Source organism: Ideonella alba, assembly GCF_018069845.1.
Classification (GTDB): domain Bacteria; phylum Pseudomonadota; class Gammaproteobacteria; order Burkholderiales; family Burkholderiaceae_C; genus Ideonella; species Ideonella alba.
The window spans coordinates 1-86,846 of record NZ_JAGQDD010000022.1 but is presented as its reverse complement, the minus strand read 5'-3'; the positions used below and the strand labels follow the sequence as shown (position 1 = coordinate 86,846).

Annotated in this window: 82 protein-coding genes and 3 riboswitches; of the genes, 41 read left to right on the top strand and 41 right to left on the bottom strand. The window is 71.1% G+C overall.

What is annotated here, in order from left to right; all coding sequences use genetic code 11:
• Positions 1 to 143: 143 nt before the first annotated feature.
• The 5 genes from KAK03_RS21390 to KAK03_RS21370 are packed head-to-tail and all read right to left on the bottom strand — an operon-like array spanning position 144 to position 4,645.
• Complete coding sequence (locus KAK03_RS21390) at positions 144 to 851, bottom strand: ABC transporter ATP-binding protein (RefSeq protein WP_210856731.1); 708 nt, start codon at positions 849 to 851, stop codon at positions 144 to 146.
• A 2-nt stretch (positions 852 to 853) separates the two neighbouring features.
• Positions 854 to 1,624, bottom strand: coding sequence for an ABC transporter ATP-binding protein (locus KAK03_RS21385; protein WP_210856730.1), 771 nt, complete (start codon positions 1,622 to 1,624; stop codon positions 854 to 856).
• Positions 1,621 to 2,586, bottom strand: coding sequence for a branched-chain amino acid ABC transporter permease (locus KAK03_RS21380; RefSeq protein ID WP_210856729.1), 966 nt, complete (start codon positions 2,584 to 2,586; stop codon positions 1,621 to 1,623). Before KAK03_RS21380 ends, KAK03_RS21385 begins: the two co-directional genes overlap by 4 nt.
• Positions 2,586 to 3,455, bottom strand: coding sequence for a branched-chain amino acid ABC transporter permease (locus tag KAK03_RS21375; RefSeq protein WP_210856728.1), 870 nt, complete (start codon positions 3,453 to 3,455; stop codon positions 2,586 to 2,588). Before KAK03_RS21375 ends, KAK03_RS21380 begins: the two co-directional genes overlap by 1 nt.
• A 23-nt stretch (positions 3,456 to 3,478) precedes the next feature.
• Positions 3,479 to 4,645 (bottom strand): ABC transporter substrate-binding protein, encoded by a 1,167-nt coding sequence (locus KAK03_RS21370; RefSeq protein ID WP_210856727.1) that lies wholly within the window; start codon positions 4,643 to 4,645, stop codon positions 3,479 to 3,481.
• 137 nt (positions 4,646 to 4,782) lie between these two features.
• Between KAK03_RS21370 and KAK03_RS21365 the strand changes: the two genes are divergently transcribed.
• A complete protein-coding gene (locus tag KAK03_RS21365; RefSeq protein WP_210856726.1) occupies positions 4,783 to 5,046 on the top strand; it encodes a hypothetical protein in 264 nt (87 codons plus the stop codon).
• On the opposite strand, the gene KAK03_RS21360 is transcribed toward KAK03_RS21365, so the two are convergent.
• The 3 genes from KAK03_RS21360 to icmF form a co-directional block, all read right to left on the bottom strand.
• A complete protein-coding gene (locus tag KAK03_RS21360; RefSeq protein ID WP_247661328.1) occupies positions 5,047 to 7,071 on the bottom strand; it encodes a M13 family metallopeptidase in 2,025 nt (674 codons plus the stop codon).
• A gap of 213 nt (positions 7,072 to 7,284) precedes the next feature.
• Positions 7,285 to 10,038 (bottom strand): TonB-dependent receptor, encoded by a 2,754-nt coding sequence (locus KAK03_RS21355; protein ID WP_210856724.1) that lies wholly within the window; start codon positions 10,036 to 10,038, stop codon positions 7,285 to 7,287.
• Positions 10,039 to 10,214: 176 nt separating this feature from the next.
• Positions 10,215 to 13,505, bottom strand: coding sequence for a fused isobutyryl-CoA mutase/GTPase IcmF (gene icmF, locus KAK03_RS21350; RefSeq protein WP_210856723.1), 3,291 nt, complete (start codon positions 13,503 to 13,505; stop codon positions 10,215 to 10,217).
• Between the two features lie 155 nt (positions 13,506 to 13,660).
• On the opposite strand from icmF, the gene KAK03_RS21345 reads away from it, so the two are divergent.
• Positions 13,661 to 14,431, top strand: a complete 771-nt coding sequence (locus KAK03_RS21345) for a type III pantothenate kinase (protein ID WP_210856722.1) — start codon at positions 13,661 to 13,663, stop codon at positions 14,429 to 14,431.
• Here the strand turns inward: KAK03_RS21345 and KAK03_RS25145 are convergent, their stop codons facing one another.
• Complete coding sequence (locus KAK03_RS25145; protein ID WP_247661327.1) at positions 14,432 to 15,265, bottom strand: potassium channel family protein; 834 nt, start codon at positions 15,263 to 15,265, stop codon at positions 14,432 to 14,434.
• A 112-nt stretch (positions 15,266 to 15,377) separates the two neighbouring features.
• On the opposite strand from KAK03_RS25145, the gene KAK03_RS21335 reads away from it, so the two are divergent.
• A complete protein-coding gene (locus tag KAK03_RS21335) occupies positions 15,378 to 16,490 on the top strand; it encodes a GGDEF domain-containing protein (RefSeq protein WP_210856721.1) in 1,113 nt (370 codons plus the stop codon).
• A 13-nt stretch (positions 16,491 to 16,503) separates the two neighbouring features.
• On the opposite strand, the gene hslU is transcribed toward KAK03_RS21335, so the two are convergent.
• The 5 genes from hslU to KAK03_RS21310 all read right to left on the bottom strand — a co-directional run bounded on the left by hslU (position 16,504) and on the right by KAK03_RS21310 (position 22,174).
• Complete coding sequence (gene hslU / locus KAK03_RS21330) at positions 16,504 to 17,841, bottom strand: ATP-dependent protease ATPase subunit HslU (RefSeq protein WP_210856720.1); 1,338 nt, start codon at positions 17,839 to 17,841, stop codon at positions 16,504 to 16,506.
• A 52-nt stretch (positions 17,842 to 17,893) separates the two neighbouring features.
• Entirely contained in the window at positions 17,894 to 18,445 is a 552-nt protein-coding gene (gene hslV / locus KAK03_RS21325; protein WP_210856719.1) for an ATP-dependent protease subunit HslV, read from the bottom strand.
• A gap of 125 nt (positions 18,446 to 18,570) precedes the next feature.
• A complete protein-coding gene (locus KAK03_RS21320; RefSeq protein WP_210856718.1) occupies positions 18,571 to 20,256 on the bottom strand; it encodes an STAS domain-containing protein in 1,686 nt (561 codons plus the stop codon).
• A 35-nt stretch (positions 20,257 to 20,291) separates the two neighbouring features.
• Positions 20,292 to 21,014, bottom strand: a complete 723-nt coding sequence (gene dksA / locus KAK03_RS21315) for an RNA polymerase-binding protein DksA (RefSeq protein WP_247661326.1) — start codon at positions 21,012 to 21,014, stop codon at positions 20,292 to 20,294.
• A gap of 119 nt (positions 21,015 to 21,133) precedes the next feature.
• The gene (locus KAK03_RS21310) at positions 21,134 to 22,174 is read right to left on the bottom strand and encodes a CobW family GTP-binding protein (protein ID WP_210856717.1); all 1,041 of its coding nucleotides are present in this window, start codon (positions 22,172 to 22,174) and stop codon (positions 21,134 to 21,136) included.
• 149 nt (positions 22,175 to 22,323) lie between these two features.
• Here KAK03_RS21310 and KAK03_RS21305 point away from each other — a divergent pair, with 149 nt between their 5' ends.
• From KAK03_RS21305 to KAK03_RS21240, 14 genes are all read left to right on the top strand, one after another.
• Positions 22,324 to 23,205 carry a CorC family transporter gene (locus KAK03_RS21305; protein ID WP_310738695.1) on the top strand — a complete coding sequence of 294 codons (882 nt, stop codon included), beginning with the start codon at positions 22,324 to 22,326 and terminating at the stop codon, positions 23,203 to 23,205.
• Positions 23,202 to 24,707 carry an apolipoprotein N-acyltransferase gene (gene lnt, locus KAK03_RS21300; RefSeq protein ID WP_310738694.1) on the top strand — a complete coding sequence of 502 codons (1,506 nt, stop codon included), beginning with the start codon at positions 23,202 to 23,204 and terminating at the stop codon, positions 24,705 to 24,707. Before KAK03_RS21305 ends, lnt begins: the two co-directional genes overlap by 4 nt.
• Positions 24,708 to 24,770: 63 nt before the next feature.
• Positions 24,771 to 25,712, top strand: coding sequence for a glycine--tRNA ligase subunit alpha (gene glyQ, locus KAK03_RS21295; protein WP_210856715.1), 942 nt, complete (start codon positions 24,771 to 24,773; stop codon positions 25,710 to 25,712).
• A 5-nt stretch (positions 25,713 to 25,717) separates the two neighbouring features.
• The gene (gene glyS / locus KAK03_RS21290) at positions 25,718 to 27,859 is read left to right on the top strand and encodes a glycine--tRNA ligase subunit beta (RefSeq protein ID WP_210856714.1); all 2,142 of its coding nucleotides are present in this window, start codon (positions 25,718 to 25,720) and stop codon (positions 27,857 to 27,859) included.
• Between the two features lie 12 nt (positions 27,860 to 27,871).
• A complete protein-coding gene (gene gmhB, locus KAK03_RS21285) occupies positions 27,872 to 28,453 on the top strand; it encodes a D-glycero-beta-D-manno-heptose 1,7-bisphosphate 7-phosphatase (RefSeq protein WP_210856713.1) in 582 nt (193 codons plus the stop codon).
• 8 nt (positions 28,454 to 28,461) lie between these two features.
• Positions 28,462 to 29,217, top strand: coding sequence for a lysophospholipid acyltransferase family protein (locus KAK03_RS21280; RefSeq protein ID WP_210856712.1), 756 nt, complete (start codon positions 28,462 to 28,464; stop codon positions 29,215 to 29,217).
• Positions 29,218 to 29,237: 20 nt separating this feature from the next.
• Positions 29,238 to 30,158 (top strand): M48 family metallopeptidase, encoded by a 921-nt coding sequence (locus KAK03_RS21275; protein WP_210856711.1) that lies wholly within the window; start codon positions 29,238 to 29,240, stop codon positions 30,156 to 30,158.
• A gap of 234 nt (positions 30,159 to 30,392) precedes the next feature.
• Complete coding sequence (locus KAK03_RS21270) at positions 30,393 to 30,860, top strand: MerR family transcriptional regulator (protein WP_210856710.1); 468 nt, start codon at positions 30,393 to 30,395, stop codon at positions 30,858 to 30,860.
• Positions 30,861 to 30,917: 57 nt separating this feature from the next.
• Complete coding sequence (locus KAK03_RS21265; protein WP_210856709.1) at positions 30,918 to 31,838, top strand: hypothetical protein; 921 nt, start codon at positions 30,918 to 30,920, stop codon at positions 31,836 to 31,838.
• Positions 31,839 to 32,007: 169 nt separating this feature from the next.
• Positions 32,008 to 32,670, top strand: a complete 663-nt coding sequence (gene can / locus KAK03_RS21260) for a carbonate dehydratase (RefSeq protein WP_210856708.1) — start codon at positions 32,008 to 32,010, stop codon at positions 32,668 to 32,670.
• 15 nt (positions 32,671 to 32,685) lie between these two features.
• Entirely contained in the window at positions 32,686 to 33,864 is a 1,179-nt protein-coding gene (locus KAK03_RS21255; protein WP_210856707.1) for an acetyl-CoA C-acyltransferase, read from the top strand.
• Between the two features lie 22 nt (positions 33,865 to 33,886).
• Complete coding sequence (locus tag KAK03_RS21250; protein WP_210856706.1) at positions 33,887 to 34,435, top strand: hypothetical protein; 549 nt, start codon at positions 33,887 to 33,889, stop codon at positions 34,433 to 34,435.
• On the top strand, positions 34,428 to 35,102 hold the full coding sequence (locus KAK03_RS21245; RefSeq protein WP_210856705.1) for an SDR family oxidoreductase: 675 nt from the start codon (positions 34,428 to 34,430) through the stop codon (positions 35,100 to 35,102). Before KAK03_RS21250 ends, KAK03_RS21245 begins: the two co-directional genes overlap by 8 nt.
• A gap of 31 nt (positions 35,103 to 35,133) precedes the next feature.
• Entirely contained in the window at positions 35,134 to 36,264 is a 1,131-nt protein-coding gene (locus tag KAK03_RS21240) for an acyl-CoA dehydrogenase family protein (RefSeq protein ID WP_210856704.1), read from the top strand.
• A 56-nt stretch (positions 36,265 to 36,320) separates the two neighbouring features.
• Here KAK03_RS21240 and KAK03_RS21235 read toward each other — a convergent pair whose 3' ends face one another.
• Complete coding sequence (locus KAK03_RS21235; protein ID WP_210856703.1) at positions 36,321 to 37,364, bottom strand: Rieske 2Fe-2S domain-containing protein; 1,044 nt, start codon at positions 37,362 to 37,364, stop codon at positions 36,321 to 36,323.
• Between the two features lie 70 nt (positions 37,365 to 37,434).
• On the opposite strand from KAK03_RS21235, the gene KAK03_RS21230 reads away from it, so the two are divergent.
• The gene (locus tag KAK03_RS21230; protein ID WP_210856702.1) at positions 37,435 to 38,130 is read left to right on the top strand and encodes a GntR family transcriptional regulator; all 696 of its coding nucleotides are present in this window, start codon (positions 37,435 to 37,437) and stop codon (positions 38,128 to 38,130) included.
• 21 nt (positions 38,131 to 38,151) lie between these two features.
• The gene (locus KAK03_RS21225) at positions 38,152 to 39,102 is read left to right on the top strand and encodes a PDR/VanB family oxidoreductase (protein ID WP_210856701.1); all 951 of its coding nucleotides are present in this window, start codon (positions 38,152 to 38,154) and stop codon (positions 39,100 to 39,102) included.
• Between the two features lie 10 nt (positions 39,103 to 39,112).
• Here the strand turns inward: KAK03_RS21225 and KAK03_RS21220 are convergent, their stop codons facing one another.
• The gene (locus KAK03_RS21220; RefSeq protein WP_210856700.1) at positions 39,113 to 40,423 is read right to left on the bottom strand and encodes a flavin-dependent oxidoreductase; all 1,311 of its coding nucleotides are present in this window, start codon (positions 40,421 to 40,423) and stop codon (positions 39,113 to 39,115) included.
• Positions 40,424 to 40,586: 163 nt separating this feature from the next.
• Between KAK03_RS21220 and KAK03_RS21215 the strand changes: the two genes are divergently transcribed.
• From KAK03_RS21215 to KAK03_RS21200, 4 genes are all read left to right on the top strand, one after another.
• Entirely contained in the window at positions 40,587 to 42,491 is a 1,905-nt protein-coding gene (locus tag KAK03_RS21215) for a sigma-54-dependent Fis family transcriptional regulator (RefSeq protein ID WP_210856699.1), read from the top strand.
• 205 nt (positions 42,492 to 42,696) lie between these two features.
• Complete coding sequence (locus tag KAK03_RS21210; RefSeq protein WP_210856698.1) at positions 42,697 to 44,493, top strand: NAD(P)/FAD-dependent oxidoreductase; 1,797 nt, start codon at positions 42,697 to 42,699, stop codon at positions 44,491 to 44,493.
• Between the two features lie 342 nt (positions 44,494 to 44,835).
• Positions 44,836 to 45,618, top strand: a complete 783-nt coding sequence (locus tag KAK03_RS21205) for a GDSL-type esterase/lipase family protein (protein WP_210856697.1) — start codon at positions 44,836 to 44,838, stop codon at positions 45,616 to 45,618.
• A gap of 123 nt (positions 45,619 to 45,741) precedes the next feature.
• Positions 45,742 to 48,645, top strand: a complete 2,904-nt coding sequence (locus KAK03_RS21200) for a DUF4062 domain-containing protein (RefSeq protein WP_210856696.1) — start codon at positions 45,742 to 45,744, stop codon at positions 48,643 to 48,645.
• Between the two features lie 4 nt (positions 48,646 to 48,649).
• Here the strand turns inward: KAK03_RS21200 and KAK03_RS21195 are convergent, their stop codons facing one another.
• Genes KAK03_RS21195 through KAK03_RS21185 form a run of 3 tightly spaced genes read right to left on the bottom strand, consistent with a single transcriptional unit; the run spans position 48,650 to position 49,876 of the window.
• Positions 48,650 to 48,970 carry a type II toxin-antitoxin system RelE/ParE family toxin gene (locus KAK03_RS21195; protein WP_210856695.1) on the bottom strand — a complete coding sequence of 107 codons (321 nt, stop codon included), beginning with the start codon at positions 48,968 to 48,970 and terminating at the stop codon, positions 48,650 to 48,652.
• Positions 48,967 to 49,206 carry a ribbon-helix-helix domain-containing protein gene (locus KAK03_RS21190; RefSeq protein WP_210856694.1) on the bottom strand — a complete coding sequence of 80 codons (240 nt, stop codon included), beginning with the start codon at positions 49,204 to 49,206 and terminating at the stop codon, positions 48,967 to 48,969. The genes KAK03_RS21195 and KAK03_RS21190 overlap by 4 nt, the downstream gene beginning before the upstream one ends.
• A gap of 55 nt (positions 49,207 to 49,261) precedes the next feature.
• Complete coding sequence (locus tag KAK03_RS21185) at positions 49,262 to 49,876, bottom strand: hypothetical protein (RefSeq protein ID WP_210856693.1); 615 nt, start codon at positions 49,874 to 49,876, stop codon at positions 49,262 to 49,264.
• Between the two features lie 134 nt (positions 49,877 to 50,010).
• Between KAK03_RS21185 and KAK03_RS21180 the strand changes: the two genes are divergently transcribed.
• Both KAK03_RS21180 and KAK03_RS21175 read left to right on the top strand, forming a co-directional pair.
• A complete protein-coding gene (locus KAK03_RS21180) occupies positions 50,011 to 50,622 on the top strand; it encodes a 2-hydroxychromene-2-carboxylate isomerase (protein WP_210856692.1) in 612 nt (203 codons plus the stop codon).
• Positions 50,622 to 51,785, top strand: a complete 1,164-nt coding sequence (locus KAK03_RS21175; RefSeq protein ID WP_210856691.1) for a YbfB/YjiJ family MFS transporter — start codon at positions 50,622 to 50,624, stop codon at positions 51,783 to 51,785. Before KAK03_RS21180 ends, KAK03_RS21175 begins: the two co-directional genes overlap by 1 nt.
• Here KAK03_RS21175 and KAK03_RS21170 read toward each other — a convergent pair whose 3' ends face one another.
• Positions 51,786 to 52,340, bottom strand: a complete 555-nt coding sequence (locus KAK03_RS21170) for a flavodoxin family protein (protein WP_210856690.1) — start codon at positions 52,338 to 52,340, stop codon at positions 51,786 to 51,788. It abuts the gene before it with no gap.
• A gap of 152 nt (positions 52,341 to 52,492) precedes the next feature.
• On the opposite strand from KAK03_RS21170, the gene KAK03_RS21165 reads away from it, so the two are divergent.
• A complete protein-coding gene (locus tag KAK03_RS21165) occupies positions 52,493 to 52,960 on the top strand; it encodes a hypothetical protein (protein ID WP_210856689.1) in 468 nt (155 codons plus the stop codon).
• 1 nt (position 52,961) lies between these two features.
• Here the strand turns inward: KAK03_RS21165 and KAK03_RS21160 are convergent, their stop codons facing one another.
• The 11 genes from KAK03_RS21160 to KAK03_RS21110 all read right to left on the bottom strand — a co-directional run bounded on the left by KAK03_RS21160 (position 52,962) and on the right by KAK03_RS21110 (position 63,950).
• A complete protein-coding gene (locus KAK03_RS21160) occupies positions 52,962 to 54,179 on the bottom strand; it encodes a DUF1501 domain-containing protein (protein ID WP_210856688.1) in 1,218 nt (405 codons plus the stop codon).
• Between the two features lie 10 nt (positions 54,180 to 54,189).
• Entirely contained in the window at positions 54,190 to 55,683 is a 1,494-nt protein-coding gene (locus KAK03_RS21155) for a DUF1800 domain-containing protein (protein WP_210856687.1), read from the bottom strand.
• 93 nt (positions 55,684 to 55,776) lie between these two features.
• Positions 55,777 to 56,661 carry a cobalamin-binding protein gene (locus tag KAK03_RS21150; RefSeq protein WP_210856686.1) on the bottom strand — a complete coding sequence of 295 codons (885 nt, stop codon included), beginning with the start codon at positions 56,659 to 56,661 and terminating at the stop codon, positions 55,777 to 55,779.
• The gene (gene cobU / locus KAK03_RS21145; protein ID WP_210856685.1) at positions 56,658 to 57,167 is read right to left on the bottom strand and encodes a bifunctional adenosylcobinamide kinase/adenosylcobinamide-phosphate guanylyltransferase; all 510 of its coding nucleotides are present in this window, start codon (positions 57,165 to 57,167) and stop codon (positions 56,658 to 56,660) included. The genes KAK03_RS21150 and cobU overlap by 4 nt, the downstream gene beginning before the upstream one ends.
• On the bottom strand, positions 57,164 to 57,724 hold the full coding sequence (cobC, locus tag KAK03_RS21140; protein WP_210856684.1) for an alpha-ribazole phosphatase family protein: 561 nt from the start codon (positions 57,722 to 57,724) through the stop codon (positions 57,164 to 57,166). Before cobC ends, cobU begins: the two co-directional genes overlap by 4 nt.
• Positions 57,715 to 58,491 (bottom strand): adenosylcobinamide-GDP ribazoletransferase, encoded by a 777-nt coding sequence (locus KAK03_RS21135; protein ID WP_210856683.1) that lies wholly within the window; start codon positions 58,489 to 58,491, stop codon positions 57,715 to 57,717. The genes cobC and KAK03_RS21135 overlap by 10 nt, the downstream gene beginning before the upstream one ends.
• A gap of 10 nt (positions 58,492 to 58,501) precedes the next feature.
• A complete protein-coding gene (cobT, locus tag KAK03_RS21130) occupies positions 58,502 to 59,545 on the bottom strand; it encodes a nicotinate-nucleotide--dimethylbenzimidazole phosphoribosyltransferase (RefSeq protein ID WP_210863116.1) in 1,044 nt (347 codons plus the stop codon).
• Complete coding sequence (locus KAK03_RS21125) at positions 59,545 to 60,312, bottom strand: ABC transporter ATP-binding protein (protein ID WP_210856682.1); 768 nt, start codon at positions 60,310 to 60,312, stop codon at positions 59,545 to 59,547. Before KAK03_RS21125 ends, cobT begins: the two co-directional genes overlap by 1 nt.
• Complete coding sequence (locus KAK03_RS21120; RefSeq protein ID WP_310738693.1) at positions 60,309 to 61,316, bottom strand: FecCD family ABC transporter permease; 1,008 nt, start codon at positions 61,314 to 61,316, stop codon at positions 60,309 to 60,311. Before KAK03_RS21120 ends, KAK03_RS21125 begins: the two co-directional genes overlap by 4 nt.
• Positions 61,317 to 61,374: 58 nt before the next feature.
• On the bottom strand, positions 61,375 to 62,103 hold the full coding sequence (locus KAK03_RS21115; RefSeq protein ID WP_210856681.1) for an energy transducer TonB: 729 nt from the start codon (positions 62,101 to 62,103) through the stop codon (positions 61,375 to 61,377).
• Positions 62,104 to 62,105: 2 nt separating this feature from the next.
• Complete coding sequence (locus KAK03_RS21110; RefSeq protein ID WP_210856680.1) at positions 62,106 to 63,950, bottom strand: TonB-dependent receptor domain-containing protein; 1,845 nt, start codon at positions 63,948 to 63,950, stop codon at positions 62,106 to 62,108.
• A 114-nt stretch (positions 63,951 to 64,064) separates the two neighbouring features.
• A riboswitch (cobalamin riboswitch) is annotated at positions 64,065 to 64,305 on the bottom strand.
• A 70-nt stretch (positions 64,306 to 64,375) separates the two neighbouring features.
• Here KAK03_RS21110 and KAK03_RS21105 point away from each other — a divergent pair.
• Positions 64,376 to 64,843, top strand: a complete 468-nt coding sequence (locus tag KAK03_RS21105; protein WP_210856679.1) for a YybH family protein — start codon at positions 64,376 to 64,378, stop codon at positions 64,841 to 64,843.
• A 13-nt stretch (positions 64,844 to 64,856) separates the two neighbouring features.
• Here the strand turns inward: KAK03_RS21105 and KAK03_RS21100 are convergent, their stop codons facing one another.
• Entirely contained in the window at positions 64,857 to 65,276 is a 420-nt protein-coding gene (locus KAK03_RS21100; protein WP_210856678.1) for a VOC family protein, read from the bottom strand.
• A gap of 83 nt (positions 65,277 to 65,359) precedes the next feature.
• Here KAK03_RS21100 and KAK03_RS21095 point away from each other — a divergent pair, with 83 nt between their 5' ends.
• Positions 65,360 to 66,304: a prohibitin family protein gene (locus KAK03_RS21095; protein WP_210856677.1), complete on the top strand. Its 945-nt coding sequence runs from the start codon at positions 65,360 to 65,362 to the stop codon at positions 66,302 to 66,304.
• Positions 66,304 to 66,648 carry an arsenate reductase (glutaredoxin) gene (arsC, locus tag KAK03_RS21090; protein ID WP_210856676.1) on the top strand — a complete coding sequence of 115 codons (345 nt, stop codon included), beginning with the start codon at positions 66,304 to 66,306 and terminating at the stop codon, positions 66,646 to 66,648. The genes KAK03_RS21095 and arsC overlap by 1 nt, the downstream gene beginning before the upstream one ends.
• Here arsC and KAK03_RS21085 read toward each other — a convergent pair whose 3' ends face one another.
• Complete coding sequence (locus KAK03_RS21085) at positions 66,649 to 67,392, bottom strand: sulfite exporter TauE/SafE family protein (protein ID WP_210856675.1); 744 nt, start codon at positions 67,390 to 67,392, stop codon at positions 66,649 to 66,651.
• Between the two features lie 58 nt (positions 67,393 to 67,450).
• Positions 67,451 to 67,618: riboswitch (FMN riboswitch) on the top strand.
• A 74-nt stretch (positions 67,619 to 67,692) separates the two neighbouring features.
• On the opposite strand from KAK03_RS21085, the gene KAK03_RS21080 reads away from it, so the two are divergent.
• On the top strand, positions 67,693 to 68,160 hold the full coding sequence (locus KAK03_RS21080; RefSeq protein WP_210856674.1) for a 6,7-dimethyl-8-ribityllumazine synthase: 468 nt from the start codon (positions 67,693 to 67,695) through the stop codon (positions 68,158 to 68,160).
• 21 nt (positions 68,161 to 68,181) lie between these two features.
• Here the strand turns inward: KAK03_RS21080 and KAK03_RS21075 are convergent, their stop codons facing one another.
• Positions 68,182 to 68,658 carry a MarR family winged helix-turn-helix transcriptional regulator gene (locus KAK03_RS21075; RefSeq protein ID WP_210856673.1) on the bottom strand — a complete coding sequence of 159 codons (477 nt, stop codon included), beginning with the start codon at positions 68,656 to 68,658 and terminating at the stop codon, positions 68,182 to 68,184.
• A gap of 44 nt (positions 68,659 to 68,702) precedes the next feature.
• On the opposite strand from KAK03_RS21075, the gene KAK03_RS21070 reads away from it, so the two are divergent.
• Positions 68,703 to 69,257, top strand: a complete 555-nt coding sequence (locus KAK03_RS21070; protein WP_210856672.1) for a PaaI family thioesterase — start codon at positions 68,703 to 68,705, stop codon at positions 69,255 to 69,257.
• Positions 69,258 to 69,269: 12 nt separating this feature from the next.
• Here the strand turns inward: KAK03_RS21070 and KAK03_RS21065 are convergent, their stop codons facing one another.
• The 3 genes from KAK03_RS21065 to KAK03_RS21055 are packed head-to-tail and all read right to left on the bottom strand — an operon-like array spanning position 69,270 to position 71,104.
• Entirely contained in the window at positions 69,270 to 69,563 is a 294-nt protein-coding gene (locus KAK03_RS21065) for a hypothetical protein (RefSeq protein WP_210856671.1), read from the bottom strand.
• A 9-nt stretch (positions 69,564 to 69,572) separates the two neighbouring features.
• Entirely contained in the window at positions 69,573 to 70,508 is a 936-nt protein-coding gene (gene dmeF, locus KAK03_RS21060; protein ID WP_375140995.1) for a CDF family Co(II)/Ni(II) efflux transporter DmeF, read from the bottom strand.
• A 23-nt stretch (positions 70,509 to 70,531) separates the two neighbouring features.
• Entirely contained in the window at positions 70,532 to 71,104 is a 573-nt protein-coding gene (locus KAK03_RS21055; RefSeq protein ID WP_210856669.1) for a TMEM165/GDT1 family protein, read from the bottom strand.
• Positions 71,105 to 71,180: 76 nt separating this feature from the next.
• A riboswitch (yybP-ykoY riboswitch) is annotated at positions 71,181 to 71,299 on the bottom strand.
• 125 nt (positions 71,300 to 71,424) lie between these two features.
• Here KAK03_RS21055 and KAK03_RS21050 point away from each other — a divergent pair.
• The 3 genes from KAK03_RS21050 (at position 71,425) to KAK03_RS21040 (ending at position 74,398) form a co-directional block, all read left to right on the top strand.
• Positions 71,425 to 72,450, top strand: a complete 1,026-nt coding sequence (locus KAK03_RS21050; RefSeq protein WP_210856668.1) for a ferritin-like domain-containing protein — start codon at positions 71,425 to 71,427, stop codon at positions 72,448 to 72,450.
• A 134-nt stretch (positions 72,451 to 72,584) separates the two neighbouring features.
• Positions 72,585 to 73,613 (top strand): 2Fe-2S iron-sulfur cluster-binding protein, encoded by a 1,029-nt coding sequence (locus KAK03_RS21045; protein WP_210856667.1) that lies wholly within the window; start codon positions 72,585 to 72,587, stop codon positions 73,611 to 73,613.
• A gap of 128 nt (positions 73,614 to 73,741) precedes the next feature.
• Positions 73,742 to 74,398, top strand: a complete 657-nt coding sequence (locus KAK03_RS21040; RefSeq protein WP_210856666.1) for a hypothetical protein — start codon at positions 73,742 to 73,744, stop codon at positions 74,396 to 74,398.
• A gap of 89 nt (positions 74,399 to 74,487) precedes the next feature.
• Here KAK03_RS21040 and KAK03_RS21035 read toward each other — a convergent pair whose 3' ends face one another.
• Positions 74,488 to 76,737, bottom strand: a complete 2,250-nt coding sequence (locus tag KAK03_RS21035) for a helicase-related protein (protein WP_210856665.1) — start codon at positions 76,735 to 76,737, stop codon at positions 74,488 to 74,490.
• Positions 76,734 to 77,072, bottom strand: coding sequence for a YkgJ family cysteine cluster protein (locus tag KAK03_RS21030; RefSeq protein ID WP_210856664.1), 339 nt, complete (start codon positions 77,070 to 77,072; stop codon positions 76,734 to 76,736). Before KAK03_RS21030 ends, KAK03_RS21035 begins: the two co-directional genes overlap by 4 nt.
• 69 nt (positions 77,073 to 77,141) lie before the next feature.
• Here KAK03_RS21030 and KAK03_RS21025 point away from each other — a divergent pair, with 69 nt between their 5' ends.
• From KAK03_RS21025 to KAK03_RS21005, 5 genes are read left to right on the top strand one after another with little or no spacing between them, the layout of a single operon-like run.
• Positions 77,142 to 78,125: a Bug family tripartite tricarboxylate transporter substrate binding protein gene (locus tag KAK03_RS21025; protein WP_210856663.1), complete on the top strand. Its 984-nt coding sequence runs from the start codon at positions 77,142 to 77,144 to the stop codon at positions 78,123 to 78,125.
• Positions 78,122 to 78,664, top strand: a complete 543-nt coding sequence (locus KAK03_RS21020; protein ID WP_210856662.1) for a methylated-DNA--[protein]-cysteine S-methyltransferase — start codon at positions 78,122 to 78,124, stop codon at positions 78,662 to 78,664. The genes KAK03_RS21025 and KAK03_RS21020 overlap by 4 nt, the downstream gene beginning before the upstream one ends.
• Before the next feature lie 54 nt (positions 78,665 to 78,718).
• Positions 78,719 to 79,069 (top strand): TA system antitoxin ParD family protein, encoded by a 351-nt coding sequence (locus tag KAK03_RS21015; RefSeq protein ID WP_210856661.1) that lies wholly within the window; start codon positions 78,719 to 78,721, stop codon positions 79,067 to 79,069.
• A gap of 18 nt (positions 79,070 to 79,087) precedes the next feature.
• Positions 79,088 to 79,657 carry an ATPase gene (locus KAK03_RS21010; protein WP_210856660.1) on the top strand — a complete coding sequence of 190 codons (570 nt, stop codon included), beginning with the start codon at positions 79,088 to 79,090 and terminating at the stop codon, positions 79,655 to 79,657.
• Positions 79,654 to 81,561: a B12-binding domain-containing radical SAM protein gene (locus KAK03_RS21005; protein WP_210856659.1), complete on the top strand. Its 1,908-nt coding sequence runs from the start codon at positions 79,654 to 79,656 to the stop codon at positions 81,559 to 81,561. Before KAK03_RS21010 ends, KAK03_RS21005 begins: the two co-directional genes overlap by 4 nt.
• Here the strand turns inward: KAK03_RS21005 and KAK03_RS21000 are convergent, their stop codons facing one another.
• Complete coding sequence (locus KAK03_RS21000; protein ID WP_210856658.1) at positions 81,562 to 82,218, bottom strand: class II glutamine amidotransferase; 657 nt, start codon at positions 82,216 to 82,218, stop codon at positions 81,562 to 81,564.
• Positions 82,219 to 82,397: 179 nt separating this feature from the next.
• Here KAK03_RS21000 and gshA point away from each other — a divergent pair, with 179 nt between their 5' ends.
• Positions 82,398 to 83,915, top strand: a complete 1,518-nt coding sequence (gshA, locus tag KAK03_RS20995; RefSeq protein WP_210856732.1) for a glutamate--cysteine ligase — start codon at positions 82,398 to 82,400, stop codon at positions 83,913 to 83,915.
• Between the two features lie 117 nt (positions 83,916 to 84,032).
• Positions 84,033 to 84,596 carry a lipocalin-like domain-containing protein gene (locus KAK03_RS20990; RefSeq protein WP_210856657.1) on the top strand — a complete coding sequence of 188 codons (564 nt, stop codon included), beginning with the start codon at positions 84,033 to 84,035 and terminating at the stop codon, positions 84,594 to 84,596.
• A gap of 12 nt (positions 84,597 to 84,608) precedes the next feature.
• Here KAK03_RS20990 and paaZ read toward each other — a convergent pair whose 3' ends face one another.
• Complete coding sequence (paaZ, locus tag KAK03_RS20985) at positions 84,609 to 86,657, bottom strand: phenylacetic acid degradation bifunctional protein PaaZ (protein ID WP_210856656.1); 2,049 nt, start codon at positions 86,655 to 86,657, stop codon at positions 84,609 to 84,611.
• Between the last annotated feature and the right edge of the window lie 189 nt (positions 86,658 to 86,846).

The window sequence follows — 86,846 nt, the reverse complement described above, 5'->3', positions numbered from 1 at the left end:
GGTAGCGGGTGAGGGGGAGTTCGCTTGGCCGAAGTCAAGGAGGAGGCCGCAGGCCGGGGGACATGAGGACAAGCGAACTCCCCCTCGCACGCCGCACCACACCGACGCAGTCAGACCAACGGGCGCTCCGGGCAGGAGCCGCCTCAGTGCTGCCCGACCCCCAACCACGCATCCAGCGGCGTTGGGTCAGCCAGCAAGGCTTCGCTGGTGGCGCGGTAGGCGATGCTGCCGCGGTCCAGCACGATGGCGTCGTCGGTGACGCCCAGCACCATCTGCGGGTGCTGTTCCACCACGATCGAGGGCAGGCCCTCGTCGCGGGCGACACGGCGGATCGCCCGCAGCAGTTCTTCCACGATGATCGGCGCCAGGCCCTCCAGCGGCTCATCGAGCAGCAGCAGCTTGGGGTTCAGCACCAAGGCGCGGGCGAAGGCCAGCATCTGCTGTTCGCCGCCGCTGAGCTGGGTGCCCAGGTTCTGGCGGCGCTCGGCCAGGCGCGGGAAGAGTTGGTACACGCGCTCGGGCGACCAGGGGCCGGGGCGCATCACTGCGGTCAGATTCTCGTGCACCGTGAGCGACTTGAAGATGTTGCGCTCCTGCGGCACCCAGCCGATGCCGGCGGCGGCGCGGCGGTGCGAGGGCAGGGCGTGCAGCGCCTGACCGGCCAGCGTGATCGTGCCGGCGTGGCGGCGCGCGGCGCCGGCCAGCGTGTCGATCAGCGTGGTCTTGCCGGTGCCGTTGCGGCCCAGCAGCGCCAGCGAGCGGCCTTCGGGGAGGGTGAAGGAGACGTCCTGCAGCACCACGGCCTCGCCGTGGCCGCAGGTCAGGTGTTGCACGTCCAGCAGCGCAGCCATGCTCAGTGTCCCGGCCGGATACCGGCCATCGAATCGCCCAGGTAGACGGCGCGCACCTGCGGGTCGGCGGCGATCGCCTCGGGCGTGCCCTCGGTCAGCACGGTGCCGTTGACCAGCACCGTCATCGTGGTGGCGAAGCTGAAGACCAGGTCCATGTCGTGCTCGATCAGCAGCACGCTCACATCGGCCGGCAGCGCGGCCACGGTGGCCAGGATCTCGCCGCGCTCGGCCGCAGGCACGCCGGCAGCGGGTTCGTCCAGCAGCAGCACGCGCGGCTGCAGGGCCACGGCCAGCGCGATCTCCAGCAGCCGCCGCTTGCCGTACGGCAGCTCACGGGTGGCGCGGTGGGCCTGCTCGTCCAGGTGGAACTGCGCCAGCAGCGTGGCCACCTCGGCCAGCACGGTGTCGTCGGCGCCCAGCGGCCGCCACCAGCGGCGCGAGCGGCCCAGGCGCTGGCTGACCACCAGCGCCAGACTCTGCGCCGGCGTCAGCGAGGGCCACAGCTGGTTGATCTGGAAGGTGCGCACCAGGCCCAGCGCCACGCGCCGGTGCGCCGGCAGCGCGGTGATGTCCTGGCCGCCCAGTTCCACCCGGCCCTCGGTGGGCGGCAGCACGCCGGTGAGCTGGTTGATCAGCGTGGTCTTGCCGGCGCCGTTGGGGCCGATCAGCGCATGGCGCGCGCCGCGCCGCAGCGTCATCGACACGTTGTTGGTGGCCGTGATGCCGCCGAAGCGCTTCACCAGGCCGTGGGTCTGCAGAACCACATCGTTCATGCGTTGCCCTTCCTGAACCAGCGCCACGGCCGCAGCAGCCGGTCGCGGCCCACCAGCATCAGCAGCACCAGGAAAGCGCCGATCCAGAAGGTCCAGTACTGGGCGGTGAAGGCACTCAGCACATCGTGCAGCACCTTGAAGGCGATCGCGCCGGCCAGGCCGGCCCACAGCCAGCCGGCGCCGCCGATCACCAGCGCCAGCATGATGTCGGCGCTGCGGTGGAAGTCGAGCACGTCCAGCGACGCAAAGCCGGTGGTCTGCGCCAGCAGCGCACCCGCCAGGCCAGCCAGCGCGGCGCCCAGCGTGTAGGCCACGGCCAGCCGCCCTTGCACGCTCATGCCGGCGCTGGCCAGGCGCAGGCGGTTGTCGCGCAGCGCCTCCAGCGAGACGCCGAAAGGCGATTGCAGCACCCGCCGCACCAGCACGAAGACGACGAACAGCACCGCCAGCGAGTAGAACGAGGCCACGCGCGCGCCCAGGTCGAACTCGAACTGGCCCAGCAGCGGGCCCATCAGCACGCCCTGCAGGCCGTCGGCGCCGCCGGTCAGGCCGTCGAACTTGTTGGCCAATTCGTACAGCACGCCGGCCACACCCATGGTCACCATCAGCCGCGTCAGGTCGGTGCCGCGCACGATCATCGGGCTGGTCAGCGCGCCCAGCAGCGCGGCCAATGCGGCGCCCACCGCCAGGCCCAGCAGCGGGTCGGGGTGCAGGTGCTTGGCAAACAGCGCCGCGCCGTAGGCGCCCACGCCGAAGAAGGCCGCATGGCCCAGCGATACGATGCCGGCATAGCCCAGCACGATGTCCAGCGACAGCGCGAAGAGGGCCGTGATCGCGATGTCATTGATCAGCGCGGCATGCTGGGGCAGCGCGATCGGTGCGGCCCAGATCAGCACCCACAGCGCGAGCTCCCAGGGCTTCCAGCGGGCCGGGGCGAGCAGCCGGGCGGACAGATCGCTCATCAGCGCTTCTCCCGCGTGAACAGGCCCTGCGGACGCCACAGCAGGATGGCGATCATCAGCACATAGACGATGAAGGCGCCCAGCTTGGGCACGTAGTACTTGCCCAGCACGTCAGCGCAGCCCAGCAGCAATGCGGCCAGCAGCGGGCCGGTGATGGAGCTGGTGCCGCCCACCGCGCAGACGATCAGGAAATAGACCATGTACTTCAGCGGGAAGCTGGGCTCCAGCCCCAGCAGGTCCGCGCCCAGCGCGCCGCCCAGGCCGGCCAGGCCCGAGCCCACCGCGAAGGTCAGCAGGAAGACGCGGTCGACCGGAATGCCCAGGCCGGCGGCCACGCGCGGGTCATCCACCGCGGCGCGCAGCCGGCTGCCGAAGCGGGTGCGGCTGAGCACCGCCTGCAGCGCCAGCGCCAGCACCAGGCAGACCGCGATCACGAACAGCCGGTAGTGGCCCATGCCCAGTTGCCAGGCGCCCTCGCCGAACTCGAAGCGCCCGCGCAGCCACTCGGGGGTCTGGATCGTCACCGGCGATGAGCCCACCGCATAGTCCACCGCCGCCACCGCCATGAAGGTCAGGCCGATCGAGAACAGCACCTGGTCCAGGTGCGGGCGGCCGTAGAGGTGGCGGTAGAGCAGGCGCTCGGCCAGCGCGCCGGCCAGCGCGGTCAGGACGAAGGCCGCCGGCAGGCAGGCCAGGAAGGGCCAGCCGTGGTGCTGCATCAGCACCGCCAGCACATAGCCGCCGGCCATCGCGAAGGCGCCGTGCGCGAGGTTGATGAAGTTCATCAGCCCCATCGTCACGGCCAGCCCCAGCGCCAGCACGAACAGCAGCATGCCGTAGGCGATGCCGTCGAACAGCAGGGTCAGCATGGCGCGCGATCAGCCGCTGCGGCTCACTTTGTCTTGCCGGGGTCCTTGACCGACTTCTGCACGTCGAACTCGACGTTCCACAGCTGGCCGTCCTTCTTCTCGACGCGGCGGGTGTAGATGTCCTGCACGATCTCGCGCGTCTGCGCGTCGATCAGGATCTGGCCGCGCGGGCTCTCGAAGACCTGGCCCTTGAGCGCCGCCATCAGCGCGTCGTTGCCGGCGCCCTTGCTGGCGTTGAGGCCGTTGTAGAGCAGGCGCATGCCGTCCCAGCCGCCCACCGCCATGAAGTTGGGGCGGAACTTGTGCATGGCCTGGAAGTCGGCGACGAACCTCTTGTTCATCGGGCTGGGGTGGGCGGCCGAGTAGTGCTGGGTGGTGACCACGCCCAGCGCCACGTCGCCCATGTCATTGAGCTGATCGTCATCAGTGATGTCGCCGGTGCCGATCAGCTTGATGCCGGCCTTGTCCAGGCCGCGCTCGCCGAACTGCTTCATGAACTGCGCCCCCTGGCCCGAGGGCAGGAAAACGAACAGCGCGTCGGGCTTGGCGTCGCGCACCTTCTGCAGCACCGGGGCGAAGTCGGGGCTGCGCAGCGGGGTGCGCAGCTTCTCCAGGACCTGGCCGCTGTTGAGCAGGATGCGGTCGCTGAAGTACTTCTCGGCGTCGTTGCCGGGGCCGTAGTCGGTGACCAGGGTCACCACCTTCTTGATGCCGTTCTTCGGCGCCCAGTCGCCCATCGCCACCGCGGCCTGCGGCAGCGTGAAGCTGGTGCGGGTGATGTAGGGCGAGGCCTCGGTGATGGCCGAGGTGGCCGCGGCCATCACCACCATCGGGGTCTTGCTCTGCGTGGCAATCGGCGCCGTGGCCAGCGCCAGCGGCGTCAGGCCGAAGCCGGCCAGCGCCACCACCTTGTCGTTGACCACCAGTTCCTGGGCCAGACGGCGGGTGTTGTCGGCCACGCCGGCGTCGTCCTTGATCAGCACCTCGACCGTCTTGCCGCCGGCCTTCTTGCCGTTCTGCGCCTGGAACAGCTGGATCGCGGCGGCGATCTGCTTGCCGGTGGACGCGCTCTGGCCGGTCATCGGCAGGATCACACCGATCTTCACGGTGTCGGCCTGGGCATGGGCGCTCAGTGGGGCGGCCAACGCGGTGGCGCAGGCCAGGGCGATCAGATGGCGACGACGGGTCATGGCGGCACTCCTGTCAGGCGAGGGGAGCGCCGATTGTGGGCAGCGCCCGCCCGCCCCGGCCCTAGGGTCCACCCGCAGCGGACGGCATGGCCGACCGATAGCTGCTATCGCCGTCCGGCATGGCGGACAATCGGCGCATGCCGCCCGAACAGCCCACCCAGCCGGTCCCCCAGGTCGACAAGTTCCGACCCATCAACCGCCGCCAGCGCCTGAAGATCATCGCCCTGACCGTGGCGGTGGTGGTGGCGCTGTGGAGCCTGCTGCTGCTGCGTCCGGGCGCCCACCCGCGCGTGATCCCGGGCGTGACGCCCGCCCCCTGCAAGGCCGGCCAGACCCAGAACTGCATCGGTGGGCAGGCCAATGTGACGCTGCTGCCGGCCGCGTCGGCGGCCAGCCGCTGATCACCAGATCCGGATCCGCTCGTCCGGCGCCTTCCACATCTTGTCGCCCGAGCGGGTGCTGAAGGCGTCGTGGAAGCCGTCGTGGTTCACCGCGGCGCCATTGGCGCGGTACTCGGGCGGCGAGTGTGGGTCGGTGGCCAGCAGCTGCAGCGTGCGCTCGGGCCGGGTCTTCTCGCGCCAGGCCTGCGCCCAGCCCAGGAAGAAGCGCTGTGAGCCGCTGAGGCCGTCGATCACCGGCGCCGCCTGGTCGCCCAGGGAGCGCCGGTAGGCCTTGTAGGCAACCTGCAGGCCCGACAGGTCGGCGATGTTCTCGCCCAGCGTCAGCTTGCCGTCGAGCGAGCGCCCGGGCAGCGGCTGGTAGCTGCTGTACTGGCTGACCAGGCGCTGGCCCAGGGCGTCAAAGGCCTGGCGGTCGGCGTCGGTCCACCAGTTGCGCAGCGCGCCATCGCCGTCGAACTGGCTGCCGCTGTCGTCGAAGCCGTGGCTGATCTCGTGGCCGATGACCGCACCGATCGCGCCGTAGTTGACCGCGTCATCGGCCTCGGGGTCGAAGAAGGGCGGGCGCAGGATGGCGGCCGGGAAGACGATCTCGTTGGCCATCGGGTTGTAGTAGGCGTTGACGGTCTGCGGCGTCATGCCCCACTCGCTGCGGTCCACCGGCTGGTCGACCTTGCGCGCCTGACGCGCCCACTCGAACTGCGCGGCGCGCCGCAGGTTGCCCAGCGCGTCACCCGGGCGCACCTCCAGACCGCTGTAGTCGCGCCAGCGCTCGGGGTAGCCGATCTTCACCGCATACTTGGCCAGCTTGGCCTGGGCCTGCACGCGGGTCTCGGGGGACATCCACGACAGCTGGTCGATCGAGTCCTTGTAGGCGGCCAGCAGGTTGTTCACCAGCCGCAGCATCTTGGCCTTGTGCTCGGGCGGGAAATGGCGCGCCACATAGAGCTGGCCCACGCCCTCGCCCAGCGCGCTGTTGACCTGGCGCACCGCCTGCTGCCAGCGCGGGCGCGGGCTCTGGGTGCCATTGATGGCCTTGCCGTGGAAGGCGAAGTGCGCGTCGCGCAGCGCCTTGGGCAGGGCCGGCGCCAGGTCGTCGAGCAGGTGCAGCTTGGCGTAGAGCTTCCAGTCGGCCAGCGGCTGCTCGGCCAGCAGCTTGGCCGCGCCGGTGACGAAGCTGGGCTGCGACAGCATCACCGAGGCCGGCGCCGGCGTGCCCGCGCCCTGCAGGAAGGCCGCCCAGTCGAAGCCCGGCGCCTTGGCGGGCAACTCGGCCGGGGTGGCCGGGTTGTACATCTTGACCGGGTCGCGCAGCTCGGCGCTTTCCCAGTGCAGCTCGGCCAGGCGGCGCTCCAGCGCGTAGACGCGCTGCGCGGCCGCGGCCGGCTGGCGCTCGCCCGCGGCGCGCGCCAGCACGCCCAGGTAGCGCAGGTAGGCGGCGCGGGCCTGGGCCATGCGGGGGTCGCGCTGGTTCAGGTAGTAGTCACGCTCGGGCAGGCCCAGGCCGCCCTGCCAGGTCAGCAGGCGGTAGACCTGGGGGTTCTTGAAGTCGGCCTCAACCCCGAGCCCGATCGGGCTGACCGAGCCGGCCACCTGGCGGCCCAGGTAGCTGGCCAGTGCGCTGGGCGAGTCGATCGCATCGACCTCGGCCAGCAGCGGACGCACCGGGGCCAGGCCGGCGCGGTCGATCGCGGCGGTGTCCAGGAAGGCGGCGTAGGTGTGGCCGATCTGGGCCTCCAGGCCCTGGGCCCGATCGCGCCGCGCGGCCATCTCCTCGATGATCGCGCGCACCTGCTGGTCGGAGCTCTCGCCAAGTTCGACGAAGGTGCCGAACTCGGGCTTGTCGGCCGGGATGACGGTGCGCCGCAGCCATTGGCCGTTGGCGGCGCGGAAGAGGTCGTCCTGGGGACGCACGGCGCGGTCGGCAGCGGCGCTGTCGAGGCCGGAGCGGGGAGCGGCGGTCAGCGCCGGGGTCGCCACGGCCAGGGCCAGCAGCAGCGACAGGGTTCGCACGCGAGAGTTCAGCATCGGGATCATTCCTGGGCCATACCGCCAGCGGCCCGATCAGGCCGCCGGCACCAACCAGCCACCCGGGTGGGGCGGCCGGTCACGAAAAGCGTCGATTCTGCCCCGACGCCCGGCCCGGCCTGCTCGGGGTTGGCCCGGCACCGCCATGAACAAGGGGCTCCCGGTGGGAGCCCCTTGGCGTTTCAGGTCAGCGCGGGCGCTGCCCGCGGCCGATCACTTGAACTGGTAGGACGCGGTCAGGTACCAGAAGCGGCCACGCGGATCGGCAAAGGAGCCGGCGAAGCCCGCCGAGTGCGAGCCGTAGCTCGACGAGGCGACGAACGGCGGCTCGGCGTCCAGCAGGTTGCGCACGCCCAGGCCCAGGCGCGTGTTCTTGAAGCCCTTGTAGCTGACGGCCAGGTTCCAGCGCGTGGTGTCGTTGACGTTGTAGGGCTGGGCGACACCCAGGTTGGCATCCACCACCGCCGCGGACTCGGTCCAGCCCTTGACGAAGGTGTTCTCCAGCGTGGCGCCCCACACGCCCAGGCTCCAGTCGAAGCCCAGCGTGTGCTGCCAGCGCGGGATGGGTTGCACGCCGCCGGTGGACACGCCCACATAGCTCTTGTAGGCCGAGCCCTTGCCGTTCTGCTGCTCCCACACGCTGATGTAGGTGCCGGCGAAGCTCACACCCAGCTTGCCGTACTCGCCCAGGCGGAAGCCGGCGCGCACGTCCAGGTCGAAGCCCGAGGTGCGCAGGCCGCCGAGGTTCTCCACCGGGGTGGAGATCGACGAGATGAAGCCGTCGGTGGTGCGGGTGATGCGGGTGGCGGCGTACTTGGCGTACAGCGCCGGGTCGCTCATCAGCTGGTCACCCGAGATCACGCCGATCTGGTCGCTCTTGCGGATCGACCAGTAGTCCAGCGCCATGCTGATGTCGCGCACCGGCTCCAGCACCACGCCCACCGAGAACTGGCGGCTCTTCTCGGGCTTGAGGTTGGGGTCGCTGGTCAGCTTGACGTTGAACTGGGTTTCGCAGCGCGGATCGTCGGCGTGGCCGGCCGGGCAGTTCGGATCGACCTGCACGTCGGCGGTGTTGGTGTTGGACGTCGGGCTGTTGACGTCCCACAGCGTGGGCGCGCGGAAGCCCGTGCCGGCGCTGGCGCGGACCATCCAGCTGCGGTCGGGCTGGATGCGCAGCTTCAGTGCGGGGTTGAAGCTGCTGCCGAAGTCGCTGTACTTGTCGTAGCGCGCGGCGGCGGTCAGCTCGACCTCCTTCATGAAGGGCATGGCCAGTTCCGAGAACAGCGCATAGGCCTTGCGGCTGGCCGAGGTGCGCGGCACCGAGCCCTCGCCGCCGATGTGGGCGCCGGCCGAGTAGTCGGCGTTGGTGGGCCGGTCGTCGGCCTTCTCCTGGCGCACATCGGTGCCCAGGGCCAGCGACATCGCGCCGCCGGCGAGACGGCCGATCTCGCGGCTCATCTTGGCGTCCACGCCGATCACGGTGCTCTTGGACTTGCGCACCACGCCCACCAGCGAGGCGTCCTTCAGCAGCTGCTGGCCGGTGGCGTCGTTCGGGCCGAAGGGGTTGACGTTGCCGCTGCGCAGCGCGGCCAGGTACGGGTCCTGCAGCAGGTAGCCGCTGTAGTTCAGCGTGCCACGGGCCTGGGCCACGCTCAGGCCGACGTCGTAGTCCCACTGGTTCCACAGGCCCGAAACGCCGGTGACCAGGCGCAGCTGCTCGTTGGTGTTGTCGTTGACCCGGTTGCCCATGTCCAGCGAGCGGGTGGCGATCTCGGCGAAGCCGTCGCCATCCGGGTCCCAGTCGGCCGCGGTGAAGCCCAGGCGCGTCAGCAGCGCCAGCGGGAAGTAGCGGCTGCTGGTGGGCATCAGCACGTTCGGGTAGTTGCCGTTGGGCAGCACCTTCATCGCGTCGCCGCTGATCGGCGTGGGCGCGACGCGGCCGATGGTGTGGTTGCGCGCGAACGAGGCTTCGGCGAACAGCGTGGTGTTGCTGTCCAGCGCAAAGGTGCCGCGGGTGAAGAGGTCGGACTTGGTGCTGTCGGGCAGGTTGTCCACCAGCGCCGCGTAGATCGCGCGGCAGCGCTTGATGGTGTCCACGCCGTTGGGCGCCAGGTTGCCGGTGTCCTGGACCACCGAGTTGACCGGGTCGCAGGCCGCCATGTTGGCGCCCGGGTTGTCGTAGGCGCCCGGGGTGATGCCCACATCCATCAGGCGGCCCGGGAAGGCGCGGTAGGAGGTGGGGGGCAGCGAGCCCGGCACCTCGGTGGCGTGGCGCAGGTACAGGCCCTGGTCCACCGCCTTGATGCGGGTCTGCTTCTTGACGTTGCCGGTGACCAGCAGGTTGAACTTGTCAGTGCCCAGGTTGCCCAGGCCGTAGGCGACCGAGACGCCGGTCTCGCGGCCACCCACGCCGGCCTCGGTGTCGCCGTAGCGCAGCGAGATCTCGCCCCTGTCGTAGTCGCGGCGGGTGATGAAGTTGATCACGCCGGCCACGGCGTCGGTGCCGTAGATGGCCGACGCGCCGTCACGCAGCACCTCGATGCGCTCCAGCGCGGCGAAGGGGATGCTGTTCAGGTCCACCGCCACCGAGCCGCCGATCGAGCCGAAGGGGTGGCCCGCGAGGCGGCGGCCGTTGAGCAGCACCAGCGTGCTGTTCGGGCCCAGGCTGCGCATGTTGGCGTTGGAGGTGGCGTAGCCGGCGCCCTGGGTGCTGTCCGACACCAGGCCGGAGATCGCGGCGACGCGGCGCAGCACGTCCTCCACGTTGACCGCGCCGGACTGCTCGATCTGCTCGCGGCTGATGACCGTGACCGGCAACGCCGTTTCAGAGGCGAGGCGCTTGATCGACGAGCCGGTGACCTCGACACGCTGGGTGTCGGTGGCGGTCTGGGCCTGCGCGGCGGTACCGAGCAGGCCGCTGCCAATGGCCAGGACCAGGCTGGCCGCCAAAGGGGTGCGATGGAACATGGATCCTCCGTGGGTCGGGACGAGGGGCCCAGGCGGCCGGCTCATGACCGGGCGCCTGGTTCAAGCCGCCGATTCTCGGAGTGCACCCCGGGGTGTTGCCAAGCAGTTTCTGGTGTGTTGCGGGCGAGTGTCGCCCTAACGAAACACTGCTCCGGGGTTCCCCGGGGGTGCCGGCCTCACATGCTGCGCCGGTACTGACCGCCCACCTCGAAGAGGGCGCTGGTGATCTGGCCCAGGCTGCAGCAGCGCACCGCGTCCATCAGCACCTCGAAGACGTTGCCGTTCTCGATCACCGCCTGCTTCAGCCGGGCCAGTTGCACCGGGGCCTCGTCGGCGTGGCGGGCATGGAAGTCGGCCAGGCGCTGCAGCTGGCTCTGCTTTTCTTCTTCGGTGGAGCGGGCCAGCTCGATGTGCTCGGGCACCGGATCGCCCTTCGGGTTGCGGAAGGTGTTGACGCCGATGATGGGGTACTCGCCGGTGTGCTTGAGCATCTCGTAATGCATGCTCTCTTCCTGGATCTTGCTGCGCTGGTAGCCGGTCTCCATCGCGCCGAGCACGCCGCCGCGCTCGGCGATTTTCTCGAACTCGGCCAGCACCGCTTCTTCCACCAGCTCGGTCAGCTCGTCGATGATGAAGGCGCCCTGGTTGGGGTTCTCGTTCTTGGCCAGGCCCCACTCGCGGTTGATGATCAGCTGGATCGCCATCGCGCGGCGCACCGAATCCTCGGTGGGCGTGGTGATCGCCTCGTCGAACGCGTTGGTGTGCAGCGAGTTGCAGTTGTCGTAGATCGCAATCAGCGCCTGCAGCGTGGTGCGGATGTCGTTGAACTGGATCTCCTGCGCGTGCAGGCTGCGTCCCGATGTCTGGATGTGGTACTTCAGCTTCTGGCTGCGCTCGTTGGCGCCGTACTTCTCCTTCATCGCCACCGCCCAGATGCGCCGGGCCACGCGGCCCAGCACGGTGTACTCCGGGTCCATGCCGTTGCTGAAGAAGAAGCTCAGGTTGGGCGCGAAGTCGTCGATGTGCATGCCGCGGGCCAGGTAGGCCTCGACGAAGGTGAAGCCGTTGCTGAGCGTGAAGGCCAGCTGGCTGATCGGGTTGGCCCCCGCTTCGGCGATGTGGTAGCCGCTGATGCTGACCGAGTAGAAGTTGCGCACGTCGTGGTGCACGAAGTACTCGGCGATGTCGCCCATGACCTTGAGCGAGAACTCGGTGGAGAAGATGCAGGTGTTCTGGCCCTGGTCTTCCTTCAGGATGTCGGCCTGCACCGTGCCGCGCACATTGGCCAGCACCCACTCGCGGATCTTGGCGGCCTCGGTGGGCGTGGGCTCGCGGCCGTTGTCGGCCTTGAACTTGTCGATCTGCTGATCGATCGCGGTGTTCATGAACATCGCCAGGATCGACGGCGCCGGGCCGTTGATCGTCATGCTGACGCTGGTCGTGGGGCTGCACAGATCGAAGCCCGAGTACAGCACCTTCATGTCGTCCAGCGTGGCGATGCTCACGCCCGAGTTGCCCACCTTGCCGTAGATGTCGGGCCGGGCGTCGGGGTCATTGCCGTAGAGCGTGACCGAATCAAACGCAGTGGACAGGCGCTTGGCCGGCATGCCCTCGCTGACCAGCTTGAAGCGGCGGTTGGTGCGGAAGGCGTCGCCCTCGCCTGCGAACATGCGGGTCGGGTCCTCGCCCTCGCGCTTGAAGGCGAAGGTGCCGGCGGTGTAGGGGTAGCTGCCGGGCACGTTGTCCAGCATCAGCCACTTCAGGATCTCGCCGTGGTCCTCGTAGGGCGGCAGCGCCACCTTGCGGATGGTGTTGCCGCTGAGCGTGGTGTGGGTCAGCGCGGTGCGGATCTCCTTGTCGCGGATCTTCACCACGTACTCGCTGCCGGCGTAGGCCTTGACCATGTCGGGCCACTGGGCGAGCAGCTGGCGGGCGTCGGGTTGCAGGCGCGCGGCGCGCTGCTCGGCCAGCGCCAGCACGGTGTTGCGCGCACCGTTCTTCTCGGTGCTGTCCTCGGCCAGCATGCGCGCGGTCTCGGTGAGCTGCTGCACCTCGCGCGCCAGGCGCGCCTGGGCGCGGGCGCGGGCCTTGTAGCCGCGCACGGTGTCGGAAATCTCGGCCAGGTAGCGCACGCGCGCCGGCGGCACGATGGGGGTCTGGTGGGTGCTGTGGCGGGTGTCCACGCGCGGCAGCCGGCCCTCGGTCAGCGCCAGGCCCTTGGCCTGCAGTCGCTCCTTGAGCGCCTGGTACAGCGCGGTGACGCCGTCGTCGTTGAAGCGCGCGGCCTGGGTGCCGAAGACCGGCATCTGCTCGGGCATGACGGTGAAGGCCTCGCGGTTGCGCTGCACCTGCTTGGCCACGTCGCGCAGCGCGTCGGCGGCGCCCTTGCGGTCGAACTTGTTGATCGCCACCAGCTCGGCAAAGTCCAGCATGTCGATCTTCTCGAGCTGGCTGGCGGCGCCGAACTCGGGCGTCATCACGTACATCGGCACATCGACCAGCGGCACGATGGCCGCATCGCCCTGGCCGATGCCCGAGGTCTCGACGATCACCAGGTCGAAGCCGGCGGCCTTGCAGGCGGCGATGGTGTCGGGCAGTGCTGCGCTCACTTCACTGCCGGTGTCGCGGGTGGCCAGGCTGCGCATGAAGACCCGCGCGCCGTTCTGCCACGGCCCGGTGGCGTTCATGCGGATGCGGTCGCCCAGCAGCGCGCCGCCGCTCTTGCGGCGCGAGGGGTCGATGCTGATGACGGCGATGCGCAGGCGGTCGTCCTGGTCCAGGCGGAAGCGGCGGATCAGCTCATCGGTCAGGCTGCTCTTGCCGGCGCCGCCGGTGCCGGTGATGCCCACCACCGGCGCGGTGGAGGCGGCTGCGGCCTGGCGCACCGCGTCGACCATCGCAGCCTCGGCGTCGCCGTTGTCGAGCGCGGTGATCAGCTGCGCCAGCGCCCGCCAGGCGGGCTCGGTCTGGCCCTGGATCGCGGCCAGGCTCTTGGGCGCATGCGCCGACAGGCTCTTGTCGCAGCGCATCACCATCTCGCCGATCATGCCCTGCAGGCCCATGCGCTGGCCGTCTTCCGGGCTGTAGATGCGCACCCCATGCTGCGACAGCATGCGGATCTCCTCGGGCACGATGACGCCGCCGCCGCCGCCGAAGACCTGGATGTGCTCGCCGCCGCGCGCGCGCAGCAGCTCGACCATGTAGGTGAAGTATTCGTTGTGGCCGCCCTGGTAGCTGCTGACGGCGATGCCCTGCACGTCTTCCTGCAGCGCCGCGGTGACCACCTCGTCGACCGAGCGGTTGTGGCCCAGGTGGATCACCTCGGCGCCCATGTTCTGCAGGATGCGCCGCATGATGTTGATGGCCGCGTCGTGGCCGTCGAACAGGCTGGCCGCGGTGACGAAGCGCACCTTGTGGGTCGGGCGGTACTGGGCGAGGGCGCGGTGTTCGGCGGAGAGGTCGGTCATGGCAGGCTCGTCACGTTGGTTGACGTTGACGTAAACGTCAATCCGGCGATGATGCCATGTCCGCTTTCGCCGTGGCTGACAGCGGGATGCTTGGCGCAGACGGGGTTTACCCGTAGTCAATCCTGCGATGCAATGCCGCTGGTACGCTGCGGCCCATGAGCTTCCTGGCGATCGACATCGGCAACACGCGGCTGAAGTGGGCGCAGTACGCCTCGCCCCAGCCGGGCGCGGCGCTGCTGGCCCATGGCGCGGTGTTCCTGGAGACGATCGACGAGCTGGCCGAGAAGGAATGGCGCGAGCTGGCGCCGCCGCACTCGATGCTGGGCTGCGTGGTGGCCGGCGAGGCGGTGCGCCGCCGCGTGGAAGAACAGCTGGAGCTGTGGGACCTGACGCCGCGCTGGGTGGTGTCCTCGCCGCGCGAGGCGGGCCTGGTCAACGGCTACGACCACCCGGCCCGGCTGGGCGCCGACCGCTGGGTGGCGATGATCGGCGCGCGCGGCCATGTGCTGGCGCGCGGGCCGGCGCGGCCGGCGCTGGTGGTGATGATCGGCACCGCGGTGACCGTGGACGCGATCGACCGCGAGGGCCATTTCCTGGGCGGCCTGATCCTGCCCGGCCACGGCATCATGCTGCGCGCGCTGGAAAGCGGCACGGCCGGCCTGCGCGTGCCCACCGGCGAGGTCATGCCCTTCCCGGCCAACACCTCCGACGCGCTGACCAGCGGCGGCACCTACGCCATCACCGGCGCGATCGAGCGGATGCGCCGCCACCTGCGCGAGCGCAGCCAGGGCGAGGAGCCGCTGGTGCTGATCACCGGCGGCGCCGGCTGGAAGGTGGCGCCCTACCTGGACATGCCGCACGAGTTGCTGGAGTCGCTGATCTTCGACGGGCTGCTGAACATCCAGTCGCACCGGCTGGCGCTCTGATCAGCCCGGCGGCGGCTCGTCGCCGGCGCCACGGGCGCGGGCCAGGTCCTCGCGCAGTGCCTGCACCTCCTGGCGCATCGCGGCCATCTCCCGGCGGATCTCATGCAGGAACTCGCGCTCCAGGCGCCGCTCCTCGGTCTCGACCCAGGCGGTGGCGATGGCGGCGGTGATCAGCGAGAGCATGCCGAAACCCAGCATCACCACGAACACCGAGAAGATGCGCGAGGCCGGTGTGGTCGGCACGATGTCGCCATAGCCCACGGTGGCGGCGGTGGTGAAGGCCAGCCACAGGCCATCGGCCAGCGTGGGGGTGCTGGGCTCCAGCCACCAGTAGCCGAAGCCGCAGGCCAGCAGCAGGCCCAGCGCGCTCAGCAGCATGTAGGCCAGGCCGCCACGGGTGATCAGGTGCTGGACCGTCCAGACCATGCGCAGCAGGGTCAGGCCGGCCACCGCCATGCGCAGCACCAGGGCCGGGGTGGACTGCAGGCTGCTGGGGGCCGCCGCCGCCGCCAGCAGGCCGGCCACCAGCAGCAGGTCGGTCGGGTTGGCGCGCAGGTGGCTGGGGGCGTGCCGGCAACGCCGGGCCACCTGCCAGAGGTGGGCGCTCACCACCGCAGCCGCCAGCAGGTAGGCCGCATCGGCCCAGTAGCTGGGGTGCTGGTTCAGCAGCTCGGCGTAGAAGGCCGGGATGGTCAGCAACAGCGCCAGCAGCACCGGCCAGCGCCAGCGGCGCTCGGTGCGGGCGGCGGCCGGGTTGTCGCGGGGCGCTCCGGTCAGGCCCCAGGCCACGGCGCGGCGGACAAACGTGTGGGTATCGAGACTCCAGCGTGACATCCAGCAAGCTTCGCACGACCTTGCGGTCCTGGCTTGATGGTAAGCAATCGCGTCCGCGACGTATGCTGTGGTCACGATGCCAGCAGCAGGTCCAGCCGTATCGAACCAGGACATGGCCGCCTCGGCAGCGCCGCGCCCGTCCCTGGTCTGGCGGCTGCTGCTGGCCGGCGTGCGGCCCGACGACAGCGCCACCACCCGGCGCAAGATGCTGCAGGTCAACGCCGGCGCGCTGATGACTGTGCTGGCCATCGTGGTCTACAACCTGGCCTTCTGGGTGTCGGGCAATGCGGCGCTGATCTCCTCCGGCCTGTGGCAACTGCCGGCGGCCGCACTGGCACCGCTGACCTGGTGGCTCAATGCCCAGCGGCGGCTGTCGCTGGCGCGCTGGTTCGTGATTCTGCTGGCGATGGTGGATGTGCTGCTGGGCATGGGCGGTGGCCAGGGCTCGGTCACCCACATCCACGCGTATTACCTGCTGTTCGCGATCCTGGTGCCCACCATCCTGTCGACCGAGGAGCGCTGGGGCATCGCGCTGCTGGTGGCGGCCAACCTGGGCGCCTATGCAGTCATCGCCCTCGTCGGCTGGCCCGCCCATCCGGACATGGCGCTGCTGCCCGCCGCCTGGCACGAGGGCCTGATGCTGTCGATGCTGATCTCCTGCGTGCTGATCGCGGTGGCCATGACGCTGCTGACGGAGGCCGCGGTGGCCGAGAACGAGGCGCGCCTGCAGACCCTGGCCGGCACCGACGGCCTGACCGGCCTGGCCAACCGCCGCCATTTCCTGCAGGCCTTGAGCCACGAGAGCGAGCGCGCCCGGCGCGAGGGGCGCCAGCTGTCGGTGGCCATCGTCGACGTCGACCACTTCAAGCGCATCAACGACCACCACGGCCACGACATCGGCGACCAGGCGCTGGTGCACCTGGCCAGCCACCTGCGCTCGCTGGTGCGGCCCTACGACGTGCTGGCGCGCATTGGCGGCGAGGAGTTCGCGCTGCTGCTGCCCGACACCCAGCTGCGCGAAGCGGTGGCGGTGACCGAGCGATTCCGCGGCACGCTGGCCGGCTCGGCGCTGCTGATCGACGGCCGGCCGCGCACACTCACCGTCAGTGTCGGCGTCGCCCAGCTGGGCCGCCACGAGACGGTGGACGACTGGCTGCGCCGCGCCGACCAGGCCCTCTACACCGCCAAGCACGACGGCCGCAACCGCGTGCGCGTCGCGGCCTGAGCGGGCCGGGCGCTCAGAGGATGTAGCGCGACAGGTCCTGGTTGCGCGCCAGCTCGCCCAGCCGGGCGGCCACCATCTCGGCGTCGATGCGCACCGTCTGCCCGCTGCGGTCCGGGGCCTCGTAGCTGATCTCGTCGAGCAGCCGCTCCAGCACCGTGGCCAGGCGGCGCGCGCCGATGTTCTCGGTGCGCTCGTTGACCTCGAAGGCCACCTCGGCCAGCCGGCGGATCGCGTCGGCGCCGATCTCCAGCGTCACGCCTTCGGTGGCCAGCAGCGCCTGGTACTGGCGGATCAGGTTGGCGTGGGTGCTGCCCAGGATGGCCTCGAAGTCCTCGACCGACAGCGGCTGCAGCTCCACCCGGATCGGGAAGCGCCCCTGCAGCTCGGGGATCAGGTCGCTGGGCTTGGCCAGGTGGAAGGCGCCGGAGGCGATGAACAGCACGTGGTCGGTGCGCACCAGGCCGTGCTTGGTCTGCACGGTGGTGCCTTCCACCAGTGGCAGCAGGTCGCGCTGCACGCCCTGGCGCGAGACATCGGCGCCCTGGGTGTTGGCGCGCGCGGCGACCTTGTCGATCTCGTCGATGAAGACGATGCCGTTCTGCTCGGCGTTGGCCACCGCGCGGGCGCGGATCTCGTCCTCGTTGACCAGCTTGGCGGCCTCCTCGTCGGCGAGCTGGCGCAGCGCCTCCTGGATGCGCAGCTTGCGCGTGGTCTTGCGTCCGGCGCCCATCTGGCCGAACAGGCCCTTGAGCTGCTCGGCCATGTCCTCCATGCCGGCGGGCGCCATGATGTCGACGCTGGCGCGCGGCTCGGCGAGCTCCAGCTCGATCTCCTTGTCGTTCAGCGCGCCCTCGCGCAGGCGCTTGCGCATGACCTGGCGGGCGGTGTTGTCGGGCGCCGGTGCCGGCGCGACAAAGCCCAGCTCGGCGCCGCCGCGCGGCGGCGGCACCAGCACATCCAGGATGCGGTCCTCGGCGGCGTCCTCGGCGCGCAGGCGGGCGCGCTTGAGGGCGGCCTCGCGCTCCTGCTTCACCGCCACCTCGACCAGGTCGCGCACGATGGTGTCGACGTCCTTGCCGACATAGCCCACCTCGGTGAACTTGGTGGCCTCGACCTTGACGAAGGGCGCATCCGCCAGCCGCGCCAGGCGGCGCGCGATCTCGGTCTTGCCCACCCCGGTGGGGCCGATCATCAGGATGTTCTTGGGCGTGATCTCGGCGCGCAGCTTCTCGTCGACCTGCTGGCGCCGCCAGCGGTTGCGCAGCGCGATCGCCACCGCCCGCTTGGCCGCCTGCTGGCCGACGATGTGGCGGTCCAGTTCGGAGACGATCTCCTTGGGCGTCATCGTCATGGGGCCCTCCTGGCGCTGGGCGCAGCCACCTGCGGCCAGGACCGTGCGCGACTCATTCAATCACCTCGATCGTGTGGTGCTGGTTGGTGTAGATGCAGATCGTGCCGGCGATTTCCAGCGACTGCTTGACGATCTGCGCGGCGTCCAGCGTGGTGTGGTCCAGCAGCGCCATCGCCGCCGCCTGCGCATAGGCGCCGCCCGAGCCGATGGCCACCAGGCCGCGTTCGGGTTCGAGCACGTCGCCGTTGCCGGTGATGATCAGCGAGGCCTCGCGGTCGGCCACCGCCAGCATGGCCTCGAGGTTGCGCAGGACCTTGTCGGTGCGCCAGTCGCGCGTCAGCTCGATCGCGGCGCGCACCAGGTGGCCGCCGTGCTTGGCCAGCTTGTCCTCGAAGCGCTCGAAGAGGGTGAAGGCGTCGGCGGTGGCGCCGGCAAAGCCGGCGAGGACCTGGTCGTGGTGCAGCCGGCGCACCTTGCGGGCGCTGGCCTTGACAACGATGTGGCCCAGTGTGACCTGGCCGTCGCCGCCGAGCGCGACCTGCCAGCGGCCGTCGGGCCGCTGGCGTCGCACGCTGACGATGGTGGTGCCGTGGTACGAATCCATGGGTGAAATGGTAAGGGGAAGTGCAAGGCCCGCCGACCGTCACAGGCTGCCAACCCGCCTCCAGCCGGCGCCTGGGGTGGGGCCGGCCCTGAGGTCAGGCGCGACCGGCCGGCCGCGTGCGGGCCCTATGCCGCGCGCAGATGCACCGGCGCGTGCTCGCCGATGCCCATCGCGCCGAACATCGCGGCCACCAGGCGGTGCACCTCGATGAAGCTGATGTGCCGGCCCTCGCCCTTGCGGGCGATGATCCAGTTCAGCAGGTCGCCGGCGGCGATGAAGTCGACGCGGATCAGCAGCGCGCAGGAAATGCGCACCACCTGCGCGCCGCCCAGCTTGGCGTCCAGCGTCTTGAGCACCACGCCCAGGTCGCCCGACAGCTGGCCGGAGAGGTCCAGCGTGGTGACCGCCACGCCATGGTGGTGGTCGCCGCCCTGGATGGTGGTGACCGCATCGCCCACCACCGACAGCGACGAGGCGCGGGTGTTGGCCGCCGAGCTGCCCACCCGCGCGACGCAGCGGCTGGGCTCCCAGCTGGGCGGTGAGACCTCGTAGGTCACGCAGTAGTCGATCGCCACCTCGTCGAACTGGTCGGGGCGGTTGGTCAGGCGCAGCGCCTCCAGGCGGGCCATCCAGAAGCCCGGGTCGGCGTCGCGCACGCCCACCGGCGCTGCTTCGCCCAGCGCCGCGAACAGCCGGTCGGAGGCCAGCCAGCGCATCTGCAGCGGCTGCGCGGCCCACTCCCGGCACAGCCGGGTCAGCTGGTTGGCGGCGTCGGGCTGCACGCGCTGCAGCGCGGTCCAGTCCAGCACCCAGGGCTGGGGCAGCTGCAGGCAGCGGCTGGTCAGGTCGGTCAGGGCCGCGGCGTCCAGCGTGGGCGGGCAGACCCAGCCGATCTCGCTGTCCTTGGGCTGGGGCGCCAGCATGCCGCTCTGTGCGGCGTCGGCCACCAGACGCGGCAGCGAATACCACTGCGGCGGCGAGGTCTGGAAGCGGTGACCGTACTCGGCGACCAGGGTCTCGAAGCGCTGCATCTGGCCGGTGGCGCGGTACAGGTCGAACAGGGTCAGCCAGGTTTCGGCGTTCTCATGGCGGGCGCCGCCCGGGCCGACCAGCGTGACCAGAGCGCGCTCGGCATGGGCGAAATCGGCGTTGGCGAAGGCGATCACCGCCTCGTCCAGGTCGTGGTCGTGCACGACTTCCGAGACCTCGACCAGCGGCATGGTGTCGCCGTGGCGCACCTGCAGCGCGGGGGCGACGGCCTCGGTCAGCGTGGGCGCCGAGCGCAGCGCGGCCTCGTCGGCCGGCATCATCATCATCGGCCGGGTGTTCTCGTCCAGGCCGTCCACCACCATGCCGGCGGGGATGGTGGCGGCACCGTCAGGACTGGCGGTGTCCACCCGGCGGGCGCTGGCGGGTGCGGGCCGGGCCGGCACCGGGCGCACCGGCGGCGCGCTGCCCACCATCTGCTGCTCGATGGCGTCGATCTTGGCCTTGACGCCGACGTCGGCGCCGCCGGGCGGCTGGGTCGGCCGGACCTCGGAATCGTCGATGTTGGACGAGGCGTCGAGCGCCGCCGCCTGCTCGGGCGTCAGGCCCTCGCGGCGGATGCGGCGCAGCATGTTGAGCTCGCGCTTGCGGACGAAGTCGTTGCGCCGCTTGCGCTCGATCATCGCCTTGAGCTCGGCCTTCTCGGCCTCGGCGAACTGGCTGCCGCCGCTGTCGGCGCCCGGACCGACCAGCTCCCGGGTGGGCGAGGACATCATCCGCACCACCCGGCTCAGCACGCCTTTGCCTTCGTCGCGGCTGGCCATGGTGGGCGCTCCTGAACTGCTGCGCTGCCCGGCGATCAGTCGCCGAACATCTTCTGCTTGAGCTCGCGACGCTGCTGGGCTTCCAGCGACAGCGTGGCGGTCGGGCGGGCCAGCAGACGGCCCAGGCCGATCGGCTCGCCGGTTTCGTCGCAGTAGCCGTAGTCGCCGGCATCGATGCGGGCCAGCGACTGGCTGATCTTCTTCAGCAGCTTGCGCTCGCGGTCGCGGGTGCGCAGCTCCAGGGCGTGCTCTTCCTCGATCGTGGCGCGGTCGGCCGGGTCGGGGACGATCGAGGTGTCCTCGCGCAGGTGCTCGGTGGTCTCGCCGGCGTTGGAGAGCAGGTCGTCCTTGAGCGCCTGCAGCCGGGTACGGAAGAACTCCAGCTGCTTGTCGTTCATGTACTCCGAGTCGGGCATGGCCAGCAGCTCAGGCTCGCTCAGGTCGCGGCCGGCCTTGGTCTTCCAGGCGTTGGCCAGCTTGGGGTCCGCCTTGGCGGCGGGCTTCAGGGCAGTCATCGGTTCGGGGTCGGTCCGGGGGGCAGGTTTCTTGGGCGAGAAACGGTCAGAGAAGCTCGCCCGCGACACGGCGGGCGGGGCGGTGGTTCGGTCGCTGGGGCGGGCAGCAGGCACTGCCGGCTCGGCCGCAGCCTTCTTGGCGGCGGCCGGGGCCTTGGCGGCAGGCTTCTTGGCTGCCGCTGTGCTGGCGCTCTTGGCCGGGGTCTTGCTCACGTTGGTCTCCTCGCCACGTCGCTCGAACATCGAGGGGTGTTATACCCCTGTTGGCCCGGCGGATGTGGTGCAACCGCCACGTTCGGGCGCGCGGATTGTAGCGATCCGGCACTTCAACGCAGCTGACAACGCAGCCGAGGGGCGCACGATCAGGCCACACAGCCTTCCAGGCCCTGCAACAGGATGTCGCGTGGCAGGTCGATGCCGATGAAGACCATCTTGCTGGTCTTGGCTTCGCCGGGGGCCCATTTGGGCCCCAGGTCGGAGCCCATCAGCTGGTGCACGCCCTGGAAGATCACCTTGCGATCGCTCCCCTTGAGCCACAGCACGCCCTTGTAGCGCAGCATCTTGGGGCCGTAGACCTGGACGATCGCGCCCAGGAAATCCTCCAGCTTGGACGGCGACAGCGCCTTGTCGCTGCGGAAGACGAAGGACTTCACGTCGTCATCGTGGGCGTGATGGTGGGGGTGGTCGCAGTGCTCGCCGTGCTCGTGATCGTGGTCATGGTGGTGGCCGTGACCCTGGCCCTCGGTGAGGAAGTCGGGGTCGATGTCGAGCTTGGCGTTGAGGTTGAAGCCCTTGAGATCGAAGACCTCGGTGATCGGCACCTCGCCGAAATGCACCGCGCGCTGCGGCGCGCGCGGGTTCATGTGCTTGAGGCGGTGCTGCAGCGCGGCCAGGTGGTCGGCGTCGACCAGGTCGGACTTGCTGATGAAGATCTGGTCGGCAAAGCCCACCTGGCGGCGCGCCTCCTGGCGGTCATTGAGCTGCTGCTCGGCGTGCTTGGCGTCGACCAGGGTCAGCACCGAATCCAGCAGGTAGCTCTCGGCCACCTCGTCGTCCATGAAGAAGGTCTGGGCCACCGGGCCGGGGTCGGCCACGCCGGTGGTCTCGATCACCACGCGGTCGAACTGCAGCTCGCCCTTGCGGCGCTTCATCGCCAGGTCGGCCAGCGTGGAGCGCAGGTCCTCGCGGATCGTGCAGCAGACGCAGCCGTTGCTCATCTGGATCACCTGCTCGTTGGTGTCCGAGACGAGGATGTCGTTGTCGATGTTCTCCTCACCGAACTCGTTCTCGATGACGGCGATCTTCTGGCCGTGCGCCTCGGTGAGCACGCGCTTGAGCAGGGTGGTCTTGCCCGAGCCGAGGAAGCCGGTCAGGATGGTGGCGGGGATCAGGCCGTTGGACATGGGGTCGGGGATCAGGTGGGCAGGCGGGGCAGATGGGGGCGCCCCGCACGGGTTCAAGGGGCCGCCACTCTGAGCCCGCAGGATGGGGCTGTCAAGCACTGTCAAACGGATCGGGTATTCTCGGACCATTCCCACTGCCGGCACACGACGTGTCCGAACCGCCTTCCCCACGACCGCCGCGCGGTGGTCGTCCGGCCACCGCTGACAAGCGGGGCCTGTTCGAGCGCCTGGTCGAGTTCGTCCTGCCCGGGCCCGACTCCAAGGCCGAGCTGATCGAGACCCTGGCCGAGGCCGAGCAGCGCGAGCTGATCGAGCCGCAGTCGCGCGCCATGCTCGAAGGCGTGCTGCGCATGGCCGACATGGCGGCCGGCGACGTGATGGTGGCCGAACCCCGCATGGACGTGCTCGACATCGACGCCCCGTACGAGGAGCTGCTGGCCATGGTGATCGACACCGGCCACTCGCGCTTTCCGGTGATCGAGGGCTCGCGCGACAACATCATCGGCATCCTGATGGCCAAGGACCTGCTGAAACTGCAGCGCGCGCCCGAGCTGAACCTGCGCACGCTGCTGCGACCGGCGGTGTTCGTTCCGGAGAGCAAGGGCCTGAACGAGCTGCTGCGCGACTTCCGCTCCAACCGCAACCACCTGGCCATCGTCATCGACGAGTTCGGCTCCACCGCCGGGCTGATCACGATCGAGGACGTGCTGGAGGAGATCGTCGGCGAGATCGAGGACGAGTTCGACGAGGCCGATGCCGCCAGCGGCGTCTACACGCTGGCCGACGGCAGCCTGCGGGTGGCCGGCGACGCCGACATCCGCACCGTCAACGAGGCCTTCGCGGCGCAGTTCCCCGAGGACGCCTTCGACACCATCGGCGGCCTGCTGGCCCATGAACTGGGCCGGGTGCCGCGGCGTGGGGAATCGGTGGTGCTGGGCGGCTTGGACTTCAACGTGATGCTCACCCGCGGCGGCGCCGTGCGCTGGTTCCGCGTGCGGCGCCTGCCGGCCGACGCCGCCCACACCGCGTGACGCTCTCGTCCCGGCAGGCCCTGGCGCTGGCGGCGCTGGCGGGCGTGGTCCACACCGCTTCTTTTGCCCCGCTGAACGCGTACTGGCTGCAGCCGCTGGCGGTGGCCGCGCTGGTGCTGCTGTTGCGCACGGCCACGCCAGGCCAGGCCTTTGTGCGCGGCTGGGCCTTCGGCAGCGCCTGGCTGGCCAGCGGCCTGTGGTGGCTCTACATCAGCATGCACGACTTCGGCGGCCTGCCGGCGCCGCTGGCGGCGGCCGCGGTGGGGCTGCTGGCGCTGGCGCTGTCGCTGTACCTGGCGGCGGCGATGGCGGCCTGGGCGCGCTGGCGCAGCGGCCGGCCGATGGCCGATGCGGCGGGTCTGGCCGGCCTGTGGCTGCTGGCCGAGCTGGCGCGGGCGCAGTTCCTCACCGGCTTTCCCTGGATCGCCTCGGGCTATGCCCATGCCGACGGCCTGCTGGCGGCGCTGGCGCCCTGGGGCGGCGTCTATGCGATGGGGGCGCTGGCGACGCTGCTGGCCGCGCTGCTGGTGCTGGGGCGAGGGGCCTCGGCCAACGCCTGCCGCCTGCTGGCGATGGGGTTGCTCGCGGGCCTGATGGCCTTGCCGCAGCACTTCACCGAGCCGGCTGGCGAGCTGACGGTCAGCCTGCTGCAGCCGGCGGTGCCGCAGGACCTGAAGTTCGACCCCGAGCGCCTGGGCGCCAACATGCAGGCGCTGCAGCAGCAGCTGCATGCGGCGAGCGGCGCGCTGGTGGTGACGCCCGAGTCGGTGCTGCCGATCCCGCGCGACCTGCTGGACGAGGGCTACTGGGCGGGCCTGACCGCGCCCTTCCGGCAAGGCGACCGGGCGGCGCTGATCGGCACCTTCGTGGGCAACGAGCGCGACGGCTTCGTCAACGCGATGGTTGGCGTGCAGCCTGGCGCCAGCCCCGACTACGAATACGGCAAGCGCCACCTGCTGCCCTTTGGCGAGTACATCCCGCCGGGCTTTCGCTGGTTCGTTGACCTGATGCGCATTCCGCTGGGCGACCAGGCCAGCGGCCACCATGGTGCGTCCTTTGCGGTGGCTGGCCAGCGGGTGCGGCCCCTGATCTGCTACGAGGACCTGTTCGGCGAGGACTTTGCCGACGCGGTGGTCGGCCCGCAGGCCGCCACGCTGCTGGTCAATGCCAGCAACCTGGCCTGGTTCGGCCGCTGGATGGTGCAGGACCAGCACCTGCAGTTCTCGCGCCTGCGCGCGCTGGAATTCCAGCGCCCGCTGGTGCGCGCCACCAACACCGGTGCCACCGCGGTGATCGACCACCGCGGCGTGGTCACGCAGCGCCTGCCCGCCTGGCAGGAGGGCACGCTCGACGCCACCGTGCAGGGCCGCCGCGGCGACACGCCCTATGCGCGCTGGCTGGCCGCCTGGGGCCTGTGGCCGCTGTGGGGACTGGCGGCCGCGCTGCTGGGTGCGATGCGGATGGGCGCGCTGCTGGCCGGGCGCCGCCGGGTCGCCCCGTAGAATCAAGGGTTTTCCCATCACGATGGACACCGTGCGCCCGGGCGCGCGGTGCGCGACCGGCCGATGCTCACCTTCCAGCAACTCATTCTCCGCCTCCAGGACTACTGGGACGCCCAGGGCTGCGCCCTGCTGCAACCGTACGACATGGAAGTGGGTGCGGGCACCAGCCACACCGCCACCTTCCTGCGCGCGCTGGGCCCTGAGCCCTGGAAGGCCGCCTACGTGCAGCCCAGCCGCCGCCCCAAGGACGGCCGCTATGGCCAGAACCCCAACCGCCTGCAGCATTACTACCAGTACCAGGTGGTGCTCAAGCCGGCGCCGGCCAACATCCTCGAGCTCTACCTGGGCTCGCTGGAGGCGCTGGGTTTTGATCTGAAGAAGAACGACGTGCGCTTCGTCGAGGACGACTGGGAGAACCCCACGCTGGGCGCCTGGGGCCTGGGCTGGGAGGTCTGGTTGAACGGCATGGAGGTGACCCAGTTCACCTACTTCCAGCAGGTCGGCGGCATCGACTGCAAGCCCATCACCGGCGAGATCACCTACGGCCTGGAGCGCCTGGCCATGTACCTGCAGGGCGTGGAGAACGTCTATGACCTGCAGTACGCCCCCGGCGTGCGCTACGGCGACGTGTTCCTGCAGAACGAGATCGAGCAGAGCACCTACAACTTCGAGCACAGCAACGTCGAGTTCCTGCTGCACGCCTTCGGCGCGCACGAGGGCAATGCGCAGCAGCTGATGCAGGCGCAGCTGGCGCTGCCGGCCTACGAGCAGGTGCTCAAGGCGGCGCACACCTTCAACCTGCTGGATGCGCGCGGCGCGATCAGCGTGACCGAGCGGGCGGCCTACATCGGCCGCATCCGCAACCTGGCCCGCAGCGTGGCGGCCAGCTACCTGGACAGCCGCGCCCGCCTGGGCTTCCCGATGGCCCCCAAGGCCTGGGCCGATGAAGTGATCGCCGAGCTGGCCGCCAAGGCCGAGAAGGCCGCCAAGAAAGAAGCAGCCTGAACACCATGAGTCACGCCAACCTCCTCGTTGAACTCTTCGTCGAAGAACTGCCGCCCAAGGCGCTGAAGAAGCTGGGCGAGGCTTTTTCGTCGGTGCTGGCCGCCAGCCTGAAGGCCCAGGGCCTGGCGGCGGCCGATGCCGCGGTCACCTCGTACGCGTCGCCGCGCCGCCTCGCGGTGCAGGTCGCCGGTGTGGCGAGCCAGGCCGCTGACAAGGCCCAGCAGATCAAGCTGATGCCGGTGGCTGTGGCCCTGTCCGCCGATGGCCAGCCCACGCCCGCGCTGCTCAAGAAGCTGGCCGCGGTGGGTGCCGACGCGTCGGTCGTGCCGCAGCTCAAGCGGCTGCCCGACGGCAAGGCCGAGGCCCTGTTCCTGGACAGCGTGGTACCCGGCGCCAGCCTGGCCGAGGGCCTGCAGAAGGCGCTGGACGAAGCGATTGCCAAGCTCCCGATTCCCAAGGTCATGACCTACCAGAAGGCCGACGGCTGGAGCGACGTCAAGTTCGTCCGCCCGGCGCACCGCCTGATCGCGCTGCATGGCGAGCAGGTCGTGCCGGTGCAGGCGCTGGGCCTGAGCGCCGGCCGCGAGACGCTGGGCCACCGCTTCGAGGCGACGGTGCCGGTGGTCCAGATCGAGAGCGCCGACAGCTACGCCCGGCAACTGCGCGAGCAGGGCGCTGTGATCGCCAGCTTCGATGAGCGTCGCGCCGAGATCGTGCGCCAACTCACCGCCGCAGCGGCCAAGGAAGGCCTGACCCCGATCGAGGACGAGGCGCTGCTGGACGAAGTCACCGCGCTGGTCGAGCAGCCCAATGTGCTGACCTGCCACTTCGAGCAGGCGTTTCTCGACGTGCCGCAGGAGTGCCTGATCCTGACGATGAAGGCCAACCAGAAGTACTTCCCGTTGCTGGACGGCCACGGCAAGCTGACCAACACCTTCCTGATCGTCAGCAACATCGCGCCGGCCGATGCCAGCGCGGTGATCCAGGGCAATGAGCGCGTGGTGCGCCCGCGCCTGGCCGACGCCAAGTTCTTCTTCGACCAGGACCGCAAGAAGACGCTGGACAGCCGCGTGCCGGGCCTGGCCAAGGTGGTCTACCACGGCAAGCTGGGCACCCAGGGCGAGCGCATGGAGCGCGTGCGCGCGATCGGCCACGCGATCGTCAACCAGCTGCGCATGGCCACCGTGCCCTTCACGGTCGAGGCCAAGGATGAGTTCGATGTGCTCGACTCCAAGGTGCGCGAGGCCGCCACGCTGGCCAAGTGCGACCTGCTGACCGACATGGTGGGCGAGTTCCCCGAGCTGCAGGGCATCATGGGCGGCTACTACGCCCGCGCCGAGGGCCTGCGCGACGGCGTGGCCATCGCCATTGAGGACCACTACAAGCCGCGCTTCGCCGGCGACGCGCTGCCGCGCAACCACAGCGGCACCGTGGTGGCGCTGGCCGACAAGCTGGAAACCCTGGTGGGCCTGTTCGGCATCGGCCAGTTGCCCACCGGCGACAAGGACCCGTTCGCGCTGCGCCGCCACGCGCTGGGCGTGATCCGCATCCTGGTCGAGAAGAACCTGCCGCTGGATCTGTCCGAGCTGCTGAAAGCCGCCGTGCCCTGCTTCGGTGAGCTGATCCAGGACCCGAGCGAGGCACTGGCCGGTTTCTTCGCCGACCGCCTGGCTGTCTCGCTGCGCGACCAGGGCTACAGCGCCCAGGAGGTCGACGCGGTGCTGGCGCTGGCGCCGCAGCGCCTGGGCGACATCCCGCGCCGCCTGGAGGCCGTGCGCGCCTTCGCCGCGCTGCCCGAGGCCACCTCGCTGGCCGCGGCCAACAAGCGGGTGGGCAACATCCTGAAGAAGATCGAGGGCGCGCTGCCCACCGCAGTCACCGACGCGCTGCTGCAGGAGCCCGCCGAGCAGGCGCTGGCCGCCGCGATCGCCCAGGTGCAGCCGGTGGCCGACCGCCTGTTCGAGCAGCACGACTACGCCGGCTCGCTCAAGGCCCTGGCCGCGCTGAAGGCGCCGGTCGACGCCTTCTTCGACGGCGTGATGGTCAATGCCGACGACGCCGCACTGCGCGCCAACCGCCAGGCGCTGCTGAACCGCCTGCACCAGGCGATGAACCGCGTGGCCGACCTGTCGCGCCTGGCGGCCTGACACCGCACCGCCATGCAAGCGCCCAAGCTGATCATCATCGGCCGTGACGGCATCCTCAACCGCTTCCGCGACGACCACGTCAAGGATCCGGCCGAGTTCGAGCCGCTGCCCGGGGCGCTGCAGGCCGTGGCCCGCCTGAACCATGCCGGCTGGCATGTGGTGGTGGCCACCAACCAGGCGGGCATCGGCCGCGGCATGATCGACATGGCCGCGGTCAACGCGGTGCACCGCCACATGATGAAGCTGCTGGCGGCGCAGGGCGGGCGGCTGGATGCGATCTTCTTCTGCCCGCATGCCCCCGAGGACGACTGCGCCTGCCGCAAGCCGCTGCCCGGCATGATGCGCGAGATCGGCGAGCGCTATGGCGTCGACCTGGCCACGGTGCCGATGGTGGCCGACACCCTGCGCGACCTGCAGGCCGCCCAGGCCGCCGGCTGCCGCCCGCACCTGGTGCGCACCGGCCGCGCGGCCCTGGTCCACGAGGCCGAGCTGGCGCAGTGGCAGCAGACCGTGCCCGGGACCGTGGTGCATGCCGACCTGGCGGCGCTGGCCGAGCACCTGCTGGGCGGTGGCGCAGCGCCCGTTTCCTCCTGAATCCCGTCATGCAACGTCTGTCCTGGCTGCTGCGCTCGTCGCTGTTCTTTCTCTGGCTGGTGGTGACGGTGATCCCCTGGGCCACCTTTGTCGTGCTGGTCTCGCTGTTCGTCAGCTCCACCACGCTGTACTGGATCTGCGCCGGCTGGCTGCGCCAGGCGATCTGGGCGGCGCGCTGGATCTGCGGCGTGCGCTGGCGCGTGCAGGGCATGGAGAACGTGCCGCCCGCCAGTGACGGCCAGGCGGCCGTGCTGCTGGCGCCCAAGCACCAGAGCACCTGGGAGACCTTTGCCTTCCCGATGCTGATGCCGCACCCGCTGGCCTATGTGTTCAAGCGCGAGCTGCTGTGGATCCCGTTCTTCGGCTGGGCCATCGGCAGCCTGGACATGATCCACATCGACCGCAGCCGCCGCTCCGAGGCCTGGCGCAAGGTGGCCGAGCAGGGCCAGCGCATCATGGGCAAGGGCAGCTGGGTCATCATGTTCCCCGAAGGCACGCGCACGCCGCGCGGCAGCCAGGGCGACTACAAGACCGGCGCCAGCCGCCTGGCCATCACCACCGGCGTGCCGATCGTGCCGATCGCGGTGGCCTCGGCGCGCTGCTGGCCGCGCAAGAGCTTCCTGCTGCGTCCGGGCGTGATCGAGGTCTCGATCGGCCGGCCGATCCCGGTGCAGGGCCGCCAGCCCGATGAGCTGATGCGCGAGGTCGAGGCCTGGATCGAGGCCGAGATGCGCCGCATCGACCCCGAGGCCTACGCCGCCTGAGCCTCGTAGAATCGGCGGCCATGCCCACCCCGATGGCCGACGCCTGGCAGCTGTCGCTGTTCGACGCCCCCGAGCCGGCGCCCGCGCCCGGCGCGTCCGCGCCGGCTGCCGCCGGGCCCGTGGCCGTGCCCGCCTCGGTGGGGGCTGCACCCGCATCCGCACCAGCACCGGCTCCGGCGCCCAGCGCCGACTACCGCCACCCCCAGGCCGATCGCTCGCTGCGCCTGGGCGAGTGCCTGGTGGCCTACCAGCTGCGCCGCGCGCGGCGCAAGACCATCGGCTTCATCGTCGACGGCGACGGCCTGGTGGTCAGTGCGCCACGCTGGGTGTCCTTCGGCGAGATCGAGGCCGCGCTGCGCGAGAAGGCCACCTGGATCCTGCGCAAGCTGGCCGAGCAGCGTGACCGTCGCCGCCGTGTCGAGGCCGCCCGGGTCGAATGGCGCGACGGCGCCGGCCTGCCCTTCCTGGGCGAGACCGTGATCCTGGTGCTGGACCCGCGGGTGGCCGGCGCCCAGCTCAACACCGGGGGCCAGGCGCTGCCCGGCGTGCCGCGGCTGACGCTGCACCTGGGTCTGCCGCAGCAGGCCGAGCCGGCGCAGATCCGCGACCTGGTGCAGAGCTGGCTGCAGCGCCAGGCGCGCCGAGTCTTCGAGGAGCGCTGCGCCCACTTCGCCCAGCGCCTGGGCGTGACGGTGCGCCGGCTGTCGCTCAGCGCCGCCCAGACGCGCTGGGGCAGCGCCTCGCACGACGGCTCGGTGCGGCTGAACTGGCGCCTGATCCATTTCGGCCTGCCGGTGATCGACTACGTGGTCGCCCATGAGCTGGCCCACCTGCGCGAGATGAACCACAGCCCGGCCTTCTGGGAGGTGGTGCGCTCGGTCGTGCCCGACTACGAGCAGGTGCGCGGCAGCCTGCGCGCCGAGGTGTTACCGCCGCTGTGAGGCCGGCACGGGCGGGCGCATCCCCCCAAAGAGGGATGGCGCAGCGCAGCATGTCTTGGCAAAGTGACACCTGATTCGCTGTCATCAGCTCTCCAAGAGCGGGCGAGGTCCAGGGAGGATCGTGTGACACCACACATCAACGCCGATGGTCACCCCATCGGCGTTTTTTTTGCCTCGGCACGCCACAGGGGCCATGGCGTAGACTTCCGTTGACGTGAACGTCAACCAGCGCCCATGAGTCCAGCCCGCCCTGCCACCGCCGTCCGCCCCCGGGCTCCCGTCGATGACGCGGGCACCCGCACCTTCACGATCACCGAGCTGGCCCAGGAATTCGACATCACGCCGCGCGCGATCCGCTTCTACGAGGATGTCGGCCTGCTCGAGCCCGCCCGCAGCGGCCGCAACCGGGTCTACACCCACCGCGACCGCACCCGGCTCAAGCTCACGCTGCGCGGCAAGCGCCTGGGCCTGTCCCTGCTGGAGATCAAGCAGCTGGTCGACATGTACGACTCCGGCACCGACGACCGCCCCCAGCTGGAAGCCTTCCTGCTGGTGCTGGGCGAGCACCGCCGACAGCTGGAGCAGCAGCTGGGCGACATCGAGGTCACCCTGGCCGAGATCGGCCAGCATGAGGCCCGCTGCCGCAGCCTGCTGGGACTGGCCGTGCCGGCCCGGCGCCGCCGCACACCGCGCGGCGGGTGAGCTCTGCCGGTCGTCCGGGCTGCGTAGACAGCCAGGACCGACCCTCAGGAGTTCGCCATGACCGACCGCCGCCCCGTTCGCGCCGCTGCCCTTGCCGCCGCCCTGCTGCTCGCCACGCCGCTGCTGCGGGCGCAGACCGCCGATTTCCAGAACCAGGGCAACTCGCTGCAGTACAGCAGCACCCCGGTCAACCGCCTGGTCGTGGCCAATGTGCAGTCCAAGGTCGGCGTCAGCCTGGAGCGGCTGACGCTGATCTCCGGTGAAGGCCACGAGGACAAGAAGATCACCGCCGGCCTGCTGGCGGGCGCGGCCACGCTGCTGTCGATGCGGGCCGGTGGCGGCATCGGCGGCGCCGGCGGCATCGACTTCGCCGACCGCGAGCCGATCGAGGACCACCTCAGCAAGGACGACGCGCGCCGCATCGGCGAAGAGGCGCTGGCCATCGTGGTCGAGAAACTGCGCGCCGCCGGTGTCGCGGTGGACGGCCCGGAGAAAGTGGCGGCCGCGCCCTTCATGGCCGAGGCCAAGGGCGAGAGCGAGGTCAGCACCGACTCGGCGCAGGACAAGGGCAGCCTGTTCCGCAAGGCCTACTACTACGGCTTCTACTGCACGCCGGTGGCCGGCCTGAAGTACCGCAAGCCCGGCATGTTCGAGGGCATGGGCGACAGCGACTACTACCCCAAGGCCCGGGCGGCCGCGGGCGCCCCGGGCGCGCTGGACCTGACGATCGCGTTCTACAACGACAAGAAGGTGTTCGGCCTGCACGAGTTCCAGGCCCGCGTCTGGGGCCAGGTCAAGGGCCGCGACGCCGACGTGCCGATGTACGCCGAGCTGCTGAAGAACAAGGACGACTTCACCGTGCCCTCGGGCGGCAAGGACACCCTGGCCTACTGGCAGGCGATGCGACCGAAATTCGAGGCCCTGGCCGGCGCCTTCGCCGCCCGCCTGGCCAAGGCCATGCCGCCCGCTGGATCCTGACGCCGCCAGCCCGCTACAATTGACGTTTACGTCAACGTCAATGGGCGGGCCGGTTGACCCTGCCACCCGGCGTTGCCACTCGCCGGCACGGGGTGCGCTTGCGTACACTGCCGCGCGGGATTGATGCGATGCAGCATGGGCTGCGTCCTGCCCGGCAGGAGATGGTTTCGTGAGCACCCAGCTGACCGAGCTGTTCGACAGCAACCGCGAATGGGCGCGCCGCACCGAGCAGCGCGAGCCCGGTTTCTTCAGCAAGCTGCTGGAGCAGCAGACCCCGCAGTACCTGTGGATCGGCTGTGCCGACAGCCGCGTGCCCGCCAACGAGCTGGTCGACCTGCTGCCGGGCGAGCTGTTCGTCCACCGCAATGTGGCCAACGTCGTGGCCCACTCCGACCTCAATGCGCTGTCGGTGATCCAGTTCGCGGTGGAGGGCCTGAAGGTCCAGCACATCATCGTTGTCGGCCACAGCAGCTGCGGCGGCGTGCGCGCGGCGCTGAACGACCTGCGCCTGGGCCTGGTGGACAACTGGATCCGCCACGTCAAGGACGTGCGCTGCAAGCACGAAGCCCTGCTCGACCGCGTGGCGCCCGAACAGCGGCTGGACGCGCTGTGCGAGCTCAACGTGCTGGAGCAGGCGCGCAATGTGTGCGACACCACCGTGGTCCAGGACGCCTGGGCGCGTGGCCAGGCGGTGGTGGTGCACGGCTGGGTCTACGGCCTGCACAACGGCCTGCTGGAAGACCTGCGCATCACCGCCGCCACCGCCGAGCAGGTGGCCCCAGCCTACCGCGCCGCGCTCGACGGCATCATCAACCGCTACAACGCAGCCTGAACCAGGAGACTCTCCATGGCCGATCCGATCGTCATCGCCTCCGCTGCCCGCACGCCCATCGGGGGCCTGCTGGGCGACTTTGCCAGCCTGGCCGCCTGGGAGCTGGGCGGCGTGGCCATCCGCGCCGCCGTCGAGCGCGCCGGCGTGCCCGGTGACGCGGTGGACGAAGTGCTGATGGGCAACTGCCTGATGGCCGGCCAGGGCCAGGCCCCGGCGCGCCAGGCGGTGCTCAAGGCCGGCCTGCCGCAGAGTGCCGGCGCGGTCACGCTGAGCAAGATGTGCGGCTCGGGCATGCGCGCGATGATGTTCGCCCACGACATGCTGGCCGCCGGCTCGGCCACCGTGATGGTGGCCGGCGGCATGGAGAGCATGACCAACGCGCCGCACCTGATGTTCGCCCGCAAGGGCGTGAAGTACGGCGCCGCCCAGCTGTTCGACCACATGGCGATGGACGGCCTGGAGGACGCCTACGAGCGCGGCAAGGCGATGGGCGTGTTCGCCGAGGCCTGCGTGGCCAAGTACGGCTTCACCCGCGAGGCGCAGGACGCCTACGCGATCGCCTCCACCACCCGCGCCAAGGCCGCCAACGAGGACGGCCGCTTCGACTGGGAAATGGCCCCGGTGTCGCTGCCGGGCAAGGGCGGCGAGGTGCTCGTCAAGCACGACGAGCAGCCCTTCAAGGCCAAGCTCGACAAGATCGCCGGTCTCAAGCCGGCCTTCAAGAAGGACGGCACGATCACCGCCGCCAACGCCAGCAGCATCTCCGACGGCGCCGCCGCGCTGGTGCTGATGCGCGAGAGCACCGCCCGCGCGATGGGCGTGACGCCGCTGGCCCGCATCGTCGCGCACGCGGTGCATGCGCAGGCGCCCGAGTGGTTCTCCACCGCGCCCGCCGGCGCGATCGAGAAGGCGCTGAAGAAGGCCGGCTGGAGCGCGCAGCAGGTGGACCTGTGGGAGGTCAACGAGGCCTTCGCCGCGGTGACCATGGCCGCGATGCACGAGTTCCAGCTGCCCCACGAGATCGTCAACGTGCACGGCGGCGCCTGCGCGCTGGGCCACCCGATCGGCGCTTCGGGTGCGCGCATCGTTGTCACGCTGCTGGGTGCGCTGCGGGCGCAGGGCAAGAAGCGCGGCATGGCCTCGCTGTGCATTGGCGGTGGCGAGGCGACGGCGCTGGCCGTGGAGATGCTGTGAGCGGCCTGACCCGTCTGCAGCCATGATCCGCGACCCGCGCTCCGGCCGCTGCCACCCGACGCTGGTGCATGGCCGCACCCTGGTGGCGCTGCTGCTGCTGAGCCTGGGCCTGCTGGCGGCGCTGCGCTGGAGCGGCGCCGATGCCGGCTTCGGTGCCACCGTGCTGCAGCGGCCCTTCGACGAGCGCATCGACGGCTATGACCCCGGCCAGGCGCTGGCGGTGATGGCCGGCATGGACACGCTGCAGTACCGCGCCTACCTGCGCTACCGCCTGCTGGACCTGCTGTTCCCGGTGGTGCTGGGGGCGCTGCTGGCCGGCAGCCTGTGCGCGCTGGGCGCACCGCGCCTGGCCCGCATGGGCCTGCTGGCCGCCGCGGTGGACACGCTGGAGAACCTGATGCTGTGGTACCTGATGCTGCAGGACAACGCCAGCGCCGGCCTGGTGCAGGCCGCCAGCGCGCTGACCCAGCTGAAATGGGTGGTCTACGGCCTGACGCTGGGCGTGCTGGGCGTGGTGGCGGCGCAGCGCGTGCTGCGCGGCGCCAGTGCGCGGGGAGTGCGTGGTGGCTGAGTCGGTGCTGGTGGTCGGCGCCTCGCGCGGCATCGGGCTGGAGCTGGTGCGCCAGTACCGCGCCGACGGCGCCACCGTGGTGGGCACCGCGCGCGACGACGCCGGCCTGGCGCGCCTGCAGGCGCTGGGCGCGCACGCACTGCGCATCGATGTGACCGAGCTGACCAGCGTGGCCGGCCTGGCCTGGCAGATCGACGGCCAGGCCTTCGAGCGGGTCTGGGTCAATGCCGGCGTCTACGGCCCCTCGGGCCTGAACGCGCTGCAGGCGCCGGGCCGAGAGGATTTCGACCAGGTGATGCGCACCAACGTGCTGGGCCCGATGCAGGTGGTGCCGCAGCTGGTGGACGCGCTGGCGCCGCAGGCCCGGTTGGGCCTGGTGACCTCGCGCATGGGCTCGATCGGCCTGCGCACCAACGGCAACGGCTGGCTCTACCGCGCCAGCAAGGCCGCCGCCAACTCGGTGCTGCGCGACCTGGCCTTCGCGCTGGAAGGCCGGGCTGTCTGCGCCGCCTTCCATCCCGGCTGGGTGCGCACAGACATGGGCGGCGCCGGCGCCGACCTGTCGGTCGAGCAGAGTGCGGCCGGCCTGCGCGCGGTGCTGGCCGGCCTGACCCCGGCCGACCACGGCCACTTCTTCGACCAGGACGGCCAGGCCCTGGCCTGGTGACGCGCCCACCCCGACAACGGAGACCTTTCCCATGCTGCTCAGCGAAGACCACCGTGCCGTGCAGGACGCCGTGCGGGCCTATGTCCAGGACCGCATCGCGCCGAACGCCGCGCGCTGGGACAAGGACCACCACTTCCCGGCCGACGAACTGAAGGGCCTGGCCGAGCTGGGCTGCTACGGCGTGGCCGTGCCGCCCGAGTACGACGGTGCCGGCCTGGACTACCTGGCGCTGAGCCTGATCCTGGAAGAGATCGCGGCGGGCGACGGCGGCACCTCCACCGTGGTCAGCGTCAACAACTGCCCGGTCTGCTCGATCCTGATGGCCTTCGGCAACGAGGACCAGAAGCAGCGCTTCCTCAAACCCCTGGCGCGCGGCGAGATGCTGGGCGCCTTCTGCCTGACCGAGCCGCATGTGGGCTCGGAGGCCGGCGGCCTGCGCACCACCGCCACCCGCGACGGCGATGAGTACGTGCTCAACGGCGTCAAGCAGTTCATCACCAGCGGGAAGCACGGCGACGTGGCCATCGTGATGGCGGTGACCGACAAGGCCGCCGGCAAGAAGGGCATCAGCGCCTTCCTGGTGCCCACCGCCACGCCCGGCTACATCGTGGCGCGGGTCGAAGAGAAGATGGGCCAGCACAGCTCGGACACCGCGCAGATCGTCTTCGAGAACTGCCGCGTGCCGGCCGCCAACCGGCTGGCCGACGAGGGCATGGGCCTGAAGATCGCGCTCAGCGGTCTGGAGGGCGGGCGCATCGGCATCGCCAGCCAGAGCGTGGGCATGGCGCGCGCGGCGTTCGAGGCGGCGCTGCGCTACAGCAAGGAGCGCGTGGCCTTCGGCCAGCCCATCTTTGAACACCAGGCGGTGCAGCACAAGCTGGCCGACATGGCCACGCAGATCGAGGCCGCACGCCAGCTGATCTGGCACGCCGCCAGCCTGAAGGATGCCGGCCAGCCCTGCCTGAAGGAAGCGGCGATGGCCAAGCTCTTCGCCAGCGAGATGGCCGAGCGCATCTGCTCGGCCGCGATCCAGGTGCACGGCGGCTACGGCTACCTCAGCGACTTCCCGGTCGAGCGCATCTACCGCGATGTGCGGGTGTGCCAGATCTACGAGGGCACGTCCGAGGTGCAGAAGATCCTGATCGGCCGCGCCCTGGCTTAGGCCGCTCAGCAGCCACGCCAGAGGGTTGCCGCGGTGGCGCCGTGTTCAGCGGTGCTTCAGCTGGCTGCGGCTGCGCGCTCGCGGGCGATCAGCTCGTCGATGATGCGCCGCGCCTGCACGCCGCCGCCGTCGATGTTGAGCTTGAGCAGGCCGCGCTCGGGCCAGGCCTGCAGGTTCTGCTGCTGGCGCTCCAGCATCTCCAGGTCCTCGCTGAAGATCACGTGCTGGCCGTTGCGGATGGCTTCGGTCAGCGCGGCGTCGTCGGCCTTGAAGTGGCGCGCCATGCCCCAGAAGTACCAGCAGCTGCCGTCGGTCTCGGGCGTGATGTAGTCGACCACGATGGCCGAGGCCTTCTTGTCCACCGGCGCCTCGAAGCCGCCGTGGCCTTCCAGCGCCACGCCCACATCGATCAGCACATTGCTGGGCGGCTGGAAGCGGCAGATCTGCCAGCGGTCGACCGTGGCGGTCTTGTCCATGCCGTTGGATTCCATGGCCATCTGCCAGAACGGCGGCGCCTTGATCTTCTCCATGTAGCGCTCGGTGACCACCAGGCCGTCGACCACGCGGGTGGCCACCGGCGCCTCGTCGATCTCCTTCTGGCCGATGCTGCTCGAGTGCACATAGGTCTCGTGCGTCAGGTCCATCAGGTTGTCGATCAGCAGCCGGTAGTCGCAGCGGATATTGAACAGGCCGCCGCCCACCGCCCAGTCGCTGCGGCCATGCCAGGCGGGCACCGGGATGTCCTCTTCCCTGGCCAGCGCGGCGTCGCCCGGCCACAGCCAGACAAAGCCGTAGCGCTCGGCCACCGGGTAGCTGCGGATCGCGGGGAAGCCCTTGACGCGCTGGCCCGGCATGCTCACCGTGCGGCCGTTGCAACCCATGGCCAGGCCGTGGTAGCCGCACACCAGGTTCCCGTCGCGCACGAAGCCCAGCGACAGCGGCACGCCGCGGTGCGGGCAGAAGTCTTCCACCGCGCCGATCACGCCCTCGCTGTTGCGGAAGAAGGCGATCGGCTGGTTGCAGATGCGGCGACCGAGCGGCTTGTCGCTGCCGATCTCATCGGGGCGGGCGACCACGTACCAGGCGTTGAGCGGGAACATCGGGGCTGTCTCCAGGGTTGTCAGCTTGAATTGGATCCAATTCTGCACTTGTGAGCTATCATCCGTCAATATGACCGATCAATTGGATCCAATTGAGGCTGAGGAACCCGCGGGCGGCAGCGTGCTGGCGCGGCTGCGCCAGCGCATCATCCGCGGCGAACTGCCCCCCGGCACCCGGGTCACCGAGGACGCGCTGGCCGAATCGCTGGGCGTGTCGCGCACCCCGGTGCGGCTGGCCTTGCGCAGCCTGGAGCAGGAGGGCCTGCTGACCAAGACCGGCAAGCGCGGCCTGGTGGTGCGCGCCTTTTCCACCGACGACGTGATGTGCGCGGTGGAAGTGCGCGGCGCGCTGGAAGGCCTGGCCGCCCGCCGCGCCGCCGAGCGCGGGCCCGATGCCCCGCTGCTGGCCGCGCTGGATGAGGCCGTGCAGCGCGGCCGTGCGCTGCTCGCCAAGGGCCATCTGGTCCCGGCCGACGTGGCCGACTGGGGCGCGCTCAACAGCGACTTCCACGCCGCGCTGGTGGCGGCGGCCGGCAGCCCGGTGATCGCCGACGCCATCGCCCGCAACAACCACCTGCCGTTCGCCTCGGCCGACTCGATCACGCTGGACATCGGCGCGCTCGACCGCGAGTACGACAAACTCCGCCTGGCCCAGGTGCACCACGAACTCGTGCTGGATGCGCTGCGCCAGCGCGAGGGCGCCCGCGTCGAGGCCCTGATGCGCGAACATGCCTGGATCGGCGTGCGCTACGGCCGCCTGCTCTGACTGACCCACCCACCCAACGCCATGACCACGCTCACCGTCCTGATCGCCGCCAAGACCGATGTCACCGCCGATGTCTGCGCCCTCGAGTTGCAGCCCACCGACGGCCAGCCGCTGCCCGCCTTCACCGCCGGCGCGCACATCGATGTGCATCTGAGCGGCGGCCTGATCCGCCAGTACTCGCTGTATGGCGCACCCGCTGACCGCAGCCGCTACCGCCTGGCGGTGCTGCGCGAGCCGGCCTCGCGCGGCGGCTCGGTGGGCGTGCATGGTCTGCAGGCGGGGCAGACGCTGACGATCTCGGCACCGCGCAACGCCTTCCCGCTGGCCGCCAGCGGCGGCGCGCTGCTGCTGGGCGGCGGCATCGGCCTGACGCCCCTGCTGGCGATGGCCGAGCAGTTGCATGCCGAGGGCCGGCCGTTCCAGCTGCACCTGAGCGTGCGCACCCGCGACCGCCTGCCGCTGGCCGCGCACCTGGCGGCCGTGCCCTGGGCGGCGCAGGTGGTGGTGCATGTCGATGACGAGCCGGCCACCGCGCTGGACATCGCCGCCGTGCTGCGCGCTGCCAGCCCCGACACCCACGCCTACGCCTGCGGCCCCGCCGGCTACATCGCCTGGGCGCGTGCCGCAGTGCAGGCGGCGGGCTGGTCTGACGACCGCTGGCACAGCGAGTCCTTCACGCCGCCGGTCATCAACCACAGCGCCGACGGCCCGTTCGAGATCGAACTGGCGCGCTCGAAGCGAGTGATCACCGTGGCCGCCGACCAGACGGCGGTGCAGGCGCTGGACGCCGCCGGCGTGGCTGTCTCCACCTCCTGCGAGCAGGGCATCTGCGGCACCTGCCTGACCCCGGTGCTGGGCGGCACGCCCGACCACCGCGACGCCTACCTGACCGATGACGAACTGGCCGCCGGCAACTGCTTCCTGCCCTGCGTGTCGCGCTCGCGCACCGCGCGGCTGGTGGTGGATCTCTGAGGCGCGGTCGTCAGGCCAGCGCCACGCGCTGGCCTGGCGCGATGATCGGCGGTGCCGCGTTCAGCGTCTCGATCGCGAAGTCGGCCGCTGCCTTGTAGCGCGCCATGAAGGCCTCGCGCTCCTCACGCGGGACGACCTGGTCGATGTGCTCGAAGACGCCGCCGCAGCGCTCGTCCACCAGCCCCAGCAGACCGAAAGGCCCGGCGCCGCGGTTGCGCAGCACCAGGGCCGAGATGTCCGCGCACAGGCGCTCGTCATAGGCGCGCAAGGCCTGCGGGCCGACGCCGTGGGCCAGGAACTGCGCGCCCAGCACGCGGGCATCGACGATCGCCTGGCTGGCCCCGTTCGAGCCCACCGGGTACATCACATGCGCGGCGTCGCCCAGCAGCGCCACGCGGCCGTCCACCCAGGTGGGCACCGGGTCGCGGTCGATCATCGGGTACTCGTAGACCTCGCTGGCGCCGCGCAGCATCGCCGGCACGTCGAGCCAGGGGTAGTTCCAGCCCTCGAAATGGTGGATGAACGCCTCCAGCGCCACGCGCCGGTTCCAGTCGCCCTGGCGCCAGCCGCCCTGGTTGTCCACGGTGATCTCGGCGATCCAGTTGATCGTGGCCAGACCGGTGGCCGGGTCGGGCGGCGAGATCGGGTAGAGCACCACCCGGTGCCGCAGCGAACCCAGCCCCACGAAGGACGCGCCGGTGCGCACCGGCACCCCCGGCGTGGTGCCGCGCCACATGATGGCGCCGCCCCACTGGATCGGCGGCTGCGCTGGGTGCATCTGTGCCCGCACGGCCGAGTGCAGGCCATCGGCGGCGATCAACAGGGAGCCTGCCAAGCTGGTGTGCTGGCCATCGCGGGTCTCGATCAGCGCGGTGACGCCGGCCTCGTCCTGCCGGTAGCCCACCACCCGCTGGCCCAGGCGCACGGCATCAGGGCCCAGGCGGGCCTTCACGGCCTCGAACAGCAGCATCTGCAGCTGCCCCCGGTGCACCGCGTACTGCGGCCAGCGGTAGCCCGCCAGCAGTCCGCGCGGCTCGGCATACACCTCGTTGCCGTTGCGCCCCACCAGCGCCCACTCGCGCGCCTGCAGGCCGATCGTGTCCAGCAGCGCATTGCCAAAACCCAGCTCGTGCAGCTCGCGCACCGCGTTGGGCTGCAGGTTGATGCCCACCCCCAGCGGCTGCAGCTCAGGCACCGACTCCAGGACCACGCAGGGCACGCCGATCTGGTGCAGCGTCAGCGCGGTGGCCATGCCACCAATGCCGCCGCCGGCGATCAGCACCGGACGGTGGGAGGACGAGGGAGCAGCATCTGCAGACATGCGCGGATTGTCCCTGCTGCGCCCGCCGGTCCGGCTCGGGGATGGCACCACCCAGCGTCCGTCTGGCACGTGCCTCATGGCAGTGCAAACCCTGCGTTGACAGGCCCCCGGCGGGGCGCCAAGGTCCGGCCGTCCGCACCGCGCCCGACGAAAGGCTGTCGCCATGCACGCCACGCAACGTGAACACATCGCCACCGTGATGGAAGTGGCCGGCCACGGCGTGCATGCGCGTGCGGCGCAGCACCACGAGCAGATCATCCGCGATTCCTGGCACCGCTGCGTTCACCAGCACGGGCTGGACCCCACGCGCATGCAGGAGGCGGTGATCCTGCCGCAGAGCCAGTTGCGCCAGCACCAGGACCAGATGGAGGCCTTCCTGCACATCGCGCGGCATGGCCTGGAGACGCTGTACCAGCATGTGGCCGGGCTGGGCTATGTGGTGCTGCTGACCGATGCCCGCGGCGTGACCGTCGACTTCATTGGCGACCTGCAGATCGAGCCCAGCCTGCGCAAGGCCGGCCTGTACCTGGGCGCCGACTGGAGCGAGCACCACGCCGGCACCTGCGGCGTGGGCACCTGCATCAGCACCGGCGAGGCACTCACGGTGCATCTGGACGACCACTTCGACGCCACGCACATTCCGCTGACCTGCACCACCAGCCCGGTGTACGACGCGAGCGGCCGGCTGACGGCGGTGCTGGACATCAGCGCGCTGCGCTCGCCCGATCCCAAAGGCAGCCAGGCGCTGGCACTGCAGCTGGTCAAGCTCTATGCGCAGCACATCGAGAACGCCAACTTCCTGTACCGCTTCAGCCGGGACTGGGTGCTGCGCCTGTCCACGGCGCCGCAGTTCCTGGACGTCAACCCCGAGTACCTGATCGCGCTGGACGCCTCGGGGCGCGTGATCGGCCACAACCGGCGCGCCCAGCACGCCCTGCAGATCGATGCGCGGCAGCCGCTGGTTGGGCAGGCCTTCGACACGCTGTTCGAGGCGCGCTTCGAGGACATTGGTCGCTTCGTGATGGCCCAGCCCTCGGACCAGCGCGCCGTGATGCGTGCCGGTGGCCGCGAGCTGCTGTTCCTGTCGGCCACGCCACCGCCGCCACGCCCGCCGCTGACACCGGGTCAGCCCGAGCGCCCGGTCCCGGCGCCGCTGGCGGCACTGAACCTGGGTGACCCGGCGCTGGCCCGGCAGATCGAGCGCGCGGCGCGGCTGGTGAACTCGCCGGTGAGCCTGCTCATCACCGGCGAGACCGGCTCGGGCAAGGAGTACTTCGCCAAGGCCGTGCACGCCAGCAGCGAGCGGCGCGCGCGGCCGTTCGTGGCGGTGAACTGCGCCGCCATTCCCGAGACCCTGATCGAGAGCGAACTCTTCGGCCACCTGCCGGGCAGCTTCAGCGGCGCCGCCACCAAGGGCAAGCGCGGCCTGGTTCAGGAGGCCGACGGCGGCACGCTGTTCCTCGACGAGATCGGCGACATGCCGCTCGCGCTGCAGGCGCGGCTGCTGCGCGTGCTGTCCGAACGCGAGGTGCTGCCGGTGGGCGCCACGCGGCCGGTGGCGGTGAACATCCGCGTCATCGCGGCCACCCATGCGCCGCTGGAGGACCTGGTGCGCGCCGGCCGCTTCCGCGACGACCTCTACTACCGCATCAACGGCGCCCACATCAGCCTGCCGCCGCTGCGCGAGCGGCGCGACCTGGCGGCCCTGATCCAGCGCCTCCTGCAGGGCCGTGCCCTGGCGGCCGACGCGCTCGCACGGCTGCTGGCCTACCGCTGGCCCGGCAACCTGCGGGAGCTGAAGAACGTGCTGGACTGCGCCACCAGCGTGGCGTCGCCCCACGGGCCGATCGGGCTGACCGACCTGCCGGAGCTGCCCGGGCTGGGCACCGCGGACCGCACACCAGCGCCGTCGCCCGCACCCGCCACAAGCGGCGGCCCGCTGCTGGCCGAGCTGCAGGCGGCGCACTGGAACATCACCCTGGCGGCACGCCGCCTGGGCGTGGCCCGCATGACGCTGTACCGGCGCATGAAGCGCGCCGGCATCGTCCCGCCCAACCAGCGAGACTGAGGCCACGGCCCGTGGGCCTGTGACAGCTGTCACGCCACCCGGGTGTGACAGGTGGCTCAGCGGCCCCGCGACGTGACATGCGGGTTGGCCCGAGGTGCGCCAATGCCGACAAGCACTTGCGATGGCCCCGCGGCGCGGCACGGGTCTTGAGTAGGTCTGCGCGGATCGATCCATCCCGAGATCGACAAGCCCGGAGACTGTTTTCATGACCGACCCGACTCCCTCCGCCGACGCCCGCCGCTGGCTGGCCGACTTTGGCGCCGCACTGGCCCGCCAGGACCTCACCGCCGCCACGGCGCTGTTCGGCGACGACGCGTACTGGCGCGACCTGGTGGCCTTCACCTGGAACATCCGCACCCAGGAAGGCCCGGCGGCCATCCGCGAGATGCTGGCTGCTCGGCTGGCCGACACCGCGCCCACGGACTTCGCGCTGGACGGCGAGGCCACCGCGGCCGATGGCATCACCGACGCCTGGTTCACCTTCGAGACCCGGGTGGCGCGCGGCCGCGGCCACCTGCGCCTGCGGAATGGCCAGGCCTGGACGCTGTTGACCACCATGGTCGAGCTCAAGGGCTTCGAGGAGAAGAAGGGCCCGCGCCGCATCAAGGGCGCCGAGCACGGCGTGCACCCCGGCCGCAAGACCTGGCTGGAGCGCCGGCAGGAAGAGCAGGCCACGCTGGGCTACACCGAACAGCCCTATGTGGTGATCATCGGCGGCGGGCAGGGCGGCATCATGCTGGCCGCGCGGCTGCGCCGCCTGGGCGTGCCGACCATCGTGGTCGAACGCAACGAGAAGCCCGGCGACAGCTGGCGCAAGCGCTACAAGAGCCTGTGCCTGCACGACCCGGTCTGGTACGACCACCTGCCCTACCTGCCCTTCCCCGACGACTGGCCGGTGTTCGCCCCCAAGGACAAGATCGGCGACTGGCTGGAGATGTACGCCAAGGTGATGGAGCTGAACTACTGGGGCAGCACCACCGCGAAGAAGGCCAGCTTCGACGAGGCCACCGGCGAGTGGACCGTGGTGGTGGATCGCGCCGGGCAGGAGGTGGTGCTGCGGCCCAAGCAACTGGTGTTCGCGCTGGGGGTTTCGGGCTACGCCAACGTGCCGAAGATCGCCGGCGCCGAGACCTTCCTGGGCGAGCAGCACCACAGCAGTCGCCACCCCGGGCCCGAGGGCTACCAGGGCAAGAAGGTGGTGGTGCTGGGCAGCAACAACAGCGCGCACGACATCTGCGCCGCGATGGTGGAGCAGGGCGTGGACGTCACCATGGTCCAGCGCAGCAGCACGCACATCGCGCCCTCCGATTCGCTGATGGAGCTGGCGCTGGGCGGCCTGTACAGCGAGCAGGCGGTGAAGAACGGCATCGACCACCACACCGCCGACCTGGTGTTCGCCAGCGTGCCCTACAGGATCATGCACACCTTCCACATCCCCGTGTACGAGGAGATGAAGAAGCGCGACGCCGACCTGTACGCGCGGCTGGAGAAGGCCGGCTTCATGCTGGACTTCGGCGACGACGGCTCGGGCCTGTTCATGAAGTACCTGCGCCGCGGCTCGGGCTACTACATCGACGTGGGCGCCAGCGAGCTGGTCGCCAACGGCAGCATCAAGCTCAAGAGCCGGGTCAACATCGAGCGCATCAACCCGAGGAGCGTGACGCTCAGCGACGGCACCGAACTGCCGGCCGACCTGATCGTCTACGCCACCGGCTACGGCTCGATGAACCAGTTCCTGGCCGACCTGGTGTCCCCCGAGGTGGCCGACCGCGTGGGCAAGGTCTGGGGCCTGGGCAGCGGCACCACCAAGGACCCCGGCCCCTGGGAAGGCGAGCTGCGCAACATGTGGAAGCCCACGAACCAGGCCAACCTGTGGATCCACGGCGGCAACCTGCACCAGAGCCGCCACTACAGCCAGTTCCTGAGCCTGCAGCTCAAGGCCCGCTACGAAGGGCTGGACACGCCGGTGTACGGACAAGCGCCGGTGCACCACCTGCGCTGACGGCCTGCCTCCTGGCCGACACGCCGCCGCATCTGTGGCGGCGTGTCGGCGTCTTGCACAGCAGCTCAGCCGTGTTCACCCGCGCTGAGTGGCGCCTTGGCTCTGGTTGCAACATTCGGCCCCACCCACTGAGGACAACCTAGTGCTGGCACAGGGCTGGGGACAGACGCGGCCAGTGGTGCTGAGGATGCCTCGACGCGCCTGTCCCTGTGCGTGGTCGTGCCGCGGACCATCCTCTACGCTAGGGATGAAACGGTCGCGGTACAGCCTTAGGCTACTGTCTCGTTCAGCTACCCGTCACAGCCCGCTCAGGTGGGCAATTTTGGAGATCGAGACATGGGAATGGGCACGGTCTATTGGGGCGCTCACGGCGCCGTGGCAGCCAACGCAGCGCCGATCGCGTTGATGCTGGGAGATTCCTGGTTCTGGTATCCGATCGACAACCTGGCTATCGAAATCCAGGCGGGCTTCGAGAACAACGACTTTGTCGTCATCGGCAAGAACGGCGCCGAGGCGGCGGAGTGGACCACGAAGCTGCGCAAGGACATCGATTTCGCCTTCAAGATGTACGGTGCCAGCGTGCAGGCGTTGATGCTGTCCGGCGGCGGTAACGATATCGCTGGCACCGCAGACTTCCTCCGTATCCTGGCGGACGACTGCTCCAAGGCGACCACGGTGCAGGATTGCTACCGCCTGGGACAGCCAGAGGCCATCATGGCGTCAATCATTGGCGCCTACCGCGCCGTGATCCTGTCGTTCCGGGCTTACAACGCCAACGCCACTGTGTTCTGCCACAACTACGACCATGCCTGGCCCACCGGCAAGGGCCTGTTCGGACCCGCGGACTGGCTGAAGGTACCCATGGAGAAGGCCAAGGTGCCCAAGGCGTTACGTCGTGATGTCTTCAAGGATCTGGTCGCACGGCTGCGTGCCGCACAACTCTTGCTGGCCAAAGAGAAAGGTCTGGGGCCCGTGGTTGCCATCGCGAGTGCCGGCACGATGCCTGAGGACGATGGCAGCAAGGACCAGTGGTGGGCCAACGAACTGCATCCCACCCCCAAGGGCTTCAAGCTGCTGGCCAAAAAGGCCTTCATCCCCGCGCTGAAGAAGGTCGTCACGCTCTGAGGGCGCGGCCCCGGCGGGATGCTGTGCCGGCGTAACCCGACTGGGGGACACCACCCGACTGTGTGCCGAGCATGCTGTGCCTGAGGCCGCATACTCCAGCGGTTGCCAAAGGTGCCGGCCCTCATGCGTGTCTTCCTGTCCTCCACCTCCGTGGACCTTGATGAACATCGGCGGATCGTTGACGACACCTTACTTCGCCTGCAACAGCAGCCGGTGGTGATGGAGCGCTTCGGGCCATTGCCCGGTGCGCCCGTTGATGAGTGTGAGCGTCTGGCCGCCTCGGCCGATGTTGTGGTGTGCGTGGTTGCACATCGCTATGGCTATGTGCCCGAACCTGGGAAGGGTAGCATCACGCGGCGCGAGGTCGAGGCGGCGCGGCGGGCTGGCAAACCGGTGTATGTATGGATCGTCGACGATGCCTTTGACTGGATACAGCCAAAGGAACCGGACGGGCTGATGCAGCTATATGGTCTGGGCGACGAAGCCAAGGAGCGGTATGTGGTCGAGGCTGAGAAGGCCTTGGGCGACTTCAAAGCGTGGCTGCGCAAGAACTTCATCACTGAGAGCTTCACGACGCCTGATGACCTGGGACGCAAGGTCGCCACCACGCTGGCTAAGGTTGCTGCGCAGCGGGACGAAGGCGTTAAGCTGTCTGCGCCCGTAAGGCCCCCCGAACTGCGCATCGTCCACGCCCTGCAGCCAGCCCCGCATTTCAGTGGTCGGACGGCTTTGTTGAATGAGCTCTCGGTCTGGGTGGACGACATCGCGTCGCCCGACCGCCTGCGGGCGCTGGTAGCAGCGGGTGGCACCGGCAAGACCGCAGTGGTGGAGCAGGTGATCAGATCGCTGCAGCAGCGCTGGCCCCCACCCGGCGCCGGCAGCGTGCTGGTCTGGTCCTTCTACGAGAAGCCCGAGGCCGATTCCTTCCTGCGCGAATGCGCCCAACTCTTCCTGGGCGAGGCCGACGACGCCCCAGCCGGCGGCCGGCTGGAACGCCTGCAGCGCGGCCTGCGCGACGGCCGCCCGCACCTGATCGTGCTCGATGGCCTAGAGCGGGTACAGGCTGAGGCCGGCTCCGGCCTAGTGCGGGGCGAGTTGGTGGACCACACGCTGAAGCTGCTACTGCAGGCCATCGCTGCCGGCCTGGGGCGCACCCGGGCCTTGGTGACCTCGCGCTTTGCGCTGACCGACCTGCGGGACTGGGAAGGCCATGGCGTGGTCCAGACGCTGCTGGAGGATCTGGAGCCTGCGGCGGCCCGCCAGGCACTGCGTGGCTGGGGCGTGCTCGGCCGCGATGAGCAACTCGACGCGGTGTGCCAACAAGTGGGCCAGCATGCGCTGTCGGTGGCGGTGATCGGCTCCTACCTCGCTCACTTCGAGCAGGGGCGCATCGAGGCCGCCGCCTCATTGCGGCTGGACGAGGTGGCGACGGACGATCCCAAGGCGGCCAAGCTGGCGCGCGTGCTGGGCTTTTATGCCGAGCGTCTACCGGCGGAAGAGCGCGAACTGCTGGCCCGGCTGTCAGTGTTCCCCCGCGGCATCACGATCGACCTGCTGGGGGCGCTAGTCGATGCCGGCGGTCAGGTGGCCGGCGTACTGAGTCACGCCAAGCCGGCGTTGGCGCGTCTGTTGACGCGGCTGGTTGAGCGCGGCCTGGTATTCCGCTATTCCGGGGCTGGGAGTACCGACAACTGGACCGCACACCCCTTTGTGCGCGAGCGCTTCGCGGCACTGCTGGGCTGCCCGAAAGAAGCGGTGTTCAATGTAATGGCTCGGCATGTTGGCCGAGGACTAGATGTCCGGCCACAAACAATGCCGGAATCGCCGGACATGCTGGACCGATACGAGCAGCTGATTGAGGCCACTCGTCTGGCGGGTCGAGAGCAGGAAGCGTTTGATCTCTTCTGGTTCGGCTTGGGTGCTGAAGACCATTTGGCAAAGAAACTCGGCGAATATGAGCGCGCGTACCGCATTCTGCGTACCTTCCTGCCTGCTTCTGGTGACCCAAGGGACTTCGGAAGTGGCTTGACCAAGAGTGACCAATTGGCTGGACTCACCGCCCTGGCGCAGGCGGCATATCTACTGGGGCGATTGCAGGAGGCTGCTGCACTTCGGCAAGTCGATGATGCTCGGAGTCGGCAACATCCTGACGCATTGGGGTATTGCATCGGTCTACACAGCACATGCGAGGTAGCAGTGAGCCTCGGGCGCCTAGCCGACGCGCGTGTGGCGGCTACTGAGGCATGCCATCAAGCGGAGGGTGCGGGTGATAGAACACAAGAACTCAACTCGCTCGCCAATCGGGCAATGGTGCGACACCAACTGGGTGATATCGCTCATGCACTGGTCGACTTTTCCCGCGCGACTGCGCTGGAGAGCTGGCGTCTGTTGTACTCGACTCGTGGTCAGCTTCACGCGCGTCACCATCTGGACCTGGGCCGAATCAAAGCAAGCGAGACCATTGTCCTGGCCGGCCTTGAGATCTCGCGGCGCGGAGGTTGGAATTTCGAGATCCCGGGTTGGCAAGCTATGCTCTCCCGTCTTGCTCTGGCCCGCGCCCAAGACCCCAGCCCATTCATCGCCGACATGCGCGCCTGGACCGCACGTACCGGCGACATGCAGTGGATCATCGAGGCCCACACACTGTCCGCTCAGTCGGCGCTTGTCAGAGGTGACCTGGGCACCGCGCAAGCCGAAGCCGACGATGGTTTGCGACAGGCCCGGCTGTGCGGCTACGGCCTGAAGCTGATCGAGCTGTTGATCACACAGTCAGCGATCCACCTCGCCCGACCGGACCCGCAGCGCGCCCTGGCCGCCGCGCGCGAAGCCCTGGACCTGGCCACTGCGCCACACTGCGGCTATGCCTGGGGCGAAGCCGACGCCGCCCACGCCTGGGGCCTGGCCTTCGAGGCACTTGGCCAGCTCGAGCAGGCGCAGCGCGCGTTCCGGCAGGCGCTGGCGGTGCGCGAGCGCATCGAGCATCCGCAGGCCGAGGCCACGCGCACCGCGCTGGCACGGTTGACCTGACGCCCTAAGATTCATCCAACCAGGCCGGGATGTCGCGCTGCTGGTGCAGCACGCGCCAGACGTCGATGTGGTCCTCGCGCTCGACATAGAACACCAGGTAAGGAAAGCGACTCAGCGGCCAGCTGCGCAACTCCGGTAGCCCCAGCGCATGGGCGTAGCGCGAAGAGCCGGTCGCCGGGTGACGGGCGATGTGCCCATAGGCGGTCTCCAGCGCGTCGATGAACTGCAGCGCGACCCGGTCGTTCGCTTCCTGCAGGTAGAAGTCGATCGCTGCCTGGACGTCCTGGTTCGCCAGCGTTCGCGGAACGACGCGACGCACCTTCACGCGCGGCTGCGGCGCCCGACCTGCTTGCGCAGCGATGCGAAGTACGCACCGTCGGCCTCGGCGGCGACTGGGGCTGTGGCGCCGGCCAACAGCAGGCCGCGCAGCTGCAGCCGCTCCTGGTCTCGACGGATCAGCTCGCGCACGTACTCGCTGCTGGTGCCGAAGCCGCGGTGGCTGACCTGCTCGTCGACGAAGGCCTTCAGCGCTTCGGGCAGGGAGATGTTCATCGTGCTCATGATCTGATGCTAAACACGATGGCAAATTTTGGCAAACCGGGCGCCCGGACGGCCCTCACCGCGGCAGATACAGCCGGTCCGAATAGGTGGCCAGGTACTCCGGCTTGTAGGCCACGAAGATCGCCACCACCATGCCGGTGAGGAAGGCATCGCCCCAGGCGGCCAGCCAGCGGCCCAGCATCAGGTCGCTGGCGCTGAGGCTGTCGGGCACGCCCGTCCAGGCCATGGCGGCGGCGCCGGCCAGGGTCAGCGAGAACAGCGAGGCGAAGAAGCCGCGGCCCAGGATGTAGACCATCAGGTGGTGCGGCAGCCAGCGGCGCACGCCGGCCCCCAGCACCAGGGCCAGCGTGCCGGGCACCACGCCCAGCCAGACGGCGCGGGCCAGCGTGGCCTCGGGGCCGAGGCCGGTCATGGTGCCGGCCACCACGGCCACCACGGCCACGCCCAGCATGGCCAGGGGCCAGCCCGCCATCAGCACCAGCAGGCAGGCGCCTGAGAGCGGTTGCGCCAGCGGGATGCGCGCCACGTGGTCGGCGCTCCACAGCCAGGGCATCACCGCCCACCAGGCCAGCCAGGGCCAGGGCGGGCCACCGGCGGCCACCCCGCGCCAGGGGCGCAGCCACAGGGCCAGCACCAGCGCAACGGCGGCGATCGGCAGTTCCAGCAACATCGCGTGATGCTATCGGCCGCGCCGCCGTGCCGCGTGACGGCTGTCAATCGCCGGCAGGCGCCCTGTGGCGTTTTGCGCAGCGCTTCGGGCCTCACCTCATGACGCTGGCGGGCCTGCGCGCTATGGTGGGCGCCATGAATCTGCGTGCCCCGATCCAGTTCTGGTTCGACTTCTCGTCGCCGTACTCCTACATTGCCAACGAGTGGATCGATGCGCTGGCCGCGCGCCACGGCCGCACCGTGCAGCGCCACGCCATCCTGCTGGGCGCCACCTTCCAGGCGGCCGAGCTGAAAAGCCCGGTGGCCTATCCGCTCAAGCGCGAATACTCGCTGCGCGACTTCGCCCGCTCGGCGCGCTTCGAGCGCGTGCCCTATGTGCCGCCCGAGGTCTTCCCGATCGCCACGCAGAACGCCGCCCGCGTCTTCTGGTGGCTGCACGACGACGGCGGCCCGGAGGCCGCGGCGCGCTGGGCGCGCAGCGCCTTCCGCGCCTTCTTCACCCGCGGCGTCAACCTCTCGGAGCCGGTCGCGCTGAAGGCGCTGTGCGCCGAGTCGGGCCTGGACGCCGACGCCGCCGAGGCCGCCTGGAACGACCCGCTGTGGAAGAACCGCCTGCGCAGCGCCAACGAGGCCGCCATTGCCGGCGGCGTCTTCGGCGCGCCCTTCTTCATGGTCGATGGCGAGCCCTTCTGGGGCAATGACCGCAAGCCGCAGCTCGAGCGCTGGCTGGCGGACGGCCCGTTCTGATGACCGCCGAGGAGCGGCACCTGCAGCCCTGGCAGGTGATCGTCGGCGGCATCTGCGCGCTGGTGCTGACCCTGGGCCTGGCGCGCTTTGCCTTCACGCCGCTGCTGCCTTCGCTGCAGGCCCACACCGGGCTGGGCGATGCGGCCGCGGGCGTGCTGGCGGCGGTCAACTACGCGGGCTACATGAGCGGCGCGCTGCTGGCCGCGTGGATCGATTCGCCGCAGTGGCGCCATCGCCTCTATGGCTGGGGGCTGTGGGTGGCGGTGCTGGGCACCGCGGCCACCGGCCTGGCCGCCTGGTACCCGGGCTGGCTGCTGCTGCGCTACCTGGGCGGGCTGTGCGGTGCGGCGGGCATGCTGCTGGGCTCGGGCCTGGTGCTGGGCTGGCTGATGCGCGCCGGGCGGCGGCCTGAGCTGGGCCTGTACTTCATCGGCATCGGGCTGGGCATCGTGGTCTCGGCGCTCAGCGCCTGGGGCTTCACGCGGCTGTGGCCCGACGACTGGCGGCCGCCCTGGCTGATGCTGGCGGTGGTGGGCGCGGTCTTCCTGGTGCCGGCCTGGCGCTGGCGCCCGCCGGTGCCGCCAGCGCCGGCCAGCGTGGCCGATGACGGCAGCGGCCCCTCCAGGCGCTGGCTGATGACCATGGCCGGCAGCTACTTCGCGGCCGGCTGGGGCTTTGTGATCAGCGCCACCTTCACCGTGGCCATCGTCGAGCGCGAGCCGGCACTGGCCGGGCAGGGGGCCTTCATCTGGGCGCTGGTGGGCATTGCCGCGATGCCCGCGGTGGCGCTGTGGGACCGCGTGGCGCGCCGCCTGGGCGAGCAGCGCGCGCTGCTGCTGGCCTTCGGGCTGCAGACACTGGCGGTGATCGCGCCGGCGCTGTCGGGCTCGCTGGGCGCGGCGCTGCTGGGCGCGCTGGGCTACGGCGCCACCTTCATCGGCATCGTCAGCCTGACACTGGCGCTGGCCGGGCGGCGCGCGCCGCGCAACCCCGGCAAGGCGATGGCGCGGCTGACGCTGAGCTACGGCGCCGCGCAGGTGGTGGCGCCGGCGCTGGCCGGGGCAATGGCGCAGGCCAGCGGCCGCTTCACTGGCGCGCTGTGGCTGACCGCGGCGGTGATGGCCGCGGGCATGGCGCTGCTGGCGACGCTGCCAGCCGAGTGATCAGCCCTTGATGGCCTGGGTCACCGCGGCCAGGCGCTCGCCGAACTTGGCAGCGGTGGCCAGATCGCCCGGCACCATCTCGTCCACCGAGGCGTCCGACGGCGTGCTGGTCATCAGGCCGCCCGAGGAGCCGACGAAGTTGATGTCGTCGCGGGTGGCGGCCTTGCTGTTGCTGGGCATCATGCCGGTGCCCACCCACAGGCCGCTGTGCTGCATCGCCAGCGTCATCATGTAGTGCAGCGTGCTGTGCTTGTCGCCGTTCATCGTGGCCGAGTTGGTGAAGCCGGCGAACAGCTTGTCCTTCCAGGCCTGGGTGAACCAGGGCTTGCTGGAGGCGTCGGCGAACTTCTTGAACTGCCAGCTGGCCATGCCCATGTAGGTGGGCGAGCCGAAGACGATGGTGTCGGCGGCCGCCAGCGTGTCCCAGCCGCCTTCGGGCAGGTCGCCGTTGGCGTCGATGGGCAGCAGCGTGGCGCCGGCGGTGGCGGCGATGGCCTGGGCGATCTTGGCGGTGTGGCCGTAGCCACTGTGGAAGACGATGACGATGCGGGACATGGGACATCCTTTCGATGGGCGGCGGCCCGACGGGGCTGCCAATGAACGCATCGTCGGCCAGGCGACGGACCGGGTGGTGCGAAGCGCTTGGCGGCGACGTTCAAGCCGCTTGAATGGTGCCGCCGGGCCGGCGGCTGCCTATACTGGCTTGGATGAACACCCGCCACTGCGCTCGATCTGGCGCCCGCACCTGGCCGTGGCTGGCGCTGATCGGCGCCGGCATGGCCAGCGCCGCCCTGGCGCAGAGCAACCCCAACCTGCGCGACCCCACGCAGATCAAGCCGCCCAGCGCACCGTCGCAGCTGGAGCGCGACGGCCTGCGCCTCGCCCAGCCTGACGCGGGCTCGCGCCGCGAGTTGTTCACCGCGCAGGGCCTGCGCTTCAGCTTCATGGACCCGTCCAACACCGCGCAGTTCGTGCGCCGCCTGGACGGCGGTCTGCGCGAGGCCTCGGTGCAGGTGCTGCGCGCCGAGCCGGCCTGGCAGCGGCTGTTCCTGCTGCGCGCCGACTGCCGCGATGCGCGCATGTACTTCGGCCCCGAGGCGGGGCCGGTGCAGCTCAAGCCGGTGGAGGCGGGAAGCCTGGGCGCGCAGCTCTACCAGGACCTCTGCGCCGACTGACTCACAGCCAGCCCAGGTCGGCGGGTCGCGCCTGCGGGAACACCCGCGCCAGCCGCTCGGCCGACAGGCCGTACTGCCGAGCCCACAGGCCGGCCAGCAGCGGCCGGTAGTCGTTGAGCACCGGCCAGTCGCGGTTCTGATGCAGGGTCTGGGGCGACAGCCGCCGCTGTTCGCCGGCGATGCGGCCGCCGCGCAGCGCGCCCCCCAGCAGCCAGCAGACGCTGCCGTGGCCATGGTCGGTGCCGCGGGTGCCGTTCTCGCGCCAGGTGCGGCCGAACTCGCTGGCCACCAGCACCGTGCAGCGCTGCCAGGCGGGGCCCATCTCGGCCGCCAGCGCGCTCAGGCCGGTGGACAACTCGGCCAGCCGGGTGGCCAGCACGCCGGTGGCGGCGCCCTGGTTGGCATGGGTGTCCCAGCCGGCCACATCGACAAAGCCCAGCGCCACCCGCTCGCGCATCAGGCGGCCGATGCGCCGCGCCTCGGTGGCGAAGGCCGAGGCGGCCACCGCGCGGCGACCCGGGTCCATGGGTTCGGCGGCCATCTCGCGCATCACCTCGCCGCGCGTGACCAGGCCTTCCTGCACCGCGGATTCCAGCGGGTGGCCGGCGTACAGGCGCTGCAGCTGGGCCATCTGCTTCTCGTCCAGCGCCGGCCGGCCGACGTTGCGCAGCGAGACATTGCCCACCGGTCCGGCGCCCTGCATCACCAGCGGCAGCTGCTCGGTGAAGGACATCAGCTCGCGGCCGGCCTGCTCGCGCGTGGCCAGGCCCAGCTCGATCGCCAGCCGGGCCAGGAAACCGCTGCGGCCCTCGCTGCCGACGCTCTGACCGGCGGGCAGGCCCAGCTCGAAGCGGTCCTGGGTCTCGAAGTGGCTGCGGTTGTTGTCCTCGCTGCCGGCAAAGGGCACGAAACCCAGCTGCCGCGCCTGCCACAGCGGCAGCAGGGTGTCGGCCACCGACGGGGCCAGCGCCCAGTCGCTGTCCAGGGCGCGCGCGCCGTCCTCGCTGCCCGGCGGCGCGATCGCCAGGCGCGGACGCGATTCGGCATAGAACGCGCGGCTGCCCGCGTCCTGCGGCAGCAGCAGGCTGGCGGCGTCGTAGCCGCCGCGCAGGAAGACCAGCAGGAAGCGCGGCAGCTCGGGCGCAGCAGCCCAGCCGCGCAGCAGCGGCGCGGTCAGGCCCAGCGCGGCGGCGGTGTGCAGGAAGCGGCGTCGTTGCATCGCGGCCCCTTCAGTGGCTCATGAACTCGGGCGAAGACCACCACAGCGCCAGGCGCTCGGCCGGTCGGCGTGCGGAGGCCAGCACCTCGCGGCTGCTGCCCGACGCCACCGCTGCCGGATCCTCGGTGGGCAGCGGCGTGTCGGCCGGCTGGCCCCAGACGGCGCCCCAGCGCAGCGCCATGCTGCGCGCCAGTTCGAAACGCAGCGCCAGCTGGCCCGGCGCGGCCCAGGCGGTGCGCTCCAGCGGGTAGCCGTCGGGGGTGCCGCGCTGGTAGGGCGCCTCGCCCAGGCGGGCAAGCCAGCCCAGCGGCATCTCGGGCTGCAGCCAGGCGTCGGGCGGGCGCTGCTCGCGCAGCGCCGACACCACCCAGTGCACCGGGTCCTTGAAGCCCTGGCCCAGCGAGGCCTCGAACTCGGGGTGGGCCAGCAGCGTGCGCAGCACCTCGGCGATCCGGCCGTCGCTGTCCAGGAAGCGGCGCGCCAGCTGCTGCTGCAGCGCGTCCGACGCCGGCCGGCCCAGCAGGTACAGCGCCAGCCGGCGGGTGACGTGGCGGGCGGTGGCGGGGTGGCGGGCCAGGCGGTCGAGCAGGGCCTCGACCTGGGCCAGGCCCTGGCCGGGGAGCAGTTCGCCCAGCAGGGTCTTGGGCTCGTTGTCGTGGCGCGCGGGGTTGAAGGCCATCAGGCCGCGGCGCAGCACCGCCGGCCCGCGGGCCTCGGGGGCGCTGGCCAGGCCCAGGCCGGTCAGGGCGCGCGCGGCGCTCAGCACGTCGGCCTGGGTGTAGCCGCCGTCCACGCCCAAGGTGTGCAGTTCCAGCAGTTCGCGGCCCAGGTTCTCGTTCAGGCGACCGGCGGCGTTCTGGTCGTTGTCCAGGTAGCGCAGCATCGCCGGGTGCATCAGCGCCACGCCCAGCAGGTCGCGAAAGCGCCCCAGCGCCTGCGCCTGCAGCTGCTCGTCATAGTCGGCCACCATCGCGCGCAGGTCCTGCTTGCCCTGGTAGACGTTGAAGTGGTTGAGCCAGAACCAGCCCAGCCGGCTCTGCAGCGGCCGGGGCGAATGCACCGCGCGCCACAGCTGGCGGTGGGCGCCCTCCTGCTGCAGCCGGGTCATGGCCTGCTGCCAGGCCTTGAAGTCGCGCGTGCGGGCGTCCGGATCGGCCTGGCCGACCGCCTCGCGGCGCTGCGCCTGCATCTGCCAGACCAGGGTGGCCAGGTCGGTGCGCGCGGTGGTCTGCTCGGCCAGGCGGGCCTGCAGCGGCGCGGGCAAGGGTGGCGCGCTGGCGCTGGGCTGCAACTGCTGCGACACCCAGGCCGACAGGCCGATCTGGCGCACCTGCGCCAGCGTGTCGGCATCGGCGCCCCAGGCCAGGCGCACCAGCCAGCGGCGGGCGCGGGCGGGGTCGGTGTCGGCCGCGCTGGGCTCGGCGCGCGGCCGCGCCAGGTCGGCGCAGCCGCCCAGCACCAGCAGCGGTGCGCTCAGCAGCAGACGGCGGCGCAGAAGAAGCATGACGGCAGGCGCAGAGCGTGGAGGCGCCCAGCGTAGCACCGGCGTCGCCGCGGGATGTTGCTGGCGTGTGTCGCCACGCCCGACGCCAGCGGCTCAGCGCCGCGCGCGCACCCGCTCGAAGCCCTCGCACAGCAGGCGCATCGCCTGCAAGGCGCGTGGCGAGGCGCGGCTGATCAGGTCGGCCGGCACCATCACCACCGCCTGCTTGGCCACCGGCTCGAAGCGGGACAGACCGCGCCAGGGCGACAGGGTCTCGTCCTCGCGCGTCTCGACGCTGCTGCTGGCCAGCACCTGCGGACGCGCGGCCAGCACCGCCTCGCGGCTGACGGTGGGCACCAGCAGCGCCTCGGCGCCGAAGACGTTGACGCCGCCGCAGCCGCGGATCATGTCGGCGATCGGGTGGCGGTCGTTGATCGTCAGCAGCGGCTGGTGCCACACCTGGTAGAACACGCGCAGCGGCGGCCGCGTGGCGTACTGGCGGCGCAGCGCGGCCAGCTCGGTGGCATAGGCGTCGGCAGCGGCGTTCGCCGCGGCGCCGGTGCCGGCCAGCACGCCCAGGCGGCGCAGGCTGTCGCCGATCTGCGCCAGGTCGCGCGGCTCGCTGTGGAACAGCGGCAGCTTCAGCGCCTTCAGGCGGTCGAGCTGCGCCGCCGAGTTGCCATGCGCCCAGACCACGATCAGGTCGGGCTTGAGCGCGGCAATGCGCTCCAGGTCCAGCTGGTTGGCGTCGCCCACCACGGGCAGCTGCTTCGCGGCGTCGGGGTAGTCGCCGTAGCGCACCGTGGCCACCACCTGGGCGCCAGCACCGGCGGCGAACAGCAGCTCGGTGGCGTGCGGCGCGACGCTGACGATGCGCCGAGCCGGCGCCGGCAGCGTGACGGTGCGGCCCTCGTCGTCCAGCGCGCTGACCGCGGCCTGGGCGCCGGTCGCGCCAAGCCAGACCAGCAGCAGGATCCCGAGCAGGCGCATGGTCTTCATCCCTTCAGCGGCAGCACGCAGCCGGCCATCACGAAACGCACGGCGTCGCAGCGCTCGGCCAGCGCCTGGTGCAGCCAGCCGTTCTCATCCACGAAGCGGCGGCTCAGCGGTCCCAGCGGCACGATGCCATGGCCCACCTCGTTGCCCACCAGCAGCAGGTCGGCCTGCAGGGGGGTGATGGCGTCCAGCAGCGCGGCGCGCTCGACCGTGAAGCGCTCGTCGCCCGCATGCAGCAGGTTGCTGAGCCACAGCGTCAGGCAGTCGACCAGCAGCAGCGCGCCGGGCGCATCGGCGGCCTGCAGTGCGGCGGCCAGCGCCAGCGGTTCTTCCACACAGCGCCAGTGCGCCAGCCGCGCCGCGCGGTGGGCGGCGATGCGCTGGGCCATCTCGGCGTCCAGCGCCTGCGCGGTGGCGATCACCGTGACGGGACGGCCGCTGCGGTGCGCGAGTTGTTCGGCCAGCCGACTCTTGCCGCTGCGCGCGCCGCCCAGGATCAGGGTCTTCATGCGGCCTGACTCCAGCCTTGGCCATCGTGGCGCAACACGGTCAGACCGCCAAAGGCCAGCGGCTGCGCCAGCGCCTCGGTGGCGGCCTGGCCGCGGGCACGCGCCAGGGCCACGCGGATCGGGCCGGCGTGGGCCACGACCAGCACGCGCTGCAGGCGGGTGGCGGCCAGGGCATCCATGGCCGCGTGCACCCGCGCGCGCAGCGCGGCCAGGGTCTCGCCGCCGGGCGGGGCGCGGTGCTCGGGATCGTCGGCCCAGGGGTCGCTCTCGGCGCGGTCGATCGCCGACCAGGGGTGGCCCTCCCAGGCGCCGAAGTGCAGTTCCATCCAGCGCGCGTCCTCCCGCGGTGGGCAGCCCAGCGTGGCGGCCAGCGCCTCTGCCAGCACGCGGGCGCGGCGCAGCGGGCTGGTCCACAGCGCGTCCACCGGGCCGGGCAGCGCCTGCAGCACCTGCGCCGGCGGTGGCTCCAGCGGCTCGCGCGCGGGCAGGTCGGCCTGGCCGTAGCATATCCCGGCCGGCGCGGCGACCACCGGGTGGCGCAGCAGGATCAGCTCCATGCGCCGCCCCGTGCGCTCAGGCCCAGCAGGAAGCCGATCTCGGCCAGCTGCTGCGTGGCGCCCAGCGCGTCGCCCACGTAGCCGCCCAGGCGGCGGCGCAGGTAGGGCACGGCGGCCAGCCACACCAGCGCCGCGCCGAGCAGCGCGGGCCCGGCGGCCGTGCCCAGCGGCACGCAGGGCAGCAGCGCCACGGTGGTGGCGAACAGCAGGGCGCCGGCGCCAGGGCGCGTCTGGGCGATCGGCTTGGACTTGGCGCTGTCGTCGTCGCGCACGTAGTCCAGCCGCGCCATCACGCCCAGCGCCGCCAGGCGGCTGACGGCGTGGCTGGCCACCAGCGCCGCGGCCAGGGTGAGCGCGTCCAGCCGCGCCACCAGGGTCAGCAGCAGCTGGTACTTCAGCGCCAGCAGCAGGGCCACGCCGATCGTGGCGTAGCTGCCCACGCGCGAGTCCTTCATGATCGCCAGCACGCGCTCGCGGGTGAAGCCGCCGCCGAAGCCATCGCAGCTGTCGGCAAAACCGTCCTCGTGGAAGGCGCCGGTCAGCAGCACGCCGGCGGCCATGGCCAGCAGCACCGCGATCGGCGCACTCCACACCCTCAGCGCGGCCAGCAGCACCAGCGCACACAGCGCACCGACCAGCGCGCCCACGGTGGGGAAGTGCCGCGCCGACGCATTGAGCTGCGCTGGCGACCAGCCCACCCAGGCCGGCACCGGCACCCGCGTGAAGAACTGCAGTGCGGTGAAGAAGAGTCGCAGCTCCTCGCGCATGCGCCGCCCCTCAGGCCTGCCCGCTGACGCCGGCGCTGTCGAAGCTGGCCATCTCGCCCAGGAAGGCGCAGGCGGCCCGCAGCAGCGGCACCGCCAGCACGGCGCCGGTGCCTTCGCCCAGGCGCAGGCCCAGGTCCAGCAGCGGCTGCGCCTGCAGCAGCTCGAGCATCGCGCCATGACCGGCCTCGGCCGATCGGTGGGCAAACACCGCGTGGTCGCGCACGGCGGGCTCGATGCACTGCGCCGCGAGGTAGGCGCTGCCGGTGATGAAGCCGTCGACGATGAAGGCGATGCCGGCCTCGGCGGCGCCCAGCATCGCGCCGGCCATCATCGCGATCTCGAAGCCGCCGTACTCGGTCAGCGCCTCGCGGCCATCGGTGAGGCCGTCGGTGCGCGCTGCCGCGCGCGCCAGCACCGCGCGCTTGTGCACCAGGCCGGCATCGTCCAGACCGGTGCCGCGGCCGGTGGCCACGCCCAGCGGCACGCGGCGCAGCTTGTGCAGCAGCAGGCTGGCGGCGCTGGTGTTGGCAATGCCCATCTCGCCGAAGGCCAGCAGCGTGCAGCCCTCGGCGCGCGCGGCCTGCACGCGCTCGCGGCCGCGGGCCAGCGCGGTCTCGCACTGCTCGGCCGTCATCGCCGGCTCGGTGGCGCAGTTGCGGGTGCCGTGGCCGAGCTTGGCATCCACCAGGCCGGGCAGCGGGCCGAAGTCGTGCGCCACGCCGGCGTCGACCACCTCCACATCCACGCCCAGGCTGCGCGCCAGCGCATTGACCGCCGCACCGCCGTGCACGAAGTTCATCACCATCTGCCAGGTGACTTCCTGCGGGTAGGCGCTGACGCCTTCGGCGGCGATGCCGTGGTCGCCAGCGAACACGATCACGCGCGGCCGCTGGATGACGGGCCGCAGCGTGCCCTGGATGCGGCCCAGCTGCAGCGCCAGGTCCTCCAGCCGGCCCAGTGCGCCCAGCGGCTTGGTCTTGCGGTCGATCGCGTGGCGCAGCTCGGCATCCAGTGCGGTGGAGACGGGCAGGATGTGGAAGGCGGTGCGCATCATCAGGCGGGCAGCCACCAGCGGTGGCCGTGGGCGGTATGGGGGGTCAGCGGATGGCCGAAGGCGGCGGACAGCGCGGCCTCGGTCATCACCTCGGCGGCGGGGCCGGCGATCGCCCGACCATCGCCGGGCAGCAGCAGCGCGTGGGTGGCCAGGCGCTGGGCCAGGCTGAGGTCGTGGATGGACAGCAGCAGGCCGCGCCCGCGCTCGCGCGCTTCGGCGGCCAGCAGTTCGGCCACGCGCAGTTGCTGCGCCAGGTCCAGGTGGGCCAGCGGTTCATCCAGCAGCGCCAGCGGCGGGTCCTGCGTCAGCAGCGTGGCCAGCGCGACGCGCTGGCGCTCGCCGCCGGACAAGGTGGTGACATCGCGTGCCTCGAAGCCGGCCAGGCCGACGCGGGCCAGCGCGGCCAGCGCCAGTGCGCGGTCGGACTCGCCCTCCCAGTGCCAGCGCGAGAGGTGCGGATGGCGGCTCTGCAGCACCACGTCCAGCACCGGTGCCGCAAAGGCGTCGTGCACGGCCTGCGGCACGAAGCCGCGCCAGCAGGCCTGCTCGGCCAGTGGCCGCTCGGCCAGCGGTCGCTCGCCCAGCCACACCGCGCCGGCCGACGGGGCCCGGGCGCCGGCCAGCGTGTGCAGCAGCGTGGTCTTGCCCACGCCGTTGGGGCCCAGCAGGCACCAGACCTCGCCGCGCTGCAGCTGCAGGTCGAGCGACTCGACCAGCACGCGCGCACCGATGCGCACCGCCAGCCCGCGGGTGGACAGCAGCGTCATCGCTGGCCTCCGCGCGTCAGCAGCGCGATGAAGGCCGGCGCACCCACCAGTGCGGTGACCACGCCCACCGGCAGCTGCAGCGGTGCGGCCACGGTGCGTGCCAGGGTGTCGGCGGCCAGCAGGAAGGCGCCCCCGGCCAGCGCGCTGGCCGGCAGCAGCCAGCGCTGGTCGTTGCCGATCAGCAGGCGCAGCGCATGCGGCACCACCAGACCGACGAAGCCGATCGTGCCGGCGGTGGCCACGGCCAGTGCCGCCGCCGCCGAGGCGGCCAGGTAGACGACCAGCCGCACGCGCGCCACCGGCACGCCCAGCATCTGCGCGGCGCCGGGGCCGCGCAGCAGCAGGTTCAGCTCGCGGCCCAGCGGCCACAGCCCGGCCAGCAGCAGCCAGGGGGCGATCAGCACGGCCCACGTGGGCTCGGCCGCGGACAGGTCGCCCATCATCCAGAACAGCATGCCTTTGAGCTGCGCGTCGGGCGCCAGCGACAGCAGCAGGCCGACGCCGGCCATCGCGATCGCCGACAGCATCACGCCGGTCAGCAGCAGGCGTGGCGTGGCGTCCTGGCGGCTGGCCAGCTCGACGCGGCCCAGGTCGGGGTGGGCCAGCGCAAAGACGGTGAGCACCGCAGCGAAGGCGCCGGCGAAGGCGCCACCATGCACGGCCACCGCCCCGCCGCCCAGCACCATCAGGCCCAGCGCGCCCAGCGCGGCGCCGCCGGACAGGCCCAGCACATAGGGGTCGGCCAGCGGGTTGCGCAGCAGCACCTGCATCAGCGCGCCCGCCAGAGCCAGCAGCGCGCCCACGCTGACGGCGGCCAGTGCGCGCGGCAGGCGCAGCCGGTGCAGGATCTCGGCCTCGGCCGAGGCGTCGGGCTGGCGCAGCAAGGCCGGCAGCTCGGCCGGTGAGATCGTCAGGCTGCCCACCGACAGCGCCAGCAGGAACAGCCCGGCCAGCCCGGCCGCCAGCAGGGCCAGTACCGGGCCAGGGCGGCGCAGCGGGGTCACGGGCGGGCCCTCCGGGCGACGCAGGCCGGGGCGCGCGCGGGGGCGTGGCCGGGCGTGTTCATTGGCTGGCCAGCAGCGTGCTGCTGACCGGCTGGTCCAACTGGAAGCGGATCGCCACGCTCACGCTGCTGGCCACGGCCTCGCCGCCGACGCGCGCGGGTTCGTAGCGCCAGCCGCGGGCGGCGTCGCGCGCGGCCAGGTCGAGCAGGGCGATGCCGCTGCGCTGCAGCCACTGCACCGATTCGACGCGGCCCTGTGCGTCGATCTGCAACTGCAGCCGCACGCGCCCCTGCAGGCCGTCCTCGCGTGCGGCCTCGGGGTAGGCGGGCAGGGCGTTGCCGGGCAGTGGGCGCGCGGGCAGGGCCGCGGCCACCGCCGGCGCGGCGCTGGGCGGCGCACTGGCCACCGCACCGCTGTGCGGTGCACTGGCCAGGGGGGTGCTGTGCGGCAGCGGGGCCGCCGGCGTGGCGGCCACCGCCAGCAGCAGCGTGGGCGCCGGTGCGGGCGGCGCCGCCTCGGGGCCGGGCCGGGTGACGGCGCTGAGCGGCGGAGCCGCTCGCCGGGGGGCCGCGACGGCCGGCCGCGGGTCGGTGCGGACGGTGGGGGCCTCGACCCCCACGGTCGGTGCGCTGAGGTAGACCAGCGCCGGGCCGCGCTCGGGGGGCGCTGCGGCCGGCCGCGTGTTCAGCGCCGGCCACACCAGCGCCCAGGCCACACCGTGCAGCACCAGCGCCGCCAGCGCGCCCTGGGCGCGCGGGTGGCTGATGTGGCGGCGGGGCCAGGCCATGCTCAGAACAGCGGCGTCCAGCGCAGCGTCAGCTGGGCCTGACGGCCCGGGGCGACATAGCCCAGTGCCTGCTGGTAGACCCGGTCGGTGAGGTTGTCGACGCGGCCCTCGAGCGACCACTCCGGCGTCACGCGCCAGCGTGCGAACAGGGCGACGGTGGCGTAGCCGCCCATGCGGGTGCCGGCGCTTTCGTCCACCGAATCCCAGCGCGCGCCGCTGTAGCCCAGATCGCTGCCCAGCGACCAGTCGCCCAGCGGCTGCACCAGGTGCAGCTGGGCGAACTGGCGGGCGCGGCGCTGCAGCTGAGCGCCGGTGTCGCTGTCTTCGGGTGATTGCGCGGTCAGGCTGGCGCGCACGCGGGTGCCGGTGGGCAGCGTGCCGCTGGCGCCGAGCACCAGGCCGTCGATGCGGGCGCGCGCGGTGTTGCGCGGCTGGTAGCTGAAGCTGCCCGGCACCGTCTCGACCCAGTTGATCAGCTGGCGGATGCGGTTGGAGAACAGCGTGGCGCTCCACTGCACGCCGCCCATCGACAGGTCGGCGCCGAGCTCGGCATTGACGCTGCGCTCGGGTTGCAGGGCCGGGTTGCCGTTGCTGCCGAAGTTGTCGCTGTAGTAGAGCTGGTTGAAGGTGGGCGCCTTGAAGGCGCTGCCCAGCGCGCCGCGCAGGCGCAGCGCGCTGGATGCCTGCCAGGCCAGACCCAGCTGACCGGTGCTGTGGCCGCCGTACTGGCTGTTGGCGTCATGGCGCAGGTCGGCCTGCACCGACAGCGCGCCGTACGCGGCCTGCCAGCCCAGCAGGCCGCTGCGCACGCTGCGGCTGTCGCGGGCATAGGCGGTGGCGCTGTCCACTGCCTGGCGCGACCACTCCAGGCCGGCGCTCAGCGTGCCGCCGGCCAAGCGGTGGCGGCCGATCCACGAGAGCTGGTCCTGGGTGGTGTCGGTGAAGACCGTGGAACTGCCCGCCAGGTGGTTGTCGTCCCAGCTGCGCGCCAGGCGCAGCGTGTGCTCGACACCGGGCAGCAGCGGACCGCTCCAGTGCGCGGCAAGGGTCTGGGTGCGGTCACGGCTGAGGTCGTCGGCCACGGCGGTGGCGTCGTACTGCACCTTGCTGTCGCTGCGCAGGAACTGCAGGCCCAGCTGCTGGCCGCCGTCCAGGTGCTGCACCACACGGGCCTGCAGGCCCAGCTGGCGGCTGCCGTCGCGGTCGGGGTTGTAGCCCCAGAAGCTGGGGTCGGAGACGTTGTAGCCGTCGCTGCGCAGCGCGGTGGCGCCCAGCGACAGCTCGGTCTGGCCCAGGCGCGCGGCATAGCTGCCGGCCACACGGGCCAGACCGCGCTCGCCGGCGGTCCAGGACAGATCGACGCCCGGGCTGCGCTGCGCGGTCCTGGTGAAGATCTGGATCACGCCGCCGATCGCGTCGGCGCCGTACAGGCTGCTCGAGGCGCCGGGCAGCAGCTCGACGCGCTCGATCAAGGCCAGCGGAATGGCCTCCAGCGGCGCGGTGCCCAGCGTGGCCGAGCCGATGCGCACGCCGTCGATCAGCACCACCGTGTGGTCGCTGTTGGCGCCGCGCATGAACACGCCGCTGATCTGGCCCAGGCCGCCGTTGGTGCTGGTCTCGACGCCGCCCAGGCTGCGCAGCAGCTCGGTCAGCGAGCCGGCGCCGGCGGCGCGGATGTCCTCGGCGGTGATGACCTGCACCGGCCGCACCGCGGCGCTGGCGCGTTGCGGCTGGCGGGCAGCGGTGACGACCAGGTCGTCGTCGGCGGCAGGGGGGGTCTGGGCGAAGGCGCCCAGGGGCGAAGCGGCCAGCAGCGTGGCCAGGGCAAGCGCGGTGCGCGGGAACATCATGGAAGCGTCTGCAAAGGCGCCCCGGCCGCCGAAGACGGGCGGGCCGGGAACGATGGTCGTGCCCGGCCGCTTCCCCGCAGCTGGGCACCATGTCGGTGACGCCGCCTGCGCAGCATCACCCCGTCGTTGGCCGGTATCCGGGCTGGCGGAGACGACCCGTGCGGCCTTCCCGAAGCCGTGGCTTCAGTGGCGAGGGAGCACGAGCGAGGGGGCCGAGACCGGCACCCTGTCCGCTTACCGTTGCGGGGGCAGCGCAGGTTGGGCGTTCCTCGTCGAGGGCGGCCTTCCTGCTTCCCGTTTACCCCAAGCCGCCACGATGGACGGCCCAGGCACCAACGGCCGAAATCTTAGCATCCGCTTCCCGACACGAAGCTTGCGGCGGGACAATGGGCCGGCCGCCCCCCTGCGTTCAAGGAGTGCCGATGAACCCGCTGCGCCGCCTGTTCGATCCCGCCCTGTGGCTGCTGGCCGCTTTGCCGGCCGGCGTGGCCGCCGCCCCGGACCTGGCCGCGCTGCGCGAGGAAGTGCGCAGCGCCGAGGCGGCGTTCGCCGACAGCATGGCACGGCGCGACCTGGCGGCATTCGCCGGCTTCGTGGCCGACGACGCGGTGTTCCTGAATGGCGGCCAGCCGCTGCGCGGCAAGGACGCGGTGCTGGCGCACTGGCAGCGCTTCTTTGACGGGCCCCGGGCGCCCTTCGCCTGGAGACCCGAGCTGGTCGAGGTGATCGGCAGTGGCGGCCTGGCACAGTCCACCGGCCCGGTCACCGACCCCGCCGGCACGCTGGTGGCGCGCTTCTACAGCACCTGGCGGCGCGAGGCCGACGGCCGCTGGCGCGTGGTGCTGGACAACGGCTATGACGTCAGCCCGGATGGCTGCGCCAAACCCTGACCACTGCGCGTGATCACCAACTGCCGGTGTTGGGCATCGAGGCCCAGGGCTCGGCCGGCGCCAGCGCCGGGCCGTCCTGCAGCAACTCCACGCTGATCTGGTCGGGCGAGCGCACGAAGGCCATGCGGCCGTCGCGCGGCGGGCGCAGGATGGTCACGCCCATGTCCTGCAGGCGCTGGCAGGTGGCGTAGATGTCCTTCACCGCATAGGCCACGTGGCCGAAGTTGCGGCCGCCGGTGTAGACCTCGGGGTCCCAGTTGTGGGTCAGCTCGATCTGGGCGTCGTGGTCGCCCGGTGCGGCCAGGTAGACCAGCGTGAAGCGGCCCTGCGGGTGCTCGCTGCGACGCACCTCCTCCAGGCCGAGGGCATCGCGGTAGAAGCGCAGCGAGGCGTCGAGGTCGGTCACGCGGACCATGGTGTGCAGGTATTTCATGCGGGTGATTGTGCGCCGTCAGCCATGGGCCCGCGGCCGCTGCGGGCTTGCTCCTACACTGCGGCCATCGACAGGAGGAGAGCATGGACGTGAGAAGTCTGTTTGCCCGTGGCAGCGACACGCCGTCGGCCGCCCCCGGACTGCTGCGCAAGGGGCTGACGCTGCTGGTGGTGGTGGCCGTGCTGTGGTGGCTGTGGCCGCTGCGCACCGTGCCCACCGGCCACCGCGGCGTGATCACCGTGGGCGGTGCGATCAAGGGCATCGAGAACGAGGGCTTCACGCTGATCTGGCCCTGGCAGTCGCTGAGCATCTTCAACATCCGCGCCGAAGAGGCCACGGTGGAGAACGCTGAAGGCAGCACCAGCGACACCCAGCCGGTCAAGGTGAGCCTGACGGTGCGCTACAGCATCCAGACCGACAAGGTGGCCGAGGTCTTCGAGAAGTACAGCCGCGACGGCGACCTGCAAAGCTATGTGCAGACCGCCACCCAGGAGGTGTTCAAGGCGGTGACCGCGCGCTACAACGCGCCCGACCTGATTGCCAAGCGCGCGGCGGTCAGCAATGACATCGTCGCCGCACTGCGCGGCAAGCTGGCCATCTACGGCGCGCAGGTGATCAACGTCGACATGCGCAACTTCAGCTTCTCGCAGGACTACATGTCGGCGATCAACCAGAAGGTCACCCAGGAGCAGCTGCGCTTGGCTGCCGAGAACAAGGTGCGCACCGTCGAGGCCGAGCAGAAGCAGAAGGTGGCCATCGCCGAGGCCGAGGCCACCGCGCTGAAGGCCAAGGCCGACGGCGAGGCCTATGCCGCGCTGAAGGCGGCCACCGCGCAGGCCGAGGCGCTGAAGATCCAGAACGCCGCGCTGGCGCAGAGCCGCGAGGTGCTGGAGCTGCGCCGCATCGAGGTGGAGAAGATCAAGGCCGAGCGCTGGAATGGCGAGCTGCCGCAGAACATCTATGCCGGCGCGCCAGTGCCCTTCCTGAACCTCAACCACGAGGGCGCCGCCAAGGCTGGCAAAAACTGATGAGCGGCTGGACGATCTTCCACAACCCCCGCTGCAGCACCTCGCGCCAGGTGCTGGCCGCGCTGCGCGAGGCGGGCATTGAGCCGCAGGTGGTGGAGTACCTGAAAACGCCGCCCGACCGCGCCATGCTGCAGCGTCTGGCGCAGGAGATCGGCCAGGGCGTGCGCGGCCTGGTGCGCGCCAAGGAGGCGCTCTACACCGAACTGGCGCTGGACGGCGCCAGCGACGACGCGCTGCTGGATGCGATGCTGGCGCATCCGGTGCTGATCAACCGGCCGATCGTGGTCTCGCCCCGGGCCACGCGGATGTGCCGGCCAGCGGCCACCGTGGCCGAAATGCTCTGATCAGCCGCGCGCGAAGAACAGCGCTGCCATCACCAGCCCGGTGGCGATGACACCGCTGCGCAGCAGCTTCGCTGGCAGTCGCCGCGCCACGCGCGCGCCGGCATAGCCGCCGACCGTGGCGGCGGCCGCCATCGCCAGCGCCTGCGGCCAGGCCACCGCACCGGCCCAGGCGAAGGCCGCCACCGACAGCAGCGACAGCACCAGCGAGTTGAGGTTCTTCAGCGCGTTGGCGGTGTTGATCGAGGTCTCGCCGGTGATCGCGTACAGCGCCATCAGCAGGATGCCCAGGCCGCCGTTGAAGTAGCCGCCATAGACCGCCACGCAGGCCAGCCCGGCCATGCGCGCCGCGGGATGCGCGGCGCCGCCGCGCCGCCCGGTCAGCCACGGCGCCAGCGCGAACAGCGCGGTGGCGAACAGCAGCAACCAGGGCACCAGCGCCGAGAACAGCTTGGCCGGTGTCACCAGCAGCAGCCCGGCCCCGGCCAGGCCGCCCGCGGCGCACACCGCGCCTTCGGCCCACAGCCGCGGCCGTGGCAGGGCCGCCAGCTCGGGCCGGAAGCCCAGCGTGCTGCCCAGGTAGCCGGGGCTCACCGCCACCGCGCTGGTGGCGTTGGCGGCGATCGGCGGCACACCGGCAAAGACCAGCGCCGGGAAGGTCAGGAAGCTGCCGCCGCCCGCCACCGCATTGAGGGCGCCAGCGGCCAGGGCGGCGGTGAGCAGCAGGATCCAGGTCTCGGGGTTCATCGGCGCGCATTGTCGGGCCTGTGCGAAGATCGACCGCGGTGCCGCCTGCTGGCGGTGCCGATGTTCTCAGGGCGGGGTGGAAGTCCCCACCGGCGGTGATGGTGCAGGTCTGGCAACAGACTCCGCGCACGAGCCCGCGAGCGCCCGTCCACGCCCGTGGACGGGGTCAGCAGACCCGGTGTGATCCCGGGGCCGACGGTCACAGTCCGGATGAAAGAGAACCGCACCGGCTGCCGTGCCTGCACGGCGGGCCGCGCGTTCGCTTGCCCTGATTCTGGCCTTCAACTCAAGGAAATCACCATGAATCAGATCCCGAAGATCCCCGTGCGCCGCCTGGCGGCGATCAGTGCCCAATGGCATGCGGCAATCGTCCACCGCGCCCGCGATGCCTGCACCGACGAACTGCTGCGCGAGGGCTGGCCGCCCGACGGCATCGAGTACCTGGAGGTGCCCGGCGCCTTCGAGATCCCGCTGCTGGCGCGGCGCCTGGCCGACAGCGGCCGCTTTGATGCCATCGTCGCCTTCGGGCTGGTGGTCGATGGCGGCATCTACCGGCACGACTTCGTCGCCCGGGCGGTGATCGACGGCCTGATGCGGGTGCAGCTCGACACCGGCGTGCCGGTGGTCTCGGCGGTGCTGACCCCCCACCACTTCCATGAGCATCCGGTGCATCAGCAGCAGTTCGGCGAGCACTTCGTGCTCAAGGGCACCGAGGCGGCGCGGGCCGTGCTGCAGACGCTGGCGGTACACCAGCGACAGGCGGCTTGACCGCCTGACCACCTGACCGTGTCAGGGCTCGGCGGCGTCCAGCCGTTGCAGGCAGTCGTCGAGCAGCGCGTGCAGCTCGGCCACGCGCGCCTCACCCAGGCGCGCGTTGAAGGCCAGCTGCGCCTTCTTCCAGGCGCGCTTGGCCTCGGCATGCTTGGCGCGGCCAGCCTCGGTGAGTTGCACCGAGCGTGAGCGCGCGTCGTCACCGGCGCCCACCGCCACCCAGCCCTGGGCCACCAGCGGCTGCAGGTTGCGGGTCAGCGTGGAGGCGTCCAGCGCCATCGCCGCGGCCAGCGCCGCCGGGCGCGCCGGCGCCATCGCGGCGATGTGCCCCAGCAGTGAGTACTGCGAGGTCTTCAGCCCGGCCTCGGCCAGGTGGCGGTCGTAGTGGCGGCTGACCACGCGGTCGGCCTGGCGCAGCTTGAAGTTGCTGCAGCCGCGTGGCGTGGCGGCTGTCGCCAGGGTGACTGATGGGCGAGCGGCAGGCATGGTTATCATTGTACCTGCAACGATTGCACCTGCAATGGAACGGAGAGACCCTGATGAGCACCGCCAGCCACGCCCTGCATGACGAGATCGCCGCGACGCTGGCGCGCTGGGAGGCCGACGAGGCGCGGGTGCGCGCCACGCTGGCGCCGCCGGGCGTGAACCGCCCGGCCGATGTGGCGCACCTCAGCGGGCTGGAGTTCTTCGCGGCGATCAGCAGGGGGGCACTGCCCAGCGTGCCGATCGGCGTGGCGATGGACTTCTACCCGGTCGAGTACGAGGAGGGCCGCTTTGTCTTCCAGGGCCGGCCCAGCGTGAAGTTCCTCAACCCGATGGGCACCATCCACGGCGGCTGGATCGCCGCGCTGCTGGACTCGGCGGTGGCCTGCGCGATCCACACCACGCTGCCCGCGGGCCGTGCGCAGACCACGGCCGAGCTGAAGATCAGCTACCTGCGCGCGCTGTTGCCCGACACGCCGCTGGTGCGCGCCGAAGGCAAGGTCATCAGTGCGGGTCGCCAGCTGGGCTTTGCAGAGGGCCGGCTCTATGGCGCGGATGGGCGGCTCTACGCCCACGCCACCACCACCTGCGCGATGCTGCAGCCGCGCTGAGCCGCGGGCGGTCTACCAGCGCAGCAGCTCGGCCAGCCGGGTGACGACCCAGCCGGCCTCGTCCTCGCGCAGGCCCGAGTCGGGCACCGACAGCGCGGCCTGCATGCGGCCCAGCACATCGTCCTCGGCCAGACCGTCGTCGTGGTGCAGGGCCTGGGCGGTGGGCATCAGCTGCTGGGCGAGGTCCTCGCACAGCTCGTAGCGTGCGCGCAGCTCCTCGACCAGCACCATCAGTTTGCCGCGCTGGCCCTGGTAGAGGGCGGCGAAGCTGTCGGGGATCCAGGGCAACTGGTGGCTGGCGTCCATGGTCGGGGCCTACTGCAGCTCGATCGTGGCGTGCACGATCTCCTCGTGCACGGCCAGGCGACGGTGCACCTCGGCGGCGGTCAGGCCGGCCGGGGCGCTCAGCGTGATCGCGCAGGCGAAGCGCTCGCGCCCGACGCGCCAGACGTGCAGGTCGCTGATGCGCGCGCCGTCGACCTCGACCACCTCGCGGATCTCGGCCACCACCGGGTGGTCCATCTCGCGGTCGAGCAGCACGCGGGCGGTGTCGGTGACCAGGCCCTTGGCCCACAGCGCCACGAGCACCGCACCGACGATGCCCATCACCGGGTCCAGCCAGGCCCAGCCCAGCCACCAGCCGGCGCCCAGCGCGACGATCGCCAGCACCGAGGTGGCGGCGTCGGTCAGCACATGCACCTGGGCCGAGCGCAGGTTCAGGTCGTGGTGGTGGGCGTGTTCGTGGTCGTGGCCATGATCGTGGTGGTGCCCATGCGAGTGGCCAGGGTGATGCCCATGGCCGCCCCCCAGCAGCCAGGCGCTGCCCAGGTTGACCAGCAGACCCAGCACGGCCACCGCCATGGCTTCGGGGTAGTGGATGGCCTGCGGGTCGATCAGGCGCTCGACCGAGCCGGCCACCATCAGCGCCGCCACCACCAGCAGCAGCACCGCGCTGGCAAAGCCGGCCAGCACCTCGATCTTCCAGGTGCCGAAGGCGTAGCGCGGGTCACGTGCTTCGCGGCGGGCCAGCGCATAGGCGCCGGCCGCCAGCCCCAGCGCCAGCGCGTGCGAGCTCATGTGCCAGCCGTCGGCCAGCAGGGCCATCGAGTTGAACCACCAGCCGGCGGCGATCTCCACCACCATCGTGGCCAGCGTCAGCCACATCACCAGGCGCGTGCCGCGCTCGCCGGCCGGGTTGCCGGCGTCAAAGTCATGGGAATGCAGCCAGCCGCTGGGGCCGTCGTCGTGCAGGGTTGTCATGGCGCGATATTGGCTCAAAAGAGCTGACCGACGTTCAGCAGGGTCAGCACGCCCAGCAGCGCGAACACGGCCGCGGCGATGGTGTGCACCAGCCGCATGTTGACGCGCCGGGACACCGCATCGCCCAGGAACACCGCCGGCACGTTGGCCAGCATCATGCCCAGCGTGGTACCGGCCACCACCGCCACCAGGCTGGGGTAGCGCGCGGCCAGCGCGACGGTGGCGATCTGCGTCTTGTCGCCCATCTCGGCCAGGAAGAAGGCCACCAGCGTGGTGCCGAAGACGCCCCAGCGCTGGGTGCCGCCCTCGGTGTCCTCGTCCAGCGAGTCGGGCACCAGCATCCACACCGCCATCGCCAGGAAGCCGCCGCCGATCACCCAGCGCAGCACGGTGGGGCCCAGCTGCGAAGCCACCCAGCCGCCCACTGCGCCGGCGGCGGCGTGGTTGAGCAGCGTGGCCACCAGGATGCCGGCCACGATGGGCGCGGGACGGCGGAACTTGGCGGCCAGCATCAGGGCCAGCAACTGCGTCTTGTCGCCCATTTCACCCAGGGCGACCAGACCGGTCGAGACGAGAAAAGCTTCCATGTGCAGTGGATTCCAGGGGCCGGCGCGGGTCGCGATGACCACGGCGCCGCTCCGGCCCCGGGTGGCAGCGCGCGTGGTCAAAGGTCTTGCCGGACGGTGAGGTTGCCCGCGCCATGGCCGCTTTCAGGCCAAGTGTGTTGACGTCGGGCCCCTGCGTTGCGCAGGGTGGCTACTCCCCCATGACCCCGCCAGTGTAGCAGCCACCCTGATGCCATCAGGGTTTATCCGGGCGGCCGAGCGCCTTGCGCCAGGGCTTGACCTGAATTAAATTACCGACCGGTCGGTTAATGAATGAACCCCCACCCGCAAGGAGACACCCGATGGCCAAGCACGAACACCTCGCCAAGAGCATGGCGCTGCCGCCGATGACGCCGCAGCCCAATGTCTACCCGCTGAGCTGGCACGCCCACACGAAGAAGCTGGAAGACATCTGGGACGCCGCCCAGCGCGAGAACTGGGACCCGAAGAAGCTGCCCTGGGACACGTTCGACCCCAGCACCTACAGCTGGGAGGAGCGCGAGGCCATCGCCTACTGGTGGACCATCCTGTCGGTGTTTGACGCCTCGGCGCCGCCGGTGTTCGCCGCCGCCTTCATCAAGACCTACGAGGCGCATGAGGAGGACGCGGTGCGCCGCTGCTTCTTCAGCGTCACCCGCGACGAGCAGAACCACGAGCAGATCTGCGGCCTGGCGATCACCAAGATGCTGGAGCACCCGGACCCGCTGACCTATGTGCCCAAGACCGAGATCGGCCGCAAGGCGCAGCGCAATGCGCACTGGCTGTACTACAACGGTGGGCGCTACTGGAACGGCTACAAGAACGCCGTGCCCAAGTACAGCCTGGCGGTGCTGTTCAGCAGCTTCCTGATGGGCGAGATCGCCGCCGCCACCATCTTCCACCAGATGGCCGCCCAGTGCACCGAGCCGGTGTTCAAGGAGGCCTTTCGCAACATCGGTCGCGACGAAGGCCGCCACATGGCGATCTGCCTGTCGCTGATGGAGCGCGACTACCCGAAGATGGACCTGAGTGACAAGGCGCTGATCACCAAGCAGGTGCGCGCCGGCTTCCTGTTCCTGTCGGGCGTGCTGTTCGAGCCGCCGGAGGATTTCTGGGACATCCCCGCCGACTTCGTCGCCTGGCAGCGCGAGATCGAGACCGTGGCCCGCAACGCCGGCTTCTACGTGCCGGAATACGAGGCCAAGAAGGAGAACTGGAAGAACGCCATGCTCAACCTCAAGGGCGTGCTCGACAAGTACGGCATCCCGTTCCCGGCGATCCCCGAAGTGGGCATCACCGGAGAAGAGATCCGCGACGTCGACATGGTCGACATCATTCCCGTGTTCTGAGGCCCCCAGGCTCCCTGGCGGTCGCCACCCCCCAAGGGGGCTCGCGCAGCGGCCCGGCGAAGCCGGTTCCGCGCGCGGTCCTTGACGGGGCGGCGTACCGCCGCGGTCGGCGCATCGTCAAAGCGGAGAACTGAATGGGTGTGATTCGTCTGCATCCCAGCGGGCGCACGGTCGCGTGCGACAGCGGCCTGACCGTGCTGGAGGCGCTGGAGAAGGCGGGCTATGCCCTGCCGAACAATTGCCGGGCTGGCGCCTGTGGCGAGTGCAAGGTGAAGGTCGTCTCGGGCCACTTCGACCAGGGTTTCGTGCTGGACATGGCGCTCAGCCAGGACGAGCGGCGCCAGGGCTATGGCCTGATGTGCATGGCCAAGCCGCTGAGCGACGAGCTGGTGATCGAGTGGGGCACCGACGCCGCCGGCCCCAAGCTGTTTCCGCCGCGCGAGCAGCAGTACTACGTGGTGACCGACCGCGTGCCGCGCACGCCGCGCATCGTCGAGCTGCGGCTGCGCCCGCTGGGTGAGCCGATGCGCTACTGGCCCGGCCAGTACGTGCAGCTGGGCGATGCCTCGGCCGGTGCGCCGGTCCGCAGCTATTCCCTGGCCAGCGCGCCGCGCGAGGATGGCGAGATCACGCTGCAGGTGACGCGCCAGGACCAGGGCACCACCAGCCGCTGGATCCATGAGCAGCTGCAGCCCGGTGAGCAGGTCAAGGTCAGCGGCCCCTACGGCACCTTCATCGGTGACCCGGCCGTGGACACGCCGGTGCTGTGCCTGGCGGCCGGCTCGGGCCTGGCGCCGATCCTGGCATTGACCGAGGCGGCGCTGCGCCGCGGCTTCAAGCAGCCGGTGACCCTGGTCTACTCAGGCCGCACGCCGGACGACGTCTACGACACCGGCCTGATGGCCTGGTGGAAGGCCAGGCACCGTGGCTTCAGCTATCGGCCCACGCTGACCGGTCCTGCGCCGATGGGCTGGCAGGGCCTGACCGGCCGCATCCCGGCACTGCTGCCCGGTTTGTTCCCGGACCTGTCCGGACACAGCGTCTTCGTGGCCGGCGCCACCGCCTTCGTGGACGACTGCGTGGCCGCCGCGAGAGCGCTGGGCGCGCGCGACGAGCTGCTGCACACCGAGGGCTACTTCAGCCAGGACCGCGCGCAGCCCTGAGCCGATCGCAGCGCGGCCTGTGTTGCCCACCGCACAGAGGCAGCCCCACTCCCCCCTCCACCATGCCCAGACCGCACCAGCCGTATCCGTGCGGGAGGTCCCCTTCCGTTCATCTCATGGAGATACCTATGAAGACAATTCACGCCCTGGCGCTTGCGGCCCTCACCGGCATGGCCCAGGCGGGCACGGTGTACGACAACTTCCAGCTCACCAAGTGGGTGGTGCGGGTCTCCCCCGCGGTGCATGTCTTCGAGCACGCCGGCCGGCTGCGCGTGGACCTGAACAAGGGCGTCCAGGGTGAGGTCTCCAGCGGTGGCTACTACAGCACCTGCCAACTGACCGGCGACTTTGATGTGTCGACCGAGTTCTACCTGCCCGAGTACCCCGCCGCCAACGGCGTGCGCGTCGGTCTGATGCTCAACACCACGCAGACCAACGGCGTCGGTTTCGACACCACCTACGCCGCGATGCAGATGGTCAGCCTGCCTGACGGCACTGCGCAGTACGCCGGCGACCTGAGCAACTATGGCTACACGCTCAACGCCCCGGCGAACACCAGCAACATCCAGGGCAAGCTGCGCCTGAAGCGTGCCGGCCAGATGCTGACCGCCTATTTCTGGGACGGCCCGCACGGACAATGGGTGCCGGTGGCCACCAGCGCCACCTTCACGGCGGCGCCGGTGTATTTCGGCCTGACCAGCTGGAGCCAGGACAGCTACTTCGGCGACATGAGGGTGCGCACCGCCTTCGACAACCCCACCATCGACGGCAGCTGCGCCAACTGACCGGTGCCGGCGCGCTCAGCGCCGCTCGCCGCGGCGCTGAGCGCGTCTGCTTCACCGCCGAGGGCTGCCGCGACGCTGGCGCGCCTGCTTCACCGCCGAGGGCTGCCGCGCCGTTGGCGCGCCTGCCAGAGCGGCCGCTTGGCCTTGAGCTGCCGCTCGATGCCGTCATTGAGCACTTCGCGCAGGCCCAGCACCTCGTCCAGGTTGCCGTAGACCCCGGGGAAGCGCAGGTCCAGCCACAGCCACAGCGTGCAGGCGCGCAGGGCCTGTTCCATGCGCTCCAGGCGGCTGTGGCTGTCGACCATGTCCAGGAACACCGGACGGCCGGCCTGGCCGGTGGCGGCGTGCTGGTGGGCCCAGCTGTAGAAGTCCTGCAGCAGGTGCTCGGTTCGGGTGTCCACCGGCGCCTGGGCGTAGATGAAGCGCTCCTTCAGGCTCAGGCTGCCGGCCTGGGCATCCAGCTCCACCGCCAGGTCCAGCATCTGCTCGAGCTCGGCCACCTCGAAGTGGGCGTTGTCCAGCGCCAGCTGGTCCATGAACACGCTCAGCACCTCGTGCAGCCGCGACTTGCCCAGGCGCTGCGAGATGGTGCTGACATGCCACCAGTTCGGCGCCACCGGCGCCTTGAAATGGCGCGGCGCGCGTGGCGGGCGCGGCAGCAGTTCCTTCAGAGCGCGCGCGGCGCCGGGTTCGGCCTCGTGCAGCACGCCGGTGAAGCCTTCCTCGTGGATGCCGTAGCGGCCGGCACGGCCGGCGATCTGGTGCACCTCGGACTCGGTCAGCGCGCGGTCGCCCACGCCGTCGAACTTGACCATGGTGGAAAACAGCACGCGGCGGATCGGCAGGTTCAGGCCCATGCCGATCGCGTCGGTGGCCACCAGGATGTGCGACTCGCCACCGGCGAAGCGCTCGGCCTCGCGCCGGCGCACCTCGGGCGGCAGCGCGCCGTAGATCACGCTGACCGGATGGCCATTGGCGGCGATCTGGTCGCGCAGCATCAGCACGTCGCGGCGGCTGAAGGCCACCACGGCGTCGCCCTTCTTCAGCGTGGGCAGGGCCACTGGGCCGGGCAGCAACTGAACATGCTGCTTGCGCTGGAACTGGCGCACCTCCACCGCCTCGCCGCACAGGCCCAGCAGGGTTTCGATCGCCGGCACCGCGTAGGCCGAGCAGATCACGATCACCTCGCGCGCCGGCACGCCGACGATGGCCTGGGTCCAGGCCCAGCCGCGCGAGGCGTCGAAGATCATCTGCGCCTCGTCGATCACCGCCACATCCAGCACCTCGCGGGTGCCCACCATCTCGATCGTGCTGCTGACCACACGGGCGCCGTCGGCCGGCTGGTTCTCCTCGCCGGTCAGCAGGCTGCAGGGCACGCCGCGCGCCACCAGGCGGTCGCGGCCCTCCAGCGCCAGCAGGCGCAGCGGGGCCAGGTAGGCGCCGTCCAGTGCGCCGGCCAGCTTCTCGAAGGCGGCGTGGGTCTTGCCGCTGTTGGGCGGGCCCACGTAGAGCGTGACCTTGCGCTTGAGTTGTCGCGCCAGCGGGAAGCTGTCGGGGTAGCCCTGGAAGGCCAGCTCGTGCGTCAGGCTGGAGAGCGTCTGCTGCTCGCCCACCTGGCGCTCCCAGCGGTCCTGGGCGCGGGTGCAGGCGGCTTTCAGCTCGTCGGCACTGCCGGCGCGCGAGAGTTCGGCCTGCAGGCGCGGCAGCAGTGTGTCCATCGCCGCCTCGTCGCACCAGGCGCTGCGCTCGGCCAGGCTGTCGATGTGGGCGGCGACCTCGGCCGCATGGGGGCAGGGCGGGGCGTCGGCCAGGCCGCCCAGCAGCGCGCGCTTGTCGCCGTGGCGGAAGTAGGCCCAGACCACCTCGGCGTCCACCGGCGCGCGGTAGGCGATCTGCAGCGCGCCGGGCTGGGACCAGGCCGCCCAGCGCAGCGGCAGCGGCGCGCGGTACAGGCGTTCCCAGCCTTCGCCCAGGCCGCGCGCGGTGTCGCGGGTGATGCCCAGCGCCTCCAGCGTGGCGTGGCGCTCCAGCATCGGGCCGCGGGTCTCGCGGCCCACGCCGACCTCGTCCAGGTGGCGCAGCGCGGCGTCGATCAGGCCCGGCGCGATCCAGCGGCTGGGCCGCTGGTGCGGCACCGCCTTCTGCAGCAGGATCAGGCCGCGCTCGTCCAGGTGGTGCTCGAAACCGGGCGCGGCTTCATCGAGGAAGTCGGCCGGCTTGACCACCTGCGGCAGGTTGTAGGCCCCCTGGCGAACGCGTTCCAGCTGCTCGGGGGTGATGTGGGCCGGCACGCGGGGGGCGTGGCGGGCGTCGGGCAGGCGAAGGAGGGGAGGGTTCATGCGCTGCCCGATTGTCGCGGCTTCGGCGGATCGGCCATGCCGTGCGCCGCACGCGCCTTGCGGCACTGGGTGTCGCCGGGCTCGACCGAGCGGCAGGTGCTGGCGCGCAGCGGATAGATCCGGCAGCCCACCGACTGGCCCACCTGGCCGTCCAGCGCCACGCAGCGCACCGGTCGCGCGGTGGTGCCGCGCATCGCCACCAGGTGCGGGCTGACCGGCTCGGTCAGCGTGGCCGGCACACCTCCGCCGCCCGGACAGGCATCGGTCTCGGACCAGTGGAAGGAGACCCGGAAGGTGGCGCAGCAGGCGCCGCAGGTGGTGCAGTCGAGCGACATCGGTTGCGGTATTCTGGCCGCTGACCGGCGGCCATGGCCGCCCCACTACCTGCTCAGGACACCCGATCCATGACCCATGCCTTCACCCGCCGCGGCCTGGTCCGCACCCTGGCCGCTGCCGCCGCACTCAGCGCCGCCGGCCTGGCCCACGCCGATGGCAAGACCATCAAGCTGCTGGTGGGTTTTCCGCCCGGCGGCGGCACCGACGCCATCGCCCGCCTGCTGGCCGAGCATCTGAAGGATGAGCTGGGTGGCGCGACCATCATTGTCGAGAACAAGGCCGGCGCCGGCGGCCAGCTGGCCGCGCAGGCGCTGAAGGCCGCGCCAGCCGATGGCACGACGCTCTTCCTCAGCCACGACCACACGATCTCGATCGTCCCGCAGACCGTGAAGACGCCGGGCTTCGAGCCCGCCAAGGACTTTGTGCCGGTGGCCGGCTTCGCCACCTTCGTCAACGCCCTGGCGGTGTCGGGCGGCACGCCGGCCAAGAGCTACACCGAGTACCTGGCCTGGCTGCGTGGCCCGCAGGGCGGCAAGGGCGTGGTGGGCGTGCCGGCGCCGGGCTCGGTGCCCGAGTTCCTGGTCAAGGTGCTGGGTGAGCGCAACAAGCTCGACCTGGTGGCCGCGCCCTACCGCGGCAGCGCGCCGATGATGGCCGACATGCTGGGCAACCAGATCGCCGCCGGTGTGGGCTCGGTGCCCGACTTCATCGAGAACCACAAGGCCGGCAAGCTGCGCATGGTGGCGGTGATCGGCGAGAAGCGCCAGGCCGTGTTGCCCGACGTGCCCACCTTCAAGGAACTGGGCCTAAGTGGCTTCGAGGACCTGCCCTACTACGGCATCTGGGCGCCCACCGGCACGCCCAAGGCCACGCTGGACCAGCTCTCGGCCGCACTGGCCAAGGTGGTGGCCAAGCCGGCGGTGCACGATCGCCTGAGCGCGATGGGCCTGACCGTGGGCCACATGAGCGGCGAGCAACTGGGCAAGACCGAGGCGGCCTACACCGCGACCTGGTCGAAGATCATCAAGGCCACCGGCTTCCAAGCGCAATGACCGATCGCGGCTGGGTCGCGTTCGAGACGCCCGTCGGCGTCTGCGGCCTGGCCTGGGACACGCAGCAGCGCCTGGCCGGCAGCCTGCTGCCCGGCGACGGCCTGTCGGCGCGCATGCGCCGCCGCCACGGCGAGGGCCCGTCGGCCGAGGTGCCAGCCTTCGCCCAGACCTGGATCACCCGGCTGCGCGCCGTGATGGCCGGCGCCAACGACGACCTTTCCGACATCCCGCTGGCCGATGACGACGCGCCCGACTTCCACCGCCGCGTCTGGGCGCTGGCGCGCGCCATCCCGCCCGGCCAGACACGGACCTATGGCGACCTGGCGCTGGCCCTGGGCGAACCCGGCGCTGCCCGCGCCGTGGGCCAGGCGCTGGGCGCCAATCCCTTCGCGCCCATCGTGCCCTGCCACCGCATCCTGGCCGCCCACGGCGGCGCGGGCGGCTTCTCGGCGCCGGGCGGCACGCGCACCAAGCTGCAACTGCTGGCGCTGGAACACGCGCGCCTGACGCCCCACCCGGACCAGACGTCCTTGTTCTGACGCGGGCGAGCGGTTTGTTGTAGCATATTGCTACCACTGCTGTCGGAGCCTGCCATGGCCACTGCCGCCGCCCCCATCCGCCTGGACCGTGAACTGGCCGCCGCCGCCCGCGAGGCCGCCCAGACCATGAGCCGAAGCGTGGCCGAGCAGGTCAGCCATTGGGCCCGGCTGGGCCGCGAGCTGGAACGCAGCCCGGGCGTCTCGGTGGCCCAGGTGCAGGCGGTGCTGCGCGGCCAGGCCTCATACGACGCGCTGCAGCTGCAGGAACAGGCCGTGGTGCGCGCCACCTGGGAGGAACAGCTGGCGGCGCAGCTGGCGCGCCTGGACCTGGCACGCGATTTCGCCCAGGAGGGCCACCGCTACGCCGAGCTGGACGCCAACGGCCAGCTGCGCATCGTCGAGTGAGGCTGCCGCCCCCACCGGATGCCCCTGCTGCAACTGATCGCCGGCCCCAACGGCGCAGGCAAGACCACCTTTTTCGAGCGCGTGCTGTCACCCATCACGCGCCTGCCCTTCATCAATGCCGACGTGCTGGCGCGCCAGCACTGGCCGGGTGACGAAGAAGCGCATGGCCACGAGGCCGCCGCACTGGCCGCGCAGGCCCGCCAGCAGGCGCTGGCGCAAGGCCTGTCCTTCGCGGCCGAGACGGTCTTCTCCCACCCCTCCAAGCTGGCCCTGGTGCAGGACGCCCAGGCCCGCGGCTACCTGGTCCACCTGCACGTGGTGCTGGTGCCGGTGGAGCTGAGCGTGGCGCGCGTGAAGCTGCGGGCGGCGCAGGGCGGGCACTCGGTGCCGGAAGAGCGCGTGCGCGAGCGCCACCAGCGGCTGTGGAGCCTGCTGGCCCAGGCCGCCTGGCGCGCCGATGGCACGCGCGTCTACGACAACAGCAGCGCGCGCCACCCCTTCCGCCTGGCCGCCACCTACGAACACGGCCGCGCGCTGGGGCCGATCGAGCTGCCCACCTGGTCGCCGTGGCTGGAGCCCCGGCCATGACGGCTACGCCGGTCCGCGTGCTCAGCGTCATCCCGCCGATGACCCAGCTCAACACGCCCTACCCGTCCACCGCCTACCTGACCGGCTTCCTGCGCTCGCGCGGCATCACCGCGGTGCAGGAGGACCTGGCGCTGGCGCTGGTGCTGGACCTGTTCACCCCCGACGGCCTGGACGCGCTGCGCGCCGATGCCCGCCGCGTGGCCCAGCCGGGCCGGGTGATCGCCCATTTCCTGCAGCACTTCGACGCCTACCGCGCCACCATCGCGCCGGTGATCCGCTTCCTGCAGGGCGGCGACAGCACGCTGGCGCACCGCATCAACGCCCGCACCCTGCTGCCCGAAGGCCCGCGCTTCGACGCGCTGGAGCACTACGTGGACGACGGCAGCGGCGACCCGCTGGGCTGGGCCTTCGGCGTGCTGGGCGGCACCGACCGCGCGCGCCACCTGGCCACGCTCTACCTGAACGACCTGGCCGACGTGATCCGCGAGGCGGTGGACCCGCGCTTCGAGTTCGTCCGCTACGCCGAGCGCCTGGCCACCAGCCAGCCCAGCTTCGAGCCGATGGCCGAGGCCTTGGCCGCGCCGCCCAACCTGCTCGACCGCAAGCTGGCGCGCCTGACGCGCGAGGCGCTGGCGCGCCACCAGCCCACGCTGGTGCTGCTGTCGGTGCCCTTCCCGGGTGCGCTGTACGCGGCGCTGCGCATCGCCGCGGCGGTCAAGGCACACGATGCCACGATCACCGTGGCGCTGGGCGGCGGCTTCGTCAACACCGAGCTGCGCCAGCTGCGCGAGCCGCGTCTGTTTGACCATGTCGACGTGATCACGCTGGACGGCGGCGAGCGCCCGCTGCTGGCGCTGATCGAGCACCTGCAGGGCCAGCGCTCGCGCGAGCGCCTGGTGCGCGCCATGGTGCGCGAGGGGGGCGCGGTGCGCCAGATCCACTGGCCCGAGCCCGACATCCCCTTCGACGAGGTGGGCACGCCCACCTGGGACGGCCTGCCACTGGCCAAGTACCTGTCGCTGCTGGACATGCTCAACCCGATGCACCGGCTGTGGAGCGACGGGCGCTGGAACAAGCTCACCGTGGCGCACGGCTGCTACTGGAAGAAGTGCAGCTTCTGCGACGTCAGCCTGGACTACATCTCGCGCTACGAGGCGGCCAATGCCTCGGTGCTGGTCGACCGCATCGAGACCATCGTCGCCGAGACCGGGCAGACGGGCTTCCACTTTGTCGACGAGGCCGCGCCGCCCAAGGCGCTCAAGGCGCTGGCCGATGAGCTGCAGCGCCGCGGCACCGGCATCAGCTGGTGGGGCAACATCCGCTTCGAGAAGACCTTCACGCCGGCGCTGTGCCGGCAGCTGGCCGACAGCGGCTGCATCGCCGTCACCGGCGGCCTGGAGGTGGCCTCCGACCGCCTGCTGGCGCTGATGGCCAAGGGCGTGACGGTGGAGCAGGTGGCGCGCGTCACCAAGGGCTTTGCCGACGCGGGGGTGCTGGTCCACGCCTACCTGATGTACGGCTTCCCCACGCAGACACTGCAGGACACGGTGGACGCGCTGGAGCTGGTGCGCCAGCTGTTTGCCGAGGGCTGCATCCACAGCGGCTTCTTCCACCGCTTCGCCTGCACCGTCCATTCGCCGGTGGGGCAGGATCCGGCGCATTACGGCGTGCAGCTGCTGCCGCTGCCCGACTCCCCGTTCGCGATGAACGACGTGGGCTTCGTCGATCCCACCGGTGTGGACCACGACCTGCTCGGCCCGGGGCTGAAGAAGGCGATCTACAACTTCATGCACGGCATCGGCCTGGACGAGGACGTGCGCGCCTGGTTCGAGCAGTGGCCGGGCAAGGTGCCGCGGCCCACGGTGCACCGCCAGCGCATCGCCCGGGCGTTGCAGCAGCGCTGATCAGGCGGCCAGCCGGGCCTTCCAGTGGCGGAACTGCCAGCGCAGGTCGGCCCAGGCCTGGCGCCAGGCCTGCGGGCAGCGCGGCCGCCAGGTGCGGGCGTTCGACACCTCGATGCCCTGCATGCTGGGGTGCCATTCGTCGTGGGCCACACGGTGCCACGCGCGGCCCAGGCGGACCACGCCGTCGCGGTCGGCCAGCAGCACCATCGAGCCCTTGACCAGCGGCGCCAGCAGGCGGGCGAAGGCCTCGGAGCGCACGGTGGCGCGGGCCTGGGCGTCGGTCAGGCCGGCCATCAGCTCGCCCAGCAGGCGGGCCAGTTCGGCGGTGTCGCTGTGGCCCGGCTGGCTGGGCCGCAGCTGGCGGATCGAGCCGTTGTGCATCAGCCAGAGGCCCGGCCGCACCAGGAAGGGGTGGGTCATCGCCAGGTTCACCGAGCCCACCGTGGCTTGCCGCAGGTGCAGCAGCGCCGGTTGATCCTCGGGCAGCGACTGCAGGTGAGCCAGCAGGTCATCCAGCCGCATGCCCTGCTGGGCGCGGGGCTCGCCGTCGGCGCCCCAGGTGATCACGCCCCAGCCATGGGGGTTGCGGCGCCAGGCGTTCTCGACGAAGGCGGGGCAGACCGGGCGGCCGGCGGGCTTGTGGATGATCAGGCACATCGGGCGACAACGCGTGAGGGGGCGAATCGGTTGATGCAAGTCGCGTTCCCGGGGACTTCGGCGTGCCCGGGCCTGACTTGAGTCCGACTTCGGCCCGGCTTGGCCCCGGTTGCACGCCGATCACGAAAAAGGCGTCCAATACGCCCCCGGGCTGCTTCGGTGGGCCCGACAAGGAGACCCTGTTGACCCTGCAAGACCGCATCGACGCCTGGCGTGACGACCAACTGGTCGGCATGCGCCGCGGCATCGAGAAGGAAAGCCTGCGCACCACCCCCGACGGTGGCCTGGCGATGACGCCGCACCCGCTGGCGCTGGGTTCGGCCCTCACCCACCCGCACATCACCACCGACTTCAGCGAGTCGCAGCTGGAGCTGGTCACCGGCGCCTTCACCCGCGTCGAGGCCACCTTCGCGCAACTCAGTGAACTGCACCAGGTGGTGGCTCAGGCCCTGGGCGACGAGCGCATGTGGGTCTCCAGCATGCCCTGCTGCCTGCCCAGCGAAGAGGCCATTCCGCTGGGCCAGTACGGCGCCTCGCACATCGGCCGCGTCAAGACCGTCTACCGCCAGGGCCTGTCGCACCGCTACGGGCGGCGCATGCAGACCATCTCGGGCATCCACTACAACTGGTCGCTGCCCGGGCTGGGCAATGACGAGTACTTCCACCTGATCCGCAACTTCCGCCGCGACAGCTTCCTGCTGCTGTGGCTGTTCGGCGCGTCACCGGCGGTGTGCGCCAGCTTCGTCGACGGCCTGCCGCACGGCCTGGAGCCGCTGAGCGCTGGCACGCTGCACCTGCCGCACGCCACTTCGCTGCGCATGGGCCGGCTGGGCTACCAGAGCGAGGCCCAGGCCTCGCTGGCCGTCAGTTACAACGGGCTGGACGGCTACGGCGCCACGCTGGAAGACGCGATGACCCGCATCTGGCCGGCCTACCAGGCGATCGGCCTGCGCGACGAGCAGGGCGGCTGGCGCCAGCTCAGCACCCATCTGCTGCAGATCGAGAACGAGTTCTACGGCACCATCCGCCCCAAGCGCACGATCCACTCCGGCGAGCGGCCGCTGCACGCGCTGCGCGAGCGCGGCGTCGAGTATGTCGAGGTGCGCTGCATGGACCTCGACCCCTTCGAGCCGCTGGGCATCGCGCCCGACACCGCCCGCGTGATCGACCTGTTCCTGCTGCACTGCCTGGCCAGCGACAGCCCGCCCGACCACCCCGACGAGATTGCCGCGCTCAGCGAGAACCAGCAGCGCGTGGCCGCCCGCGGGCGCGAGCCGGGCCTGCGCCTGACCCGCGGCGGTGCCGAGGTGGTGCTGGTGGAGTGGGCGGCCGAGCTGCTGGAAGGCTGCGAGCCGATCGCCCGGCGCATGGACGCGGCGCTGGGCGGCCAGGCCTACCGGCAGGCGCTGGCCAGCGCGCAGTCGCGGCTGCTGCACCCCGATGCGCTGCCCTCGGCGCGGGTGCTGCGCGAAGCCTCCGACACCTGGCGCGGCGAATACACCGCGATGATCGCCGCGCTGTCGCAGGCCACCCGGCGGGTGCTGCTGGCGCAACCGCTGTCCACCGAGCGCGCGCTGCACTGGGCCGCGCTGGCCGACCGGTCGCTGCGCGAGCAGGCCCGGATCGAGGCCGAACAGCAGGGCAGCTTCGACGACTTCGTGACGGACTACCTGGACGCCCGCCGCTTGCTGGCCTGATCCACCGGCTTGGGGATGGCTGCGGGTTAGCCCGAAGCCAGCGCGCTGAGGCCCGCCCGCAGCATCGCGGACACGCGGCCGGATGGTTTGGCCGCGCCCACCCTCAAGGAAGCTGTCATGGGATCTGTTCGACTCGCCCTCTGGGCACCCCGCTGCGCACTGGTGGCCTCGCTGGCCCTGCTGCCCTTCACCGCCTCGGCGGCCTCGTCCAGGCTGCAGGAGCTGAGTGCCAGGGTGGACGCGCTGTCGGCCCAGCTGGCGCAACTGCAGCAGCAGCAGGGTGCGCGGCAGGCCCGCGCCACCGCGGTCCTGCCCAGTGACATCGTGGGCACCTGGACCCTCAAGGGCTTCCAGTCCGAGCTGCATGCCGGCGTGGGCAGCTGGCAGGTGAGCAGCTATGTCTACAACGGCACGGTCGAATTCACCGCCGATGGCAAGTACAAGCTGACCATCGTCGAGTCCGGCAACCGGCTGACCAATGGTGGCGAGGCGGTCAGCTCCTACGTGAATCCCGAGGCCGTGGCGCGCGGCAAGTGGAAGCTCAAGGGCAACGACCTGACCCTGGACAGCGGGCTGGCCGTGAAGATCGACGCCGGCCTGTCCGTGATGACCATGGCCTCCGCCAACCCGGCCGACAACACCAACGTGATGCTGGTGCTGACCAAGCAGCCGGCGCCCTGACCCGCAGGGCGCTCAGCCCTTTTTGGCCACCAGCGTCAGGATGTCGTAGCTGGCCACCAGGTCACCGGCCTGGTTGGTCACCTCGACATCCCAGGCCACCACGCCCTGGCCGCGCCCCTGCGCATCCACCTTCATGCGGTCGATCTTGCGCTTGGCGGTCAGGCGGGCCTGGATGGTGTCGCCGATCGCCACCGGCTTGACGAAGCGCAGCGTGTCCAGGCCGTAGTTGGCCAGCACCGGGCCCGGTGCCGGGCTCACGAACAGGCCGGCCGCCGCCGACAGCACGAAGTAGCCGTGGGCGATGCGCTGGCCGAAGGCGGTGTCCTTGGCGGCGATGGCGTCGAAGTGCATGTAGAAGTAGTCGCCCGAGATGCCGCCGAAGTTGACGATGTCGGCTTCGCTGACGGTGCGCCGGTGCGTCAGCAGGCTCTCGCCGATCTGCAGCTCCTCGAAGTGGCGGCGGAAGGGGTGGACCTCGGTCTCGATGCGGGCGGCGCCGCGCACGTACTCGCCGGTCACTGCGGACAGCATGGTGGGCGAGCCCTGCAGCGCGGCGCGCTGCAGGTAGTGCTTGACGGCGCGCGTGCCGCCCAGCTCCTCGCCACCGCCGGCGCGGCCCGGGCCGCCGTGCTTGAGCATCGGCAGCGGGCTGCCGTGGCCGGTGGATTCGGGCGCGGCGTCGCGGTCCAGCACCAGGATGCGGCCGTGCAGCGCGGCCACCTCGGGCACCACGCGCGCGGCCACGGCCGGGTCGTGGGTGACCAGCGAGCCGACCAGGCTGCCCTGACCCATCGCCGCCAGCGCCACCGCCTCGTCCAGGTCGTCGTAGGGCATCAGCGTGCTGACTGGGCCGAAGGCCTCCAGCTCATGCACGGCAGGGGTGTGCAGCGCGCGCTCGGCCAGCAGCAGCGTGGGCGCGAAGAAGGCGCCCTCGGCCACGCCCTCGCCACGCGGCGCGAAGCCGTCGCTGGCGCCGAAGACGGGGCGCGCGCCGCCCTCGATCAGCGCGGCCACGCGCTCGGCCACGTCGCGCTGCTGGTCGGCGCTGGCCAGCGCGCCCATCTTCACGCCATCGACCGCCGGGTCGCCCACCACCACCTTGGCCAGGCGCTCGCGCAGCGCGCTGGCCACGGCGTCCAGGTGGGCCCGCGGCACGATGGCGCGGCGGATCGCGGTGCACTTCTGGCCGGCCTTCACCGTCATCTCGCGCGCCACTTCCTTGACGAAGAGGTCGAACTCGGGCGAGCCGGGCACCGCATCGGGCGCCAGGATTGCGCAGTTCAGCGAGTCGGCCTCGGCGTTGAAGGGGATGCTCTTCGCAATGACATTGCGGTGCACGCGCAGCTTTGCTGCTGTGTCGGCCGAGCCGGTGAAGGTGACCACGTCGCGGCCGTCCAGGCGGTCCAGCAGGTCGCCGGTGGAGCCGATCACCAGCTGCAGCGCGCCCTCGGGCAGCAGGCCGCTCTCGATGATCAGCCGCATCGCCGCTTCGGTCAGGTAGCTGGTGGCGCTGGCGGGCTTGCCGATGCAGGGCATGCCGGCCAGGAAGCTGGGCGCGAACTTTTCCAGCAGGCCCCAGATGGGGAAGTTGAAGGCGTTGATGTGCACCGCCAGACCGCGGCGTGGCACCAGGATGTGGGTGCCGGCGAACTGGCCCTGCTTGCCCAGCGATACCGCCGGCCCCTCGTGCCAGACATTGCCCGAGGGCAGCTCGTTGCTGCCGCTGCTGGCATACGCGAACAGCGTGCCGGTGCCGCCCTCGATGTCGATCCAGCTGTCGGCGCGCGTGGCGCCGGTGTGCGCCGACACCGCGTAAAGCTGCTCCTTGCGCTCATTGAGGTACTTGGCCAGCGCCTTCAGGATCGCGGCACGCTGCTGGAAGTCGAGCTTCAGCAGGTTCGCCACGCCGACGGTGCGCGCGTGGTGCACGGCTTCCGCAAAGTCGATCGCCTCGGCGTGGGTGGTGGCCACCGGTTGGCCGTTGATGGCGCTGCGCAGCGTCTGCGCGGCCTCGCGGCCGACCCAGCGGCCGGCGATGTAGGACTGGAGTTGCATGGTCATGGGATCCCTGGCGAATCAAGAGCCGAGGCCAGCGCCGGGCCGCTCCCAAGCGGCCTCGGCACCCTCTCGGAGGGTGGCGCCGGTACTCCGGCGCCGGGTGTTGTCAATCCCCGCCGAGGCCAGCGCCGGGCCGCTCCCAAGCGGCCTCGGCACCCTCTCGGAGGGTGGCGCCGGTACTCCGGCGCCGGG

Bases quoted from the DNA above. Each gene is read 5' to 3' on its own strand.
- KAK03_RS21390 (WP_210856731.1), bottom strand. From the start codon at position 851: ATGGCTGCGCTGCTGGACGTGCAACACCTGACCTGCGGCCACGGCGAG.
- KAK03_RS21385 (WP_210856730.1), bottom strand. From the start codon at position 1,624: ATGAACGATGTGGTTCTGCAGACCCACGGCCTGGTGAAGCGCTTCGGC.
- KAK03_RS21380 (WP_210856729.1), bottom strand. From the start codon at position 2,586: ATGAGCGATCTGTCCGCCCGGCTGCTCGCCCCGGCCCGCTGGAAGCCC.
- KAK03_RS21375 (WP_210856728.1), bottom strand. From the start codon at position 3,455: ATGCTGACCCTGCTGTTCGACGGCATCGCCTACGGCATGCTGCTGTTC.
- KAK03_RS21370 (WP_210856727.1), bottom strand. From the start codon at position 4,645: ATGACCCGTCGTCGCCATCTGATCGCCCTGGCCTGCGCCACCGCGTTG.
- KAK03_RS21365 (WP_210856726.1), top strand. From the start codon at position 4,783: ATGCCGCCCGAACAGCCCACCCAGCCGGTCCCCCAGGTCGACAAGTTC.
- KAK03_RS21360 (WP_247661328.1), bottom strand. From the start codon at position 7,071: ATGCTGAACTCTCGCGTGCGAACCCTGTCGCTGCTGCTGGCCCTGGCC.
- KAK03_RS21355 (WP_210856724.1), bottom strand. From the start codon at position 10,038: ATGTTCCATCGCACCCCTTTGGCGGCCAGCCTGGTCCTGGCCATTGGC.
- icmF (WP_210856723.1), bottom strand. From the start codon at position 13,505: ATGACCGACCTCTCCGCCGAACACCGCGCCCTCGCCCAGTACCGCCCG.
- KAK03_RS21345 (WP_210856722.1), top strand. From the start codon at position 13,661: ATGAGCTTCCTGGCGATCGACATCGGCAACACGCGGCTGAAGTGGGCG.
- KAK03_RS25145 (WP_247661327.1), bottom strand. From the start codon at position 15,265: ATGTCACGCTGGAGTCTCGATACCCACACGTTTGTCCGCCGCGCCGTG.
- KAK03_RS21335 (WP_210856721.1), top strand. From the start codon at position 15,378: ATGGCCGCCTCGGCAGCGCCGCGCCCGTCCCTGGTCTGGCGGCTGCTG.
- hslU (WP_210856720.1), bottom strand. From the start codon at position 17,841: ATGACGATGACGCCCAAGGAGATCGTCTCCGAACTGGACCGCCACATC.
- hslV (WP_210856719.1), bottom strand. From the start codon at position 18,445: ATGGATTCGTACCACGGCACCACCATCGTCAGCGTGCGACGCCAGCGG.
- KAK03_RS21320 (WP_210856718.1), bottom strand. From the start codon at position 20,256: ATGGCCAGCCGCGACGAAGGCAAAGGCGTGCTGAGCCGGGTGGTGCGG.
- dksA (WP_247661326.1), bottom strand. From the start codon at position 21,014: ATGTTCGAGCGACGTGGCGAGGAGACCAACGTGAGCAAGACCCCGGCC.
- KAK03_RS21310 (WP_210856717.1), bottom strand. From the start codon at position 22,174: ATGTCCAACGGCCTGATCCCCGCCACCATCCTGACCGGCTTCCTCGGC.
- glyQ (WP_210856715.1), top strand. From the start codon at position 24,771: ATGCTCACCTTCCAGCAACTCATTCTCCGCCTCCAGGACTACTGGGAC.
- glyS (WP_210856714.1), top strand. From the start codon at position 25,718: ATGAGTCACGCCAACCTCCTCGTTGAACTCTTCGTCGAAGAACTGCCG.
- gmhB (WP_210856713.1), top strand. From the start codon at position 27,872: ATGCAAGCGCCCAAGCTGATCATCATCGGCCGTGACGGCATCCTCAAC.
- KAK03_RS21280 (WP_210856712.1), top strand. From the start codon at position 28,462: ATGCAACGTCTGTCCTGGCTGCTGCGCTCGTCGCTGTTCTTTCTCTGG.
- KAK03_RS21275 (WP_210856711.1), top strand. From the start codon at position 29,238: ATGCCCACCCCGATGGCCGACGCCTGGCAGCTGTCGCTGTTCGACGCC.
- KAK03_RS21270 (WP_210856710.1), top strand. From the start codon at position 30,393: ATGAGTCCAGCCCGCCCTGCCACCGCCGTCCGCCCCCGGGCTCCCGTC.
- KAK03_RS21265 (WP_210856709.1), top strand. From the start codon at position 30,918: ATGACCGACCGCCGCCCCGTTCGCGCCGCTGCCCTTGCCGCCGCCCTG.
- KAK03_RS21255 (WP_210856707.1), top strand. From the start codon at position 32,686: ATGGCCGATCCGATCGTCATCGCCTCCGCTGCCCGCACGCCCATCGGG.
- KAK03_RS21250 (WP_210856706.1), top strand. From the start codon at position 33,887: ATGATCCGCGACCCGCGCTCCGGCCGCTGCCACCCGACGCTGGTGCAT.
- KAK03_RS21240 (WP_210856704.1), top strand. From the start codon at position 35,134: ATGCTGCTCAGCGAAGACCACCGTGCCGTGCAGGACGCCGTGCGGGCC.
- KAK03_RS21235 (WP_210856703.1), bottom strand. From the start codon at position 37,364: ATGTTCCCGCTCAACGCCTGGTACGTGGTCGCCCGCCCCGATGAGATC.
- KAK03_RS21230 (WP_210856702.1), top strand. From the start codon at position 37,435: ATGACCGATCAATTGGATCCAATTGAGGCTGAGGAACCCGCGGGCGGC.
- KAK03_RS21225 (WP_210856701.1), top strand. From the start codon at position 38,152: ATGACCACGCTCACCGTCCTGATCGCCGCCAAGACCGATGTCACCGCC.
- KAK03_RS21220 (WP_210856700.1), bottom strand. From the start codon at position 40,423: ATGTCTGCAGATGCTGCTCCCTCGTCCTCCCACCGTCCGGTGCTGATC.
- KAK03_RS21215 (WP_210856699.1), top strand. From the start codon at position 40,587: ATGCACGCCACGCAACGTGAACACATCGCCACCGTGATGGAAGTGGCC.
- KAK03_RS21210 (WP_210856698.1), top strand. From the start codon at position 42,697: ATGACCGACCCGACTCCCTCCGCCGACGCCCGCCGCTGGCTGGCCGAC.
- KAK03_RS21205 (WP_210856697.1), top strand. From the start codon at position 44,836: ATGGGCACGGTCTATTGGGGCGCTCACGGCGCCGTGGCAGCCAACGCA.
- KAK03_RS21200 (WP_210856696.1), top strand. From the start codon at position 45,742: ATGCGTGTCTTCCTGTCCTCCACCTCCGTGGACCTTGATGAACATCGG.
- KAK03_RS21190 (WP_210856694.1), bottom strand. From the start codon at position 49,206: ATGAGCACGATGAACATCTCCCTGCCCGAAGCGCTGAAGGCCTTCGTC.
- KAK03_RS21185 (WP_210856693.1), bottom strand. From the start codon at position 49,876: ATGTTGCTGGAACTGCCGATCGCCGCCGTTGCGCTGGTGCTGGCCCTG.
- KAK03_RS21180 (WP_210856692.1), top strand. From the start codon at position 50,011: ATGAATCTGCGTGCCCCGATCCAGTTCTGGTTCGACTTCTCGTCGCCG.
- KAK03_RS21175 (WP_210856691.1), top strand. From the start codon at position 50,622: ATGACCGCCGAGGAGCGGCACCTGCAGCCCTGGCAGGTGATCGTCGGC.
- KAK03_RS21170 (WP_210856690.1), bottom strand. From the start codon at position 52,340: ATGTCCCGCATCGTCATCGTCTTCCACAGTGGCTACGGCCACACCGCC.
- KAK03_RS21165 (WP_210856689.1), top strand. From the start codon at position 52,493: ATGAACACCCGCCACTGCGCTCGATCTGGCGCCCGCACCTGGCCGTGG.
- KAK03_RS21160 (WP_210856688.1), bottom strand. From the start codon at position 54,179: ATGCAACGACGCCGCTTCCTGCACACCGCCGCCGCGCTGGGCCTGACC.
- KAK03_RS21155 (WP_210856687.1), bottom strand. From the start codon at position 55,683: ATGCTTCTTCTGCGCCGCCGTCTGCTGCTGAGCGCACCGCTGCTGGTG.
- KAK03_RS21150 (WP_210856686.1), bottom strand. From the start codon at position 56,661: ATGAAGACCATGCGCCTGCTCGGGATCCTGCTGCTGGTCTGGCTTGGC.
- cobU (WP_210856685.1), bottom strand. From the start codon at position 57,167: ATGAAGACCCTGATCCTGGGCGGCGCGCGCAGCGGCAAGAGTCGGCTG.
- cobC (WP_210856684.1), bottom strand. From the start codon at position 57,724: ATGGAGCTGATCCTGCTGCGCCACCCGGTGGTCGCCGCGCCGGCCGGG.
- KAK03_RS21135 (WP_210856683.1), bottom strand. From the start codon at position 58,491: ATGCGCGAGGAGCTGCGACTCTTCTTCACCGCACTGCAGTTCTTCACG.
- cobT (WP_210863116.1), bottom strand. From the start codon at position 59,545: ATGATGCGCACCGCCTTCCACATCCTGCCCGTCTCCACCGCACTGGAT.
- KAK03_RS21125 (WP_210856682.1), bottom strand. From the start codon at position 60,312: ATGACGCTGCTGTCCACCCGCGGGCTGGCGGTGCGCATCGGTGCGCGC.
- KAK03_RS21115 (WP_210856681.1), bottom strand. From the start codon at position 62,103: ATGGCCTGGCCCCGCCGCCACATCAGCCACCCGCGCGCCCAGGGCGCG.
- KAK03_RS21110 (WP_210856680.1), bottom strand. From the start codon at position 63,950: ATGTTCCCGCGCACCGCGCTTGCCCTGGCCACGCTGCTGGCCGCTTCG.
- KAK03_RS21105 (WP_210856679.1), top strand. From the start codon at position 64,376: ATGAACCCGCTGCGCCGCCTGTTCGATCCCGCCCTGTGGCTGCTGGCC.
- KAK03_RS21100 (WP_210856678.1), bottom strand. From the start codon at position 65,276: ATGAAATACCTGCACACCATGGTCCGCGTGACCGACCTCGACGCCTCG.
- KAK03_RS21095 (WP_210856677.1), top strand. From the start codon at position 65,360: ATGGACGTGAGAAGTCTGTTTGCCCGTGGCAGCGACACGCCGTCGGCC.
- arsC (WP_210856676.1), top strand. From the start codon at position 66,304: ATGAGCGGCTGGACGATCTTCCACAACCCCCGCTGCAGCACCTCGCGC.
- KAK03_RS21085 (WP_210856675.1), bottom strand. From the start codon at position 67,392: ATGAACCCCGAGACCTGGATCCTGCTGCTCACCGCCGCCCTGGCCGCT.
- KAK03_RS21080 (WP_210856674.1), top strand. From the start codon at position 67,693: ATGAATCAGATCCCGAAGATCCCCGTGCGCCGCCTGGCGGCGATCAGT.
- KAK03_RS21075 (WP_210856673.1), bottom strand. From the start codon at position 68,658: ATGATAACCATGCCTGCCGCTCGCCCATCAGTCACCCTGGCGACAGCC.
- KAK03_RS21070 (WP_210856672.1), top strand. From the start codon at position 68,703: ATGAGCACCGCCAGCCACGCCCTGCATGACGAGATCGCCGCGACGCTG.
- KAK03_RS21065 (WP_210856671.1), bottom strand. From the start codon at position 69,563: ATGGACGCCAGCCACCAGTTGCCCTGGATCCCCGACAGCTTCGCCGCC.
- KAK03_RS21055 (WP_210856669.1), bottom strand. From the start codon at position 71,104: ATGGAAGCTTTTCTCGTCTCGACCGGTCTGGTCGCCCTGGGTGAAATG.
- KAK03_RS21050 (WP_210856668.1), top strand. From the start codon at position 71,425: ATGGCCAAGCACGAACACCTCGCCAAGAGCATGGCGCTGCCGCCGATG.
- KAK03_RS21045 (WP_210856667.1), top strand. From the start codon at position 72,585: ATGGGTGTGATTCGTCTGCATCCCAGCGGGCGCACGGTCGCGTGCGAC.
- KAK03_RS21040 (WP_210856666.1), top strand. From the start codon at position 73,742: ATGAAGACAATTCACGCCCTGGCGCTTGCGGCCCTCACCGGCATGGCC.
- KAK03_RS21035 (WP_210856665.1), bottom strand. From the start codon at position 76,737: ATGAACCCTCCCCTCCTTCGCCTGCCCGACGCCCGCCACGCCCCCCGC.
- KAK03_RS21030 (WP_210856664.1), bottom strand. From the start codon at position 77,072: ATGTCGCTCGACTGCACCACCTGCGGCGCCTGCTGCGCCACCTTCCGG.
- KAK03_RS21025 (WP_210856663.1), top strand. From the start codon at position 77,142: ATGACCCATGCCTTCACCCGCCGCGGCCTGGTCCGCACCCTGGCCGCT.
- KAK03_RS21020 (WP_210856662.1), top strand. From the start codon at position 78,122: ATGACCGATCGCGGCTGGGTCGCGTTCGAGACGCCCGTCGGCGTCTGC.
- KAK03_RS21015 (WP_210856661.1), top strand. From the start codon at position 78,719: ATGGCCACTGCCGCCGCCCCCATCCGCCTGGACCGTGAACTGGCCGCC.
- KAK03_RS21010 (WP_210856660.1), top strand. From the start codon at position 79,088: ATGCCCCTGCTGCAACTGATCGCCGGCCCCAACGGCGCAGGCAAGACC.
- KAK03_RS21005 (WP_210856659.1), top strand. From the start codon at position 79,654: ATGACGGCTACGCCGGTCCGCGTGCTCAGCGTCATCCCGCCGATGACC.
- KAK03_RS21000 (WP_210856658.1), bottom strand. From the start codon at position 82,218: ATGTGCCTGATCATCCACAAGCCCGCCGGCCGCCCGGTCTGCCCCGCC.
- KAK03_RS20990 (WP_210856657.1), top strand. From the start codon at position 84,033: ATGGGATCTGTTCGACTCGCCCTCTGGGCACCCCGCTGCGCACTGGTG.
- paaZ (WP_210856656.1), bottom strand. From the start codon at position 86,657: ATGACCATGCAACTCCAGTCCTACATCGCCGGCCGCTGGGTCGGCCGC.